The sequence below is a fragment of the Acidovorax sp. GW821-FHT10A04 genome, from assembly GCF_059415825.1.
The window spans coordinates 55,572-163,765 of the sequence record NZ_JBWKNZ010000017.1 but is presented as its reverse complement, the minus strand read 5'-3'; the positions used below and the strand labels follow the sequence as shown (position 1 = coordinate 163,765).

General features: G+C 68.9%; 97 protein-coding genes and 3 pseudogenes (1 of these 100 only partly in view). 53 read left to right on the top strand and 47 right to left on the bottom strand.

The genetic code is table 11. The annotated features are described in order from the left end of the window. From AC07PF_RS28270 to fdxA, 5 genes and pseudogenes are all read right to left on the bottom strand, one after another. Positions 1 to 95 (bottom strand): annotated as a pseudogene (locus AC07PF_RS28270) (electron transfer flavoprotein subunit beta/FixA family protein); the annotation flags it as partial. Positions 96 to 191: 96 nt separating this feature from the next. Beyond that, positions 192 to 1,379 (bottom strand): amidohydrolase family protein, encoded by a 1,188-nt coding sequence (locus AC07PF_RS28265; protein WP_007849417.1) that lies wholly within the window; start codon positions 1,377 to 1,379, stop codon positions 192 to 194. A gap of 242 nt (positions 1,380 to 1,621) precedes the next feature. Next, on the bottom strand, positions 1,622 to 2,308 hold the full coding sequence (locus AC07PF_RS28260; protein WP_007849410.1) for a TetR/AcrR family transcriptional regulator: 687 nt from the start codon (positions 2,306 to 2,308) through the stop codon (positions 1,622 to 1,624). Between the two features lie 60 nt (positions 2,309 to 2,368). Next, positions 2,369 to 3,142, bottom strand: a complete 774-nt coding sequence (locus tag AC07PF_RS28255; protein ID WP_007849408.1) for a ferredoxin--NADP reductase — start codon at positions 3,140 to 3,142, stop codon at positions 2,369 to 2,371. A 68-nt stretch (positions 3,143 to 3,210) separates the two neighbouring features. Continuing rightward, positions 3,211 to 3,540, bottom strand: coding sequence for a ferredoxin FdxA (gene fdxA / locus AC07PF_RS28250; protein ID WP_145694322.1), 330 nt, complete (start codon positions 3,538 to 3,540; stop codon positions 3,211 to 3,213). Between the two features lie 175 nt (positions 3,541 to 3,715). Between fdxA and AC07PF_RS28245 the strand changes: the two genes are divergently transcribed. The 12 genes from AC07PF_RS28245 to AC07PF_RS28190 all read left to right on the top strand — a co-directional run bounded on the left by AC07PF_RS28245 (position 3,716) and on the right by AC07PF_RS28190 (position 18,957). Further along, positions 3,716 to 5,338, top strand: a complete 1,623-nt coding sequence (locus tag AC07PF_RS28245; RefSeq protein WP_494608917.1) for a 6-hydroxynicotinate reductase — start codon at positions 3,716 to 3,718, stop codon at positions 5,336 to 5,338. A gap of 14 nt (positions 5,339 to 5,352) precedes the next feature. Beyond that, the gene (locus AC07PF_RS28240; RefSeq protein WP_494614103.1) at positions 5,353 to 6,276 is read left to right on the top strand and encodes a UPF0280 family protein; all 924 of its coding nucleotides are present in this window, start codon (positions 5,353 to 5,355) and stop codon (positions 6,274 to 6,276) included. 20 nt (positions 6,277 to 6,296) lie between these two features. Next, complete coding sequence (locus AC07PF_RS28235; protein ID WP_494614102.1) at positions 6,297 to 6,938, top strand: amino acid synthesis family protein; 642 nt, start codon at positions 6,297 to 6,299, stop codon at positions 6,936 to 6,938. A gap of 43 nt (positions 6,939 to 6,981) precedes the next feature. After that, complete coding sequence (locus tag AC07PF_RS28230; protein ID WP_007849399.1) at positions 6,982 to 7,566, top strand: amino acid synthesis family protein; 585 nt, start codon at positions 6,982 to 6,984, stop codon at positions 7,564 to 7,566. 94 nt (positions 7,567 to 7,660) lie between these two features. Continuing rightward, positions 7,661 to 8,860, top strand: coding sequence for an ABC transporter substrate-binding protein (locus tag AC07PF_RS28225; RefSeq protein ID WP_085947265.1), 1,200 nt, complete (start codon positions 7,661 to 7,663; stop codon positions 8,858 to 8,860). Positions 8,861 to 9,000: 140 nt separating this feature from the next. Further along, positions 9,001 to 10,896, top strand: coding sequence for an ABC transporter permease (locus AC07PF_RS28220; protein WP_007849397.1), 1,896 nt, complete (start codon positions 9,001 to 9,003; stop codon positions 10,894 to 10,896). Beyond that, positions 10,893 to 11,693, top strand: a complete 801-nt coding sequence (locus AC07PF_RS28215; protein ID WP_007849396.1) for an ABC transporter ATP-binding protein — start codon at positions 10,893 to 10,895, stop codon at positions 11,691 to 11,693. The genes AC07PF_RS28220 and AC07PF_RS28215 overlap by 4 nt, the downstream gene beginning before the upstream one ends. Continuing rightward, on the top strand, positions 11,693 to 12,445 hold the full coding sequence (locus AC07PF_RS28210; protein WP_494614106.1) for an ABC transporter ATP-binding protein: 753 nt from the start codon (positions 11,693 to 11,695) through the stop codon (positions 12,443 to 12,445). The genes AC07PF_RS28215 and AC07PF_RS28210 overlap by 1 nt, the downstream gene beginning before the upstream one ends. A gap of 71 nt (positions 12,446 to 12,516) precedes the next feature. Further along, positions 12,517 to 13,242 carry a bifunctional nicotinamidase/pyrazinamidase gene (gene pncA / locus AC07PF_RS28205; protein WP_494614101.1) on the top strand — a complete coding sequence of 242 codons (726 nt, stop codon included), beginning with the start codon at positions 12,517 to 12,519 and terminating at the stop codon, positions 13,240 to 13,242. A gap of 259 nt (positions 13,243 to 13,501) precedes the next feature. Then, on the top strand, positions 13,502 to 14,680 hold the full coding sequence (locus AC07PF_RS28200) for an ABC transporter substrate-binding protein (protein ID WP_494614100.1): 1,179 nt from the start codon (positions 13,502 to 13,504) through the stop codon (positions 14,678 to 14,680). Between the two features lie 18 nt (positions 14,681 to 14,698). Continuing rightward, positions 14,699 to 15,217, top strand: coding sequence for a (2Fe-2S)-binding protein (locus AC07PF_RS28195; RefSeq protein ID WP_494614099.1), 519 nt, complete (start codon positions 14,699 to 14,701; stop codon positions 15,215 to 15,217). Then, positions 15,214 to 18,957, top strand: coding sequence for a molybdopterin cofactor-binding domain-containing protein (locus tag AC07PF_RS28190; protein ID WP_494614098.1), 3,744 nt, complete (start codon positions 15,214 to 15,216; stop codon positions 18,955 to 18,957). The genes AC07PF_RS28195 and AC07PF_RS28190 overlap by 4 nt, the downstream gene beginning before the upstream one ends. Positions 18,958 to 18,959: 2 nt before the next feature. Here AC07PF_RS28190 and AC07PF_RS28185 read toward each other — a convergent pair whose 3' ends face one another. From AC07PF_RS28185 to AC07PF_RS28175, 3 genes are all read right to left on the bottom strand, one after another. Continuing rightward, a complete protein-coding gene (locus AC07PF_RS28185; protein ID WP_494614097.1) occupies positions 18,960 to 19,478 on the bottom strand; it encodes an EVE domain-containing protein in 519 nt (172 codons plus the stop codon). Positions 19,479 to 19,489: 11 nt separating this feature from the next. Further along, positions 19,490 to 19,870 carry a VOC family protein gene (locus AC07PF_RS28180; RefSeq protein ID WP_494614096.1) on the bottom strand — a complete coding sequence of 127 codons (381 nt, stop codon included), beginning with the start codon at positions 19,868 to 19,870 and terminating at the stop codon, positions 19,490 to 19,492. 88 nt (positions 19,871 to 19,958) lie between these two features. After that, the gene (locus tag AC07PF_RS28175) at positions 19,959 to 20,693 is read right to left on the bottom strand and encodes a GntR family transcriptional regulator (protein WP_494614095.1); all 735 of its coding nucleotides are present in this window, start codon (positions 20,691 to 20,693) and stop codon (positions 19,959 to 19,961) included. Between the two features lie 116 nt (positions 20,694 to 20,809). Between AC07PF_RS28175 and pcaB the strand changes: the two genes are divergently transcribed. From pcaB to AC07PF_RS28160, 3 genes are read left to right on the top strand one after another with little or no spacing between them, the layout of a single operon-like run. Beyond that, positions 20,810 to 22,186 carry a 3-carboxy-cis,cis-muconate cycloisomerase gene (pcaB, locus tag AC07PF_RS28170; RefSeq protein WP_494614094.1) on the top strand — a complete coding sequence of 459 codons (1,377 nt, stop codon included), beginning with the start codon at positions 20,810 to 20,812 and terminating at the stop codon, positions 22,184 to 22,186. Between the two features lie 59 nt (positions 22,187 to 22,245). After that, on the top strand, positions 22,246 to 23,229 hold the full coding sequence (locus tag AC07PF_RS28165) for a tripartite tricarboxylate transporter substrate-binding protein (RefSeq protein ID WP_007849375.1): 984 nt from the start codon (positions 22,246 to 22,248) through the stop codon (positions 23,227 to 23,229). Between the two features lie 16 nt (positions 23,230 to 23,245). Further along, positions 23,246 to 24,745, top strand: a complete 1,500-nt coding sequence (locus AC07PF_RS28160; RefSeq protein ID WP_494614093.1) for a fumarate hydratase — start codon at positions 23,246 to 23,248, stop codon at positions 24,743 to 24,745. Here AC07PF_RS28160 and AC07PF_RS28155 read toward each other — a convergent pair. The 7 genes from AC07PF_RS28155 to AC07PF_RS28125 form a co-directional block, all read right to left on the bottom strand. Beyond that, entirely contained in the window at positions 24,735 to 25,163 is a 429-nt protein-coding gene (locus AC07PF_RS28155) for a VOC family protein (RefSeq protein WP_494614092.1), read from the bottom strand. The two genes, AC07PF_RS28160 and AC07PF_RS28155, sit on opposite strands and share 11 nt — an antisense overlap. Before the next feature lie 137 nt (positions 25,164 to 25,300). Beyond that, positions 25,301 to 27,052: a tannase/feruloyl esterase family alpha/beta hydrolase gene (locus AC07PF_RS28150; RefSeq protein WP_494614091.1), complete on the bottom strand. Its 1,752-nt coding sequence runs from the start codon at positions 27,050 to 27,052 to the stop codon at positions 25,301 to 25,303. Positions 27,053 to 27,159: 107 nt separating this feature from the next. Beyond that, entirely contained in the window at positions 27,160 to 28,899 is a 1,740-nt protein-coding gene (locus tag AC07PF_RS28145) for an acyl-CoA dehydrogenase family protein (protein WP_494614090.1), read from the bottom strand. 104 nt (positions 28,900 to 29,003) lie between these two features. Beyond that, entirely contained in the window at positions 29,004 to 29,996 is a 993-nt protein-coding gene (locus AC07PF_RS28140; RefSeq protein ID WP_145694337.1) for a Bug family tripartite tricarboxylate transporter substrate binding protein, read from the bottom strand. A gap of 49 nt (positions 29,997 to 30,045) precedes the next feature. Beyond that, positions 30,046 to 30,831: an SDR family NAD(P)-dependent oxidoreductase gene (locus AC07PF_RS28135; protein WP_494614089.1), complete on the bottom strand. Its 786-nt coding sequence runs from the start codon at positions 30,829 to 30,831 to the stop codon at positions 30,046 to 30,048. A gap of 23 nt (positions 30,832 to 30,854) precedes the next feature. Then, positions 30,855 to 32,732 carry a feruloyl-CoA synthase gene (locus tag AC07PF_RS28130; protein WP_494614088.1) on the bottom strand — a complete coding sequence of 626 codons (1,878 nt, stop codon included), beginning with the start codon at positions 32,730 to 32,732 and terminating at the stop codon, positions 30,855 to 30,857. Positions 32,733 to 32,764: 32 nt separating this feature from the next. Then, on the bottom strand, positions 32,765 to 33,547 hold the full coding sequence (locus AC07PF_RS28125; RefSeq protein ID WP_007849359.1) for a crotonase/enoyl-CoA hydratase family protein: 783 nt from the start codon (positions 33,545 to 33,547) through the stop codon (positions 32,765 to 32,767). 158 nt (positions 33,548 to 33,705) lie between these two features. On the opposite strand from AC07PF_RS28125, the gene AC07PF_RS28120 reads away from it, so the two are divergent. Further along, positions 33,706 to 34,596 carry an amidohydrolase family protein gene (locus AC07PF_RS28120; RefSeq protein ID WP_494614087.1) on the top strand — a complete coding sequence of 297 codons (891 nt, stop codon included), beginning with the start codon at positions 33,706 to 33,708 and terminating at the stop codon, positions 34,594 to 34,596. A 9-nt stretch (positions 34,597 to 34,605) separates the two neighbouring features. Here AC07PF_RS28120 and AC07PF_RS28115 read toward each other — a convergent pair whose 3' ends face one another. Then, complete coding sequence (locus tag AC07PF_RS28115) at positions 34,606 to 35,073, bottom strand: MarR family winged helix-turn-helix transcriptional regulator (protein WP_007849356.1); 468 nt, start codon at positions 35,071 to 35,073, stop codon at positions 34,606 to 34,608. A gap of 37 nt (positions 35,074 to 35,110) precedes the next feature. Further along, a complete protein-coding gene (locus tag AC07PF_RS28110) occupies positions 35,111 to 36,646 on the bottom strand; it encodes a YifB family Mg chelatase-like AAA ATPase (protein ID WP_494614086.1) in 1,536 nt (511 codons plus the stop codon). Between the two features lie 214 nt (positions 36,647 to 36,860). Between AC07PF_RS28110 and AC07PF_RS28105 the strand changes: the two genes are divergently transcribed. The 10 genes from AC07PF_RS28105 (at position 36,861) to AC07PF_RS28060 (ending at position 45,707) form a co-directional block, all read left to right on the top strand. Further along, a complete protein-coding gene (locus tag AC07PF_RS28105) occupies positions 36,861 to 37,571 on the top strand; it encodes a TorF family putative porin (RefSeq protein ID WP_494614085.1) in 711 nt (236 codons plus the stop codon). A gap of 45 nt (positions 37,572 to 37,616) precedes the next feature. Then, positions 37,617 to 37,955 (top strand): P-II family nitrogen regulator, encoded by a 339-nt coding sequence (gene glnK / locus AC07PF_RS28100; RefSeq protein WP_007851823.1) that lies wholly within the window; start codon positions 37,617 to 37,619, stop codon positions 37,953 to 37,955. Between the two features lie 35 nt (positions 37,956 to 37,990). After that, positions 37,991 to 39,421 carry an ammonium transporter gene (locus AC07PF_RS28095; RefSeq protein WP_145694344.1) on the top strand — a complete coding sequence of 477 codons (1,431 nt, stop codon included), beginning with the start codon at positions 37,991 to 37,993 and terminating at the stop codon, positions 39,419 to 39,421. A 274-nt stretch (positions 39,422 to 39,695) separates the two neighbouring features. Further along, the gene (gene glcE, locus AC07PF_RS28090) at positions 39,696 to 40,808 is read left to right on the top strand and encodes a glycolate oxidase subunit GlcE (protein ID WP_494614084.1); all 1,113 of its coding nucleotides are present in this window, start codon (positions 39,696 to 39,698) and stop codon (positions 40,806 to 40,808) included. Between the two features lie 54 nt (positions 40,809 to 40,862). Continuing rightward, positions 40,863 to 42,122, top strand: a complete 1,260-nt coding sequence (glcF, locus tag AC07PF_RS28085; protein ID WP_494614083.1) for a glycolate oxidase subunit GlcF — start codon at positions 40,863 to 40,865, stop codon at positions 42,120 to 42,122. A 110-nt stretch (positions 42,123 to 42,232) separates the two neighbouring features. Continuing rightward, positions 42,233 to 43,156, top strand: a complete 924-nt coding sequence (locus AC07PF_RS28080; RefSeq protein ID WP_494614105.1) for a ProQ/FINO family protein — start codon at positions 42,233 to 42,235, stop codon at positions 43,154 to 43,156. Positions 43,157 to 43,367: 211 nt separating this feature from the next. Then, positions 43,368 to 43,832: a GyrI-like domain-containing protein gene (locus AC07PF_RS28075; RefSeq protein ID WP_007850572.1), complete on the top strand. Its 465-nt coding sequence runs from the start codon at positions 43,368 to 43,370 to the stop codon at positions 43,830 to 43,832. Between the two features lie 20 nt (positions 43,833 to 43,852). After that, positions 43,853 to 44,374 (top strand): MGMT family protein, encoded by a 522-nt coding sequence (locus AC07PF_RS28070; RefSeq protein WP_494614082.1) that lies wholly within the window; start codon positions 43,853 to 43,855, stop codon positions 44,372 to 44,374. 50 nt (positions 44,375 to 44,424) lie between these two features. Beyond that, the gene (locus AC07PF_RS28065) at positions 44,425 to 45,150 is read left to right on the top strand and encodes a helix-turn-helix transcriptional regulator (RefSeq protein WP_494614081.1); all 726 of its coding nucleotides are present in this window, start codon (positions 44,425 to 44,427) and stop codon (positions 45,148 to 45,150) included. After that, entirely contained in the window at positions 45,147 to 45,707 is a 561-nt protein-coding gene (locus tag AC07PF_RS28060; protein ID WP_494614080.1) for a dihydrofolate reductase family protein, read from the top strand. Before AC07PF_RS28065 ends, AC07PF_RS28060 begins: the two co-directional genes overlap by 4 nt. On the opposite strand, the gene AC07PF_RS28055 is transcribed toward AC07PF_RS28060, so the two are convergent. Then, positions 45,708 to 46,640 carry a LytTR family DNA-binding domain-containing protein gene (locus AC07PF_RS28055; protein WP_494614079.1) on the bottom strand — a complete coding sequence of 311 codons (933 nt, stop codon included), beginning with the start codon at positions 46,638 to 46,640 and terminating at the stop codon, positions 45,708 to 45,710. It abuts the gene before it with no gap. A gap of 131 nt (positions 46,641 to 46,771) precedes the next feature. On the opposite strand from AC07PF_RS28055, the gene AC07PF_RS28050 reads away from it, so the two are divergent. Beyond that, positions 46,772 to 47,986 carry an acyltransferase family protein gene (locus AC07PF_RS28050; protein ID WP_494614078.1) on the top strand — a complete coding sequence of 405 codons (1,215 nt, stop codon included), beginning with the start codon at positions 46,772 to 46,774 and terminating at the stop codon, positions 47,984 to 47,986. A gap of 35 nt (positions 47,987 to 48,021) precedes the next feature. Continuing rightward, positions 48,022 to 48,510, top strand: coding sequence for a GNAT family N-acetyltransferase (locus tag AC07PF_RS28045; protein ID WP_494614077.1), 489 nt, complete (start codon positions 48,022 to 48,024; stop codon positions 48,508 to 48,510). Between the two features lie 9 nt (positions 48,511 to 48,519). Here AC07PF_RS28045 and AC07PF_RS28040 read toward each other — a convergent pair whose 3' ends face one another. Both AC07PF_RS28040 and lplT read right to left on the bottom strand, forming a co-directional pair. Beyond that, the gene (locus tag AC07PF_RS28040; RefSeq protein WP_007850549.1) at positions 48,520 to 49,005 is read right to left on the bottom strand and encodes a glutathione peroxidase; all 486 of its coding nucleotides are present in this window, start codon (positions 49,003 to 49,005) and stop codon (positions 48,520 to 48,522) included. A gap of 295 nt (positions 49,006 to 49,300) precedes the next feature. After that, the gene (gene lplT, locus AC07PF_RS28035; RefSeq protein ID WP_007850546.1) at positions 49,301 to 50,605 is read right to left on the bottom strand and encodes a lysophospholipid transporter LplT; all 1,305 of its coding nucleotides are present in this window, start codon (positions 50,603 to 50,605) and stop codon (positions 49,301 to 49,303) included. 134 nt (positions 50,606 to 50,739) lie between these two features. Between lplT and alr the strand changes: the two genes are divergently transcribed. Both alr and AC07PF_RS28025 read left to right on the top strand, forming a co-directional pair. After that, positions 50,740 to 51,846: an alanine racemase gene (gene alr / locus AC07PF_RS28030; protein WP_494608957.1), complete on the top strand. Its 1,107-nt coding sequence runs from the start codon at positions 50,740 to 50,742 to the stop codon at positions 51,844 to 51,846. 123 nt (positions 51,847 to 51,969) lie between these two features. After that, positions 51,970 to 52,839: a hypothetical protein gene (locus tag AC07PF_RS28025; protein ID WP_494614076.1), complete on the top strand. Its 870-nt coding sequence runs from the start codon at positions 51,970 to 51,972 to the stop codon at positions 52,837 to 52,839. 1,624 nt (positions 52,840 to 54,463) lie between these two features. Here the strand turns inward: AC07PF_RS28025 and AC07PF_RS28020 are convergent. The 8 genes and pseudogenes from AC07PF_RS28020 to AC07PF_RS27985 form a co-directional block, all read right to left on the bottom strand. After that, positions 54,464 to 56,860 (bottom strand): annotated as a pseudogene (locus tag AC07PF_RS28020) (beta strand repeat-containing protein); the annotation flags it as partial. 509 nt (positions 56,861 to 57,369) lie between these two features. Further along, complete coding sequence (locus AC07PF_RS28015; protein ID WP_494608959.1) at positions 57,370 to 57,885, bottom strand: phage tail protein; 516 nt, start codon at positions 57,883 to 57,885, stop codon at positions 57,370 to 57,372. 33 nt (positions 57,886 to 57,918) lie between these two features. Further along, positions 57,919 to 58,443, bottom strand: a complete 525-nt coding sequence (locus tag AC07PF_RS28010) for a phage tail protein (RefSeq protein WP_494608960.1) — start codon at positions 58,441 to 58,443, stop codon at positions 57,919 to 57,921. A 14-nt stretch (positions 58,444 to 58,457) separates the two neighbouring features. Continuing rightward, complete coding sequence (locus AC07PF_RS28005) at positions 58,458 to 58,700, bottom strand: phage tail protein (protein ID WP_494609029.1); 243 nt, start codon at positions 58,698 to 58,700, stop codon at positions 58,458 to 58,460. A 147-nt stretch (positions 58,701 to 58,847) separates the two neighbouring features. Continuing rightward, positions 58,848 to 58,946, bottom strand: a pseudogene (locus tag AC07PF_RS28000) (phage tail protein); the annotation flags it as partial. 53 nt (positions 58,947 to 58,999) lie between these two features. Continuing rightward, complete coding sequence (locus AC07PF_RS27995) at positions 59,000 to 60,286, bottom strand: ABC transporter substrate-binding protein (protein WP_494614075.1); 1,287 nt, start codon at positions 60,284 to 60,286, stop codon at positions 59,000 to 59,002. Between the two features lie 21 nt (positions 60,287 to 60,307). Next, a complete protein-coding gene (locus AC07PF_RS27990) occupies positions 60,308 to 60,829 on the bottom strand; it encodes a GNAT family N-acetyltransferase (protein WP_494614074.1) in 522 nt (173 codons plus the stop codon). Between the two features lie 235 nt (positions 60,830 to 61,064). Next, the gene (locus tag AC07PF_RS27985) at positions 61,065 to 61,526 is read right to left on the bottom strand and encodes a MarR family winged helix-turn-helix transcriptional regulator (RefSeq protein WP_494614073.1); all 462 of its coding nucleotides are present in this window, start codon (positions 61,524 to 61,526) and stop codon (positions 61,065 to 61,067) included. Positions 61,527 to 61,601: 75 nt separating this feature from the next. On the opposite strand from AC07PF_RS27985, the gene AC07PF_RS27980 reads away from it, so the two are divergent. Then, the gene (locus tag AC07PF_RS27980) at positions 61,602 to 62,408 is read left to right on the top strand and encodes a siderophore-interacting protein (RefSeq protein WP_494614072.1); all 807 of its coding nucleotides are present in this window, start codon (positions 61,602 to 61,604) and stop codon (positions 62,406 to 62,408) included. A 5-nt stretch (positions 62,409 to 62,413) separates the two neighbouring features. On the opposite strand, the gene AC07PF_RS27975 is transcribed toward AC07PF_RS27980, so the two are convergent. Further along, on the bottom strand, positions 62,414 to 63,322 hold the full coding sequence (locus AC07PF_RS27975) for a LysR family transcriptional regulator ArgP (RefSeq protein ID WP_494614071.1): 909 nt from the start codon (positions 63,320 to 63,322) through the stop codon (positions 62,414 to 62,416). Between the two features lie 69 nt (positions 63,323 to 63,391). Between AC07PF_RS27975 and AC07PF_RS27970 the strand changes: the two genes are divergently transcribed. Continuing rightward, positions 63,392 to 64,006 carry a LysE/ArgO family amino acid transporter gene (locus AC07PF_RS27970; protein WP_494614070.1) on the top strand — a complete coding sequence of 205 codons (615 nt, stop codon included), beginning with the start codon at positions 63,392 to 63,394 and terminating at the stop codon, positions 64,004 to 64,006. Between the two features lie 121 nt (positions 64,007 to 64,127). After that, entirely contained in the window at positions 64,128 to 65,708 is a 1,581-nt protein-coding gene (locus tag AC07PF_RS27965; RefSeq protein ID WP_494614069.1) for an ABC transporter substrate-binding protein, read from the top strand. Positions 65,709 to 65,811: 103 nt separating this feature from the next. On the opposite strand, the gene AC07PF_RS27960 is transcribed toward AC07PF_RS27965, so the two are convergent. From AC07PF_RS27960 to AC07PF_RS27950, 3 genes are read right to left on the bottom strand one after another with little or no spacing between them, the layout of a single operon-like run. Beyond that, positions 65,812 to 66,420 (bottom strand): glutathione S-transferase family protein, encoded by a 609-nt coding sequence (locus AC07PF_RS27960; protein WP_494614068.1) that lies wholly within the window; start codon positions 66,418 to 66,420, stop codon positions 65,812 to 65,814. A 22-nt stretch (positions 66,421 to 66,442) separates the two neighbouring features. Then, on the bottom strand, positions 66,443 to 67,420 hold the full coding sequence (locus AC07PF_RS27955; RefSeq protein ID WP_494614067.1) for a 2-dehydropantoate 2-reductase: 978 nt from the start codon (positions 67,418 to 67,420) through the stop codon (positions 66,443 to 66,445). A 25-nt stretch (positions 67,421 to 67,445) separates the two neighbouring features. Further along, positions 67,446 to 68,276, bottom strand: a complete 831-nt coding sequence (locus AC07PF_RS27950; RefSeq protein ID WP_494614066.1) for an aldolase/citrate lyase family protein — start codon at positions 68,274 to 68,276, stop codon at positions 67,446 to 67,448. A 122-nt stretch (positions 68,277 to 68,398) separates the two neighbouring features. Between AC07PF_RS27950 and radA the strand changes: the two genes are divergently transcribed. The 3 genes from radA to AC07PF_RS27935 all read left to right on the top strand — a co-directional run bounded on the left by radA (position 68,399) and on the right by AC07PF_RS27935 (position 74,178). Continuing rightward, positions 68,399 to 69,778 carry a DNA repair protein RadA gene (gene radA / locus AC07PF_RS27945; protein ID WP_494614065.1) on the top strand — a complete coding sequence of 460 codons (1,380 nt, stop codon included), beginning with the start codon at positions 68,399 to 68,401 and terminating at the stop codon, positions 69,776 to 69,778. Positions 69,779 to 69,985: 207 nt separating this feature from the next. Continuing rightward, positions 69,986 to 72,964 (top strand): MASE4 domain-containing protein, encoded by a 2,979-nt coding sequence (locus AC07PF_RS27940; protein WP_494614064.1) that lies wholly within the window; start codon positions 69,986 to 69,988, stop codon positions 72,962 to 72,964. Continuing rightward, complete coding sequence (locus AC07PF_RS27935) at positions 72,961 to 74,178, top strand: EAL domain-containing response regulator (protein ID WP_494614063.1); 1,218 nt, start codon at positions 72,961 to 72,963, stop codon at positions 74,176 to 74,178. Before AC07PF_RS27940 ends, AC07PF_RS27935 begins: the two co-directional genes overlap by 4 nt. A 52-nt stretch (positions 74,179 to 74,230) precedes the next feature. Here AC07PF_RS27935 and AC07PF_RS27930 read toward each other — a convergent pair whose 3' ends face one another. After that, positions 74,231 to 76,003: a methyl-accepting chemotaxis protein gene (locus tag AC07PF_RS27930; RefSeq protein ID WP_494614062.1), complete on the bottom strand. Its 1,773-nt coding sequence runs from the start codon at positions 76,001 to 76,003 to the stop codon at positions 74,231 to 74,233. 249 nt (positions 76,004 to 76,252) lie between these two features. Between AC07PF_RS27930 and AC07PF_RS27925 the strand changes: the two genes are divergently transcribed. The 6 genes from AC07PF_RS27925 to AC07PF_RS27900 are packed head-to-tail and all read left to right on the top strand — an operon-like array spanning position 76,253 to position 80,953. Beyond that, positions 76,253 to 76,699 (top strand): hypothetical protein, encoded by a 447-nt coding sequence (locus AC07PF_RS27925; RefSeq protein ID WP_007859842.1) that lies wholly within the window; start codon positions 76,253 to 76,255, stop codon positions 76,697 to 76,699. Positions 76,700 to 76,739: 40 nt separating this feature from the next. Beyond that, entirely contained in the window at positions 76,740 to 77,678 is a 939-nt protein-coding gene (locus AC07PF_RS27920) for a branched-chain amino acid transaminase (RefSeq protein ID WP_145694373.1), read from the top strand. A gap of 5 nt (positions 77,679 to 77,683) precedes the next feature. Beyond that, positions 77,684 to 77,890, top strand: a complete 207-nt coding sequence (locus AC07PF_RS27915) for a zinc-finger domain-containing protein (RefSeq protein WP_007859839.1) — start codon at positions 77,684 to 77,686, stop codon at positions 77,888 to 77,890. A gap of 3 nt (positions 77,891 to 77,893) precedes the next feature. Next, positions 77,894 to 78,709: a glycosyltransferase family 2 protein gene (locus AC07PF_RS27910; RefSeq protein WP_494614061.1), complete on the top strand. Its 816-nt coding sequence runs from the start codon at positions 77,894 to 77,896 to the stop codon at positions 78,707 to 78,709. Then, on the top strand, positions 78,706 to 79,965 hold the full coding sequence (locus AC07PF_RS27905) for an O-antigen ligase family protein (protein WP_007859835.1): 1,260 nt from the start codon (positions 78,706 to 78,708) through the stop codon (positions 79,963 to 79,965). Before AC07PF_RS27910 ends, AC07PF_RS27905 begins: the two co-directional genes overlap by 4 nt. Positions 79,966 to 79,978: 13 nt before the next feature. Continuing rightward, entirely contained in the window at positions 79,979 to 80,953 is a 975-nt protein-coding gene (locus AC07PF_RS27900) for a glycosyltransferase (RefSeq protein ID WP_494614060.1), read from the top strand. 10 nt (positions 80,954 to 80,963) lie between these two features. On the opposite strand, the gene AC07PF_RS27895 is transcribed toward AC07PF_RS27900, so the two are convergent. Together AC07PF_RS27895 and AC07PF_RS27890 are read right to left on the bottom strand one after the other, a co-directional pair. After that, the gene (locus tag AC07PF_RS27895) at positions 80,964 to 82,043 is read right to left on the bottom strand and encodes an NAD(P)H-dependent flavin oxidoreductase (RefSeq protein WP_494608977.1); all 1,080 of its coding nucleotides are present in this window, start codon (positions 82,041 to 82,043) and stop codon (positions 80,964 to 80,966) included. 34 nt (positions 82,044 to 82,077) lie between these two features. Then, positions 82,078 to 82,953 (bottom strand): LysR substrate-binding domain-containing protein, encoded by an 876-nt coding sequence (locus AC07PF_RS27890; RefSeq protein ID WP_494614059.1) that lies wholly within the window; start codon positions 82,951 to 82,953, stop codon positions 82,078 to 82,080. A gap of 90 nt (positions 82,954 to 83,043) precedes the next feature. On the opposite strand from AC07PF_RS27890, the gene AC07PF_RS27885 reads away from it, so the two are divergent. Beyond that, positions 83,044 to 84,297 (top strand): YbfB/YjiJ family MFS transporter, encoded by a 1,254-nt coding sequence (locus tag AC07PF_RS27885; RefSeq protein WP_494614058.1) that lies wholly within the window; start codon positions 83,044 to 83,046, stop codon positions 84,295 to 84,297. Here the strand turns inward: AC07PF_RS27885 and AC07PF_RS27880 are convergent. The 3 genes from AC07PF_RS27880 to AC07PF_RS27870 all read right to left on the bottom strand — a co-directional run bounded on the left by AC07PF_RS27880 (position 84,272) and on the right by AC07PF_RS27870 (position 87,738). Further along, positions 84,272 to 85,516 (bottom strand): HAMP domain-containing sensor histidine kinase, encoded by a 1,245-nt coding sequence (locus AC07PF_RS27880; protein WP_007859827.1) that lies wholly within the window; start codon positions 85,514 to 85,516, stop codon positions 84,272 to 84,274. The genes AC07PF_RS27885 and AC07PF_RS27880 overlap by 26 nt on opposite strands. Before the next feature lie 6 nt (positions 85,517 to 85,522). Beyond that, positions 85,523 to 86,239, bottom strand: a complete 717-nt coding sequence (locus AC07PF_RS27875; protein WP_007859825.1) for a response regulator — start codon at positions 86,237 to 86,239, stop codon at positions 85,523 to 85,525. Between the two features lie 134 nt (positions 86,240 to 86,373). Then, positions 86,374 to 87,738: an AmpG family muropeptide MFS transporter gene (locus AC07PF_RS27870; RefSeq protein WP_494614057.1), complete on the bottom strand. Its 1,365-nt coding sequence runs from the start codon at positions 87,736 to 87,738 to the stop codon at positions 86,374 to 86,376. Between the two features lie 31 nt (positions 87,739 to 87,769). On the opposite strand from AC07PF_RS27870, the gene AC07PF_RS27865 reads away from it, so the two are divergent. Continuing rightward, positions 87,770 to 88,618, top strand: a complete 849-nt coding sequence (locus AC07PF_RS27865; RefSeq protein WP_108016678.1) for a M48 family metallopeptidase — start codon at positions 87,770 to 87,772, stop codon at positions 88,616 to 88,618. Between the two features lie 10 nt (positions 88,619 to 88,628). Here AC07PF_RS27865 and AC07PF_RS27860 read toward each other — a convergent pair whose 3' ends face one another. The 6 genes from AC07PF_RS27860 to AC07PF_RS27835 all read right to left on the bottom strand — a co-directional run bounded on the left by AC07PF_RS27860 (position 88,629) and on the right by AC07PF_RS27835 (position 94,201). Then, on the bottom strand, positions 88,629 to 89,714 hold the full coding sequence (locus AC07PF_RS27860; RefSeq protein WP_494614056.1) for a GGDEF domain-containing protein: 1,086 nt from the start codon (positions 89,712 to 89,714) through the stop codon (positions 88,629 to 88,631). A 167-nt stretch (positions 89,715 to 89,881) separates the two neighbouring features. Next, positions 89,882 to 90,175 (bottom strand): DUF2218 domain-containing protein, encoded by a 294-nt coding sequence (locus AC07PF_RS27855; protein WP_007859817.1) that lies wholly within the window; start codon positions 90,173 to 90,175, stop codon positions 89,882 to 89,884. Further along, positions 90,172 to 90,993: an ABC transporter ATP-binding protein gene (locus tag AC07PF_RS27850; protein WP_494614055.1), complete on the bottom strand. Its 822-nt coding sequence runs from the start codon at positions 90,991 to 90,993 to the stop codon at positions 90,172 to 90,174. Before AC07PF_RS27850 ends, AC07PF_RS27855 begins: the two co-directional genes overlap by 4 nt. Next, entirely contained in the window at positions 90,990 to 92,042 is a 1,053-nt protein-coding gene (locus AC07PF_RS27845; RefSeq protein ID WP_494614054.1) for a FecCD family ABC transporter permease, read from the bottom strand. Before AC07PF_RS27845 ends, AC07PF_RS27850 begins: the two co-directional genes overlap by 4 nt. Positions 92,043 to 92,084: 42 nt before the next feature. After that, the gene (locus AC07PF_RS27840) at positions 92,085 to 93,032 is read right to left on the bottom strand and encodes an alpha/beta hydrolase (RefSeq protein ID WP_494614053.1); all 948 of its coding nucleotides are present in this window, start codon (positions 93,030 to 93,032) and stop codon (positions 92,085 to 92,087) included. After that, positions 93,032 to 94,201, bottom strand: a complete 1,170-nt coding sequence (locus tag AC07PF_RS27835) for an ABC transporter substrate-binding protein (RefSeq protein ID WP_494614052.1) — start codon at positions 94,199 to 94,201, stop codon at positions 93,032 to 93,034. The genes AC07PF_RS27840 and AC07PF_RS27835 overlap by 1 nt, the downstream gene beginning before the upstream one ends. Positions 94,202 to 94,402: 201 nt before the next feature. Between AC07PF_RS27835 and AC07PF_RS27830 the strand changes: the two genes are divergently transcribed. The 3 genes from AC07PF_RS27830 (at position 94,403) to fes (ending at position 99,464) form a co-directional block, all read left to right on the top strand. Continuing rightward, positions 94,403 to 95,413, top strand: coding sequence for a helix-turn-helix transcriptional regulator (locus AC07PF_RS27830; RefSeq protein WP_494614051.1), 1,011 nt, complete (start codon positions 94,403 to 94,405; stop codon positions 95,411 to 95,413). A 224-nt stretch (positions 95,414 to 95,637) separates the two neighbouring features. Continuing rightward, complete coding sequence (locus tag AC07PF_RS27825) at positions 95,638 to 97,812, top strand: TonB-dependent receptor (RefSeq protein ID WP_494614050.1); 2,175 nt, start codon at positions 95,638 to 95,640, stop codon at positions 97,810 to 97,812. A gap of 17 nt (positions 97,813 to 97,829) precedes the next feature. Next, positions 97,830 to 99,464, top strand: a complete 1,635-nt coding sequence (gene fes, locus AC07PF_RS27820; protein ID WP_494614049.1) for an enterochelin esterase — start codon at positions 97,830 to 97,832, stop codon at positions 99,462 to 99,464. A gap of 5 nt (positions 99,465 to 99,469) precedes the next feature. Here fes and AC07PF_RS27815 read toward each other — a convergent pair whose 3' ends face one another. Both AC07PF_RS27815 and AC07PF_RS27810 read right to left on the bottom strand, forming a co-directional pair. Next, positions 99,470 to 100,108, bottom strand: coding sequence for an MBL fold metallo-hydrolase (locus AC07PF_RS27815; RefSeq protein WP_007859808.1), 639 nt, complete (start codon positions 100,106 to 100,108; stop codon positions 99,470 to 99,472). Between the two features lie 74 nt (positions 100,109 to 100,182). Next, the gene (locus tag AC07PF_RS27810; protein WP_494614048.1) at positions 100,183 to 100,725 is read right to left on the bottom strand and encodes a DUF3016 domain-containing protein; all 543 of its coding nucleotides are present in this window, start codon (positions 100,723 to 100,725) and stop codon (positions 100,183 to 100,185) included. A gap of 484 nt (positions 100,726 to 101,209) precedes the next feature. Between AC07PF_RS27810 and AC07PF_RS27805 the strand changes: the two genes are divergently transcribed. Genes AC07PF_RS27805 through AC07PF_RS27790 form a run of 4 tightly spaced genes read left to right on the top strand, consistent with a single transcriptional unit; the run spans position 101,210 to position 105,675 of the window. Continuing rightward, the gene (locus AC07PF_RS27805; protein WP_494614047.1) at positions 101,210 to 103,381 is read left to right on the top strand and encodes a TonB-dependent receptor; all 2,172 of its coding nucleotides are present in this window, start codon (positions 101,210 to 101,212) and stop codon (positions 103,379 to 103,381) included. Between the two features lie 58 nt (positions 103,382 to 103,439). Next, on the top strand, positions 103,440 to 103,742 hold the full coding sequence (locus AC07PF_RS27800) for a DUF3649 domain-containing protein (RefSeq protein ID WP_007858106.1): 303 nt from the start codon (positions 103,440 to 103,442) through the stop codon (positions 103,740 to 103,742). After that, entirely contained in the window at positions 103,739 to 105,391 is a 1,653-nt protein-coding gene (locus AC07PF_RS27795) for a PepSY-associated TM helix domain-containing protein (protein ID WP_494614046.1), read from the top strand. The genes AC07PF_RS27800 and AC07PF_RS27795 overlap by 4 nt, the downstream gene beginning before the upstream one ends. Then, the gene (locus AC07PF_RS27790; protein ID WP_007858108.1) at positions 105,391 to 105,675 is read left to right on the top strand and encodes a DUF3325 domain-containing protein; all 285 of its coding nucleotides are present in this window, start codon (positions 105,391 to 105,393) and stop codon (positions 105,673 to 105,675) included. The genes AC07PF_RS27795 and AC07PF_RS27790 overlap by 1 nt, the downstream gene beginning before the upstream one ends. 16 nt (positions 105,676 to 105,691) lie before the next feature. On the opposite strand, the gene AC07PF_RS27785 is transcribed toward AC07PF_RS27790, so the two are convergent. After that, entirely contained in the window at positions 105,692 to 106,198 is a 507-nt protein-coding gene (locus AC07PF_RS27785) for a hypothetical protein (protein WP_007858109.1), read from the bottom strand. A gap of 133 nt (positions 106,199 to 106,331) precedes the next feature. Here AC07PF_RS27785 and AC07PF_RS27780 point away from each other — a divergent pair, with 133 nt between their 5' ends. Further along, positions 106,332 to 107,027 (top strand): heavy metal response regulator transcription factor, encoded by a 696-nt coding sequence (locus AC07PF_RS27780; RefSeq protein ID WP_007858110.1) that lies wholly within the window; start codon positions 106,332 to 106,334, stop codon positions 107,025 to 107,027. Beyond that, positions 107,027 to 108,194 carry the 5' portion of a heavy metal sensor histidine kinase gene (locus tag AC07PF_RS27775; protein WP_494614045.1) on the top strand. 236 nt of this gene lie beyond the right edge of the window, so the window shows 1,168 of its 1,404 coding nt (coding positions 1–1,168); its start codon is at positions 107,027 to 107,029; the stop codon falls past the right edge of the window. The genes AC07PF_RS27780 and AC07PF_RS27775 overlap by 1 nt, the downstream gene beginning before the upstream one ends.

Here is a 108,194-nt window from a genome sequence, read left to right as displayed (position 1 = left end):
TTCACGTTGGCGATGTCCACACCCGTTTGGTCCGACTTGACTCGGACCTTGACGTTGTAGTCCACCACGCGCTTGACGGCGACGATTGCTTTCATGGGAGGAACTCCATCAGTACAAAGAAAGAAGTGGCGCAGGCACGTGGGCCTGCGCAGGCTATGAAGGGCGTGTGCCGAAGGCGTCCAGGCTGGGGCTCAGAGCACCACGGGGATTTCCGTTGCGGGTGGCGTGTTGCGGCTGCGACCGCAGCGCACCAGGCCGTCGATCATCACCATGCCGATGCCCGGGATGTCGCCCAGCTGCACGCTTTCGAGCAGCGTGGCGCCGGCCGTGTGCTGGGCGCGGTCCATGAACACGAAGTCCGCGGCGCGGCCCACTTCGATCAGCCCGCAGTTGAGGTTGCGGATGCGCGCCGTGTTGCCCGTGGCAAAGCAGAACACCAGCTCGGCCGGGATGTTGGCGAAGCTTGCGATCAGCGCGATCATGCGCAGCATGCCCAGGGGCTGCACGCCCGAGCCCGCGGGCCCGTCGGTGCCCAGGATCACGCGGTGCGGGCACTTGAGCTCCATGGCGGCGCGTGCGGCCTCGATGGCGATCTTCTCGTTGCCGTTGTGCACCAGCTCGATGGCGCGCGAGGACTTCTCGCACAGCTCGCACACGTGCTTCCAGGGCAGCGAGGTGTGGCCGCCGTTGATGTGGCCGATCACGTCGGCATCGGCTTCGAGCACCACGTCCTTGTCGATCAGTCCCGAGCCGGGAATCGACGGGCCGCCGGTGTGGATGGTGCTCTGGATGCCGTACTTGCGCGCCCAGGCCACCATCTGCTGGGCCTCGTAGCCCGCCTTGACGGTGCCCAGGCCCACTTCGCCGAGCAGGGTCACGCCGGCGTCGGCCATGTCCTTGAAGTCCTGCTCGACCATGCCTTTCTCGATGATGGGGGCGCCCGCAATCACCTTCACGCCGCCGGGGCGGAAGTTGTCGAACGCGCGCTGCGCGGTGATGGCCAGGGCCTTCAGGCCCACGATGTCCTTGGGCCGGCCGGGCAGGTGCACCTCGCCGGCCGAGACCATGGTGGTCACGCCGCCGTTCATGGTCGAGTCGATCCAGCCGATCTGGTTCTGGCGCGGCGTCCAGTCGCCGAAGACGGGGTGCACGTGGCTGTCGATGAGGCCGGGCGCCACGCAGGTCTGGCGCGCGTCGATGGTGGTGCGCGCGTGTTCGGTGTCGCAGTCCTTCTCGCGGCCCACGGCCACGATGAGGCCGTCGTTCACGACGATGGTGTCGGCGTCGAGGATGGGGCGTTCGAGGTCGCCCGAGAGCAGCAGGCCGATGTTCTTGATGACGACTTTGCCGGAGCTTGCGGTGGTGGAGAGGTCTGCCATGGAGGGTTCCAGTCGGGGGAGGGATGGACGGGCAAACTGCGGCGATCGTGGGGCTGCAATTCGTGTAGTGAATACTACATAAGAGGCCTGCGTCGTGCAAGATGGCAAGCACTGCAAAGTGCTGTCGCCAGAAAATCAGACGGGTTTGCGAGACAGCCAGGCTGCGCCCTGCCGAATCCGCGGATCGGCAGGAGGTTCCTGCAAGACATGGGCCTTGGGGCCGGGGGAGGGCGCCTGGCGCCTCAGGACGCCCGCACGGTCCTGAGCACGGTGTCGATCATGAACTCGTCCCAGTGGGCCACCGCCTCGGGCTGGTCGATGTCCTCGCCCAGGAAGGCCGAGAGCGTGTAGCGGTTGGACTGGTAGAAGTAGCCCATGGAGGCGATCAGCAGATACAGGTCGCGCGCGCGCAGGTCGGCGCGGAACTCCTTGCTGGCCACGCCCGCGGCCAGCACCTGCTCGATCACCGAGACGGCGGGCGAGGAATACTCGCGCGCGCGCATCGACTTGGAGATGTGCTTGCCCTTGTGCAGGTTCTCGGTGTTGAGCAGCGTGACGAACTCGGGGTGCTTGCGGTAGTACTGGCTCACGAAGCGCACCACCGCCTTGAGCGCCTCGACGGGGGTCTCGAGGCGGATCTCCAGGGTCGTCTCGGCGTCGTTCATGCGCCGGTAGATCTCTTCGAGCACCTCGATGAAGAGGCCTTCCTTGCTGCCGAAGTAGTAGTAGATCATCCGGTCGAAGGACTTGGCCGCCTTGGAGATCTTCTCCACGCTGCCGCCTTCGTAGCCGTAGCGTGCGAACACCTTGATCGCCGCCTTGAGGATGTTGTCGCGCGTGGTCTGCGCCGCCTGCTCGCGCACGCCGGTGCGGCGTGTCGAGGGGGCGCGGGTGGAAGCAGTCCGGGTCTTGGTGGGTGTGGCCGACATGGATGATCCGTTGGGTGGCAGGGCAGCCCCTGCCATGCAGGGACCGGGCCTGCCGGGATATTACTGCTCCGCGAAGGCGCGCTCGATCACGAAGTCGCCGGGCTTGGTGGTGTTGCCTTCCTTGAAGCCGCGCACTTCCATCATGTGCTTGAGGTCGCGCAGCATCTCCGGGCTGCCGCAGATCATCACCCGGTCTTCCACCGGGTTCAGGGCCGGCAGGCCCAGGTCGCGTGCGAGCTGGCCGTTTTCGATCACGGTGGTCACGCGGCCCTGGTGCTTGAACTCCTCGCGCGTCACCGTGGGGTAGTACTTGAGCTGCTTGCTCACCATCTCGCCCAGGAACTCGTGCTCGGGCAGTTCCTTGGTGATGTAGTCGTGGTAGGCCAGTTCCTGGACCTCGCGCACGCCGTGCACCAGCACCACTTCCTCGAACTTCTCGTAGGTCTCGGGGTCGCGGATCAGGCTCAGGAAGGGGGCCAGGCCCGTGCCCGTGGAGAGCATGTACAGGCGCTTGGCGGGCAGCAGGTAGTCGATCAGCAGGGTGCCGGTGGGCTTCTTGCCCACGACGATGGAATCACCCACCTGGATGTTCTGCAGGCGCGAGGTCAGCGGGCCGTCGGGCACCTTGATCGACAGGAACTCCAGGTGCTCCTCGTAGTTGGCGCTGGCGATGCTGTAGGCGCGCAGCAAGGGCTTGCCGTTCACGCGCAGGCCGATCATCGTGAAATGGCCATTGGAGAACCGCAGCGCAGTATCGCGCGTGGTGGTGAAGGAAAAAAGGCGGTCCGTCAGGTGGTTGACGGAGAGGACGCGTTCTTCAAGAAAGGCGCTCATGGTCGTAACGTCGGCTAAAAGTTGAGAAATGGGGTGTAAAAGCTGGCTGAAAGGCTGGGGCGCAGGTGTCAGAGGCTGACATCCAGGCCGGAAAGCTTGTGGCTCACAACCCTCCATTGTTCCGCATCTGGCAAAGGCGGTTTTCTTTTGGTGATAGTGGGCAGTCCCGGAGCCAGCTTTTTGTTGAACTGGAGGAAGATTTCCATGCCTTCGGGCAGGTCGTCCTCGGCATAGATGGCATTGGCCGGGCACTCCGGGATGCAGACCGCGCAGTCGATGCACTCGTCGGGGTCGATCACCAGGTATTCGGGCCCCTCCTTGAAGCAATCGACCGGGCATACATCCACGCAATCGGTGTACTTGCACCGAATGCATGCGTCTGTGACTACGTGCGTCATTTTGGGGCTCCTTGTGCACCATTTCCGGGGGCGCGCAAACACTATTGCGGACTGCGAATGATTGCGCTACATTCGCCTCAAATGTAGTGATCACAACATTTAAGTTAAGTGAATGCTACACAAAACGCCATGAACGTACAAGCACAGAAAACGGTGCGAGGAATGGGTTGCCACGATGACTGAACACACCAAGACCGACGGCCTTCCCGGCATGGATGCACCCGAGCTGCCGCAGGTGCTCGAGCGCGCCCGGCCGCGCAACGAGCGCATGAACGTGGCCAAGGTGGAGTGCAACGCCTGCCCCGTGCTGTGCCAGATCTCCGAAGGCCGCAGCGGCGCCTGCGACCGCTATGCCAACCAGGCCGGCGTGCTGGTGCGGGTCGATCCCGTGGTGCTGCTGCGCAAGACCATGGAGGACGGCGAGGCCGTGCTGGTGCCGTTTGCGGGCCGCGCCGCCGACGCCGGTGCCGAGGGCCAGGAGGCACCCGCAGCGCAGCCCGCCTGGAGTGGTGACCTGCTGCTGACCGAAGAGGTCTTCGTCACCGGCGTGGGCTCTTCCACCACCTACCCCGACTACAAGCCCGCGCCCTTCATCGTCGGCTCCCAGGTCGATGGCGTGGACATGGTCACCGTGGTCACCGAAGGCATCTTCAGCTACTGCAGCTTCAAGGTGAAGATCGACACCGACCGCTTTCTCGGCCCCGAGCAGGCCAACGTGCGCTGCAAGGGCGAAGTGGTGGGCCATGTCACCACCGCCGAATACGGCTCGCAGATGCTGTCGCTCGGTGGCGTGCACCACCTCACGGGCGGCAGCAAGAAGGAAGGGCGCATCGCCAACGAGATGATGCAGCTCCTGGGCAACAAGCAGGCGGTGGAGCTCACCATCGACGGCGGCTCGCAACTCGTGATCCAGGCCGGCCAGGCGCCCATCGTCAACGGCGTGGCCGAGCAGCGCATGCGCGTGGGCTGCGGCTCGGCCGCCATCGGCATCTTTGCGCGCCAGTTCTTCGGCCAGGCCGACGAGGTGGTGGTGGTGGACGACCACATCACCGGCGTGCTCACCGAGCACCAGGCCGGGCGTTGCCTGGACATGCAGTCCTCGGGCATCAAGATGCGCGGGCGCAAGTCCACGCCGGGCCGCTACTTCCAGGTGGCCAACCCGGGCACGGGCTGGGGCGGCACCGATATCGCCGACCCCTTGTCCATCATCGAAGGCTGGGACGAGGCGGTCGCCTGGCCCGGCTTGCGCCTGCTGATGACTTCGACCACCGGGGAGCACGCCAGCTGGTATGTGCTCGACGAATCGCTGGTGCCGGTGGAGGCCGAGATGCCCGACGCGGTGCGCCGCATCGTCGACCGCATCGGCGAGAACTGCGAGCCCTCGCTGACTTCGGTGCTGTTCCTGGGCGGGGCCGGCGGCAGCCTGCGTGCCGGGGTCACCGAAAACCCGGTGCTGCTCACGCGCTCCATCAAGAATGCGCTGGTCAACGTGACCTGCGGTGGCGCCCCGGCCTATGTCTGGCCCGGCGGCGGCATCACCGTGATGGCCGATGTGCTGCGCATGCCCGACAACAGCTTTGGCACCGTGCCCACGCCGGCCATCGTAGCGCCCATTGAATTCAGCATGCGCCGCAGCGACTACGAGCTGCTGGGCGGCCACATGGACCAGGTGCGCAGCCTGCGCGAGGTGCTCGAGCGCGGTGCCTGGCACAACGATGGTGCGCCGCAGTCGGTGTCCTGGCTGGCGCTGCCATCGGCCAACCCCTGGCCCCTGGGCCGTCCCCCGCTGTTGGGCTGAAGGCACACCCCACCATGCAAGCCACCCGACAACTGCTGTCCGCCGGCCGCTGGCATCTGCAGCACGGCCCCATGGACGTGATCGTGCAGGCCGAGGGCGATGCGCTCGCCGTGGCCGCGGCGCACGCGCGCGCCTGGGTGCGCTTCGAGGGGCTGCTGCAGGAACTGGTGCGCGAGCTGCCCACGCTGCGCGCGCCGGTGGGCGCGGGCGACTGCCCGCTGCAGGGCCCCGTGGCGCGCCGCATGTGGAGCGCCTGCCAGCCGTTCCGCCAGGACTTCATCACGCCCATGGCGGCCGTGGCGGGCGCGGTGGCGCAGGAGCTGCTGGCCTGCTATGCCGTGGACGGCGTGCAGCGCGCCTGGGTGAACAATGGCGGAGACATCGCGCTGCACCTGGCACCGGGCGCGTCGGCCCGCATCGGGGTGTATGCCGACATCGCCGGGCTCGACGCGGTGCAACTGCAGGGCGGGCTGTTGCTGGACGGCGCCTTTCGCATCGCGAGCACCATGCCGGTGCGTGGCGTGGCGACCAGTGGCTGGCGCGGGCGCAGCCACTCGCTGGGCATTGCCGACAGCGTCACCATCCTGGCGGCCACGGCCGCCCAGGCCGACGCCGCTGCGACCGTGGTGGCGAATGCCGTCAACGTGCGCGATGCCCGCATCGTGCGCAGGCCGGCTTGCGAGGTCCAGGACGACAGCGACCTGGGCACCATCCCCGTGACGATTGAGGTTCCGGACCTGCCCGAGGCCCTGGTGCGCGAGGCCTTGCAGGCCGGTCTCGAAAAAGCGCAAGAATTGCAGTCTCGCGGGCGCCTCTGGTGCGCGCTGCTCTCGTGCCAGGGGCAATGGATGGCGACGCCATCGGCCACCGGCCTGCTGGAGCAGGCCGCACCGGGGAAATCCAGCGCCGCTGTTGAAGTTGGTTCAGTATTTGCTTAATGAATTGCACAGGCCATCCCATGATCCAGATCCGACGCGTTTTCACCCATGTTGAAGAAATCCGGCACGAATTCGGGCCCGAGACCGGTGCACCGCTGCTGCGCGGTGCCATCGGCGCGGTGCTCACCAACCCCTATGCGGGCCGCTACGAGGCCGACATCCTGCCCATGATGGACGCGCTGCAGGGCGTAGGCCTGGACATGGCGCAGCGCCTGCTGGCGGCCATGGACGTGCCGGCCGAGCGCATCGCGACCTATGGCAAGGGCGCCATCGTCGGCGCCGCCGGCGAGCTCGAGCATGGCGCCCTGTGGCACGTGCCCGGCGGCTACGCCATGCGCGAACTGCTCGGCTGGAAGGGCGACCGCAACGCCTACGCCAAGGGCCAGGCCGAGGAAAAGACCGGCCAGCCCGGCAACGCGCTGTCCATCGTGCCTTCCACCAAGAAGGTGGGCGGGCCGGGCGCCGCACTCGATGTGCCGCTGACCCACATCAACGCCAGCTATGTGCGCAGCCATTTCGATGCCATCGAGGTGCGCGTGCCCGGCGCGCCGCGGGCCGACGAGATCGTCTTCATCCTGGCCATGACCACCGGCGCGCGCATCCATGCACGCGTGGGTGGGCTCAAGGCCGCCGACATCAGCCAGTGGAACGGCCTGCGCTGAACCCCGGCATCCATAACGATACGAGAGACCAAGGAGCAAGAACATGCCAGCCAAGATCCGGAAAATCATCGTCCAGACCGACGAAGTGCGCGTGGAAATGGGCCGCGAGGTGAACCCGCCGGTGCGCAAGGCCCTGGCCATGGCCGTCATCGAGAACCCCTATGCCGGCCGCTATGCGGAGAACCTCGACGAACTGATCGCCATCGGCGAGGAGCTCGGCGCCCTGCTGGGCGAGCGCTGCGTGCGCGCCCTGGGCATCGCGCCCGGCCAGGCCGAAAGCTATGGCAAGGCCGCCATCGTGGGCGAAGGCGGTGAGCTCGAGCATGCCGCCGCCATCCTGCACCCCAAGCTGGGCGCACCGCTGCGCGTGGCCGTGGAAAAAGGTGCCGCGCTGGTGCCGTCGAGCAAGAAGATCGGCGGCCTGGGCGCCGCCATCGATGTGCCCCTGGGCCACAAGGATGCCGCCTACGTGCGCAGCCATTTCGACGCCATGGAGGCCCGTGTGGCCGATGCGCCACGCGCCCATGAAATCGTGGTGGCCGTGGTGGTCACGGCCGGCGGGCGCCCGCTGCCGCGCATCGGCGGGCTCACCACCGCAGAAATCCAGGGCCAGGACGGCCTGCGCTGAGCGCATTGCCATACCCGTGACCCGCCGTCTCCCCCATACTGTTTGCCACCGCTGTTTCTCTCCCATCCAATCCATCAGGAGTGTTTCCATGACGATGCTAAAGACCCTCATGCGTGCTACGGCCGCTGCCGCGCTGGCCGCCACAATCGCTCCTGCGATGGCCCAGGATGTCATCAAGATCGGTGAGATCAACAGCTACAAGGCCCAGCCTGCCTTCCTCGAGCCCTACAAGAAGGGCATGGAACTCGCGGTGGACGAAATCAACGCCGCGGGCGGCCTGCTGGGCAAGAAGGTCCAGCTCGTGATCCGCGACGACAACGGCAACCCCGGCGATGCCGTGCGCGCCGCCGAGGAACTGGTCTCGCGCGAGAAGGTCGACGTGCTGACCGGCTCCTTCCTCTCGCACGTGGGCCTGGCGCTGACCGACTTCGCCAAGCAAAAGAAATTCTTCTTCCTGGCCGGCGAGCCGCTGACCGACAAGATCGTCTGGCAGAACGGCAACCGCTACACCTACCGCCTGCGCCCCTCCACCTACATGCAGGTGTCGATGATGGTGCCCGAGGCCGTGGCCTTGAAGAAGAAGCGCTGGGCGCTGGTCTACCCCAACTACGAATACGGCCAGTCGGCCGTGGCCACTTTCAAGCAGCTGCTCAAGGCGGCCCAGCCCGACGTGGAATTCGTCGTCGAGCAGGCGCCCCCGCTGGGCAAGGTCGACTCGGGCAGCGTGGTGCAGGCCCTGGCCGACGCCAAGCCCGACGCGATCTTCAATGTGCTGTTCGGTGCTGACCTCTCCAAGTTCGTGCGCGAAGGCAACACCCGCGGCCTGTTCAAGGACCGGGAAGTGGTCAGCCTGCTGACCGGCGAGCCCGAGTACATGGACCCGCTCAAGGATGAGGCCCCCACTGGCTGGATCGTCACCGGCTACCCCTGGTACGGCCTGCAGACGCCCGAGCACAAGGCCTTCCACACGGCCTACCAGGCCAAGTTCAACGACTACCCTCGCCTGGGTTCGGTCGTGGGCTACAGCGCCATCAAGTCGCTGGGCGAGGGCATCAAGAAGGCCGGCTCCACCGACACCGAGAAGCTCGTCGTGGCCTTCAAGGGCCTGCAGGTGCCCACGCCGTTCGGCCGCATCACCTACCGCCCCGAGGACAACCAGTCCACCATGGGCGGCTACGTGGGCCGCACCAAGAACGAGGGTGGCAAGGGCGTGATGGTCGACTACCGCTACGTGGACGGCGCCAAGGTGCAGCCCTCGAACGACGAAGTCAAGAAGATGCGCCCGGCCGACTGAGCGCCGGCCCCGGCTGGCTGCGGTTTCGGCAGGCCCTTGCGCCTGCCGGCCGCTGCAGCCATATTGCAACCCCACAAGCACACAACGGGCAGATGACATGCCCGAGGGACAACCTTTGCCGTGACCCCGAAGGATCTGGAATGAGTTTTTCGAGTTTTATCGTTCAGCTGCTCAATGGGCTGGCGGGGGCTTCCTCGCTGTTCCTCGTGGGCGCCGGGCTGTCGCTGATCTTCGGCGTCACGCGCATCGTGAATTTCGCGCATGGCTCGTTCTTCATGGTGGGCATCTACGTCGCCTACTCGCTGGTGGCCAAGCTGGGCACCGGCATGGGCTTCTGGCCCGCGCTGCTGCTGTCGGCCGTGGTCGTCGGCGCGCTCGGCGCTCTGGTGGAGGTGGTGCTGCTGCGCCGCATCTACAAGGCGCCCGAGTTGTTCCAGCTCCTGGCCACCTTCGCGCTGGTGCTGGTGATCAAGGACGCCGCGCTCTGGATCTGGGGCCCCGAGGAGCTGCTCGGCCCGCGTGCGCCGGGCCTGTCGGGCTCGGTGGACATCCTGGGGCGGCAATTCCCTTCGTACGACCTGTTCCTGATCGTCGTCGGACCGGTGGTGCTGGGCCTGCTGTGGCTGCTGCTGACCCGCACCCGCTGGGGCACGCTGGTGCGCGCCGCCACGCAGGACCGCGAGATGGTCAGCGCCCTGGGCGTGAACCAGGCCTGGCTGTTCACGGCTGTGTTCGCCTTAGGCGCCCTGCTGGCCGGGCTGGGCGGTGCGCTGCAGCTGCCGCGCGAACCGGCCACGCTGGAGATGGACCTGAACACCATCGGCGCTGCCTTCGTGGTGGTGGTGGTGGGCGGCATGGGCTCCATCCCGGGCGCCTACGTGGCCGCGCTGCTGATCGCCGAGATCAAGGCCATCTGCATCTGGCTCGGTGTGGTCGAGATCTTCGGCTACAGCGTCTCGTTCTCCAAGCTCACGCTGGTGGTCGAGTTCCTGGTGATGGCCGCCGTGCTGGTGGCCCGCCCCTGGGGCTTGATGGGCAGGCCCCAGGCCGCCAGCCGCAACACCGGCATGCCCGAGGCACCGCTGCGCGCTTCGCCGCCCTGGTACAAGATCGGTGCGGCCGTGCTGGTGGCCGCGCTGGTGCTGCTGCCCTTCGTGACCACCGGCTCGCCCTACCTCACGGTGCTGATGATCGACCTCCTGATCGCGGCGCTGTTCGCCGCCAGCCTGCACTTCATCATGGGGCCGGCGGGCATGCACTCCTTCGGCCACGCCGCGTACTTCGGCCTCGGGGCCTATGCAGCGGCGCTGCTGGTGCGCTCGGCCGGCATCCCGATGGAAGCGGCCCTGGTGCTGGCACCGCTGGCTGCCGCAGCGGGTGCGTTGCTCTACGGCTGGTTCTGCGTGCGCCTGTCGGGCGTGTACCTGGCCATGCTGACCCTGGCCTTCGCGCAGATCACCTGGGCCATCTGCTACCAGTGGGATGGCTTCACCGGCGGCAGCAACGGCCTCACGGGCGTGTGGCCGGCGCAATGGCTGTCGGACAAGCGCAACTACTACTTCCTCACGTTGGCCCTGGTGGTGGGCGGTGTGTTGGCGCTGCGCCGGGTGCTGTTCTCGCCGTTTGGCTATGCGCTGCGCGCCGGGCGCGACTCGGTGCTGCGCGCCGATGCCATCGGCATCGACGTCAAGCGCATGCAATGGACGGCCTTCGTCATCGCCGGCCTGTTCGCGGGCCTGGGCGGTGCGCTGTTCGCCTTCTCCAAGGGCAGCATCTCGCCCGAGGCGCTGCACGTGGGCAAGTCGGTCGACGGCCTGGTGATGGTGCTGCTGGGCGGCATCCAGACGCTGGCCGGTCCGGTGGTGGGGGCTGTCACCTTCACCTGGCTGCACGACACCGTGGCGCGCAACACCGACTACTGGCGCGCGATGCTGGGCGCCATCATCCTGATCCTGGTGCTGCTGTTCCCGCAGGGCATTGCCGGTGCGATCAAGCAACTCTTCGACAACAAGCGCGAAGCCAAGGAGGCAGCATGAGCCTGCTCAAAGTCACCGGCCTGGGCAAGTCCTTCGGTGGAGTCAAGGCCGTCGACGGCATCCACTTCGAGCTGGCAGCCGGCGAGCTGCTGGCCCTGATCGGCCCCAACGGCGCCGGCAAGTCCACCACCTTCAACATGGTCAACGGCCAGCTGGCGGCCGACGTGGGCTCGATCCAGCTCAACGGCCAGGAGCTCGTGGGCCGCAAGCCACGCGACATCTGGCGCATGGGCGTGGGCCGCACCTTCCAGATCGCCGAGACCTTCTCCTCGCTGACCGTGGTGGAGAACGTGCAGATGGCGCTGATCTCCAACGACAGCCGCCTGTTCTCGATGTTCCGCAAGGCCTCCGACCACAAGCGCGACGAGGCCCTGGCCCTGCTCGAACAGGTGGGCATGAAGGCCCAGGCCGACCGCCCCTGCAGCGTGCTGGCCTACGGCGACGTGAAGCGCGTGGAACTGGCCATCGCCATGGCCAATGCGCCCAAGCTGCTGCTCATGGACGAACCCACGGCCGGCATGGCGCCCAAGGAGCGCAATGAGCTCATGGCGCTGACCAAGCAGCTGGTGATCGACCGCGGCATGGCCGTGCTGTTCACCGAGCACAGCATGGACGTGGTGTTCGCCTATGCCGACCGCATGATCGTGCTGGCGCGCGGGCGCCTGATCGCCGAGGGCAAGCCCCTGGAGCTGCGCGACCACCCCAAGGTGCAGGAGGTGTACTTCGGCACCGGCAAGACCTTCGAGAAAAAGACAGCCGGTGCCGCCCCCGTGGCCACGCCTGCGGAGACCGCATGATGACGATGACAACGACGAGTGAACCCAAGGAAGTGCTGCTCGAGGCCAAGGGCCTGCAGGCCTGGTACGGCGCGGCGCAGATCCTGTACGACGTGGACCTCGACGTGCGCCGCGGCGAGGTCGTGGCCCTGATGGGGCGCAACGGCGCGGGCAAGTCCACCACGCTCAAGACGCTGATGGGCATGCTGGCCAAGCGCAAGGGCCAGATCGGCTTCATGGGCAAGGACCTGTCGAAAAGCGACCCGCACGATGCGGCGCGCCTGGGCCTGGGCTTCGTGCCCGAGGACCGGCGTGTGTTCACCGACCTCACGGTGATGGAAAACCTGGAGGTGGGCCGCCAGCCGGCGCGCCACTGGCCCGACGGCACGGCCGCGCCGCTGTGGACGCCCGAGGCCCTGTTCAAGCTGTTCCCCAACCTGGGCGAGATGCCCCAGCGCCCCGGCGGCCGCATGAGCGGCGGCGAGCAGCAGATGCTGACCGTGGCGCGCACGCTGATGGGCAACCCCTACCTGGTGCTGCTGGACGAGCCCTCCGAAGGCGTGGCCCCGGTGATCGTGGAGCAGATGGCGCAGATGATCCTGGAGCTCAAGGCCCAGGGCGTGAGCATTCTGCTGTCCGAACAGAACATGCATTTCGCCGAGCTTGTGTCCGACCGGGCCTACGTGCTCGAGAAGGGCCAGATCCGCTACCAGGCGTCCATGGCCGAGCTGGCCGCCAACGACGAGGTGCGCAGGTCCTACCTGAGCGTCTGAGGCTATTCCCTGGCATTGGCCCATCCGGCCCTTGCCATTTTGTGTGTGTGTTCCCTACCGGAGTTGTCACCATGCGCCTTGCCCCCCGCCGCCACTTCCTCCAATCGGCCGCCGCCTTCGCGCTGGCCGGTACAGGCATGCCCCTGTCGTGGGCACAGACGAAGATCAAGCCGGGCGAGCGAGCGGCGTTGATCGTGGTGGACGTGCAGAACTGCTTCGTGCCCGGTGGCACGCTGCCGGTGGCCAAGGGCGACGAGGTGGTGCCGGTCATCAACCGCATCGCTGCCGCGTTCGAGAACGTGGTCGTCACGCAGGACTGGCACACGCCGGGCCATGCCTCGTTCGCCAGCACGCATGCCGGCAAGAAGCCTTTCGAGACCACGAAACTGAGCTACGGCCAGCAGGTGCTGTGGCCCGACCACTGCGTGCGCGGCACCGACGATGCCGCACTGCACAAGGACCTGAAACTGCCCCAGGCCCAGGTGATCCTGCGCAAGGGTTTCCACGAGCATGTGGACAGCTACTCGGCCTTCGAGGAGGCCGACCGCAAGACTTCCACGGGCTTGGCGGGCTACCTCAAGCAGCGCGGCATCAAGACCGTGTTCGTGACCGGCCTGGCCACCGACTTCTGCGTGGCCTGGACGGCCCTGGACGCCAAGCGGCTGGGCTTCGAAACCTACGTGGTGGAAGACGCCTGCCGCGGCATCGACCTCAATGGCTCGCTGGAGGCGGCCTGGAAGCAGATGAAGGCCAAGGGGATTAAGCGCATCCAGTCGAGCGACCTGGACATCGCCTGATGCGGATTTGCCTTCAAACGTAAACGATAGTTGGGTCGCCTTGCCGTGCTACAGCACTGTCTGCGGCTCCCCGCCTAGTTATCCGATTGAATCCAAATCCGCCTGGGCCATGGGCACGGGACTTGCAAACCATCGGGGGCTGCCGCCTGACCGGCAGCGCCGGAAGCCGTTTTTGACGGTTTCGCAACACCCCCTGTAAATGGTTGCACAGTCCCTCGTGTTGCGGGGAAACTGCCACCTTTGATGTAAGGAGCGTTTCATGAAGTACTGTGGGATGAGGGATGGGCGCACCGACCGCAGGGCCGTGCTGATGGCCATGGCGGCGACGGCCCTGGGCAGTTCGGCGACGACGGCCATGGCGGCCGAGACCGGGGTGACGGACAAAAGCATCAAAGTGGGGCAGTCGGCCGTCTTCACCGGGCCTGCCAAGGATTTCGGCGTGGATTACAAGGCCGGCATCTCCCTGTACTTCGACCGCATCAACAAGGCCGGCGGCGTGTTCGAGCGCAAGCTCGAACTGGTCTCGCTCGACGACGCCTACGAACCCAAGAAGACCGCCGAGAACACGGCGCGCCTGATCGATGAGGAAAAGGTCTTCGCCCTGATCGGCTACGTGGCCACGGGCAACCTGATCGCCGCCATGCCGCTGGCCGAGAAGGCCGGCGTTCCCATGTTCGCACCGCTGGTGGGCACCACCTCGTTTCGCACCACGCACAACCGCTACCTGTTCCACGTGCGCGCCAGCTACGAGACCGAACTGCGCAAGATCGTCGGCCACCTGGCCACGCTGGGCATCAGCAACATCGCCGTCATCTACCAGAACAGCGCCTTCGGCAAGTCCAACCTCGAGACCTGCCTGCAGATCGCCCAGGGCCTGAAGGTCAAGGTGGTCGAGTCGGTTCCCATGGAGATCGCCGCCACCGATGCAAAAGCCCAGGTGGCCCAGCTCACCAAGGCCCAGCCCGGTGCGGTGGTGATGATCGTGGCCGGCAAGATGGTCGAGGTGTTCCTGCGCGACTACCGCGCGGGCGGAGGGGCGGCGCCGCTGTACACCATCTCGGTGGGCATCACCGATGCCCCGGGCTCGGCCCAGCGCCTGAACGGCGGCATCGAAGGCCTGGTCACCGCCAGCATCGTGCCCTCGCCACAGGCCAGCCGCCTGCCCATCGTCGTGGACTACCGCAAGGACCGCACCGACGCCGGCGCCAAGATCGACAGCTACACCATGCTCGAAGGCTATATCGCCGCGCGCGTGTTCGTCGAAGGGCTCAAGCGCGCGGGGCGCAACCTCACGCGCGAGGCCTTCATCAAGGCCATGGAAGACATGGGTACCACCAAGTTCGGCGATTTCCCGGTGCAGTACGGTCCGAACAACCACAATGGGTCCAACTTCGTGGACCTGGAGATGTACACCCGCACCGGCAGCCTGCGCCGCTGACGATTCATCCAAGGACCCATGCAGACCCCAGCCACCGTTCTCTCCCTTTCCGTCAACGGCCAGCCCTGTGAACTGCCAGCCGGCACCCCGGGCGCGGGTGCCACGCTGCTGCATGTGCTGCGCAACGACCTCGCGCTCAATGGCCCCAAGTACGGCTGCGGCCTGGGCCAGTGCGGCGCCTGCACGGTGCTGGTGGACGGGGTGGCGGCACGTGCCTGTGTGATCCCTGCGCGCGGGGTGGCGGGCCGCGCGGTGACGACGCTGGAGGGTCTGCCCGCACGCTGCCGTGGTGCGGCATGCGAAGGGCTGCTGCACCCGGTGCAACAGGCCTTCGTCGACGAGCAGGCCGCCCAGTGCGGCTACTGCCTCAACGGCATGGTGATGATGGCCGTGGCGCTGCTCGAACGCAATCCCGACCCCGACGAGGCCGCCATCCGCCGCGAGCTCTCGGGCAACCTGTGCCGCTGCGGCACGCATGTGGAGATCATCCGCGCGGTGCAGCGCGCGGCGGTGCTGGTGCGCGGGGTGGCGGCATGAGCGCATCCCCTGCAGCGCTGCGCGCCCACAGCCCGCTCACGCGCGCCGACTTCCATGCCGCACAGGGCGTGCTGCTGGTCGTGCGCAACCCGCCACCCGCGCCGCCGCCCGTCAAGGGACAGCCCGCGCTGGTGGCCGGCAACCCGGCCGAGGGCGTGGAGATCCTGCTGGCCGTCTGGGACGACGGCAGCGTGACCGCGCTCAACGGCCATGTGGACCTGGGCACCGGCATACGCACGGCATTGGGCCAGATCGTGGCCGAAGAGCTCGACGTGCCGCTGGCCTGCGTGAACATGGTGCTGGGCGATACCACGCGTGCGCCCAACCAGGGCGCGACCATCGCCAGCGCCTCGATCCAGATCCATGCGAAGCCGCTGCGCATCGCCGCGGCCCAGGCGCGCCACTGGCTGGTGGCCCGGGCCGCCGAGCGCCTGGGTGTGGCGGCCGATGCGCTGCAGGTGCAGGCCGGCGTGGTGCAGGTGGCGGCCGACCCGGCCCGCCAGGTGGCCTACGGCGAACTGCTGGCCGGTGCACACACTGCACTGGAGCTGGCCGAGGCCACACCCACCAAGCCTACGGCCGACTACACCGTGGTCGGCCAGTCGGTGCCGCGCGTGGACATACCGGCCAAGGTCAGCGGCGAGCTGGTCTTCGTGCACGACATGCGCGTGCCCGGCATGCTGCACGGCCGCGTGGTGCGCCCGCCGTATGCGGGGGCCGACCATGGCGAGTTCATCGGCAACACGCTCGAATCGGTGGACCAGTCGTCCATTGCCCACATCCCGGGCATCCGCGCGGTGGTGGTGGTGCGCGACTTCGTGGGCATCGTCGCCGAGCGCGAGGAGCAGGCAGAAGAAGCAATGCGCGCGCTGCGCGTGCAGTGGAAGTCCTGGCCGGGCTTTCCCCGGCAGGACAGCCCCGAAGCCCTGGCCCAGGCCATCCGTGCCAACCCCTCCACCCAGCGCCGCCTGGTGGACGAAGGCGATGTGGACGCCGCGCTGGCCGGTGCCGCGCAGTCCCTGCCGCGCACCTATGTCTGGCCCTACCAGCTGCACGGCTCCATCGGGCCCTCGTGCGCGGTGGCCGAGTGGCGCCAGGACGAGACTTCGGGCCGCGCGCGCATGGCCGTCTGGGCCGGCACGCAGAACCCCCATGTGCTGCGCGCCGACTTGGCGCGCCTCATGGGCCTGGCCGACGTGGACATCGATCTGGTGCGCATGGAGGCCGCGGGTTGCTACGGCCGCAACGGCGCCGACGACGTGGCGGCGGATGCCGCGCTGCTCTCGCGTGCCGTGGGCGCGCCGGTGCGCGTGCAGCTCACGCGCGAGCAGGAGCACCTGTGGGAGCCCAAGGGCACGGCCCAGCTCATGCAGGTGCGCGGCGGCCTCAATGCCGACGGCTCGGTGGCAGCCTACGATTTCGAGACCTCCTACCCCTCCAACGGCGCGCCCACATTGGCCCTGCTGCTCACACGCACCATCGAGCCGCTGGCCCAGGCCTACGAGATGGGCGACCGCACGGCGCGCCCGCCCTACGACTACGACAACCTGCGCGTGGCCGTGAACGACATGGCGCCCATCGTGCGCGCTTCGTGGTTGCGCGGTGTCTCGGCCCTGCCCAACTCGTTCGCGCACGAATCCTATGTGGACGAGCTGGCCACCGCGGCTGGCGTGGACCCGGTTGAGTTCCGCCTGCAACTGCTCAGCGACCCGCGCGCGGCGGAACTCGTCAAGGCCACGGCCGAGAAGGCCGGCTGGTTGCCCCACACCGGCCCGCGCGTGCCCGGGCCCGGCGCACTGCAGGGCGCCGAGGGCGACTGGGTGCAGGGCCAGGGCTTTGCCTACGCACGCTACATCCACAGCAAGTGGCCCGGCTTTGGCGCGGCCTGGGCCGCGTGGGTGGCCGACGTGGACGTGAACCGGAAGACCGGCGAGGTGCATGTGCGCCGCGTGGTCGTGGGCCACGATGCGGGCCTGATGGTCAACCCCGCGGGCGTGGAGCACCAGGTGCATGGCAACGTGGTGCAGACCACCAGCCGCGCGCTCAAGGAGCAGGTGCGCTTCGACCCCGTCACGCAGGCGGTGGACACGCGCGAATGGGGCAGCTACCCGATCCTGAGCTTCCGCGAGGTGCCGGTGATCGAGGTCATGCACATGCCCCGGCAGGACGAGGCGCCGCTGGGCTCGGGCGAGTCGTCCTCGGTGCCTGGCACGGCGGCCATCGCCAATGCCATCTTCGACGCCACGGGCGTGCGCTTCCGTGCGCCGCCGTTCACGCCCGAGGTGGTGCGCGCCGGGCTCAACCCGCTGGGCGCAGCCGCAGGGCAGGGCGGTGCCGCCCCTGCGGGGTCGCCGGCCGAACCGGCCGATGTGCTGCCCACGCTGGAACTGCCAGCCCCGGCGGTGCCCACCAGCGCCACCTGGCCGCGCCGGCGCAGCCCCTGGGCGCGCCCACTGGCCCTGGCCGCGGGTGGCCTGGCCATGGGCGCGGCGCTGCTGGGCTGGCGCCCGGCCATCGCCCCCGTGGCGCAGGCGGCGGGCGGCGCATCGGTCTACAACGCAGCCACCATCGAGCGCGGCCGGCTGGTGGCTGCCGCCGGCGACTGCGTGGTCTGCCACACGGCGCCCGGCGGCACGCCGAATGCCGGCGGGCGGGCCATGGACACGCCCTTCGGCACCGTCTACACCACCAACCTCACGCCCGATGCAGAGACCGGCCTGGGCCAGTGGTCCTTCAGCGCCTTCCAGCGTGCGATGCGCGAGGGCATCTCGCGCGACGGCAAGCACCTGTACCCGGCCTTCCCCTACACCTCGTTCGCGAAGATGGGCGACGACGACCTGACGGCGCTGTACGCCTGGCTCATGGCCCAGCCACCGGTGCGCTCTGAGGTGCCGGCCACGCAACTGGCCTTCCCGTTCAGCGTGCGCCCGCTCATGGCCGGCTGGAACGCGCTGTTCCACGACGCCACGCCCTGGAAGCCCGACCCCACGCGCCCGCCCGAATGGAACCGCGGCGCCTACCTGGTGCAGGGCGCCGGCCACTGCGGTGCCTGCCACACGCCGCGCAATGCGCTGGGGGCCGAGATGGGCGGCGCGGCCTTCCTTTCGGGTGCGCTGGTCGATGGCTGGGAGGCGCCCGCGCTCACCGGCCTGTCGAAGGCGCCCGTGCCCTGGAGCGCCGACGCCCTGTACAGCTACCTGCGCAAGGGCCACAGCCCGGAGCATGGCAGCGCCTCCGGCCCCATGGCGCCCGTGGTGCAGGAGCTGGCGAAGCTGCCCGACGAGGACATCCGCGCCATGGCGACCTACCTGGCCTCGTTCAGCGCGACCACTGAACCTGCTGCCGACGCGGTGCAGGCCACGGCCCGGGCCGCCGTCGCGCAGGCGGCCGCCCTGGCGCCCCAGCCCGGCCTGGCCCAGCGCCTGTTCAATGGCGCCTGCGCCGCCTGCCACCACGATGGCGACGGACCGAAACTGCTGGGCGCCAACGTGCCGCTGGCGCTCAACAGCAACCTGCACAGCGACCGGCCCGACAACCTGCTGCAGGTCATCGTCCACGGCATCCGCGAGCCCGCTTCGCGCGAACTGGGTTTCATGCCCGGCTTTGGCGATGCGCTCAGCGATGCGCAGATCGCCGAACTCGCGGGCTACATGCGCCAGCGCTATGCGCCGGGCCGCCCGGCCTGGACCGATGTGCCCGCCGCCCTGGCGCGCGTGCGCGCAGGGCCGGCGCATCCATAGCGTTAGAGATGCAGTGAATCCGCGCTGGCACCCATGGCATCGGCAATCAGCCGCATGTCGTGGTCGCTGACGGCGAAGAGCCCGAAGCGGAACGCATAGCCCCAGCGCGCGCGGTCCTGCACGAAGTCGAAGTGGTCGAGCAGCGGCGCGATCGGCGCTTCGCGGGCGGGCACGTAGTCCACGTCCTTTCGGAACGGGATGAAACCGCCGCCCATGTCGAAGGCATAGGGATCGCCGGGCTTCACCAGCCCCAGCGACACGAAGGCCCGCAGCTTGTCGCTGCCGCCCATGGTGACCGTGGGCGCGTAATAGGCGAGCCTGTCGCCGGGTTTCACGCGCCGCAGCGGCGCGATCTTGCCATGGCACACCTGCATGTAGCCGGCGTCGGGCTCGGCGCAGCCGCGGCGCGCATGGTCCGCGCAGGCCACGGCGATCCAGTTGCCGCGTGGCGCGGCCATGGCGGGATGGGCTGCTTCGGCCCACAGGGTGGGCTGATGGGCCAGTGCGGTTGCTGCTGCCATGCCCATACTCCTCAGGCCTCGGCGTGCAGGCCCACGCGGTTGCCATCCAGGTCTTGGATGTGCGCGAAGAAGCCCATGCCTGGTGGCAGGGCCTGACGCGGCAGGGCCACCTTGCCGCCCTGCGCCACCACCCGTTCCAGGGCCGCATCGAGTGAGGGCGACGCATCCAGGTAGACCAGGGTGCCAGCGCCTGCTGCCAGCTGGGGCGCGGTCGGCCCCATCATCAGCGCACCGCCCGTTCCGTCGGACTCCGGGTCGTACGAAAACACCGCACCTTCGCTCGGGCCCATGGACTCGCGGCGCATGGTCTGGCCCAGCACGGCCTCGTAAAACGCCTGGGCGCGGTCCAGTTGGGTGGTGGGGATTTCGAACCAGCTGATGGCGTTTTTCATGAAGGGCTCCTTGGGTGTGAATGAAGAAGCCCCGATGGTGATGACCTGCTGCTGACAGCGGTTTGTCAGCAGGCTTGCAGCAGCGCCCTCATTCTCGCGAACGGCTCAGTTCCAGCGAGAACTTGAACCGGTCCGCGGGGTGCAGCGAGACCGAGATCTCGAACACCTGGTCGGCCGAATCGAGGTAGTGGCGCGTGATCTTCAGGGCCGGTGCGCCGGCCTCGGCGCGCAGGGCCTCGGCGTGCTCGCGCGGCACCAGCACGGCCTCGATGTCCTGGCGGATGCGCGCGATGCGCCGGCCGTAGCGCTCCTCGATGATGGAGCTGGCCAGCGTCTCGGGCGCGTCGCGCACGATGGGGCCGATGTCGGCATACGCCGGGTCGATGTACAGGTCCAGCCAGCAGATCGGGCGCGCCTTGGCGCTGCCGCCTTCCATGCGCAGGCAGGCGATGTGCAGCCAGCGCGTGCCTCCGGGGCAGCCAAGGTCCTTGGCGAGCGCCAGGTCCGCGACCACCTCGTTGACCGACTGCACCGTGCGCACGTGCTCGGCGCCGAAGCGCGCCAGCTCCTGCACCGTGGCGATGGACTGCGTGAAGCCGGCGCGCGGCCGCGTGGCCTCCACGCGCGTGCCCACGTTCTTGCGCCGCGAGATCAGTCCCAGCTCCTGCAGTTCGTCCAGCGCCTTGCGCACGGCATAGCGGCTCAGGCCGTACTGGTCGCACAGCTCGAACTCGGTGGGCAGCAGGCTACCCACGGCAAAGCGCCCGGAGGCAATCCCCTCGGACAGTTCGCGGGCGAGATCGGGGTTCTTGGCGGCGGTCATGCGGGCAGGCTCCTGCTCAGGGAAAACCCCAAATTGAGTTTTGTTCGAACATATTTACAGTTCATTTGTTCGAACATTTATATATGTTCGTATTTTATCAACATATCCGGCCTGCCATGTCCTCTTCCCTGTTTACCCCTGCCAGCACGGTGCTCGACTCGGTGCTGTTCCGCGACGCCTTCGGCACGCCGCGCATGCGCGAGGTGTTCTCCGACCACACCCTGATCGCCCGCTACATCGAGGTGGAGGTGGCGCTGGCCCGGGCCGAGGCGCGCTGCGGCGTGATCCCGGCCGACGCGGCCGAAGCCATCGCGCACGAATCGCGCCTGGACCGCGTGGACTTCGACCACATGCGGCACGAGACCGACATCGTCGGCTACCCCATCCTGCCGCTGGTGCACCAGCTGGTGGAGATGTGCGGCGAGGCCGGGCGCTACGTGCACTGGGGTGCCACCACGCAGGACATCATGGACACGGCCAACGTGCTGCAGCTGCGCGACGGCCTGGCGCTGGTGGAGGCCGACATCCGCGAACTGCGCGGCATCCTGGCCGCGCTGGCCGCCAAGCACCGCGACACCCCCATGGCCGGCCGCACCCACCTGCAGCAGGCGTTGCCCGTCACCTTCGGCTACAAGGTGGCGATCTGGCTGGCCATGTTCGACCGCCACCAGGAGCGCCTGGCCGAGCTGCGCAAGCGCGTGCTGGTGGTGCAGTTTGCCGGGGCTGCCGGCACGCTGGCCTCGCTGGGCGACAAGGGCTTCGAAGTGCAGGCCGCGCTGGCCGACGAGCTCAACCTGGCCGTGCCCGTGACCACCTGGCACGTGGCGCGCGACGGCTTCGCCGAGGCGGTGAACCTGCTGGCCCTGGTCACCGGCTCGCTGGGCAAGATCGCGCTGGACATCATGATCATGGCCTCCACCGAGTTCGGCGAGGTCTACGAGCCCTTCGTGAAGGGCCGCGGCGCGAGCAGCACCATGCCGCAAAAGCGCAACCCGATCTCCAGCGAGCTGATGCTGGCGGCCTCCAAGGCCGTGCGCCAGCACGCGGGGCTGATGGTCGATGCCATGGTGCAGGACTTCGAGCGCGCCACCGGACCCTGGCATGCCGAATGGCTGGCGCTGCCCGAGAGCTTCATCCTCACCGCGGGCGCGCTGCACCAGGCCAAGTTCGCGCTCGGCGGCCTGATCGTGGACGCGGCGCGCATGCGCAGCAACCTGCGGTTAAGCCGCGGCCTGATCGTGGCCGAGGCCGTGATGATGGGCCTGGCGCCGGCCATGGGCCGCCAGCAGGCGCACGACGTGGTCTATGGCGCCTGCCGCACTGTCAACGAAGAGGGCGGCACCCTGGCCGAGGCGCTGGCCGCATTGCCCGAGGTGGTGCGCCACTTCGACCGTGCGGCGATCGACCGCCTCACCGACCCCGCCAATTACCTGGGCCTGGCGCCCGCCATGGTGGACCGCGCCCTGGCCGCATCGGCCGCGCTCGGCCACTGACGCACCGCATCCGCGTGCGCTTTCCGTTCCTTCCCACAACCGTTGCAGGAGACAAGTCCATGAACACCGCCAAAGTCCTCGGTGCCGCCGCCGCATTGCTGTGCGCCGCCACCTTCGCCCACGCCCAGCAGGCCTGGCCTGCCAAGCCGCTCACCTGGGTCGTGCCGTTCGCAGCGGGCGGGCCCACCGACGCCATGGCGCGCGACATCGCCGACAAGGTGGGGCGCCAGATCGGACAGTCCATCGTGATCGAGAACGCGGCTGGCGCGGGCGGCACCATCGGCGCGGCCAAGGCCGCCAAGTCGGCGCCCGACGGCTACACCTTCCTGGTCGGCCACATGGGCTACATGGGCGCGGCGCCTTCGCTGTACAAGAAGCTGGCCTACGATCCGGTGAAGGACTTCGAGGCGGTGTTCCGCTTCCCCGACACGCCGCTGGTGCTGCTGGTGCCCAAGAGCTCGCCCTACAAGACGGCGGCCGAGCTGATCGCGGCGGCCAAGGCCAACCCGCGCAAGATCAACTTCGGCAATGCGGGCGTGGGCTCCACCTCGCACCTGATCGCCGCGCTGTTCGAGTCGCGCGCCGGCATCGAGGTCACGTCCATCTCGTACAAGGGCGCGGCCCCGGCCATGAACGACCTGGTGGGCGGGCAGGTGGAGGCGATGTTCGACCAGAGCAACACCGCGCTGCCCCAGGTCACGGGCGGGCGGCTCAATGCGATTGCGCTGACCTCGCTCACGCCCATGCCGCAGCAGTACCCCAACGTGGCCCCGCTGGCCGACAAGACCTTGCCCGGCTTCGAGGCCGCCACCTGGTATGGCCTGTATGCGCCCAAGGGGGTGCCCAAGGACGTGGTGCAAAAGCTCCACCAGGCCTACCTCAAGGCCCTGGCCGACAAGCCCTGGACGGCGCGCATGGTGGCCCAGGGCATCCACCTGCTGCCCGAAGCCCAGTACGCGCCCGAGGCATTCGCCAAGCACACCGCGGCCGAGGTGGACAAGTGGCGCAAGGTGGCGACCGACGCCAAGATCCAGATCGACTGAGCAAGAAACACAGCCCATGACCCGCATCGCGCAGGAAGACCTGGCCACCAGCATCGCCCAGGCGCTGCAGTTCATCAGCCACCGGCACCCGCCCGACTTCGTGCGCGCGCTGCGCCGCGCGCATGCGGCCGAGACCCATGCCCCGGCGCGTGCCGCCATGGGCCAGCTGCTGGTGAACAGCCGCATGGCGGCGCTGGGCCGGCGCCCGCTGTGCCAGGACACGGGCGTGGCCCAGGTGTTCCTGCGCATCGGCCTGGGCGTGGCCTTTGTGCGCCACGACGGCGCCGCGCTGCGCAGCCTGCAGGCGGTGGCCGACGAAGCGGTGCGCACGGCCTATGGCGACCCGGCCAACCCGCTGCGCGCCACCATGGTGGCCGACCCACTGGGTGCGCGCACCAACACGCGCGACAACACGCCTTCCATCGTGCACTGCGACCTGGTGGAGGGCGATGCGCTGGAACTGCTGGTAGTGGCCAAGGGCGGCGGCGGTGACGTCAAGGCGCGCTTTGCCACGCTCAACCCCAGCGACAGCGTGGCCGACTGGGTGCTGGCCCAGTTGCCCGGCATGGGCGCGGGCTGGTGCCCGCCCGGCGTGCTGGGTATCGGCATCGGCGGCAGCCCCGAGCAGGCCATGCTGCAGGCCAAGCTGTCGCTGTTCGATGCCATCGACATCGACCGACTGCAGGCGCGCGGCGCGGCCACGCCCGAGGAGGCGCTGCGCCTGGACCTGCACGCGCGCAGCAATGCGCTGGGCATCGGCGCCCAGGGGCTGGGCGGCCTCTCGGCCGTGCTCGACGTCAAGGTGCGCAGCGCACCCTGCCATGCGGCCACGATTCCGGTGGCGCTGATCCCCAACTGTGCGGCCACACGCTACCTGCGCCTCACGCTGGACGGCACGGGGCCGGCGCCGCTGCCGGACCTGTCGCTCGACGCCTGGGACGACATTCCCGACCACTTCACGGTGGACGATGCGGTGCGCGTGGACCTGGACACGCTGGATCGTGCCGAGGTCGGCCGCTGGAAGGTCGGCCAGACCCTGCTGCTCACGGGCACCCTGCTCACCGCGCGCGATGCCGCGCACAAGCGCCTCGTGGACCTGCTGCAGCGCGGCGAGCCGCTGCCGGTGGACCTGCGCGGCCGCACCATCTACTATGTGGGCCCGGTGGACGCCGTGGCCGGCGAAGCCGTGGGCCCGGCCGGGCCGACCACCGCCACGCGCATGGACCGCTTCGTGGAGCCGCTGCTGGCGCAGACCGGGTTGCTGGCCATGGTGGGCAAGGCCGAGCGCGGGCCGGATGCGATCGCCTCCATTCGCCGCCATGGCGCGGCCTACCTCGCGGCGACCGGGGGCGCGGCCTACCTGCTGTCGCGCTCCATCCGCAAGGCACGGGTGCTGGCCTTTGCCGACCTGGGCATGGAGGCCATCCATGAGTTCGAGGTGGTGGACTTTCCGGTCACGGTGGCCGTGGACTCGCACGGGCACACGATCCACCGCTTCGTGGAAGCTAGAACGTGATCTTGACCGACGGCGCGCTGCGCTGGGCCTTGCCGTGGAACACGGCCTCGATGTTGTTGCCATCGGGGTCGAGCACGAAGGCCGCGTAGTAGCCGGGGTGGTAGGGGCGCTCGCCCGGGGCGCCATTGTCCTTGCCGCCATGGGCCAGGGCCGCCTTGTAGAAGGCCTGCACCATGGCCTCGTCCTGTGCCTGGAAGGCCAGGTGGTGCCGGCCCGTGAGGTGGCCCTGTGCCGCAGCACTTTTGGACGTGGAGACGAAGAGCTCGTCGGCCCAGAAATAGTCTTCGGCGGTGCCGCCCATCGGCACCTTGAGCACCTCGAAGATGGCGGTGTAGAAGGCCTGGCTGGCCGACAGATCGCGCACCACCAGTTGGATGTGGTCGATCAGGCGGCCGCGGTGCAGTTCCTGGGTTTCCATGGCGTGGTCCTTCGTGGGTTCACAACATGGGCGCAGTGTGCCAGCGGCCAGGGGGCGGGCGCCATCGCACTCACCCCCTGTTACCGCTGTGACCTGGCGGCTACTCCCGGGAGCCTGTCGCCCCCGCAATCAGCCGCTCACCGGCAGCTGAAGCTGCTGGCGTTCTCCACATCGCCCGTGCCGTTGTAGCGCGCCACCTTGGGGTAGACGCACAGCGGGCGCGTGCGGTTGGCCGACCAGCTGGCGGGCAGCTCGGTGTTGACCACGTTGGCACCGGCGCCGCGCGCCTGGGCCAGCACGGTGTCGGGCGCCTTGCCCTGTTCCACCCATTGCACCAGCGGGGCCAGCATGTCGAACTGGTCGGTGGCCGGGCCACCCGAGCAGTGGTTCATGCCGGGCACCATGTACAGGCGCGCAAAGCCCGCGGCATCGCCCTTGTGGTGGGCCTGCAACCGGTCCATCCAGTTGGCGGTGTCCACGGGGGAGAACACGCCATCGGCCACGCCGTGGTAGACCATCATCTTGGCACCGCGTTCCTTGAGGGTGCCGAGATCGGCTTCGTTGGGTGGCGTCATGAAGGACCAGGGCGACTCGGGGTAGAGCGCGCTGGTGGCGAACATCTTCGGGTAGTCGGTCTCCATGCTGAAGGCCAGGGCGTACTGCAGGCCCGTGGTGGCGCTGAAGGCCGCTACCGTGGACGGCGGCGAGGTGAAGATGAAGGCCACGGCGCCGGCGTCGCGCGTGGCGGGCGAGCCCAGGTGCCATTGTGCGAAGTTGGCGCCGCCCACGCCCGGGTCGAACCAGGTGCCGGTGTACAGCGCTTCGCCCTTGCTGTTCTTGGGGCCGGCGAAGATGTCGGCCAGTACGGTTTTTTGCGCCGGGGTCAGGCAGCTGCCATCGCGCGCGGCACCGGGCGCGCAGCTCGGCACATCGGTCTGCAGGTTGAAGGCGCCCTGGCAGGCCGCCACGTCGTTGACCTGGCCGTCGGTCACGCCGTCCAGCGCGTCGCACTTGGCCAGGATGCGGCTGCCCAGCAATTTGTACTCGGCGGCCGTCACCGAAGTGTTCAGGTCGGGCTGGCCGCTGGCGTCGGGAGTGGAGACCTTGGCGTACTGCTGGGCCTTCCACAGTTGGGCCGTGGCCGCCTTGGGCAGGTGAAAGCCCGGGTTGCCGGCGAGGATGCCGTCGTACTGGTCCGCATAGCGCGAGGCGGCCACCATGGCATGGCGCCCGCCGTTGGAGCAGCCGGCGAAGTAGGAGCGGTCGGGCGCCTTGCCATAGGCGCTCTTGATGAGGTCCTTGGCCATGGGTGTGAGGCTGCCCACGGCCGTGTAGCCATAGTCCAGCCGGGCCTGCGGGTCCACGCCGAAGAAGGGCGTGGGTGCGCTGTGCCCCGCGTCGGAGCTGAGCACCGCGAAGCCCTGGCTCAGCGCGGGCGCCACGGGCGAGGCACCGCTGGTTGCGCCCAGTGCGGTGACCACGCTGCCGTCCAGGCCGCCATTGGCCTGGTAGAGGAAGCGGCCGTTCCAGGCCACGGGCATGCGCATCTCGAAGCCGATGGCATAGCTCGCGCCATCGACGGCGCTGGTGCGCTGGTTCATCGCGCCCTTGACCAGGCAGTGCGCCGGGATGGGGGTGTTCACGCCGGTGGCCTTGAGCTCGCCCTCGGCCACGGGCACGGCGGAGGCGATGCGCGTGTTGGGCAGCGCCAGCGTGGTGGCCAGGTTGGCGCAGGACTGCAGCGTGCCCGGCGAGGCCGCAGACAGTTGCCGCAGCCCACCGTCCGATCCGCCGCAACCGGCGACCAGCAGTGCCGCCGCGGGCAATGCCGCCAGTGCCAGGGGGCGGCCCAGGCCGTGCAGGTTCCAGATACCCTCGTTCCTCTTCATGGTGTTGTCTCCTCGTAAGTTGTCGCAAGGCGCAGGCAGGCAGACCCGCAGCGCGGCCTCGAAGCGCTGTGGGATGGGGAAAGCGAAGAGAGAAAAGGCGTGGACCGTCAGGCGGCAGCCATGGCGGGCGCGTGACGTCGATGGACGTCGGCAGCGGCGGTGGACAGGCGCTGGCGGATGATGGCCAGGCACATGTCGAATTCGGGCAGCACCCAGGTGGCGAAGGCACGGGCCGGCTCGGCCCAGCGCGGGCCCTGGCTGGCGGGGGTGGCCACAATGCGGGCCCAGGCCCATTCCAGCAGCACCAGGGCCATGGCGCGCAGGTAGTCGTCGGCCACCCAGTACGGGAGCTGCGGATCGGTGGCTGCCGCGGCCACCAGGGCGCGCGTGGTGTCCGCCAGTGCGTTGCGCCGGGTGTTGGCCGCCTCGTCCTGCGGCAGGCCATGGCGCAGCGATGCGAGCAGGGCGCACAGGCCCTGGCCGCCATCGGCCAGCACCTTGCGCACCAGCAGGTCGATGGCCTGGATCTCGTTGGTGCCCTCGTAGATCATGGCCACGCGAGCGTCGCGCACGATCTGCTCCATGCCCCACTCGCGCACATAGCCGTGGCCGCCAAAGACCTGCAGGCAGGCGCTTGCGCCGTGGAAGGCCTGATCGGTCAGCGCGGCCTTGAGCACGGGCGTGACCAGCGCGCACCAGCGTTGGGCCACGGCGCGCTCGGTGGCATCGGGGTGGTGGCGCGCCCCGTCGAGCTGCAGGGCGGTGTGGTAGGCCAGCACGCGCCCGCCGTCGATCCATGCGCGCTGGGTGTGCAGGATGCGGCGCATGGCCGGGTGCTCGGCAATCGGGTCCGGGCCCGGCGATGCCGTGCCGCCCCCGGCCTTGGGGGCGCGCATCTGGCGGCGCTCCTGCGCATAGGCGCTGGCCTTCTGCCAGGCGGCTTCGAGCAGCCCCAGCCCCTGCAGGCCCACATGCAGGCGCGCGGCGTTCATCATCACGAACATGGCGGCCAGGCCCTTGTGCGGCTCGCCCACCAGCCAGCCCGTGGCGTCGTCGAAGCGCATCACGCAGGTGGGGCTGCCGTGCAGACCCATCTTCTCTTCGATGCGCTCGCACACCACGGCATTGCGCGCGCCATCTCCCAGCCGCTTGGGCACGAGGAACAGCGACAGGCCCTTGGGGCCGGCCGGTGCGTCGGGCAGGCGCGCCAGCACCAGGTGCACGATGTTGTCGGTGAGGTCGTGCTCGCCGCCGGAGATGAAGATCTTGCTGCCGTTCACGCGCACGCTGCCGTCGGCCTGCGGCACGCCGCGCGTGCGCACCAGGCCCAGGTCGCTGCCCGCATGGGCTTCGGTCAGGCACATGGTGGCCAGCCACTCCCCGCTGGCGATCCGGGGCAGGTACTGCGCCTTCAGGGCCTCGCTGCCATGGTGGCGCAGGCATTCGTAGGCGCCGTGCAGCAGGCCGGGCGCCATGGTCCAGCCGTGGTTGGCACCGGCCAGCCATTCGAAGAGCACGCAGTCGAGCACCGCCGGCAGGCCCTGGCCGCCATCCTCGGGCGCACAGGCCAGCGAGGGCCAGCCGGCCTGCCAGAAGTCCTGGTAGGCCGCGCGAAAGCCGGCGGGCGTGGTGACGGTGCCGGCTTCGAAGCGGCAGCCTTCTTCATCGCCGATGCGCTGCAGCGGAGCGATGGCGCTGTCGACGAACTTGGCGGCCTCGTCCAGCACCTGCGCCGCGAGGTCGCCATCGGTGTCGGCAAACGGTGCCAGCGCCTGCCACTGCGCAGGGGCCTGGAGCACCTCGGACAGCAGGTGCTGGATATCGGCCAGGGTCTGGTGTGCTTGCATGCGGGTCGTGCTTCCAATATCCGTCGTGTACCTGCGGCTTGGCAACTGGCGCGGCCAAAGACCCGCGCCACCGGGGCGTCCCTCCAGGGGACGCCAATCCAGACTCAGGATTCCGAAGTGAACCCGATCTGCTTGACCAGCGGGCCCCAGCGCTCGAACTCGGCCTTCTGGTCGGCCAGCATCTCCTGCTGCGTGCTGCCGTGGGCCACCAGGCCAACGATGCCCAGCGCGTCGATCACGGTCTTGTCCTTGAGCGCGCCGGTGATGGCGGCATTGGCACTGGCCAGCGTGGCGGCGGGCGTCTTGGCCGGGGCGTAGAAGCCGAACCATTCCTCGGAGGTCACGTCGGGGTAGCCCAGCTCGATGAAGGTGGGCACATCGGGCAGGTAGGGCGAGCGCTTCTTGCCCGAGGTGGCCAGCACGCGCACGCGGCCGGTCTTCATGTACTGCAGGTAGTCGCCGCTGGGGTTCATGGCGGCAGCGATCTGGCCGCCCACCAGGTCGGTGATGCTGGGCACGGTGCCACGGTAGGGCACGTGCTTGAGATCCACTGCCGCACGGATGCCCAGCAGCGCGCCCAGCAGGTGGGGCATGGAGCCAGCGCCGGGCGAGCCGTAGCTGGCCTTGTCCGGATTCGCCTTGGCCCAGGCCAGGAAGTCCTTGAGCGTCTTCACCTCGGCCGGCACGGCCGGGCCCACGGCCAGGCCGTGGTGCATGATCGCGCCGATGGAGACGGGCACCACGTCCTCGGGCTTGTAGCTCAGCTTGGGGTAGATGTGCGGGTACACCGACAGGGCCGACACCGGTGCCAGGGTGAGCACCGAACCATCGGCGGGGGAGTTCTTCAGCGTTTCCACCGCAATGCGGCCACCGGCGCCCGGCTTGTTCTCGACGAAGCCCGGGTTCTTGCTGTAGGCCGTGCCGCCCAGCTTCTCGGCCACGCGGCGGGCCACGCTGTCGCCCGCGCTGCCGGCCGGAAAACCGTACATGATCTTGACCTGGTCCAGCGCCTGCGCGAAGGAGGACAGGGGATAAAGCGCCGCGAGGGCGGCGGCGCTGCCCAGGGTGTGAACGAAGTGGCGTCGTGTCGTCGTCATGGTTGTCTCCGGTATAGGTATGGTGTGTTGACGGGGCGGGGAACGGGGGCTAACGGGGCGCCATGCGCAGGGCGCCATCGAGCCGGATCACCTCCCCGTTGAGGTGTCCGTTGGTCACGATGTGGGCCGCCAGCTCGGCAAACTCCTCGGGCTTGCCCAGGCGTGGCGGGAAGGGGATGCTCGCGGCCAGCGACTGCTGCACGGCTTCGGGCAGCTCCTTCATGAGCGGCGTGGCGAACAGGCCCGGGGCCACGGTGCACACGCGGATGCCGTGCTGCGCCAGGTCGCGCGCCATGGGCAGGGTCATGCCCACCAGCCCGCCCTTGGAGGCGCTGTAGGCCTGCTGGCCCACCTGGCCGTCGAAGGCCGCCACCGAGGCCGTGAACATCATCACGCCGCGCTCGCCGTTGTCCAAGGGGGCCAGCCTGGCGCACGCCGCTGCGAACAGCCGGCTGATGTTGTAGCTGCCGATCAGGTTGATGCCCACCACGCGGGCGAAGTCCTCGAGTGGTGCTGCACTGCCGTCGCGCTGCACCACACGCTTGGCGCTGCCGATGCCGGCCACGTTCATGAGGATGCGCGCCGGGCCCAGGGCCGCTTCGGCCTGGGCCAGGGCGGCGGCCACGCTCTCGGTCTGGGTGATGTCGCAGGTGCAGGCCGCGGCCGTGCCGGCGCCATGCTGGCGGTTGATGCTCTCGGCCACCTGGGTGGCGAGGGCGGTGTTCACGTCGAGCACCGCGACCTTGGCGCCCAGGCGGGCCAGCTCGCGGGCGGTGGCCTCGCCCAGGCCCGATGCGGCGCCGGTGACGAGGGCGGTCTGTCCTTGGATCTGCATGGATGGCTCCTTGGGGTTGCGCGTCAGGCGTTGGGCACGATGGCGCCGGGGGCGTTGCCGTCGTGCAGGGCCTGCACCAGGGCGTCGCGGTGCTTGAGCACGGCACGCTGGTTGATGGAGCCCTTGTCGGTGATCTCGCCCTTGTCGAGCGAGGGCGGCTCGGCCATCAGCAGTGCGCGCGCCACGCGGCTGGCGCTGCCCGTGGATTCGCGGGCCAGGTGGTCGATGACGGCCTGGATGCGCTGGCGCACGCCGGTGCTGGCGATCACCTCGGCCCAGGGGGCGTCGGCAGCCAGGCCGCTCACCTCGCGGCAGGCGGGCGAGAGGAACAGCAGCGCGCCCACTTCCTTCCTGTTCAGGCCGGTGAGCACCGCGTCCTGGATGTACGGGGCGCCGGCCACGACGATCTTCGCGCGCATCGGGCCCACGCTCACGAAGGTGCCGGTGGAGAGCTTGAAATCCTCGGCGATGCGGCCATCGAAGCGCAGGCCGCGGTGGATGTCGTTGTCGTCGATCCACAGCACCGCGTCGCCGGTGCACAGGTAGCCTTCGTCGTCGAAGGCCTCGCGCGTGGCGGCGTCCGAGCGCCAGTAGCCGGGCGTCACGTTGGGGCCGCGGTAGCGCACCTCGGTCTTGCCGTCCACGTCCACCAGCTTGAGCGTCATGCCCGGCACGGGCGCGCCGATGTGGCCGGAGCGCACGTCGGGGCTGTTGCAGAACATCGCCGAGGGGGCCGACTCGGTCATCCCCAGGCCCGTGGACATGACGATGCGCTCGCCGAGTTCGGCCTCCTGCGTGGCATGCAGGCTGTCCCAGATGGGCTGGGCCAGGCCGGCGCCCGAGTAGAAGAACATGCGCACCCGCGACAGCAGCGTGCGGCGCAGCACGGCGTCGGTCTTCATCGCCTCGGCGATCATCTCGAAGCCGGTGGGCACGTTGAAGTACACGGTGGGCGCAATCTCGCGCAGGTTGCGCAGCGTCTCGCCGATCAGCGCGGCCGTGGGCTTGCCGTCGTCGATATACAGCGTGCCGCCGTGCTGCAGGGTGAGGCCGAAGTTGTGGTTGCTGCCGAAGGTGTGGTTCCAGGGCAGCCAATCCACCAGAACCGGTGGCGCTTCGGCCAGCACCGGCAGCGACTGCGTGATCTGCTGCAGGTTGGCGCACCACATGCGCTGGGTGTTGATCACCGGCTTGGGCATCTTGGTGGAGCCGCTGGTGAACAGAAACTTCACGATGGTGCCCGGGCCCGTGGCGTGCATGGCCGCATCCACGGCCGGCGTGGCCAGGGTGTTGCGCAGGCTCTGGAAGGTGGTGGCCTTGCGGCCGTCGATGGCGCCCTGGGCGAGCACGATCTCCACGTCCGCCGCCACGGTGGCTTCGATGGCGCGGCCAAAGCGCGCACCATCGGCCGCGAACACCAGGCCCGGCGTCAGCGTGTCCAGCACGTGGCGCAGCTTGTCGTAGTCCTGGCTCACGGTGGCGTAGGCGGGCGACACGGGGCAGTAGGGCACGCCGGCATAGATGCAGCCCAGCGCCATCAGCGCATGCTCCAGGCTGTTCTCGCTGAGCACCACCACCGGGCGCTCGGCGGAGAGGCCCCTGTCCAGCAGCGCCTGGCCGATGCTGCGCGCGGCGTCCAGTGCCTGGGCGTAGCTGATGTGTTGCCAATCGCCGGTGGTGCCGTCGGCCTGCTGCGTGCGGCGTGCCAGGAAGCTGCGCTCGGGCTCCGCCTCGGCCCAGTGCACCAGGTAGTCCGTCACCCGGCGCGCATGGGCGCCCAGGGGCAGATCGGCCTGCAGGTAGCGCACGCCGGGTGCGCCTTCGCGCAGATTGACGCGGGTGACGCCGAAGGGGACAGGGCGGTAGCGCGGCGGCGCGAGGGGAGTGGAAAGATCGCTCATGGGATGGAGGTCCGGCGGTAGGGGATGGGGGCTCAGTCTTTGCGCACCTTGGCGGCTCGGCCTTCCAGGAAGTCCGCCAGGCGTGACTTGGCCTCGGGCGCGCTCTGGGCGATCGCGGCCATCATGGCTTCGGTGAAGAAACCCTGGTCGGCCGGCTGCTCGGCGATGCGCGGCAGGGCGTGCATCAGCGCGTAGTTGGTCAGCGGCGCGTTCTGCGCCACGCGCCTGGCCAGCTCCAGCGCCTTGGCGAAGGCCTGGCCCTCGGGCACCAGGTACTGGGCAAAGCCGACCTTCTCTCCGTCCTGCGCGTTGTAGACGCGGCCGGTGAGCATCATGTCCGTCATGCGTGCCGCGCCAATCAGCTTGGGGATGCGCACCGCGCCGCCGCCGCCCACGAAGATGCCGCGCGAGCCCTCGGGCAGCGCATAGAAGGTGGACTCGTCGGCCACGCGGATGTGGCAGGCGCTGGCCAGCTCCAGCCCGCCGCCCACCACCGCGCCGTGCAGTGCCGCGATCACGGGCACGGGGCCGTACTGCACGCGCTCGAGCGCCGCATGCCACATGCGCGAGTGGTACAGGCCCTGACCCGCGTCGCGCTCCTTGAGCTCGGACAGGTCGAGCCCGGCGCAGAAATGCGGTCCTTCACCGTCGATCACCGCGGCACGCACGCCAGCGGGCATGGTCTCGAACAGGTCGCGCAGGGCCAGGATCAGGCCGTCGTTCAAGGCGTTGCGCTTGGCGCTGCGGGTCAGGCGGATGACGGCAACTTCCTGCTCATCGCCGGAGAGCTCGAAATGGATGTCTGGATGGGTCATGGTGGCTTTCGTAATGGATGGATTGTGGTTATAGTTAATAACCAATTCAAGCAAGCCAGCCCGGTTTTTTATTGGTAGTTACCCTTGATCTGCGCCCCCTGTGGTGGTGCATGCTGAAGGGCGGCGCCATGCAAGCCCGGCTCCCATAGGAGACACATATGGACCACGAGAACCTGATCGCCATCGACATCCACACCCACGCCGAGGTGAGCTGCTGGAACCCGTTCGACAACTATGGCGAGGAGTACGACCGCGCCGCCGACAAGTACTTCAAGAACGGCCGGCGCCCGACCATTGCCGAGACGGTGGCCTACTACCGCGAGCAGAAGATCGGCCTGGTGATGTTCACCGTGGATGCCGAGTCCAAGATGGGCCGCCGGCGCATCCCCAACGAGGAGATCGCCGAGGCCGCCAAGGCCAACAGCGACATGATGATGGCCTTCGCCAGCATCGACCCGCACAAGGGCAAGATGGGGGCGCGCGAGGCGCGCCGCCTGATCGAGGAGCACGGCGTCAAGGGCTTCAAGTTCCACCCCACGGTGCAGGGCTACCACCCCTACGACCAGATGGCCTGGCCGATCTACGAGGTGATCGCCGAGTACGGCATGCCCGCCATCTTCCACACCGGCCACAGCGGCATCGGCAGCGGCATGCGCTGCGGCGGCGGCCTGCGCCTGGAATACAGCAACCCCATGCACCTGGATGACGTGGCCATCGACTTCCCTGACATGCAGATCGTCATGGCCCACCCGAGCTTTCCGTGGCAGGACGAGGCGCTCTCGGTCGCCACGCACAAGCCCAACGTCTGGATCGACCTGTCGGGCTGGAGCCCCAAGTACTTTCCCAAGCAGCTGGTGCAGTACGCCAACACCCTGCTCAAGGACCGCATACTGTTCGGCAGCGACTACCCGCTGATCACGCCCGAGCGCTGGATGAAGGACTTCCAGGAAGCCGGCTTCAAGCCCGAGGTGATGCCCGGCATCCTCAAGGGCAATGCGGTGCGTCTGCTGGGGCTGGACAAGGCCGCCGAGAAGCCCGCTGCGGTTTGACCGGGTGCCTCAGTCGTAGACTTTCTGCAGCAGACGGATCAGCGTCTTGCGCTCGGTGGCCGTGAGGCGCGCCGTGGCGTCGATTTCCAGCTGGGCCGCGGTCTGCTCGGCCTGATCGCACAGGTCCTCGCCCGCAGGCGTCAGGTGCAGGCCCATCGCGCGCCCGTCGCTCGGGTGCGGGCGGCGCTCGATCAGGCCGCGCCGGTCCAGCGCCGCGATCAGGCCCACCAGGTTGGGTGGCAGCACGCCCAGCGTGGAGCACAGCTGGCGCGAGGTGATGCCAGGGTTGTGCGCCACCAGCGAGAGCACCGAGAAATCCACCACCTTGAGCCCATAGACCGCCATGCGCTCCATGAACACCTCGATGATGGACAGCGACGCCCGGCGCGCGTTGTAGCCCACCAGGGTGCGCAGGTAGCTGTTGTCGACCACGTCGGTGGCGGTGGGTGCGAGGGTGGGGGAGGAAGCGCTGGCCATGGGGGTGATGCTGCTGGAGGTGGCGAAACTATAGCGTTCAAGCCGGACTGCGCAGTACGCGGCGGTATTGAACGGCTTCGGCGACATGGCCGACGGCGGTGGCCTCGGCACCGGCCAGGTCGGCAATGGTGCGCGCCACCTTGAGCGCGCGGTGCGTGCTGCGCGCCGACCAGCCCAGGCGCGCGGCCGCCGTGTTGAGGAACTTGGCGGCGGCATCGTCCAGGTGCAGGTGTTCGTCGATCTCCTGGCCCTGCAGCGCCTGGTTGGTCCTGCCCTGGCGCGCCAGGGCCCGGGCCCGCGCCTGCACCACGCGCTCGCGGATGGTGGCGCTGGATTCGCCGGGCGGCGCCTTGAGCAGCTGCTCCGAAGGCACGGCGGGCACCTCCACATGCAGGTCGATGCGGTCCAGCAGGGGTCCGCTGAGCTTGCCCTGGTAGCGCGCAATCTGGTCGGGTGTGCAGCGGCAGGCGCGTTGGGTGGAGCCAAGGAATCCGCAGGGGCATGGATTCATGGCCGCGATCATCTGGAAGCGGGCAGGGAAATCGGCCCGTTGTGCGGCACGCGAAATGGTGATGTGGCCGGTTTCCAGGGGTTCGCGCAGCGCCTCAAGCGCAGCCCGGGTGAACTCGGGAAATTCATCGAGAAAAAGCACGCCATGGTGCGCCAGCGAGATCTCGCCAGGCCGTGGCGGCGAACCTCCCCCCACCAGCGCCACGGCACTGGCCGTGTGATGGGGTTGCCCCGTGGGTCGCAGTCCCCAGCGTTCGGGGCTGAAGCGGCCGGCCAGGCTGGAGATGGCGGCGCTCTCCAGTGCCTCCTGCACCGTCATGGGCGGCAGCAGGCCGGCAAAGCGCTGTGCGAGCATGGACTTGCCCGAGCCGGGCGGCCCGGCCATGAGGGCGCTGTGGCCGCCAGCCGCTGCGATCTCCAGCGCGCGCTTGGCCATGGCCTGGCCTTTCACGTCGGCCATGTCGGGGCCCTGCAGCCCGGTGACCATGGGCGTGGGCTGCAGGCGCGTGAAACCATCGCCGTCCCCTTCGGGCGGCGGCGTGCCGGGTGGCAGGAAGGCGCGCACCACATCCAGCAGGTGGCGCGCACGCACCACCTGGGCATCGGGCACCAGGGCGGCCTCTTCGGCACTGCCCGGCGGCAGCACCAACTGGGCGCTGATCTGCTGGGTTTGCAGCGCCAGGCTGGTGGCCAGCGCGCCACGCACGGGACGCAGTTCGCCCGACAGCGAGAGTTCGCCCGCGAATTCATGGCCCGCCAGACGGCTGCCGTCGATCTGCCCGCTGGCGGCGAGGATGCCCAGGGCGATGGGCAGGTCAAAGCGGCCCGAATCCTTGGGCAGGTCGGCCGGCGCCAGGTTCACCGTGATGCGCTTGTTGTGGGGGAACTCCAGCCCGGCGTTCTGCAACGCCGAGCGCACGCGCTCGCGGGCCTCCTTGACCTCCACCTCGGCCAGTCCCACCAGGGTGAAACTGGGCAGGCCATTGGCCAGGTGCACTTCAACGGTGACGGCCGGTGCCTGCAGCCCCAGAAGGGCGCGGCTTTGCACCAAAGCAAGACTCATGGACGACTTTCTCCCCAGATGGGTGCGTTTTATGGTGCGCTGGCGTGAAATGTTTCACGATCGCACCATGGTGGTGCGTGTTAGCAATCCCCTCAACCCTCACTTTAATAGGGAATCCCCATCTGTCCCGGCCCCGGGCGAATTGCGTGTCGATGGCGCATGGCACGGTCCATGCTTAAAGCGCTTGTCCCTACTTTGTCCAACCGGAGGAAACATGACCCGCGCATCCATCAAGTTCCTGGGCGCTGCCCTTGTCGCAACCCTGCCTCTGCTGGCCAGCGCCCAGCTGACGGGCAACGTCAGCCTGACCACCAACTACAAGTTCCGTGGCCAGGACCAGGATGCCTCCAAGGTCAAGGCGGTCAAGCCCGCCATCCAGGGTGGCTTCGACTACGCTTTCGGCGAATCCGGTTTCTATGTCGGCAACTGGAACTCCAGCGTCGACTGGCTCTCGGGCAACTCCATCGAGTCCGACATCTACGGCGGCTACAAGTTCAAGGCCGGCTCCGTCGACCTGGACGTGGGCCTCCTGACCTACATCTACCCCGGCAACAGCAACGGCAACACCACCGAAGTCTATGGCGCCGCCACCTTCGGCCCCGTGACGGCCAAGTACTCGCACACCCTGTCCAAGGATTACTTCGCCTACGCCGGTCCGGGCTTCAAGGGCCGCAACACCGGCTACCTGAACCTGGCGTTCTCCCAGGAAGTGGCGCCCAAGATCACCGCCAAGGCCTCGGTGGGCTACACACGCTTCGGTGGCGACATCGCTGCCCCCAACTACCTGGACTACAGCGTCGGCGGGGCCTATGACTTCGGTTCGGGCCTGTCGCTGGGTGCTGCCGTGGTGGGCGCCACCAAGAAGGACTACTTCGGTCCCGTCAACAAGTCGCGCGTGATCGTCACGCTGACCAAAACCCTGTAAATCTTTGAGGGGCGCATGGTGCGCCCCTTCCCGGAGGAACCAAAAATGAAAATGGTGACAGCCATCATCAAACCCTTCAAGCTCGACGAGGTGCGTGAAGCCCTGTCGGACATCGGGGTCCAGGGGATTACGGTGACCGAAGTCAAGGGTTTCGGACGCCAGAAGGGCCACACGGAGTTGTACCGCGGCGCAGAGTACGTGGTCGACTTCCTGCCCAAGGTCAAGATCGAAGCCGCCGTGGCGGACGAGCTGGTGGATCGCGTGATCGAGGCCATCGAGGCCGCTGCCCGCACCGGCAAGATCGGCGACGGCAAGATTTTCGTGACGCACCTCGAGCAGGTGGTGCGCATCCGCACCGGCGAAACCGGCAAGGAAGCCCTCTAAAGGGTACGCCGCATCACACACAAGAGAAAAGAGCCATGAAAAAACTGCTTGCTTCCTGCATTCTGGGGCTGAGCCTGCTGTCCGTCGGTGGACTGTCGCTGGCCCAGGCGCCTGCCGCCGACGCTGCGGCGTCCGCGCCGGCTGCCGCCGCACCCGTTGCTGCCGCCCCCGCTGCGGCGGCACCTGCTCCTGCAGCCGCCGCCTCCGAGGCCGCTCCCGCTGCAGCTGCAGCCCCCGTACCCAAGGTCGACTCCGGCGATACCGCCTGGATGCTGACCTCCACGCTGCTGGTCATCCTGATGACCATTCCCGGCCTGGCCCTGTTCTACGGCGGCCTGGGCCGTTCCAAGAACATGCTGTCCGTGCTGATGCAGGTCTTCGTGGTCTTCTCGCTGATTTCGCTGCTGTGGGCCATCTATGGCTACAGCCTGGCGTTCTCGGGTGAGGGCAAGTTCTTCGGCGGCCTGGACAAGATCTTCCTCAAGGGCGTGACCCAGGAAACCTTCGGTGCCCTGATCACCATCCCCGAGTACGTGTTCATCGCCTTCCAGGGCACGTTCGCGGCCATCACCGTGGCCCTGATCGTCGGCTCCTTCGCCGAGCGCATCAAGTTCTCCGCCGTGCTGATCTTCTCGGTGCTGTGGTTCACCTTCAGCTACGTGCCCATGGCCCACATCGTGTGGGGCGGCGGCCTGCTGGGTGCCGACGGCGCGCTGGACTTCGCCGGTGGTACGGTGGTGCACATCAACGCCGGTATCGCTGGCCTGGTGGGTGCCTACATGGTGGGCAAGCGCATCGGCTTCGGCAAGGAAGCCCTGACGCCCCACAGCCTGACGCTGACCATGGTGGGTGCCTCGCTGCTGTGGGTGGGCTGGTTCGGCTTCAACGCCGGTTCCGCCGGTGCTGCCAACGCCGGTGCCGGCCTGGCCTTCGTGAACACCGTGCTGGCCACTGCCGCTGCCACGCTGAGCTGGATCGCCGGCGAAGCGCTGCACAAGGGCAAGGCCTCGTCGCTGGGTGCTGCCTCGGGTGCCGTGGCCGGTCTGGTGGCGGTGACGCCTGCTGCCGGCTTCGTGGGCCCCATGGGTTCCATCGTGCTGGGCCTGATCGCCGGTATCGTCTGCCTGTGGGGTGTGGGTGGTCTCAAGCGCCTGCTCAACGTGGACGACGCATTTGACGTGTTCGGCGTGCACGGCGTGGGCGGCATCCTGGGTGCCATCCTGACCGGTGTGTTCGCTTCCCAGAGCCTGGGTGGCACGGGCGGCCTGACGCCTGACACCTTCGCCATGGGCGCCCAAGTGTGGATCCAGGTCAAGAGCGTGCTGTTCACCATCGTGTGGTCCGGCGTCGTGGCCTTCATCTCCTACAAGATCGCTGACCTGCTGGTGGGCCTGCGTGTCTCGGAAGAATCCGAGCGCGAAGGTCTGGACATCACGTCCCACGGCGAAACGGCCTACAACCGTTGATGGTGATGGGATAGGCCCAGGGCTGCGGTGTCTGGTGGCGCCGCAGCCGGGTCTCTCCCGAATTTTGAGTCTGGTTTTTCTGCGAGAGTCTCCTCGGAATCCTCCTCGGATCCCTTGGCCCGCCACCCGGCGGGCTTCTTTTTGAGCAACCCGCCTTTCGGCGGGTTTTTCATTGGAGGGCTGCGCGCGGCCCAGCGCCCATCGCGGGCCTCACGCTGGCCGTTCAAAAAATTCACGGCCACGCCAGGCGCCCTGGCAGGGTGCAGCCGCTACGATGCACGGCATGGATTTCGCCCTTTCCCAGATCACCGAACGCGTGCGCGCCGCCGCTGCCGACCAGACCCCTTTGCGCATCCGCGGCGGCGGCAGCAAGGACTTCCACGGCCTGGCGCTGCATGGCGAGGTGCTGGACACCCGGGTGCTCAGGGGCATCGTCGACTACGAGCCGAGCGAACTGGTGGTCACCGTGCGCAGCGGCACGCCGCTGGCCGAGCTGGAAGCGGCCCTGGCCGCCCAGGGCCAATGCCTGCCGTTCGAGCCCCCGCATTTCGGTGCGCAGCCGCATGCCGCCACGGTCGGCGGCATGGTGGCGGCCGGCCTCTCGGGTCCGGCGCGCGCCAGCGTGGGCGCCGTGCGCGACTACCTGCTGGGCGTGGTGCTGCTCAACGGCCGGGCCGAATTGCTGACCTTTGGCGGGCAGGTCATGAAGAACGTGGCAGGCTACGACGTACCGCGCCTTGTGGCCGGCTCCTGGGGCACGCTGGGCCTGCTGACCGAGGTCAGCCTCAAGGTGCTGCCGGTGGCGCCTGCCGAGGCCACGCTGCGCTTCGCATGCGGGCAGGACGAGGCGCTGCGCCGCCTGCATGCCTGGGGCGGTCAGCCCCTGCCCCTCAATGCCAGTCGCTGGCAGGATGGTGCGCTGCACCTGCGCGTGCGCGGCGCCGTGGCCGCCGTGGAGGCCGCCTGCCGCAGCATGGGCGGCGAGCGCCTGGAGGGTGCCGCCGTGGCCGCCGACTGGAGCGCCTGCCGCGACCAGTCCCTGCCCTGGTTTGCCGCGCGTGCGCCCGGGCAGGCGCTGTGGCGCCTGTCGCTGCCGGCCACCGCGCCCGCGATGGCCTTGCCCGGTGGTGGGCAACCCCTGGTCGAATGGCATGGGGCGCTGCGCTGGGTGCAGGCGCCCGAATCCGCAGGCGATGCGCTGCGCGAAGCGGCGCGGTCCGTGGGTGGCAGCGCGGCGATGTTCCGCGCGCCCTCGGCGCGCGAGCCCGGCGGCGCAGGGCATGCTCCCCTGCCATCACGGGCCCTGGAGCAGATCCATGGGCGCCTCAAGCACAGCTTCGATCCGGCCGGCATCTTCAATCCCGGGCGCATGGCGGCGGGCTGGTAGGGCCGAGCCGATCCGTCGGCCGCGGCCGAACCCTTCAACTGTCAGGCATGCACCATGCAAACCCAACTGTCTCCTGAATACCGCGCCCGCGCCGATGGCCAGCAGGCCGAGGCCATCCTGCGCAAGTGCGTGCACTGCGGCTTCTGCACCGCCACCTGTCCCACCTACCAGCTGCTGGGCGACGAGCTCGACGGCCCGCGCGGCCGCATCTACCTGATCAAGCAGGTGCTCGAGGGGCAGGCGCCCACGCGTGCCACCCAGATGCACCTGGACCGCTGCCTGACCTGCCGCAACTGCGAAAGCACCTGCCCGAGCGGTGTGCAGTATGGCCACCTGGTGGACATCGGCCGCAAGATCGTGGACGAGAAGGTGCCACGCCCCCTGGGCGAGCAGGCCCTGCGCTGGGCACTCAAGGAAGGCCTGCCCTCGCCCCTGTTCGCCCCGGCGATGAAGGCCGGGCAGATGCTGCGCGGCCTGTTGCCCGCGGCGCTCAAGGCCAAGGTGCCGGCGCCGCAGAACCCGGGCGTCTGGCCCACGGGGCTGCATGCGCGCAAGGTGCTCATGCTGGCCGGCTGCGTGCAGCCCGCGATGATGCCCGGCATCAACACCGCCACGGCGCGCGTGCTCGATGCGGCGGGCATACAGACCCTGGTGGCGGCCAAGGCGGGCTGCTGCGGTGCCGTCAAGTTCCACCTCAACGACCAGGAGGGCGGCAAGGTGCAGATGCGCGCCAACATCGATGCCTGGTGGCCGCTGGTCGAGGCGGGCGGGGTGGAGTGCATCGTCATGAACGCCTCGGGCTGCGGCGTCACCGTCAAGGAGTACGGCCACATCCTCCAGGACGACGCGCAGTACGCGGCCAAGGCGGCGCGCATCAGCGCGCTCACACGCGACCTGTCCGAGTTGCTGCCGGACCTGCTGCCCGAGCTGGCCGAGCGCCTGGCGGGGCGCGTCAGGCTGCCGGACGGCGTGCAGTACGCCTACCACCCCCCCTGCACGCTGCAGCACGGGCAGAAACTGCGCGGCGGGGTGGAAACGCACTTGGCCAAGCTGGGCTTCACGCTGCGCGTGGCGCGCAACGAATCGCACCTGTGCTGCGGCTCGGCCGGCACCTACTCGGTGCTCAACCCCAGCCTGTCCTACCAGTTGCGCGACCGCAAGCTCGGGGCCCTGGACGAGGCCTTTGGCGAGCAGCCGCCCGCGGCCATCCTCTCGGCCAACATCGGCTGCATCACGCACCTGCAAAGCGGCACGGCGACCCCCGTGCGCCACTGGATCGAGGTGCTGGACGAAGCCATCGCCGCAGGGCGTTGAGCGGCGATGGCGCGCCGGCCGGATGGTCGGCCAGGGCCCGCATTAGGCGCCAGCCGCCAAGGCTGGCATGATTGAGGGTTTTCTTGCCCCCTTCCCTTTTCCGCTACGCCATGACCGACAACGTGCCAGAACAAGAACAGAAGATCGCCGCGCCCGCCGCCGCTGCCCCCACGGCAGACCAGGCCGCATCGGCCGCGCCCGCCGTGGCCGATGCCGGGGAGGGCGCCACCACTGCGCCTGCCGACAAGGCCCGACGCAACCGTGGCGGCCGGGGTGGTCGCAGCAGCAACAACAACGGCAATGGCCAGCGCGGCGCACGCCAGCGTGCCCCGGAGGCGGCTGCCCAGGCCGCAGAAGGCGCACCGGCAGGGCCGTCGGGCCAGCGCACGCCGCCGCGCACCCACCCGGTGCTGGAGCAGCTGGCCGGCCTGTACCCGCAGCTCTTTGGCGCGGTGTTTCGCCCGCTCAAGCGCGGCATCTTCCAGGACCTGCAAGCGGCCCACCCCGCGCTGTTCGAGCGCGAAGCGCTCAAGGTGGCACTGGGCATCCACACCCGTTCCACCCGCTACCTGCAGAGCGTGGCCGCAGGCGACAAGCGCCATGACCTGGCGGGCCAGCCGGTGGAGGCCATGGCCCCGGAGCACGTGCACCACGCGCTGCTGGAGGTCTACCGCCGCCGAAAGAACAACAAGGCCCGCGCCACCGAAGACCTGTTGCCCAAGCTGCGCAACCGCATGGTCCAGGCCTTCGAAGCCTCGGGCCTGACGCGCGAGGCCTATACCGAGCTGGTGTCCGGCCGCGACGACGAGGCCAATGCCCTGCTCGAAGAGGCCTTTGCCGAGTGGTCGGCACGCAATGCCCGCGACGAAGCCCTGCTGCGCGCCTTCGAGGCCAGCGGCCAGACCCTGGAAGCCTTTGCCGACATGTACGGCATGGCGGCCCGGGCCGTGGGCCAGACGCTGGAGCGCGCCCGCCGCTACCGCGCCGTGGTGGTCGCCGCAGCGGGTGCTGCCCCCGCCCCCGCGGCCGATTGAGCCGGGGCGCCGCGAAGGCGCCTGCGGCTTCCCTGGGGGCTGCTGCTGACACTGCAGTGGCAGCAGCCATTGCAGTGCCTCGAACGGCACTCTTTCCTCTCCCACTTGGTTGCAATTTGTCCCCGGTGGCGCCATCCTGCTGACACCAGGTTGTCAGCAGCAGGCCGGCACCATCGGGGCTCACTACAACCAATGAGAGAGAGAAATCCGCATGCCACCCGTTTCTGAAAAGATTCGTGCCTTCCGCGTTGCCGGCATTGCCGTGCGCACCCGCAACAGCGACGAGATGAACCCCGAGACCTCCCGCATCGGAGGCCTGTGGGACCGCTTCTTCAGCGAGAGCTGGGAGCACAAGCTGCCGCGCCCCGGGGCGGACGGCCGCATCTTCGGCGTCTACAGCGCCTACGAATCCAACGAGCATGGCGCCTTCGACGTCACGGCGGGCGTGGATGCCCCCGAGGGCGCGGACATCGCGGGCGGGGCCACGACGGTGGAGATCGAGGCGGGCGACTACCTGGTGTTCCACGGCCAGGGCACCATGCCGCAGATGGTGATCGATGCCTGGGGCGAGGTCTGGCGCTACTTCGGCGAGAACCCGCAGATCCGGCGCCGCTTCACCACCGACTTCGAGGCCTACGCCGGCCCCGACCGCGTGGCCATCCACATCGGCGTCTAGGCCGCTGCACCGCTGCTGCCATGGCCACCACCTCCTGGCGCGAGAAGCTTGCCGGCTATCGGCACCTGCCGCAGGTCAAGCCCATCCCCGAGCCCCTGCGCGCACGCCTGGGCGAGGGGCGCATGCTGGTGCCTTCGCCGCTCGACGTGGATGCCGCCATGCGCCGTGTTCCCGCAGGGCGCTGGACCACGGTGCGGGCCCTGGCGGCGGACATGGCCCAGGCACAGGGCGCCGACGTGGGCTGCGTGGTCACCACCGGCATCTTCGCCACGCTGGTGGCGCGCGCTGCCGACGAGGCCGAGCAACTGGCAGAGGCCCAGGGCGCTGGCGCCGAGCAGCCGGACGGCACGCCGTATTGGCGCACGCTCAAGGCCGACGGCAGCCTGAACCCCAAGTACCCGGGCGGCGTGGAGCGCCAGATGCAGCGGCTCGAGGCCGAAGGCCATGTGATCGAGCAGCAGGGCCGCTTGCTGCGCGTGCAGGACCCGGCGGTCCCAGCCCCCGTCCCGCGCCCACGCCGCCGTGGCGCGTCTGCAGGCTAAGGGCCTGTCCGTCTTCATTCCTTTTGCGTCTTTTATTCCGGACCTTTTTCATGCGCCGTGCCGACCGCCTGTTCCAGATCGTCCAGCTCATCCGCGGTCGGCGCCTGTCCACTGCGGCCTTTCTGGCCGAGCGGCTGGAGGTGTCGCAGCGCACCATCTACCGCGACGTGGCCGACCTGCAGCACCAGGGCGTGCCCATCCAGGGCGAGGCGGGCGTGGGTTACCGCCTGGGGGCGGGTTTCGACCTGCCGCCGCTGATGTTCAGCCAGGGCGAGGCGAACGCCCTGGTGGCCGCCGCGCGGCTGGCCCAGGCCTGGCTCGATGCCGGGCTGGCGCGCGAGGTGGAGGGGGCTTTGGGCAAGATCCTCTCGGTGCTGCCACCCGAGGCGCGGGTGGCCGCGGAGTCGCAGGCGCTCTATGCGCCTTCGGTGGGCCTAGGGCCGCGGGCCCAGGCCACCCTGCAGACGCTGCGCGAGGCGGTGCACAGCTGCCATGTGGTGCAGATCGACTATGCCGACGTGCAGGGGCGACCCAGCGTGCGCCGCCTGCGGCCCCTGGGCTGCTTCTACTGGGGCAAGGTCTGGACGCTGTCGGCCTGGTGCGAATTGCGCGAAGACTTCCGGGGTTTCCGCATCGACCGCATTGCCGAGCTCACCGTGCTGCCCGAGCGCTTCCGCCAGGAGCCTGGCAAGACCCTGGCCGACATGCTGCGCCAGGTGGAGGCGGAGATGGCCTCCCGCCCCCCTTCCTTGAACGATGAGGCACCCTGCGCATGACCGAAGTCAGCTACTACGTGGCCGCAACGCTGGACGGCTTCATTGCCGGTCCGGGCGGCGAGCTCGACTGGCTGCATCCCTTCGAACAGGCTGGCACCGACTACGGCCTGGCGGAGTTCATGGCCGGGGTGGATGGCCTCGCCATGGGGCGCAGCACCTATGCCGTGGCCCGCTCTTTCGGCGACTGGCCCTATGGCGATCGGCCGGCCTGGGTGCTCAGCCACCAGCAAGCGCCTTCGGAGGGGACGCTGCCGCCCAGCGCGCGCTGGGGTGCTGCGCAGCCGCAGCAGCTGGTGGCGCAGTGGGCGGAACAAGGATTGCAGCAGGTCTGGCTGGTGGGCGGCGGCCAACTGGCGGGGCAGTTCCTGCGTGCAGGGTTGGTGGACCACCTGATGCTGGCCACCATTCCCGTGACGCTGGGGGCGGGCCTGCCGCTGTGGGGTGCGCCGCAGGCGATGGCGCAACAGCATTGGGCGCTGCGGGCGCACCAGGCCTATCCGAACGGCGTTCTGACCCAGCACTTCAAACGGGTGCGCAGCGCTGCTGCGTCCGGCTGATCAGCCTGCTGCGCCTGGCTTGGCCAGCGCACTGCGGTAGCGCCGGCTGCACGGCACGGTGCTGCCATCTTTCATGCGCAGGCGGGCGTCGCCGCTGTCCAGTGGCTCGATCTCGGCCACTGCGTCCAGGTTGACGGCATAGCTGCGGTGCACGCGCACGAAGCGCGCCGGGTCCAGTTGCGTGAGGAAGTCCGCCAGGGTGGAACGCACCAGGTAGTCGTGCCCGTTGACGTGCAGGCCTACATAGTTGGCCTCGGCCTGCAGCCAGGCGATGTCGCTGGCGGCGATCAGGAATTCGCGGCGCAGCTTGCGCACCAGGAAGCGTTCCGGGCGTGAGGTCGGCAGGGGCGGTGGCGGTTCGTGCGCCGCCGGTCCGGTGGCGCACGGCGGCCCCACCGGGGTGGCAGGGGATTCTTCGGGCCGGTCCAGCACCCGCGCCTCGCCCTGCAGCCGCAGCAGCAGAAAGCGGTAGCCCACCAGGCTGCCGACGATAAGCGCATAGGTGCGCACGTCCTTGAGGTACTCGTAGCCCCACTGTGCCCACCACGGGCCACTCAGCCGGTATTCTGCGCCCATGCTGGCATAGGCCAGGTGCCGCAGGGCCATCATTCCGGCCAGGTGGATGCTGCAGTAGGCCACGCTGCCCACCAGGTGCCAGGGCAGGTGGCGGCGCAGCGTGTCCCAGTGCAGTGGAAAGCGCCGCTCGAAGGCCACGATGGCGGGGATCAGCAGCCCCACCACCAGCACGCTCGACAGCTCCCACAGCGCTGGCTCCCAGGCGGCAACCGGCCGCCCGGCCGAACGCAGGTCGATCAGCGTCACCACGCTGTTGAACGCCGCCTGCACCAGCAGCAGGACCGTCCAGAACGCCACCTCGGCGCTGCGGCGCAGGGGGCGGTAGCGTTCGGGCCAGGGCAGGGTGGGCGGGGACATGGCGCAAGTGTAGGCAGGACGCGCAAAGCCGGTGCCCGGGCCCATCCCTGCCGGCCACCGCTCGTCCCAAAAGGGGTGGTTCCGGTCCCGCGGCGGCGCACCGTGGCCCCGAGGCGGCCGAGCATGGGCCCATGACTGCTCCATCCCACCCCACCTCCCGGCGCCACGACATCGATGCCCTGCGCGCCCTGGCCTTTGCCCTGGTCATCGTCTACCACGTTGCCATGTACTACGTGGCCGACTGGCACTGGCACCTCAAGAGCCCGCACGCGGCCGAATGGCTGCAGGCGCCCATGCGGGCGCTGAACCTGTGGCGCATGGACCTGGTGTTCCTGGTCTCGGGCCTGGCGTTCGGCCTGGTGCGCCGAGGCCAGACCGTTGCCGGGATCGTCCGGGTGCGCAGCTGGCGCCTGCTGCTGCCGCTGGCGTTCGGCATGGCCGTGGTGGTTCCCTACCAGCCCTATGCACAGGGCGTGGCCAACGGGCTCATCGCCCCGGGCTTCGGTGCCTTCCTGCTGCGCTACTACGGCGGCAGCACCTGGCCGGCCGGGGCTTTCGATGGCTGGGAGGCCGGGGTCACCTGGAACCACCTGTGGTACCTGGCCTACCTGTGGGCGTACACCCTGGTGCTGGCCCTGTTGCTGCCCTGGCTGGAGTCGGCTGCGGGCCAGCGGTTGCGCCGGGCCTTCACGGGCCTGCGGGGCTCGGCGCTGTGGGCCGTGCCCGTGCTGCCGCTGGCGTTGTACTCGGTGCTGCTGTGGCGGCATTTCCCGCCCACGCACGACCTCATCCACGATGCCTGGCTGCATGCTGTGTACTTCACGCTGTTCCTGTACGGCTACTGGATCGGGCTCGATGCCGGCCTGTGGGCCGAGCTGGTGCGCCTGCGCTGGCGCACCCTGGCCGGGGCGCTGCTTGTGCTGGTGCTGTTCACCGCGCTGCGCGGCGTGGCCGTGCAGCAGGGCGGCTGGCTGGCGCGCACCGCCGTGCGCGTGCTGGCCGACCTGTACCTGTGGAGCATGCTGCTGGCCATCCTGGGCTGGGCCAACCAGCGGCTCAACCGGCCCTGGCCCTGGCTGCGCTGGGCCCAGGAGGCGATCTACCCCTGGTATGTTCTGCACCAGACCGCGATCATCGTGATGGTGGTGGCCCTGGCGCGGTGGCAGCTCGGCCCGGTGCTGGAGCCGCTGGTCCTGCTGGCCGGCACGGCGCTGGCGTGCTGGGCCGTCACCGCCGTGGTGCAGCGTGTGGGATGGTTGCGGCCACTGTTCGGGCTGCCGAAGAAAGGGGCGGGTGCCCGCACGCCGGCGGAGGGGCCCTCCCAGGGGTTGCCGCAGATGCCGTGAGGCGATGGATGCAGGGATGGCGCGATACTGGTGGCATGGATTCCCCCATCCCACCCGATCTTGCCGCGCTGTCACGGGTGCGCCCTGCCACCGCGGCGGACGCCCCGGCGCTGGCCGCCCTGTGGCGGCGGGCCTGGGCTTCGGCCAATCCGTCCGTGGCCGGGGTCGCGCCCCTGGCGCATTGGCTCACGCGGGTGCAGGCCGAGTTCGGTCCGCCGTGCCTCACGCTGGTGGGGGAGCAGGGCGGAACCACCGTGGCCTTCCTGGTGCTGGAGATGCAGGCGTCGCACCTGCACCAGCTGTTCGTCGACCCCGGCGTGCAAGGGGGTGGCATCGGCGCTGCCCTGGTGGCCCGGGTGTGTACGCTCTGCCCGCAGGGCTGGTCGCTGCATGTGGCCAGCAGCAACCTGCGGGCGCGCCGCTTCTACACGCGCTGCGGCTTGCAGGAGCACGGGCACGACCGCCACCCGACCACGGGCCGTGAACGCGTGCTCTGCCGCTGGCAGCCCAGGGCTGAACCTTAGAACCTGTTGTCAGGCCAGCGCCGCCTCGATGTCGCCCGCCAGCTTCTTGGGCGCGTCCTGCGGGGCATAGCGGCGGATGACCTTGCCATCCTTGCCCACCAGGAACTTGGTGAAATTCCACTTGATGGCCTTGCTGCCCAGAAGGCCCGGGGCCTCTGCACTGAGCCATTTGTACAGGGGCGATGCATTGGCCCCGTTGACGTCGATCTTGGCCATCATCGGAAAGCTCACGCCGTAGTTGAGCTGGCAGAAGCTGGCGATCTCGTCGTTGCTGCCCGGGTCCTGGCTGCCGAACTGGTTGCAGGGAAAGCCCAGCACCACCAGCCCCTTGTCGCCATACGCCTTGTGCAGCTCTTCGAGCCCGCCGAACTGCGGCGTGAACCCGCAGGCACTGGCCGTGTTGACGATGAGCATCACCTTGCCCTGGTACTGCGCGAGCGGCACGCTCTGGCCATTCATCTGCTGGGCTTCGAAATCGTAGATGCTGTCGGGCATGCAGGGCTCCTTGGTGACTTAAGAAGTCCATGGTAGCCGCTGCGCGGCTTGTTCGCCTGTCTGCATCGCTCTCACGCGGCATCACTGAGGGCGCAATCTATGCAGATGCGCAGCCCAAGCCAGTACCACCGTGCAAGGGCCGCCCCGCCGCACGGGTGGCGTCCCCTCCCGCGCAGCGATACGGGAGAGGGGGCTGAGTGCCGCGGCTCCAAGCCTGCCTGCGCAGGCTTGGACGGTAGCGAAGAGCGGCCGCCTCTGGCGGACGCACCGTGGCGCGCAGCGCCTCAGGGGGAGCCTAGTGGTGCGCGTCCTGGCGGGCGATGTGCAGCAGGTGCTCGACCTCTTCGCGGTGGTTCACGCAGTTGCGCTGGTGCCAGCGGCGGATGATCCACATGATGCCCGCGACCACCAGGCCGAAGATGGTGATCGCGCCGAACACCGACAGGCCGAACTTGAGCGACAGGCTGTAGAAGGCGCCCAGCGCCAGGATGCAGGCCTGCTCGTTGAAGTTCTGCACGGCGATGGAGCGGCCGGCGCCCATCAGGTTGTGGCCGCGGTGCTGCAGCAGCGCATTCATGGGCACGACCAGGTAGCCGCCCAGGCCGCCCAGCAGGATCAGGAAGGGAATGGCCAGCCAGATGTTCTTGATGAAGACCATCAGTATCAGCAACAGGCCCATGGCGATGCCCAGCGGGATGACGCGGGTGGCCATATCGAGCCGCATGCGCATGGAGGCCACCACGGCGCCCACGGCCGTGCCGATGGCGACCACGCCCGTGAGGGCCGAGGCCTGCGTGGTGTTGTAGCCCAGTGCCACACCGGCCCAGGCCAGCACGATGAACTTGAGGTTGCCGCCCGCGCCCCAGAACAGGGTGGTGGTGGCCAGCGAGATCTGGCCCAGCTTGTCGCGCCACAGGCGGTTGTTGCAGGCCCAGAAGTCGGGCAGCAGTGCCATGGTGTTGGCCAGGATGCTGCGCGAAGGGTCGGCGCGCATGGGGCGCATTTCGACGCCGGTGTGCGGGATGCGGGTGTTGAACCAGGCCGCCAGCGCATAGATCAGGATCAGCCCGGCGATGGCCGATTCGGCGGGCGTGTCCACGCCCGTGTCGATCATCGGGATGTCGATGTTGAGCATCATGCCCGAGAGGTTCTGCCCCACGAGCTGGCCGCCCAGCAGCACCCCGAGGATGATCGAGGCGATGGTGAGCCCCTCGATCCAGCCGTTGGCCTTGACCAGCTGGGAGGCGGGCAGCAGTTCGGTCAGGATGCCGTACTTGGCCGGGGAGTAGGCTGCAGCGCCGAGCCCGACCACCGCGTAGGCGATCAGCGGGTGCGAGCCGAACAGCATCATCAGGCAGCCCACGACCTTGATGGCATTGCTCACGAACATCACCTTGCCCTTGGGCAGGGCGTCGGCAAAAGCGCCCACGAAGGGCGCCAGTACCACGTAGAACAGTGCGAACATGGGCACCAATGCGGCGCGCTGCCACTCGGGAGCACCTTCCGAACGGAGGAGTTCGACAGCGGCCACGAACAGCGCATTGTCGGCCAGCGAGCTGAAAAACTGCGCCGACATGATGGTGTAGAAACCGCGCTTCATCGAATGGCTGGTGCTGCATCAGTTGGACTGATGCCCTGTTAAATATGGGGAGCCTGTTGGCCGACAGATGGTTATATCACGTGGGTAAACGGCCCCGGTGCCAGAATCCAGGACATCCCACCCGGTCAAACCCCATGCCCCGCCCGATACAAGCCACCATCCACACAGCCGCCCTGCACCACAACCTGGAGCGCGTGCGCAAGAGCGTGCCCGACGCCAAGGTCTGGGCCGTGGTCAAGTCCAATGCCTATGGCCATGGCATCGAGCGGGCGTACGAGGGCTTGCGCGGGGCCGATGGCTTTGCCCTGCTGGACCTGGCCGAGGCCGAGCGCGTGCGCCAGCTGGGCTGGCGGGGGCCCATCCTGCTGCTTGAAGGCGTGTTCGAGCTGCGCGACCTGGAGCTGTGCTCGCGCCTGGGGCTCTGGCATGCCGTGCATTGCGACGAGCAGATCGACATGCTCGCCACCCACAAGACCCAGGTACCGCACCGCGTGTTCCTGAAGATGAACTCGGGCATGAACCGCCTGGGCTTCACGCCACAGCGCTACCGCGCTGCCTGGGCACGGCTCAACGCGCTGCCCCAGGTGGACGAGATCTCGTTCATGACCCACTTCAGCGACGCAGACGGCCCGCGCGGCATCGCCCACCAGATGGCCGCGTTCAATACGGCCACCGCAGACCTGCCGGGTGAGCGCACACTCTCCAACAGCGCCGCCACGCTGCGCCACAGCAGCGACGCGGGGGTGCGCGCCGACTGGGTGCGCGCGGGCATCGTGCTGTACGGCAATGCGCCCGATCACCCGGAAAATACGGCCGGGCACTGGGGGCTGGCGCCCACCATGACCTTGTCCACGAAACTGCTGGCCGTGCAGCAGCTGCAGGCGGGCGACACCGTGGGCTACGGCTCCAGTTTCACCGCCGAGGGGCCGCTGACCATCGGCGTGGCCGCCTGCGGCTATGGCGATGGCTACCCACGCCACTGCCCCACTGGCACGCCGGTGCTGGTCAATGGCGTGCGCACGCGCATTGTGGGCCGGGTGAGCATGGACATGGTCACCGTGGACCTGACGCCGTTGCTGCAGTCGGGCATGGAGGCGGGTTTTGGCAGCGAGGTCACGCTCTGGGGCCGCGCCAGCAACGGCGCCGTGCTGACCATTGATGAAGTGGCCCAGCCGGCGGGGACCGTGTCCTGGGAGCTGATGTGCGCGCTGGCCCAGCGCGTACCGGTCAGTGTCGATTAGGGCTGTTCACACCAATTGAGCATCTGTTCACGGTCGGGCCTGCGGACCGGGGGATGAACCGGTGCAGATAGGGTACGCTGCGCGGCGGATTCCCCTCTCCATCCAGCCGACAGGAGCCACGCCATGGCCGACAAGCGCAGCAGCAGTAGTAGCAGCAGCAGCAACCCGTCCCGCAAGAAGAAGGCGTCGAACTGGCGCTCCGTGCGCATGCAGCCCCGGCACCACCTGGCGGACAGCCTGCAACAGCGCTACAGCCTGCGCCTGCATGGTTTCCTGATCGGCGGCTTCACGCTGCTCATCATGTGGTGCACCTCGCATGTGCAGATGCTGCTGGGCATGGAGACCCTGGCGCTGCGCTACTTCATCACCCTGTCGGTGGGCTACATCGGCTACCTGCTGGTGCTGCGCATGTGGGCGGCGCGCCTGGTGCAGCGGGAGGACGACGGTTCCGACGGCGGTGCCGGGGACGCGGTCGAGGCCGCCGGGGATGTGGCGGACATCGCGCTCGATGCCGTCTCCTGGCGTGGCGGCAGTGGGCAAGGCATGCCCATGCCGCGTTCGGGCGGCTCCGGCGACTTCGGCACCGGCCTGTCGGACGCCGGCTCCGGCCTGGGCGACCTGGCCAGCGGCGCGGCCGACGCGGTGTCGGGCGCCGACGAGGGTGCGGTGGTGGTCATTCCCATCGTGGCCATCTTCCTCATCGGCTCGGCCATCGTCTTCGGCGCGGGTGCGCTGGCCATGCTGTTCTTCGGTTGGGATGTGCTGCTCACCGTGGCGGTGGAGCTGGCCTTCTCGGTGGTGACGGCGCGCGCCGCCATGGGCGTGGAGCGCGAGGGCTGGCTCAGCGCTGCGGTGCGCCTGACCTGGAAGCCCATGCTCGGTGCCGTGGTGTGTGCTGTGGCCCTGGGGTTCGCCATCGACCACTTCCTGCCGCATGTGAATTCGCTGCCTGAAGCGGTGCGCGCCATGCAGTCCAGCATGAAGGCGCGCTGAGCGCCGCGCCTGTCGGGCGCATGTTCATTCACCACACCCGTATCGGCTCGGGCGGCCCACCTGCCGGTGTTTCGTCCATCCCAAAAAAAAGCGGGAGGCGCCTTGGGCGCCCCCCGCTTTGCGCGGCTGGACCGGGTTCTTGCCGGCGTGCTCAGCGCGCCGTCACGGCAAATCCCTGCACCAGCCCGCCGGGGTAGCGCACGAAGAGCTTGGCGCCCTCGAACCACCAGTTGCTGTTGGCGGGGCCGGTGCCCGCAGGCAGCAGCGCCAGATCGGGAACCAGCAGGAAGCGCTGGCTGCCAAGCGCCAGCTCGGTCTGCAGGTCCAGGCCGGTGCGCAGGACGGTGCCGGCACCCAGGAGCGACTGCAGCAGGCTGGTCAGGCCTTCGTAGTCGGCCACGTCGCCCTGCAGCGCCTGGCTCACGCCATTCGCATCCGTGAAGACCAGGCCGGTCGTGCTGTGGAAGACGAAGCCCGGGGCATTGCCCGTGCGGCCCATCGGCAGCCATTGCGCGCGCAGGTGGAAGACGGTGCTGCCCAGAGAGACGCGCAGGGCTCCATTGGGCTGCATCACCGTCGTCGCGCCCAGGGCCGTGAGGGCCTGGCCCATGGCGGGCAGGGACTGCAGTGCCGGGCCGAAGCGGGTCACCAGGCCTGCCGTGGCCACCTCGATGCTGCCATCGTCCGCCACGGTCACGCCATCGGCGCGGGTGGGCACCACGCGCACTTCCAGCGCCACCACGGGGAAGCTTGTGCCGCCCAGGGTCCAGGTGACGCTGCCGTCCGCAGCCTGTGCGCCGCTGGTGATGCCGACGGTGCGCAGGCCCGCGTTGACCAGGGTTTCCAGCGGCGTGCTGCCGCCAGTGCGCGTCGGCACGCCTGCCAGTCGCACGAAGCCCACGCTGGTGTTGATGCCGGCCGGCAGGTCCGCACGCTGCACCGGGTCGCCCAGGCCGTTGCCGGCCACGGTGCCCAGGCGCACGCTCTGCACCTTGCCAGTGCCGTCGAGGCGCGCCACTTCACCGCTGTACACCGTCACGGCGGCGGCCCCATTGGCGGCTGGTGGCAGTGCCACCCGGCCCGTGCGCACGAACACGCTCCACGATTGCGGCGTGCCTGCGGCAGCGCGCGGGGTGGTGATGAGCGTGACCGACACCACGCCATCGCCCTGCGCCGTCAGCGGCAGGTTGCCCGTGCTGGTGGACAGCAGGGCCACCACCGTGCCCTGGCTCACCGTGCCGCTGAGCGTCACCTGCGAGTCGCCCGAGGTCGATGGGTTGAGCACCAGGGCCACTTGCGGCTGCCCGTTGGCCCCCGTCAAGGTGACCACGCTGAGTACCGTGGAGGTGTTGGGCTGCGGCTGGATGCTGAAGGTCTGGCCGCCGATCACCAGGGTCACGGGCGTTGGGGTACCGCCGCTGCCTGTTGGGGGCAGGGTGATGGTGGAGCCGCCCGATTGCGGGTTGAGCGTGATCGTGCTGCCCGGGGATGCCGTGACCTGCACGCTGCCGCCGATGGTGACGGGCGCGCCCGGCGCTACGGTTGCCGTGCCCTGGGTGATCACCGCGGGCGGGGGCGATCCGCCACCGCTGCTGGGCACCTGGGCCGTATAGGCCAGTGCCGTGGTGCCGCTCTCGTTGCCCGCGGCATCGATCGCCTTGAGCGTGAAGTTGTGCACTGTGAAGCTCAGGCCCGCCATGGTGACCGAGAAGTTGCCCCCCGTGGCCGTGGCGCTGCCCAGCAGGGTGGCGCCTTCGTACACCTCCACCCGGCTACCGGTTTCTGCCGTGCCGGTGATGACCACCGAGTTGCCTTCGGCCGATGCGTTGTTGGCAGGGCTGGTCACCACCGGGGCCGATGGAGCGCTGGTGTCGTAGGTCACGCCGGTGATGGAAGCCGTCACGGCGGCGTTGGTCGCCGCATCGGTGGCGTCGAACGCGAAGGTGTAGATCGCACCATCGACCAAGCCCAGCGGGGTTGTGCAGCCATTGGCATCGGCGGCCAGGGCCACCACATGGGCGCCAGCGCTGAGGGCCGTACCCTGCAGCGTGCAAGTGTGGAGCGCGCCATCGACGGTGCCGCCGGTACGGGTTGCCGTGATGCTGGCGCTGGCCACGGCTTTGCTGAGCGTGAAGCCCAGCGTGGCATTGGCCTTGATGGCAGTATTGTTGGCCGGGGTCGTTGCGCTGAATACCGGCGCGGTGGTGTCGCGCGTCAGCGGCAGAACCAGCTCGGCGCTCACATTGCCCGCCGCATCGCGCAAGGTGATCCGGAAGGTGGTCTGCTGGCCGTTGGTGATGCCGCTGGTGTCGATAGTGATGGTGGCCGTGCCGTTCGCGATGACCTGGTTCGTGTTGGTGTTGCCAACCCAGACCTGGAGACCATTCTCGACGCTCTGAACGGTCAGCGCGGTGGAATTGCCGATGGCATAGGTGGGCGTCGTGTTCAGGGTCGGGGCCGCTGGCACACCAGAGTCCACCAGCATGTTGGCGGAGGCGGCTGCAGAGACGTTGCCCGCATTGTCCTTGACAAAGCCGTACAGGGTCTTGCTGCCATCCGAGGCGAACGGGTAGCTCGTCGGCACCGCACCCCAGACGCAGTTGGTCGACACGTTGGTCTCCTGCAGGCAGTAGCCTGCTGCGGCGATGCCCGATCCGGCATCACTGCCGGTGAAGGCGCCGGCTGCCACGGTGATCGTGCGGCTGGTGGAGGTGGGGGCCAGGGTCAAGGTGGCCGTGGGGGCCGTCGTGTCATAGGTGACGCTAGTGACCTGGGTGGCGACCGATGCGTTGCCCGCCTTGTCCGTGCCGCTGAAAGCGATGGTGTAGATGGCGTCGCTGACCAGGGTCAGTGTCGTGGTGCAGCCATTGGCGTTGGCGGCATAGGCGATCTGGTGGGCGCCCAAATTCAGGGCCGTGCCCTGCAACGTGCAGGTGCGCGGTGTCGGGTCTGCAGCGCCGCCGGTGCGTGTGAACACGATGGTGGCGCCGGCCACCACCTCTTCGCTCAGCACGTAGTCGATGGTGCTGGTGCTGCCCAGGAAGCCATTGTCGGCTGGCACGATGCTGGAGAAAGCCGGTGGCGTGCTATCACGCGTGATCGTGAGCGTGCCGCTGACCAGCGTGCTGCCCCCGCCTGCGATCTTGGTCTCGACCAGGAAAGGCTTGGCGCCATCCGGCGCTGGCGTGTCCAGCACAACGGTCAGCTTGCCGGTGGCCGTGATGGTGCCCTTGTTGGCGCTGTCCACCCAGACCTCGGCATTCTGCGGGCCGCTCACCGTGACCTGCTTGGTGTCGGCATTCGTGGAGCCGTTGATCACCTGGGCCACGCCCGCAGAGGTGCCTGCCTGGTAGGTGCTGTCGCCGGGGTACTGGGCCGTGATGGTGTGCACACCCACGACCAGATTGGTCGGGCTGCAACTGGCCGTGCCATTGTTCAGGGCCAGGTTGGCGCAAGCGGCAATGGCATCCACGCCGGACAGCAGGTTCACCGTGCCCGTGGGCGTGCCACTGCTGCCAGTCAATGCGACGGTCAGTGTGGCAGCACTGCCCACGGTGACAGGGGTAGTGGGCTGGACCGTGATGGTTGGAGGACCCTCTGGATAAGCTTGTCCTTGCGACACGCTGCCCGTGGTGGTCAAGCTGGCACTGCTGCCCGTGGCATTCATCACGGCCGTGCCCAGAACCACCGTGCCGCCGATGCTGCCACCGGTGTTGGCACCGAACTTGGAATTGAGCAGGTCGATATTGGTCACCGCCGTGCGGTTGACCCAGACCGCGCCGCCGCGGTCGGCCGTGTTGCTGTTGAAGATGGACCCGTCCACCGTCATCGTGCCGATGTTGCGGATGGCGCCGCCTTCACCGGCAGCGGTGTTGCCGGTGAAGGTGCAGGAATTGATGGTCAGCGCGCCGCGGTTTTCGATGGCGCCGCCGCTGGACTGGGCGTCGTTGTTGCGGAAGGCACAATTGCTCAGGTTGGCGGTGGAACCCACGGGGATGAACAGCCCGCCCGCATTGCTCATGGTGCTGCTGGCCAGTGCCTTGCCGTTTTGCACGGTGAGCCCGCTCAGGGCCAGGGTCACGCTGTTGCCCACGGGGATGTCCAGCACGCGGACCAGGCCGCCTCCCGAGATGCTCGTGGCGGCCGCACCGTTGCCTGTGATGGTGAGCGTGCGCGTGATGGTCAAGGGACCATTGCCCGCGGTCAGCACGATCGCCTGGGCCGAAGGATCGAAACGGATTTCGTTGCCGGCAGCGTCTCCTCGGGTGCATTCTGCTGCCCCCTGGTTGGCGGCGTTGGCATTGGAAAGGGCCCTGCGCAGGGTGCATCCCGTGTTGCCATCCCCCAGCGTATTGACCGTGATGGTGGCCGCCATGGCATGGCCGCTGGCCCCCAGGGCCAGAACCAGCATGCCCAGGCCGGACCACCAGGTCGGCTTGAGGGTTTGGATCCATCGTTGCATGAAATCAGCTCCTTGGTCGGCCAAATGGGCCTTGCAGCGCCTGCGCGCCTTGTTGGTTCTTGTGCAGCTCAGTTGCGCGATGGAAAGATGCCGGTCAGCGCGATGGCAAAATTCATAGCCAAATACGGTGGACGGTTTTCGTGGGGCTGTGCGCTCCCGGCGATGGCGACCGGCGTGCTCTGCGTACCGTTGGCGGTGGTGGCATAGGGTTCATCCACGGCAGAGGCGGCCAGGGTGCCCCCCGAGGGCGATGCCTGGTTGCCGACGCTGGTGGATGCAGCAAAACCGTGGCTGTGCATCGGCAGTTGCTGCAGGGTCAACGTGGTGAACTCTTCTCCGCCCGCTTGACCTAGGGTATAGGTAGGGCCACCACCGCTTTGTGGCCCAGTGCCGATGGGTCTTCTGCCTTGCAGATTGGGCAAGCCAAATGTCGTGACTCCATCGCCCCCGAACGATGTACCCAGCAGGGCAAACAGTGCCTGGTTCTGTGCAATCGAGAGCAACTGGCCATTGCACAGCGCCCAGCCGCGCGGGGGGAAGTTGTAGCCGACCAAGCGGATTTCGCCGATATAGGGTTCAGACATGGGATTTTCCGGTGAGATGGCTGAGCGATAGGGTCAGTTGCGGGAGGGATAGATGCCCTCGGTCGCGATACAGAATGCCAGTGCGAAGTACGGCGGCATGTTGTTGTGGGCCTGGGAGCCGCCAGCAGCGCTCACGGTGGTAGGTGACATCGTGGTCATGTTGCTGGGGATGTCGGCATACAGATCGCTGCGGATGCTGGACTGCGCCAGCGTCCTCGAATTGGGGACTTCGCTGGTGCCTACACTGGCCACGGCTGAGACCGCGTGGGTATGCGATGGCATCTCGGTCGCGGCGAGGCTGACTGTGGTTTCCCCAGCTACCTCGCCCAGAACATAGGTCTGAAAGCCTGGCCGCTGACCCCAATGGACAGGGCTGCGTCCTCGGAGGTCGGGCAGCCCGAATGTGGTTTGACCGTTGCCACCGTAGGTGGTGCCGAGTATCGAAAACAGGGCGGTGTTCTGCGAAATGGCCAGGAGTTGGCCTTCGCAACGCAGCCAGCCTCGGGGGGCAAAACTATAAGGAAGGATCCGGATTTCGCCGAGAAGGGGTTCAGACATGGAGGCCTCGAAGATCAATTGCGCGACGGGAAGACACCTTCCAGCGCGATGATGAAACTAATGCCCAGATAGGGCGAGAGGTTGTTGTGGGGCTGCGAGCCTCCGGCAGCTTGCAGGGTGGCCGGGTGCAGCGTGGCGTCGGCGCTCGCGCTGGAATAGCGAAAATCACGCGCTGGCGTGGTGCCAGGCAGGCCGCCGGCTGGCGAAGCCTGGGTACCCACCGCGCCTGCCGCCAGGCTGTGGGTGTGGGGTGGCATGTGGGCAGAGAGCAAAGTCACGGATTCCGCACCTCCGGCCTGCCCCCAGGCATACGTGTCTCCCCCCGGGAGCGTGCCCACATGCACTGGCGCACGCCCGCGCAGGTCGGGCAACGCGAAGGTGGTCTGTCCATTGCCGCCGTAGGTCGTGCCCAGCAGAGAGAACAAAGCCGTGTTTTGGGCGATGGAAATCAATTGGCCATTGCAGAACGCCCAGCCCCGCGGGGCAAAGTTGCCTGCAAACATGGAAATATCGCCAATGAATGGTTCTGACATTGTTGGTCGCTTTCTTGAACTTTTCAGGCCGCCAGGTAGGTGCCCGTGACGCGGCTGGACAGGACTGTGCACAGCCCTTTGCAGGATGCCGCGGATACCGGAGGCAGCGTCGCCACGGAAAGGGCTGGTGGCAGGTGCAGGCCCTGCAAATAGACTGGGGCCACGGTCTCTCCGGAGTCTGCATTGAGGCGCACTTCGCCGCGCGGCGTCTGCAGCACGGCTGTCGCCATGGCTTGGGCCAGGGGCAGGCCGCGAGCGGTCGACAGCGTGGCCGCTGCGGACATGCGCTGGGCCATTTCGTAGCCCAGCAGGTGGAACGGCGTGGGCAGGTGCGTGCCCTGCATGGCCGCCACGCTGCTGGCGTCCCCGGCCTGTGGTTGCCAGGCGCGTGTGGTCCAGATCAGCTGACCCGAGGCGGGCTGGTGGGCGGCCGCCATGGTTTCCGCGAGCATGCCACCTGTCACCAGGGCCACCTGGCTGGCAATACCCGACAGGGCCCAGAACTGCCCAAAGGCTGCGGCCCGGTGCCCCGAGTCCAGCGCAAAGACGAAGTCGGGCCTTGTCTGGCGCACCAGCAGCGCCAGCTCATCCAATTGGCTGGTCCCATCGGCTGCGCGCGTGAACACCGTGTTCTGCACCCGGCCGCCGGCCGATGCAAAGCCGCGCTCGAAGGCGGGCAGGTGGTCAAACCCGCTGTCTGCTGGGCCCACGGCCACGATGGCGCGCGGGCCGAGCGCCTTGGCTGCCCAGCGGCCGGCGGCCCAGGCGGCCTGCCAGTAGCCCAGGTTGTTGTGCACCACCCAGGGCGAACGCGCCTGGGGATCGAGCGCATTGGCGCCGGTGTCACCCACCAGCAGAGGCACCTGGTAGCGTTCCAGCAGGGGCTCCCACGGGGCGCCCTGCGTGCCGGTGTCGACGAAACCGGCCAGCACGTCCACCTGCCCATTCGCCAGCAACTCCTTTGCGGCATGTTGCGCCTGGCTTGCGCGGTTTCCATAGGTGACGGGACTGAAGCGCAGTTGCGGGCCAGCGGTCTGCTGCTGCGCAAAGGCCTGGGCCCCGGCCATCAACTGTGCTCCGAGCAGGGGGTAGGCGCGCCCTTCGGGCAGCAGCATGCCGACCCGCAGCGTGCCGCGGCCCGTACCCGTGGCGGTAATCGTGGCCAGGGGTGAGGAGGGGGACGCACCGACAAGGCCTGGAGCGCCCAGGGCGGCGGCAACCGCCATCGCCCCGGCGCCAGCCACAAACCGGCGGCGGCTTTCGGATTCCGGGGCCTGTGGGGCCAAAGGCGCGGTGTCTTCGAATTCCATGGGTCGTTGTTCCTGGTTCAATCAGTCCACTGTCTGTCGTTCATTCGTGCCACGGTTGCCAGGCTTCCTCGGGGAAGCCCGCCGTGGCTTGCCATGCGGCCATTCCATCTGCCGCACCATGCCGTCATCGGTCACGCTCTCAAAACCGCAGCGCTCATATAGGCGCACCACGGGGCTGGTGCTGGCGGCCTGCAGCCGCAGACCCACGCCAGCGTCCTTGGCATCCTGCTGGAGCCGTGCAATCAGTTCGGATCCAATGCCCTTGCCGCGAGCAACGGGAAGCAGCTCGATGTTCACCAGCACCCAGCGCTCCGCGCTGCGGCACACCGCAAGCATTCCCGCAGGGTTGCCTTCCCACAGCACCAGGGTCGTTTCCACGGGAGGCAGGTACTGTCCATACCCCGCCGTGCGAAAGCGGTGCTGCATTTCGCAGAAGGCCTGGATCTGCGCGTCCGGCCAGCCGATGGTGAGCAACTCCGGCTCGCGCACCGAGCGGTACACGGCGCACAGGAACGCGGCGTCCTGCTCCGTTGCAGGACGCAACGCGAGGGCCTGCTGCTGCTTCGCCGTTGACGCTCCCACTTGCCACACCTTTCTTGCCGCCGCCCACCCGGGCAAGCGCTACCTGGCGGCGCGGGGCCGCAAAAACTCGAAGTTACACGCAAATTTTAACGATTGCACGTAAAGTTTTACCGGCTGGTGCGATTGTGGCCCCGAAGCCGCAGCGTCACCAGGCAAATCGTCTGCGCCAACAAAGATCGCTGGCGCGGGGCCGGCGTCAGCCCCGCTGGCCGCACGCCGGCAAGGCGTCCAGCTCGCCGCGCAGCCTCTCCAGCAGCGATAGCAGTTGGGCTTGGGTGTCGGCGTCGCATCCGGCGAGTAGCCGCGCCGACAGCGTCTGGCGCAGACCGCGCACCGTCTCCTGCAGGGCCTGGCCCTCCGGGCTCAGCGCCAGGATGCGGCTGCGGCCATCCTCGGGGTTGGGGTGGCTGGTGATCCAGCCGCGTTCGGCCAGCTGCGCCACCATGCGGGCCACCTGGGCCTTGTCGGCACCGCTGTGGCGCACCAAATCCTTTTGTGTCGCGCCCGGGTGGCGGCCGATAAAGCCCAGTGCACGCACCTCGTTCATCGTCAGGTCCGGGTGGATGGCCACCATGGCCCGCACCATGTGCGCGCGGTACACGTGCATCAGGTCGTGCATCGCTTCAAAGACATCGGCGGGGGGGCGGTTGCGGTGCATGGCAAAACCAACCGGTTGACAAAGTCAACTTGTTGGCGGATGATTTGGTTGATTGAATCAACAACATTGTAATTAATGAGCACCGAACACCAATCCCCTGCCGCGCCGGCCGATGCCCTGGCCATCACCCGAGTCCGCCACACCCTGAAGGCACGCCATGCGCAGGTGCTGCGCCGTACCGAGGTCAGCCCCGGCTTCGTGCGCCTGACCCTCGGCGGGCCGGACATGGCCGACTTCGTGAGTGCGGGCTTCGACGACCACTTCAAGCTCATCCTGCCGCACCCTGGCCAGGAGCGCGCGAGCCTTCCCTCCATGCAGGATGGCCGCCCGGTGATGCCCGAGCCGCGGCCCGTGCTGCGCGACTACACGCCGGCGCATTACGACGCGGCCAAGGGCGAGCTGGACGTCGAGGTGGCGCTGCACGATGCAGGCCCCGCCTCCGACTGGGCGGCGGCCGCCCAGCCGGGCCACTGGGTGGGCGTGGCCGGCCCGCGCGGCAGCATGGTGGTGCCCACCGCCTTTGCTTGGCACTGGCTGCTGGGCGACGAGACGGCGGTGCCCGCCATCGTGCGGCGCCTGGCCGAGCTGCCGGCCGAAGCAAGTGCCACCGTGCGGATCCAGGTGCGCAACCCGGCCGACCAGCGTGCCCTGGCCACGGCGGCCCGGCTGGATCTGCAATGGGTGGCTTCGCTGCCTGATGCCGCCGAGGCGCTGGCGATTCCCGAGGGCGATGGCTATATCTGGGCGGCTGGCGAGCACGCCGACATGGCGGCCCTGCGCAAGGTGGTGCTGGCCAAGCCGGGTGTGAACCCCAAGCGCATGCGCATCGCCGCGTACTGGAAGAAGGGCGTGGCCGACCACCATGAGGATCTGCCGGCCTGATCCTCCTACGGCAGCAAGGCCGTCGACGCCGCTTGCTGCACCGCCTGCGTCATGCGCTGCAGCGCCTGCACGTTCAGGCGCCAGAACTGCCAGTACAAGGCCACGTCCACCGGCTTGCCGGGCACCAGTTCGACCAGGCGGCCGGCATCGATGGCCTCACGTGCCAGTTGGTCGGGGCTCATGCCCCAGCCCAGGCCGGCCAGGGTGGCGGCGACAAAGCCCTGGGACGAGGGCAGCCAGTGCACGGGCGGCGCCAGTGCGCGCCGCGCGATGCGGCGCATGAAGCGCTCCTGCAGCGCATCCTTGCGGTTGAATACCAGCACAGGCGCCTGGGCCAGTGCCGCCGCCGTCACGCCGTGCGCGAAGTGGCGGTCCATGAACGCGGGGCTGGCCAGCGCGTGGTAGCGCATGGTGCCCAGGCGCAGCACCTGGCAGCCCTGCACGGGCTGAGGGTCGGCGGTCACGGCGGCCATCACGCGGCCCTGGCGCATTAGTTCGGACGAATGGTCCTGGTCCTCGACATGGATGTCGAAGGTGATGGGCAGGGCCAACCCTTCGCCTGGCTCAGCGGCCTGGGCCATGGCGTCCACGAACCACGAGGCCAGCGAATCGGCGTTCACCCCCAGCGCCAGCCGCACCGGTGCCAGGCCAGCGCTGGTGCCCGCAATGCTGCGCAGGGCATCGGCCTCGCTCAGTGCCATTTGCTGGGCGTGGCGCAGCAGGGCCTGGCCGGCCTCGGTGGGTGTGCAGGGCGCGGCGCGGCGGACCAGGACCTGGCCCACACGCTCTTCGAGCAACTTGACACGCTGGGACACGGCCGAGCGTGTGACGTGCAAGACCAGGGCGGCACGCTCGAAGCTGCCTTCTTCCAGCACGGCGGCCAGGGCCGTCAATTGCGCAGTGTCGAGGTGCATTCAGTTTTGCTTACGGGTAGAAAAAAAGTATAGCTTTTCTTTCTCTTAGCAGCGCGGCACCATCCGGCCATGAATCTCTCCACGGCCTTTGCCAACGGCTTCTCCTCGACCGCCATCCTCATCATCGCCATCGGTGCGCAGAACGCCTTCGTGCTGCGCCAGGGCCTGCGGCGCGAGCATGTGCTGCCCGTGGTGGCCGTGTGCGCGCTGTCCGACGCCATCCTGGTGCAGGCGGGCGTGTGGGGGCTGGGCTCGGCCGTGCAGGCCCACCCGGCGCTGCTGGTGGCCGCGCGCTGGCTGGGGGCAGCCTTTCTGCTGGCCTATGCGGGGCGCGCCTTGCTGCGGGCCTGGCGGCCTGCCGCGATGCAGGTCGGCGCAGAGGGCGCGGGGGCGGTGGGATGGCAGCCGGTGGTGCTCACCGCCATGGCCTTCACCTGGCTCAATCCCCATGTGTACCTGGACACGGTGCTGCTGCTCGGCGCCATCGCCAGCCCCTACCCGCCCTCGCTGCGCATGGGCTTCGCGGCCGGGGCCAGCCTGGCCAGCCTGGTGTGGTTTGCCTCGCTGGGCTGGGGCGCGCGCTGGCTGGCACCGCTGTTCGCATCGCCGCACGCCTGGCGCGTGCTCGATGCCGTGGTCGCGGCCATGATGGTCGCACTGGCCGTGGGGTTGCTGCTGCATTGAAACCCGGCAGGCGCCCTGGGGGCGCGGCGCATAAGGTTACAACGAGAAATTCGTTCGCCCCGGGGGCGGTGCAGTCCATAGTGCAGCGCACAAAGACTTTCTGCACAAGCACTTCTCCCTCATGCGATTCCAATCCCTCCTGCTGGCCGCCGCCCTTGCCGGTGCGCTGCCCCTGGCCAGCCACGCCAACACCTTCCGCTGGTCGCGCTCCACCGATCTGTCCTCGTGGGACATCCATGCCCAGAACGTGGGCGTGAACAACACCCTGCACGCCGCCGTGTACGACACGCTGGTCGAATACAACAGCAAGACCTTCAAGCCAGAACCTTCGCTGGCGACCGAGTGGAAGCGCGTGAGCCCCACGCAGCTGCGCCTGACCCTGCGCAAGGGCGTCAAGTTCAGCGACGGCAGCGAGTTCACGGCCGACGACGCCAAGTTCTCGCTCGAACGCGCCAAGGCCAAGACCTCCAACTTCGCGGTCTACACCCAGGGCATCGACCGCGTGGAAAAGGTCGACGCGTACACCATCGACATCTTCTCCGAGGTGCCCAACCCCGTGCTCGTGAACCAGCTCACCGAGCTGCGCATCCTGAGCAAGGCCTGGGCCGAGAAGAACAATGCCGTGTCACCCAAGGACATCAAGACCAAGGACGAGCCGTTCTCGCACCGCAATGCGCTGGGCACCGGCCCCTTCGTGCTCGAGTCGTGGACGCCCGACCAGCGCCTGGTGCTCAAGGCCAACCCCACCTGGTGGGGCAAGGGCAAGTACGGCGGCAACGTGACGCAGATCGTCTACACCCCGATCAAATCCGACGCCACGCGCACCGCCGCGCTGCTCTCGGGCGAGCTCGACTTCGTGCTCGACCCCGGCCTGCAGGATCTGTCGCGCGTGCGCCAGACGCCGAACCTCAAGGTCCTCGACGGCGCCGAGAACCGCACCATCTTCCTGGGCCTGGACCAGTTCCGCGAAGAGCTGCCGGGCTCCGACGTCAAGGGCAAGAACCCGCTCAAGGACGTGCGCGTGCGCAAGGCGCTCTACCAGGCCATCGACATCAGCGCCATCCAGCGCGTGGTGTTGCGCGGCCTGGCCCAGCCCACGGGCGCCATCATCGCGCGCCAGGTCAACGGCTGGACGCCCAAGGCCGACGCGCGCTGGCCCTTCGACCCCGCCTCCGCGCAGAAGCTGCTGGCCGAGGCCGGTTACCCGCAGGGCTTCGAGGTGGATTTTGCCTGCAGCGCAGGCCGCTACATCAACGACGAGCAACTGTGCCAGGCCATCACCGCCCAGTGGGCCAAGATCGGCATCAAGGCCAAGCTGCGCTCGCTGCCGTTTGCCACCTACTTCCCGATGATCCAGCGCAATGAGGCCAGCATCTACCTCCTGGGCTGGGGCGTGCCGACGTTTGACGCCTTCTACTCGCTGCAGTCGCTGATCCGCTCCAGCGGCGCTGGCGGCGACGGCAACTTCAACCTGGGCCGTTTCTCCAACCCGCAGCAGGATGCGCTGATCGAGCGCATCAAGAAGGAAACCGACACCGCCACGCGCAACGGCCTGATCGAGAAGGCCCTGATCGCCGACCACGAACTGATCTCGCACATCCCGCTGTACAACCAGATCATCCCCTGGGCGACCACGCAGAAGGTGGACATCGTGCACCGCGCAGACAACCGGGTCGACTGGCGCATCCTGAAGGTCAACTGACGGCTTTGCCTTCAACCGGCTAGCCTCGTTGGGGCGCACTCGCAAAAAGAAAGCCCTCGCAGCCGTTCAGGCTGCGAGGGCTTTTTCTTGAGGGCCGGAGAAATCAGGCCAGCGCGCGCTGCACTGCCGGGCGCTCAAGCATGCGCGCCGTGTGCTCCGCCACCTTGGGGAACAGCGCGATGTCCACGTCGTCGGTCTTGAGCCACGACGCGATGGTGAACAGGTAGCCATCGGCCACCGAATACGACTCGCCCAGCACCCAGGGGCCTTGCAGGTAGTGGTTCTCGATGACATTGAAGGCCTCGGTCATGGTCTGCGGCACCTTGCGCTGCATGTCGGCGATGGAGCTGGCCTCGTCGGCCCAGCGCGCACCGCGCCGCTTGTGCGCGTGCGCCACGTGCACGGTGGAGGCCAGGTAGCTGTTGACTTCCTGCATGCGCGCCAGCGCGAAGGGGTCGTCCAGCGGAGCGAGCTTCGCGGCGGGAAAGCGCTGCGCGACGTAGAGCAGGAGGGCCACGGTTTCGGAGAGCACGCCATGCTCCGTCACCAGCGTGGGCACGCGGCCCTTGGGGTTGATGGCCAGGTACTCGGGGCTGCGCTGCTGCTGGTTGGCAAAGTCCAGGGTCACGAGTTCGTGGTCAGCGCCGGCCTCGTGCAGTGCGATGTTTGCGGCCAGGGAGCAGGTGCCGGGGGCGGAATAGAGCTTGAGCATGGTTGCGTGGTGAGGTGAAAAATCAGTACAAACCGCGGGTGCGGGCCATCAGGCGGGACAGACCGAGCAAGGCAGCCGTGTGGGGCGTGGGTATGTCGGTGATCTGCCCGAGTTCGTGCACGGCGCCCACCAGGGCGTCGATCTCCACGGGCTTGCCGGCCTCCACGTCCTGCAGCATCGAGGTCTTGAAGGCGCCGAGCTTGCGCGTCACGGCGTGGCGGTCCTCGGGCTGCTGGTCGATCGGCAGGCCCAGTTTTTCGCCGATGGCCTTGGCTTCGAGCATCACGGCCGATACAAAGCCGCGCACCAGGTCGTCGTCGAGGATGCGGTCGGTGGTGGCGCCCGTGAGGGCGCTGATCGGGTTCACCGTGAGGTTGCCCCAGAGCTTGAACCAGATGTCCTTCTGGATGTTCGTGGAGACCTCCACTTCGATGCCGCCGCGCTGCAGCGCATCGGCCAGCGCCTGCAGCCGCGGGCTGGCGCTGCCATCGGGCTCGCCCACGATCAGCCGGTTGCCGAAGTGCTGCTTGACGAAGCCCGGCGCCTCCAGCGAGCAACTGGTGTGCACCACGCTGCCCAGCACTTGGCCGGCGGGGATGGCGCGGGCGATTGCGCCGCCAGGGTCCACCGACTCCAGCGTACGGCCCCGGGCGGCTCCGCCGCAACCATCGAGGAACCACCAGGGCACGCCGTTCATGGCGGTCAGCACCACCGTGTGGGGGCCGATCAGCGGCGCCAGGGCGCTTGCCACCTCGGGCAGGCCGGGCGCCTTCACCGCAATGACCACCAGATCCTGCACGCCCAGGGCCGCCGGGCTGTCGCTGGCGCGTACCGGGGTTGCCGCCACGCTGCCATCGGGGCGGCGCAGGCGCAGCCCGTGTTCCTGCAGGGCCGCCAGCGTGGCGCCGCGCGCCACCAGGCTGAGCTCGTTGCCCGCCTGCGCCAGGGCCAGGCCGATCCAGCCGCCAATGGCGCCGGCACCGTAGATACATGCTTTCATCGTCGCGTTGCTTTCTCTGTCGTTGTCAGTAGCCATTCGGGCTGGTCGCGGCGGCTTCGCCCGTGCGAAAGCGCGCTACCAGTTGCCTGGCCGCCGCGGCCAGCAGCATGGTATCGACCCCCACGGCCACGAACAGCGCGCCCGCCGCCAGCCAGTGGCGGGCCTGGGCTTCGTTGGTGGCCAGGATGCCGGGCGCCTTGCCCGCACGCAGGATGCGCGCGATGCCTTCGGTGATGGCGGCCTGCACGTCGGGGTGGCCGGGGTTGCCCGGGTGGCCCATCGATGCGGACAGGTCCGCCGGGCCGATGAAGACACCGTCCACGCCGGGCACGGCGGCGATCGCGTCCAGGTTCTCCATGGCCTGCACGGTCTCGGCCTGTACCAGCAGGCACACTTGGGCATTGGCCTCGTGCACGTAGTTCGGGTAGGCCTGCCAGCGCGAGGAGCGCGCCAGGGCGCTGCCCATGCCGCGCACGCCCTCGGGGGCGTAGCGCGTGGCGCGCACCAGGTCGCGTGCCTGCGCGGCCGTGTCCACCATGGGTACCAGCAGCGTGGTGGCGCCGATGTCCAGGTACTGCTTGATCAGCGCGGTGTCGCCCACGGGCACGCGTGCGATGGGGTGCGGTGGCTGCGCGCCAGCGGGCAGGGCGCTCGTGGCGCTGGCCACGGCCTGCAGCAGGTGCAGCTGCGAGCGCAGGTCATTGGGCGCGTGCTCACCGTCGAGTAGCAGCCAGTCGTAGCCCGTGCCGGCCAGGATCTCCGTGCTGTAGGCATCGGCCAGGGCGAGCCACAGACCGATCTGGGCGCGGCCCTGGGCCATGGCCTGCTTGAAGGGGTTGATGGGGGTCTGCTGCATGGGGGTGCATATTCGTCGAGGTGCAAGGCCGCCATCGTACGGCTTGTGCGCCGGGGCTGCAGGCCCCTGTTGCGACCGCTATAGTCACCAGCCCGCCCCTTCCTGCTCCATCACCCCACGCCATGGCCAAAGACAAGACCCTTTTCAGCTGCACCGAATGCGGTGGTACCAGCCCGCGCTGGCTGGGCAAGTGCCCGGCCTGCGGTGCCTGGAACACGCTGATCGAGCAGGTGGCCGACGCCGGGCCGGGCAAGAACCGCTACAGCACGCCGCAGTTCGCGGGCCTGGCGCAGGCCCAGGCGGTGATGCCGCTGTCGGCCATCGAGGCCAGCGACGTGGAGCGCACGCCCAGTGGCATCGACGAGCTCGACCGCGTGCTCGGTGGCGGCATCGTGGAAGGCGGGGTGGTGCTGATCGGGGGTGATCCGGGCATCGGCAAGTCCACCCTGCTGCTGCAGGCGCTCGACGCGCTGCAGCGCGTGGGCCTGCCCACGCTGTATGTGACCGGCGAGGAAAGCGGCGCCCAGGTGGCGCTGCGCTCGCGCCGCCTGGGGCTGGACCACAGCCAGGTCAACGTGCTGGCCGAGATCCAGCTCGAGAAGATCCTTGCCACCATCGACTCCATGCAGCCCGCCGTGGCCGTGATCGACTCCATCCAGACCGTGTATTCCGACCAGCTCACCTCGGCCCCCGGCTCCGTGGCCCAGGTGCGCGAATGCGCGGCCCACCTCACGCGCGCGGCCAAGGCCTCGGGCGTGGCCATCGTGCTCGTGGGCCACGTCACGAAAGAAGGAGCGCTTGCCGGCCCGCGCGTGCTGGAGCACATGGTGGACACGGTGCTCTACTTCGAGGGCGACACGCACAGCCAGTTCCGCCTGGTGCGGGCCATCAAGAACCGCTTCGGCGCCGTCAACGAGATCGGCGTGTTCGCCATGACGGAGAAGGGCCTCAAGGGCGTGAGCAACCCCAGCGCCATCTTCCTGAGCCAGCACAGCGAGCCCGTGCCGGGCAGCTGCGTGATGGTCACCCTGGAAGGCACGCGCCCGCTGCTGGTGGAGATCCAGGCCCTGGTGGACAGCGGCGGCCCCAGTCCGCGGCGCCTCTCGGTGGGCCTGGACAAGGACCGCCTGGCCATGCTGCTGGCCGTGCTGCACCGCCACGCGGGCGTGGCCTGCCTGGACCAGGACGTGTTCGTGAACGCCGTGGGCGGCGTGCGCATCAGCGAGCCGGCGGCCGACCTGGCCGTGATGCTGGCCATCACCTCCAGCCTGCGCGGCAAGGCCCTGCCGCGCGGCTTCCTGGCCTTCGGCGAAGTCGGCCTGGCCGGTGAGGTGCGGCCCGCGCCGCGCGGGCAGGAGCGGCTCAAGGAGGCCGCCAAGCTCGGCTTCAGCGTGGCCGTGGTGCCCAAGGCGAATGCACCCAAGAAACCCATCGAGGGCCTGACCATCCACGCGGTGGAGCGCGTGGAAGAGGCGATGAACGTCGTGCGCGAGATGGGCTAGCACAGCCCCTGGTGCGCTTCGCGCCCCTTCTCCCGAAAGGGGGCGCTCTGGCGCACGGCTCTGGTCTGAGCCGCTGCGCCATTTTTTCTTGCTCCCATCGGGCACTTGCACTAAGCTGGCCCGGTCAACCGGAACCTACACGGCGCCCGCCAAGGCCCGCTTCAGAGGCACCTGCGGCGTCGATAACGATTGCAGAGGGAGGCTGTGTTGGCCATCGAGCATTCCTGGGATACGCCGTCGGACAACAGGTCGGCATTTCTGTCCACGCTGGCTGCGGACACGCGCCACCGGCGCATGGCCGTTGCAGCCGTGGGTGCGTCCCTTCTCATCTTTCTGGCGATCGCGCCCTTTGCGCGCGTGGCCTTGCCGCCGGTGGGCGCCTTCATTCCCGTCTACCAGACGGCCCTGGTCACCAATGACCTGATCACCGCCGTGCTGCTGCTCGGCCAGTACAGTTTTCTGCGTTCGCGTGCGTTGCTGGTGCTGGGGTCGGGCTACCTGTTCTGTGCCTTCATGGCCATGGCGCATGGCCTGAGCTTCCCCGGCCTTTTCGCCCCCACCGGACTGCTTGGATCGGGCTCGCAAACCACGGCCTGGCTGTACTTCCTGTGGCATGGCGGCTTTCCGCTGTTCGTGCTGGCCTATGTCCACCTGAAGGACCCCGTGGCCGCCGGGCCGGGCGTGCAGGCATCGGTGGGCGGTTCGGCGCGCCGTGGCATTGCCTGGGCCATCCTGTGCGCCATGGCGCTTGCACTGGCGCTGCTGCTGCTGAGCACCCTGGGCCACGATGCACTGCCGGTGCTGATGCGCGGCAACCAGGACGACTCGGGCAAGCTCCTGGTGGCGGTGTGCACCTGGACCCTGTCGCTGGTGGCGCTGCTGGCGCTGTGGCGCAAGGCGCGCAGCGTGCTGGACCTGTGGCTGATGGTGACGCTGGTGGCCTGGCTGCTGGACATTGCGCTGGCGTCGGTGCTGAACGGGGCGCGCTTTGACCTGGGCTTCTATGGCGGGCGCGTTTATGGGTTGCTGGCATCGTCGTTCGTGCTGGTCGTCCTGCTGCTGGAAAACAGCCGCCTGTACGGCGACCTGGCAACCGCCCATGCGCGCGAACGCCAGCGCAGCGCAGAACTCGAGGTGGCGCGCAATGCCGCCAACGCAGCGGCCCAGGCCAAGTCCAACTTTCTGGCGGCGATGAGCCATGAAATCCGCACCCCCATGAACGGCGTCATCGGCATGATCGACGTGCTGGCGCGCTCCAGCCTGAAAAACCCCCAGGTGGCGATGGTGGACCTGATCCGGGAGTCCGCGTTCTCGCTCCTGAGCATCATCGAGGACATCCTGGACTTCTCCAAGATCGAGGCCGGCCACCTTGACGTGGAAACCGAGCCCATGGCCGTGGGGGAGGTGGTCGAGAAGGTCTGCGTGATGCTCAACCGCCTGGCAGAGAAGCAAGGCGTTGAACTGACATTGTTCACCGACCCCGAGATTCCCCCCGTCGTGCTGGGCGACGCCCTGCGCCTGCGCCAGGTGCTGATCAACCTGGTCAACAACGCCATCAAGTTTTCGGCGGGGGGGCAGGTCGCCGGGCGCGTCGCCGTGCGTGCCGTGCTGGTGGACAAGGGTACGCACAGCGTCACCCTGGAATTCCAGGTCATCGACAATGGGATCGGCATGGGCGAGGCCACACTGGCCACCCTGTTCACGGCCTTCACCCAGGCCGATGTGTCCACCACCCGGCGCTTTGGCGGCACCGGCCTGGGTCTGGCCATTTCCGGCAGCCTGGCGCAGCGCATGGGGGGCCGCATTTCCGTGGTCAGTGCGCCGGGCGCCGGTTCCACCTTCACACTGCGGCTGCCGCTGGCCTGTGCCGCACCCGCCCAAGGTGATGCACCGCCGTCACCCTCCCTGGTCGCGGGCCTGTCCTGTCTCATCATCGGCAATGGCAAGACGCTGTCTGGAGACCTGGTGACCTATCTGGCCAATGCGGGGGCGCACACCCGGCACGTGGTGAGCCTGGAGGCGGCCCGCCAACTGGCGCCGAGTCTGGCGCCCGGCCCCTGGGTCTGGGTGGTCAACACCGATGCCGACAGCCCGGTCTCGCTGGACCGCCTGCGCGCCGTTGCACGCACCAATCCGGGACTGGCCCACCACTTCGTGGTCATCGGCCACGGCCCGCACCGTTATCCACCGCAGTTCGATGCAGACCGGGTGTCCGTGGACGGCAATGTGCTGACCCGCAGCGCCCTGCTGCGCGCGGTGGCCGTTGCCGCCGGGCGGGTTCCCTACGAGGATGAGCAAGGTGCGCTGCTGCCTGCGCGCCATGCACCGGGGCCGGCGGCGCTGTCGCGCGAAGAGGCGCGCCGGCAACGTCGGCTGATCCTGGTGGTGGAAGACAACGAGATCAACCAGAAGGTCATCATGCAGCAGCTGGCGCTGCTGGGCCTGACCGCCGACCTGACCAGCGACGGCCTGCAGGCACTGATACGCTGGCGCAGCGGTGACTATGCCCTGATCGTGACCGACCTGCACATGCCCGGCATGGACGGCTACCAGCTGGCCTCGGTGGTGCGTGCCGAGGAGCAGGAGCGCGCCAACGCACGCATCCATGCCGGCGAGGCGGCCGAGCCGCCGGTGCGCATCCTGGCGCTGACCGCCAATGCCCTCAAGACGGAGGCCCAGCGGTGCAAGGACGCCGGCATGGACGACTACATGAGCAAGCCTGCTCCGCTGGCGGACCTGCAGGACCTGCTGGAGCGCTGGTTGCCCAGGGCCGCCGCCGCAGCGCTGGCCCCGGGGGCGCAGGGCATCGACGGGTCCCCCTTGCCCGAAGGGCCGGTGGATGTCCAGGTCCTGCGCAGCCTGGTGGGAGACGACCCCCAACTCATCCGCGAGTTTCTGCAGGCTTTTCGCAGCAGCGCGGCGCGCATTGCGCAGGAAGTGGAGCAGGCCTACTGCGCCGGCAGCGCCGCCAAGACCGTGGCCGCCGTGCACAAGCTCAAGTCGGCCGCACGCTCGGTGGGCGCCATGGCGCTGGGTGACCTGTGTGCCGACATGGAGCAGGTGGGTGCGGCAGGGCAGATCGACGCCCTGTCCCTGGCATTCGAGCACTTCAAGCTGGAGATGGCCACCGTCGACCGGCATCTGGCCGAGATCCTGGCCAGCGAACCGCAGGACGGCACGCCATGAGTGCCCGATCCGACATCCGCATCCTGGTGCTCGATGACGAGCCCTTCATGCTCATGCTGCTGGCCCGGCAGCTGGCCAACCTGGGATTCACCCAGGTCGATACCTGCGACAACGGCCAGACGGCACTCGAACGGGTGGACGATCCCGTGCTGGCACCGCAGCTCATCCTGTGCGACCTCAACATGCCTGGCATGGACGGCATGGAGTTCGTGCGCAAGCTGGTGGAGCACGGGTATGCGGGCAGCCTGATACTGGTCAGCGGCGAGGACGAACGCACTCTGCACTCTGCGCGCAGGCTGGTGCAGGCCCACCACATCGACGTGCTGGGCAGCCTGCAAAAGCCCGTGCCGCCGCAGGCGCTGTTCCAGCTGGTGGAGCGGTGGGTGCCCTCGGCACAGCTGGCCCAGCACCTGCAGGGCAAGGGCTATGTCGTCGAACGCCTGGCGCAGGCCATCCAGACCGGAGAACTGGTCAACCACTACCAGCCCAAGGTCTCGGTCTCGAGCGGAGAGGTCGTCGGCATGGAGACCTTGGTGCGGTGGCGCCATCCGGAGGACGGCCTGGTGTATCCGGACCAGTTCATCGGCATGGCCGAGGCCCATGGCCTGATCGACGCGCTCACCGAGGTGGTACTGGCACAGGCGCTTCAAGACAGCGCCATATGGGCGCGGGAGGGCCTGGCGCTCAAGGTGGCCGTCAACGTGTCCATGGACAACCTCCATGCGCTGGAATTCCCCGAAAGGATCACGGCCGCTGCCGCCGCTGCCGGGGTCAAGCCGCAGTCCATCGTCCTGGAGGTGACGGAGAGCCAGCTGATGAAGGACCTGCGCGCGCCGCTGGAAATTCTCACGCGCCTGCGCTTGCGCCGGTTCAAGCTGTCCATCGACGATTTCGGTACCGGCCATTCCTCCCTGGTGCAACTGCGCGATGTCCCGTTCGACGAGCTCAAGATCGACCAGAGCTTCGTGCACGGTGCCCACCACAACGAAACCTTGCGCGCCATTTTCTTTGCCAGCCTGGGACTGGCCAAGGAACTGGGCATGGAGGTGGTGGCCGAAGGCGTGGAAGACGCCGACGACTGGGATTTTCTGCAGAAGTCGGGCTGCGACCTGGCCCAGGGCTACTTCATTGCACGGCCCATGCCCGCCGACAAGGTTCTGGAGTGGGCCGCGGGTTGGCGGGTGCGCTGGGCTGCGGAGCATTCCTCCGGATGAAGTGCATGCCAGGCCAGGTTGCGCATGCCTCGCCTGCCTGCAGCCTCTCCGGTCAGAAGGATTCCCAGTCGTCGTCCGAGCCCTTGGCCCTGGTCGAAGCCGCTGCGGGGGCCTTGGCAGGCGGCGCCGGTGCCCGGGTGGTGGCTGGCGCCGGCTTGGGGGCCTGCAGCTTGCGGGGTGCACTGGTGGACGCCGTGACCTTGCCGGCAGGCGACGCCGCCGGGCGCGGGGCCGGGGCACGGACCGCTGCCGGCCGCGGCGCTGGCGCGGCTGCCGGCTGGTAGCCCACATTGAACACCGACACCACCTCGGCCAGGCGCTGGGCCTGGTCGCGCAGCGACGAGGCGGCCGCGGCGGATTCCTCCACCAGCGCGGCGTTCTGCTGCGTCATCTGGTCAAGCTGGGTCACGGCCACGTTCACCTGGGCAATGCCGTCGCGCTGTTCGGACGAGGAGGCGGTGATCTCGCCGATCAGGTCCGACACGCGGCGCACGCTGCTGACGATCTCGTCCATGGCCTGGCCGGCCTGGGTGACCTGCTCGGAGCCGGTCTCCACCGATTCCACCGAGGCCGTGATCAGGCCCTTGATCTCCTTGGCGGCCTCGGCGCTGCGCTGCGCCAGGCCGCGCACCTCGCTGGCCACCACGGCAAAGCCGCGGCCCTGTTCACCGGCACGCGCGGCTTCCACGGCGGCATTCAGTGCCAGGATATTCGTCTGGAAGGCAATGCCGTCGATGGTGCCGATGATGTCGGCGATCTTGCGCGAGCTGTGGGTGATGGTCTGCATGCTGGTCACCACCTGGGCCACCACCTCGCCGCCTCGACCGGCGGCCTGGGCCGCGGTGGATGCCAGCTGGTTGGCCTGGCGGGCGGTGTCGGCCGACTGGGTCACAGTGGCGGTCAACTCCTCCATGCTGGCGGCGGTTTCCTCCAGGTTGGCTGCGGTCTGCTCCGTGCGCGACGACAGGTCGTGGTTGCCGGTGGCGATCTCCACCGAGGCGTTGGACATCGAGTCCACGCCGGTGCGCACTTCGGACACGAGCGCGCGCAGGCGCTCGGCCATCTGCGACACCGTGCGCAGCAGGTGGCCGAATTCGTCCTGGCGGTCGTCCTTGGCCTGCACCGTGAGGTCGCCGCCGGCAATCGCGTCGGCCAGCTCCACCGCGCGGTCCAGCGGCCGGCTGATGGAGCGCACCAGCAGGAAGGACAGTACCAGGCCGAGGATGAACACCAGGCCCTGGATGCCCCAGGCCAGCACCCGCGCGCGGCCCAGGGCCGCGCCGGCCTCCTGCTTGGCGGCGTCGCGCTGCGACTGCTGCAGCTGCACGAAGGCCTCGAGCGAGTCCACATAGCTGCCGATGGCCGCGAGGTACTGGCTCTCCACGAAGGTCTTGAAGGCCGCGGCATCGCCACCCTGCTTGATCTCGCGGGCCTGCTTGTTCAGGGCCAGGATCTTGGTGCGTTCCGACGCCACGCGCTCCAGCGCCGCCTTGTCGGCCGGGCTGGTGGCCAGCTCCACCACCTTGGCCTGGATGGCAGAGATGCCGGTCACGCCGGCCTTCACGCGGCCATCGAACAGGGTGGTCAGGTCCGCGTCGAGGGTGGCGTTGCTGGCCAGCACGCGCTCGCCCGTGGTTTCGGTGGCGCCCTTCCACTGCAGGGCCAGGGTGATGCGCTGGTCGTAGGACTGCAGCGAGGCCATGGCGTCGCCCACGACGCTGTCGGTCCTGGCCTGGGCCCAGAGGGACACCAGCAGCATGGCGCCCAGCAGACCCACGATGGAACCCCACAGCTTGGGGGAAAGGCGTATGTTGTCCAGTTTCATGGCTTGTGTTCCCGCAGGCATCACCCGGCGTATCAGGTTGTATCAACTGGCGAGCGTAAACCGCGGCGCAGCGTTGCGCCATACGCGGGACGCCCGCCTGCATTTGATGTAGCGTTTGCACAACGAAATGGCGGTCCATGCCATCCTGGTGCGGCCTGCGCGGGTTTGGGGGGCGGTGACGAGGAGGGTCTGGAAGGTCTGTGGTCTCCACGGATGGCCGCGCGCGCCGGCCATATGACAATACGGCCCATGAATTTTCGCAATATCGTTGTGCCGCTCGCGGCGGTGGGTGGCCTGGTGTTTGGCTATGTGTCCTATGGTTGGCCGGGCGTGGCGGCCGTGGGTGGGGGGCTCATGATGTGGGCGCTGCTGCATTTCACGCGCCTCATGACAGTGCTGAAAAAAGCAGCAGACCGGCCCATTGGGCACGTGGGCAGTGCCGTCATGCTCAATGCCAAGCTGCGTCCCGGGGTGAACCTCATGCATGTGGTGGCCATGACGCGGTCGCTGGGGCAGCTGCTGTCCGACGATGGCGCCCAGCCCGAGCTGTACCGCTGGACGGACGGATCGCAGTCGTTCGTGACCTGCGAGTTCAAGAACGGCAAGCTCGTGAAGTGGGAGCTGGTGCGCCCTGCCCAGGAGGACGAGGCGCCACAGGCACCGGCTCCGGTGGCCGAGCTGCCGCCAGCCCCGTAAAATCGCTCTTTTGCGACCTACAGCAACCCAAAGGACACCCATGAGCCCCGTAGTTCCCTCAATGGCCGACCGTGACGGCAAGATCTGGATGGACGGCCAGATGGTTGATTGGCGCGACGCCAAGATCCACGTGCTGACCCACACCCTGCACTACGGCTGCGGCGCGTTCGAAGGCGTGCGCGCGTACAAGACCGCCGATGGCACGGCCATTTTCCGCCTGGAAGAGCACACCGACCGCCTGTTCAACAGCGCCAAGATCCTGCGCATGAAGATCCCCTTCAGCAAGGAAGAAGTGAACGAGGCCCAGAAGGCCGTGGTGCGCGAAAACAAGCTCGAATCGTGCTATCTGCGCCCATTGACCTGGATCGGCTCGCAAAAGCTCGGCGTTTCGCCCAAGGGTAACCAGATCCACCTGATGGTGGCGGCCTGGGCCTGGGGTGCCTACCTGGGCGAGGAGGGCATGCAGCGCGGCATCCGCGTCAAGACCAGCAGCTACACGCGCCACCACGTGAACATCACGATGACGCAGGCCAAGGCGGTGAGCAACTACACCAACTCCATCCTGGCCAACATGGAAGCGCTGGATGACGGCTACGACGAAGCCCTGCTGCTCGACAGCAGCGGTTTTGTGAGCGAAGGCGCGGGCGAGAACATCTTCGTGATCAAGAACGGCGTGATCTACACGCCCGACCTGTCGGCCGGTGCCCTGAACGGCATCACCCGCAACACTGTGTTCCACATCGCCAAGGACCTGGGCCTGGAGATCGTGCAAAAGCGCATCACGCGCGACGAGGTCTACATCGCCGACGAAGCCTTCTTCACCGGCACGGCGGCCGAAGTGACGCCGATCCGCGAGCTCGACCGCATCGAGCTCGGCAGCGGCAGTCGCGGTCCGATCACCGAAAAGATCCAGAGCGCGTTCTTTGACATCGTCAACGGCCGCAACCCGAAATACGCCCACTGGCTCGCAAAGGTCTGAACACCATGTCCCAAGCTGTGATCGAACTGCTGGCCAAGGACCTGAACGCCCAGGGCGGGGTCTTCTGCCCCAGCCCCAAGGCGGACATGAAGCTGTGGAACAGCCATCCCAAGGTCTATCTGGACGTGGCCCGCAGCGGTGAGGCCAAGTGCCCCTACTGCGGCACGGTGTACCGCCTCAAGGCGGGCGAGCACGTACACGCCGGCCACTGACGGATGTCGGCGGCCGCTGGCGACGCAAAGCCGTCGCCCACGCTCACGGTGGCGGTGCTCACGCACAACGAAGCCCACCGTATCGAAGCCTGCCTGCGCAGTGCCGCCTTCGCCGACCAGGTCTTGGTCGTCGACAGCGGCAGCACGGACAGCACCATCTCCCTGGCCCAGGGGCTGGGTGCGGAGGTCCATTCCTACCCCGACTGGCAGGGCTTTGCCGTGCAGCGCAACCGGCTCTTGGCCCATGCGCGCGGCGACTACGTGTTCTTCCTCGACGCCGACGAGGTCATGACGCCCGCCTTCCAGCAAGAAGTGCAGGCCATCGTGCGCTCCGGCGCGCGCGGCGTGTGGACCATCCGCTGGCGCATGGTGGCCTTTGGCCAGGAGCTGCGCTACTTTCTGTCGCAGTCGCGCATCGAGCGGCTGTTCGTGCGCTCCATGGTCCGTGAGTTCACGGGCGTGGTGCACGAGCAGGCGCAGCTGCACCCCGAGCCCGGTGGCGCTGCCGTGCCGCGGCACCTGGTGCGCGCCCGCCTGCTGCACTACACGCGCAACTCCGTGCGCACCAGCCTCGAGAAACTCACCCAGTACGTGATGCTGGGCGCTGCCAAGCGCGCCGAACTGGGCAAGCGCGGCGGCGTGCTGCGCGGCCTGGCCTCGGGCGGCTCGATGTTCCTGCGCCTGTACCTGTTTCGCCTGGGCTTCCTGTGCGGGGGGGCCGGTTTTCTGTACTGCCTGTTCGTGGCGCTGGAGGGCTTCTTCCGCTATGCCGCGCTGCATTACGACCGCGACAGCCTGACCGGCCGGGTGATCCGGTGACGGTCCGGACCTACCGCTGGTTCGGGCGCTGTGCCAGTGTGGGCGCCTTCATGGTGCCCGGCCTGGCGCTGTGGCTGCCCTCGGGCTACTCCTATGGTGCGGCGCTGCTATTGCTGGCTGCGTTGGCCAGTGCTCCGGTGTGGTGGCGGCGCCCGGCGCCGCGTGCCGCCTGGTGGCTCACGGCGGCCTTCTCGTGCATGGCCGCGCTGTGGCTGCTCGACGTGGGCGCCACCTGGGGCTGGGGCAGCATGGATCGCCCGGTCAAGTACCTGCTGGCACTGCCCTGCATCTTCTACCTCATGACCTTCGAGCCTCGGGCCTCCTGGCTATGGATGGGCGTGGCGGTGGGGGCGGTGGGCAGCGGCCTGGTGGGCATCTACCAGATTGGCGTGCAGCAACTGCCGCGTGCCAGCGGTTTTACCAATGCCATCCAGTACGGCAACCTGAGCATGCTGCTGGCCGTGCTCAGCGGCCTGTTGCTGGTTGTGCAGTGGCGGCGCTGGGTGGCCTGGCAACGGTTGCTGTTGGTGGCCGCCATCCTGCTGGGCGCCGTGGGCTCGGTGCTGTCGCAGTCGCGCGGCGGTTGGCTGGCCCTGGTGCTGCTGCTGCCGGTGTGCGCCTGGCTGCTGGTGCGCACCACCGGGCAACGGCGCGTGTACTGGGGCCTGTGCGTGCTGGCCATCGCGGCGGCGGCGCTGTCCCAGGTGCCAGCCGTGGAGCAGCGCGTGGACGAGGCGCGCCAGGAAATGCAGATCTACCAGCAGCGCGGTGATGGCCGCAGCTCGGTGGGCCAGCGCCTGGCCCACTGGCAGCTGGCCTGGCAAATGGGCTGGGACCGGCCGCTCACCGGCTGGGGCCGGGCCGGCTACGAGCAGGAAAAGGCGCGCCGCGTGGCCGCCGGCCTGGCGCACCCCGTGGTGCTCGAATTCGGCCATGCCCACAACGAGGTACTGGACCTGTTTGCCAAGCGTGGCCTGCCCGGTGTGTTCCTGCTGCTGGCCTTCTACGGCATTCCGCTGGTGATGTTCTGGCCCACGGCCCGGCGCATCCGCGACGGTGCGGGCAAGATGGACCGCGAATCGCTCTCGCTGTGCCTGGTCGGCGTGATGCTGCCGCTGTCCTACATCGGCTTCGGCCTGACCCAGGTCTTCCTGGCGCACAACAGCGGCAACATGTTCTACCTCTTCATGTGCCCGCTGGTGCTGGCGGCCCTGCATGAGCGGCGTGCGCGCATCGGCTGCGGCCGTCCTTTCTGAACAGGCTTCCCAGATGCATATCCTGCTGGTCAACAACTCCCCCATCCCGGTGTACGGCTACGGCGGTACCGAGCGCGTGATCTGGGACCTGGGCAAGACCCTGGTGCAATTGGGCCACCGCGTGAGCTACCTCGTGCCCGAAGGCAGCAGCTGCGACTTTGCCCAGGTGTTGCCGATCAAGCCCGACGAGCCCTGGGACGGCCAGATTCCGGCCGACGTGGACATCACCCACTTCCAGTTCAACCCGCGCAGCGAGCCTTCGCGCCCCTACCTGGTCACCGAGCACGGCAACGCGCGCAAGCCCAAGCCGCTGCCGCTGAACACCGTGTTCCTCTCGCGCAACCATGCGGCGCGCTATGGCTCGACCGAGTTCGTCTACAACGGCCTCGATTGGTCGGCCTATGGCCCGGTGGACTTCGAGCGCCCGCGCGACCACTACCACTTCCTGGGCAAGGCGGCCTGGGGCGTGAAGAACGTGGCCGGCGCCATCAAGGTGGCCAAGCTGGCGGGCGTGGAACTCGACGTGCTGGGCGGTGACCGCATCAACTTCAAGCGCGGCTTTCGCTGGACGCTGTCGCGCAAGATCCACTTCTTCGGCATGGTCGGCGGCACGCGCAAGAACGAGCTGCTCAACGCCTCGCGCGGCCTGATCTTTCCCGTGCGCTGGCACGAGCCCTTCGGCCTGGCCGTGATCGAGAGCCTGTACTTCGGCTGCCCGGTGTTCAGCACGCCCTACGGTGCGTTGCCCGAACTGGTGCCCGCCGAGTGCGGCAGCCTGTCGGCCAGCGCCAGCGCCCTGGCCGAGGCCGTGCGCACCCGCAAGGCCGACCCGCGCGCCTGCCATGCCCATGTGCAGCAACATTTCAGCGCCGAGGCCATGGCACGCGGCTACCTGCGCTACTACGAGCGCGTGCTGGCCGGCGAGGTGCTGCACCGCGAACACCCGGTCATCCAGGGGACAGCGCGCGACCTGCCCTGGACGCGCTGAGCCGCGTGCTTCAGCGCGCAGCGCCCACGCGCGCGCTGGCCTGCTTCCACTCCTCTTCCAGCAGCGCCACCAGGGCACTGGCGGACATGGGCCGCACGGCCTCCACGCCCTGGCCAGCCCAGAGCGACAGGTAGTCGGCCCGGCCGGCCTCGTTCGAGGCCTTGCGCAGCGCGCCCGTGAAGGCGTTCTGCACGGGGTAGGGCGGCACGGCGGCCTCATCGGCCTGCAGCCGGTCCATCAGCGCGTTGACGATGCCGCGCGCGTGGCGCCCGGTGAGGGCCCGCGTGGTGCGCGTGTCGGTGCCCTTGGCACTCGCCAGCGCCTGGCGGTAGGGGGCGCCGATGCCCGATTCGTCGCAGGACAAAAAGGCCGTGCCCATCTGCACCGCCTCGGCCCCCAGGGCCTGGGCCGCGGCGATGCCGCGCCCGTCCATGATGCCGCCGGCCGCGACCACGGCCACGCCGCGCGGCTGCAGCACGTCCACGCAGCGCGGCACCAGGGCCATGGTGCCGATCATCGAGGAGGCGAAATCGCCGAGGAAGGTGCCCCGGTGCCCGCCCGACTCCATGCCCGAGGCACAGACCCCGTCGGCCCCCACGTCGGCCCAGGCCACGGCCTCGGCCACCGTGGTGGCCGTGCCGATCACATAGCAGCCCGCGGCATGCAGGCGCTCCACCTGTGCGGCAGACAGGATGCCGAAGGTGAAGCTGGCCACCGCCGGGCGCGCGGCGATCAGCGCGTCGAACTGCGCCGCGAAGTCCTCGCACCAGCGTGCGGGCACGGCCGGCTGCTGGCCGAACTCGGCATACAGCGGGGCGAGCCGCGCCACGGCGGCGTCCACGGTGGTGGCGTCGGGCGCGGGCGTGTCCTGCACGAAGAGGTTCATGCAGAACGGCTGGTCGGTGCGCCGGCGTACCTCGGCGGCCGCCTCGATCATGGCGGCGGGCGAGCGCATGCCGCAGCCCAGGGAGCCCAGTCCGCCTGCAGCGGAGACGGCAGCGGCCAGGGCCGGCGTGTCGGAACCGGTCATCGGGCCCTGGACGATGGGCAGGCGAAGCGAAAGGGCGGTGCGAAGGCTGCGGTCGGTCATGGCGGACTCCTGGAACGGGGGAAAGAGAAAACGGTCAGGCGGCGGACAGTGCCTGCTGCAGGGCATCGAGCGCGCTGGAGCGGTAGCCCTTGCGCCAGGTGAGCAGGGTGTCGATGCGGGTGATGGGCTGGTGGCTCAACATCCCGGCGTGGGGCGTCATGGCCAGCACCGAGCGCGGCACGATGCCCGCGCAACTGCCGGCGGCCACGCAGGCCAGGATGGCATGGTAGGAGCCCAGTTCCAGCACCTGCATGGGCTGCGACCGGGGAGCGAACCAGTCCTGACCGATGCGGCGGTAGGTGCAGCCCAGCTCGAAGACCGCGAGCGTGCCGGGCTGTACGTCCTCGGGCCCGGCCACGGCAGGGTGGCCGGCGGGCAGCACCAGCAGCAGGTCTTCGGTGAACACGGGCCGGGTCTCGAGTGCCGCATCCGGGGCCTGGCCCGGGGGCCAGGCCACCAGCACCGCGTCGAGCGCATGGGCGCGCAGCCGTTCCACCAGTTCGCGGGTGGGGGCGGTCGACAGCTCCAGCGCCACGCCCGGCCATTGGCCGTGCAGGCGCGCCAGTGGTACCGGCAGGCGGCTCGCGGCCGTGCTTTCCATCGAGCCCAGGCGCAACCGGCCGCCTGGCTGGCCCGGGCGCACCGCCTGGCGCGCCTCTTCGGCCAGCGCCAGCAGCCGGTCGGTATAGCCCAGCAGCACCTGCCCCTCGGGCGTGAGCGCCATGCGCTTGCCTTCGCGCAGGAACAGCGGGGTGCCCAGGTCCGCCTCCAGCTGGCGCACCCGGGTGGTCACATTCGACTGCACGCGCCCCAGCCGCTCGGCCGCGCGCGTGACGCTGCCTTCGGCCGCCACGGTGCGAAAGATGTCCAGGGCCGCAAGGTCCAGCAAGGATGCAGAAGATTCAACCATCTTGAAATAGTATGAATTACAAAAATTCAATCTCTTGATAAGATGATACGCAGCGGCATCCGCCGTGGCAACCCTCTTTGGTATCCCCGCATGGACCAGGTGTCTTCGTCCCCTTCCCCCGCCCGCGTGCAAGCTGCCGGGGTGGCGCCCTTGCAGGTCGCCCTGGCCGGCATGGTCGCCCTGGCGGTGGCCATGGGCATCGGCCGCTTCGCCTTCACCCCGCTGCTGCCCATGATGCTGCACGACGGCGTGGTCGACATCGCCAACGGCAGCTGGCTGGCCACGGCCAACTATGCCGGCTACCTTGCCGGAGCGCTGCTGTACATGGCCTTGCCCTGGATCGGCCGCCGCCTGGGCACCACCGTCCCGAGCAACGCGGCATTGGCGCGCGGCGGGCTGGTGGCCACGGTGCTGCTGACCGGGGTGCTGGCGTTTCCCTGGCCCGCGTCGTGGCCGTTGCTGCGCTTTCTCGCGGGCGTTGCGAGTGCCCTGGTGTTCCTGGGCACGGCCAACTGGTGCATGGGCCAGCTCACCCGACTGGGGCAGCCCCAGCTCGCTGGCCTGATCTTCTGCGGACCGGGCCTGGGCATCGTGGCCACGGGCCTGCCGACCGGGGCCATGGTCGCGGCGGGCTGGAGCGCTGCGGCCGGTTGGGCCACGTTTGCCGCGCTGGCGGCTGTGCTGTGCGCGGTGGTCTGGCAGGTCTTGCGCGCTGGCGAGGCGCCCGGCGCAGCGGCCGGCGGGCCCGCCGCCGTCCAGGCCCTGCCTGCCGCGCATCCCGCGGCGCAGCGGGCCCTGCATGCGCTGGCCTATGGCCTGGCGGGCCTGGGCTACATCGTCACGGCGACCTTCCTGCCCGTGATCGCGCGCGCCGCTTTGCCGGCCGGCTCGGCATGGCCCGACCTGTTCTGGCCCGTGTTCGGCGCCGGGGTGGCACTGGGTGCCTGGCTGTCGACACGCATCGCACCGCACCGCGACCGCCGCTGGTTGCTGGCCGGCGCCTACCTGCTGCAGGCGGGCGGCATTGCACTGGGCGTGTTGTGGCCTGGGCCGGCAGGTTTTGCGCTCGGCAGCCTGCTGCTGGGCCTGCCGTTCACGGCCATCACCTTCTTTGCCCTGCAGGAGGCGCGGCACCAGTGGCCGCAGGCCGGCGCGGGCTTCACCGGGCTGCTTACCGCGCTCTATGGCATCGGCCAGATCGCCGGGCCGCCCATGGCGGCTGCGCTGCTCGCGCAGGCCGGTTCACGGGCGCAGGGTTTCGACTGGGCGCTCGCCGTGGCGGGCTCGGTGCTGGTGTTGGGCGCCGGGCTCTACGCCTTCATGGCGCGGCGCTGGCCGAAGTGACCGGCAGCCGCAGCACGAAACAGGCACCGTTGCTGCCGTCGGGCCGGTCCTCGCAGAACACCACGCCGTTGTGGCGCCCGGCGATCGATCGCACGAGCGACAGGCCCAGGCCCACGCCGCCCGCGCGCTCGCTGGCACCCGGCAGGCGGTAGAAGGGCTCGAAGATGCGCTCGCGCTGGCTGCTGGGCACGCCCGGACCCTGGTCGCACACGCGCACCTCGGCATGGCCCTGGCTGCGGTGCACGACCACGCTGATCTCGCCCGTGCTGTAGCGCCGGGCGTTCTCGAGCAGGTTGCGGATGGCCCGGCGCAGCAGCTTGGAGACGCCGCGCACGTCCACCGCATCGGGGCTGGCGCCGACGTCCAGGTCGGCATCCACGCGCGCGCATTCCTCGGCGGCCAGGCCCACCAGGTCCACCGTCTCCACCGTGCCCACATCGGCCTCGCGTGCGTCCAGGCGGCTGGCCAGCAGGATCTCGTCCACCAGCTGGTCGAGCTCGGCGATGTTGCGCAGGATTTCGGCGCGAAAGGCGGGCGAGGGCTGTTGCCCACCCATGAGCTCCATGCCCATGCGGATGCGCGTGAGCGGCGAGCGCAACTCGTGCGAGGCGTTGGCCAGCAGCGACTTGTGCGACTTGACCAGGGTCTCTACCCGTGCGGCGGCGGCGTTGAACTGGCGCGCCAGGTCGGCCACTTCGTCCTGGCCCTGCTCGGGCACGCGCACCGACAGGTCGCCTTCGCCGAAGTGCTTGACGCTGCGCTGCAGCGCCTCGAGCCGGAGGGTCAGGCGCCGGATGATGGGGTATACGCCCACCGCCACGGCCAGGCCCACGATGCCCAGCAGCCACAGGAAGCCGAAGGGGGGGCGGGTCCAGAACGCGGCATCACCGCCGCCCGGGCGGCCGCCGCGGTTCTGCGGGCGCGGCGCCATCTGCAGCACGAAGGTCTGCCCGGTGTCGGACTCGATGTGGAACTCCACGTTCTCGCCGGGCTCCGACGGCTGCCGCGCCGCAGGCCCGCGAAAGACCACGTCGCCCCGGGCATCGCGCAGCACCATCTCGCGCGAGGGTGGCACGAAGGGCTGGTTGTTGCTCGCCTTCTGCTCCTCGGCGATGCGCCAGGCCCAGCCCACGACCAACGTAAGCACGGCGATGCCGCCGACCACCGCGAGCCAGATGCGCAGGTACAGACGCCGGGCGAAGGGGTTGGAAAGGCTCACCGGGCGTCAGTCCTGCTGCTTGGCGAACACGTAGCCCACGCCGCGCACGGTCAGGATGCGGCGCGGGTTCTTGGCATCGACCTCGATGGCCGCGCGGATGCGGCCCATGTGCACGTCGATGGAGCGGTCGAAGGCCTCCAGCTCGCGGCCGCGCACGGCCTCCATGATCTGGTCGCGCGTGAGCACGCGGCCCGCGCGCTCGGCCAGCGCCACCAGCAGGTCGAACTGGTAGGAGGTCAGGTCGGCCGGCTGGCCGCCCACGGTGACGGTGCGCGCATCGCGGTCGATCTCCAGCGTGCCGAAGCGCAGGGCCTGGGCGGCGGGCGTTCCGCCATCGGTGCGCCGGCGCAGGATGGCGCGGATGCGCGCCAGCAGCTCGCGCGGCTCGAAGGGCTTGGGCAGGTAGTCGTCGGCACCGAGTTCCAGGCCGATGATGCGGTCCATGGGGTCGCCCTTGGCCGTGAGCATCAGCACCGGTACCTGTGCGGCCGGGCCCTGCAGCGAGCGGATGCGGCGGCAGACTTCCAGGCCGTCCATGTCGGGCAGCATCAGGTCCAGTATCACCAGGTCGGGCAGGGCGGCCGCATCGGGTCCCTGCAGCTCGGCCAGGCCGCTCTTGCCGTCGGCGCGGTGCGTCACCACCAGGCCGGACTGGCCCAGGTACTCGCCCACCATCTCGGCGAGGCGGGCGTCGTCTTCGATCATCAGCAGTTGGGAGCTCATGGGATCAGTGTATTGGGTACGTCCCTATGCTCGCGCAAAGGCGTCACGCCGTGTTGAAGCCCCTGTAAAGCTCCCGTAAACCTGGCTCCCTGCCGGTCTGCTGCTTAGCTATACAATGCATAGCGCCGAATCATTCATTCGCGCGCGGTCGCTGCGATTTTGACCCGTGAGGCCAGCCACACGAGTGCCAGCACAGGCACGCCCAGCAGCGCGGTGGCCGTGAAGAAGTGGGCATAGCCGAACAGGTCCACGTAGCGGCCCGAAAACCCGGCGAGGAACTTGGGCAGCAGGAGCATCAGCGAGCTGAACAGCGCGTACTGGGTGGCCGAGTAGCTCACGTTGGTCAGGCTCGACAGGTAGGCGATGAAGGCCGCCGAGGCAATGCCGCTGGCCAGGTTGTCGGCCGAGACCACGGCGATCAGCGCCGTCACATCGTGCCCGTGGCCGGCCAGCCAGGCGAACAGCAGGTTGCTGCCGGCGCTGAGCAGGGCGCCCAGCATCAGGATGCGCATGACGCCGAATCGGATGGACAGGACCCCGCCCACGAAGGCGCCGACCAGCGTCATCACCACGCCGTAGATCTTGGTCACGGCTGCCACCTCGTCCTTGGTGTAGCCCATGTCCACGTAGAAGGGGTTGGCCATGATGCCCATCACCACGTCGCTGATGCGGTACACGGCGATCAGCGCCAGGATCAGCGCCGCATGCCAGCCATAGCGCGAGAGGAAGTCGGCGAACGGGTCGATCACCGCGCCCTTGATCCACTCGGCGGCATTCCTGGCGGGGGGCAGTGCGAGCTGTGCGGGCTCGCGCGAGAACAGCACGGTGACGATGCCTACCGCCATGGACGCCGCCATGGCCAGGTAGGCCGTCTGCCAGGCGCCGTTCTGGTAAGCGGCCACGGCCTGTCCCACGGCGGGTGCCACCTCGGCGCGCGCCGCGATCCACAGCACGCCCGCGCCGGCCCAGATCATGGCCAGGCGGTAGCCCGTCTGGTAGGAGGCCGCCAGCGCTGCCTGGTAGCGCGCGGCGGCCGACTCGATGCGAAAGGCGTCGAGCGCGATGTCCTGCGTGGCCGAGCCGAAGGCCACGGCCAGCGCGCACCAGACGATGGGACCCAGCATCTCCCGCGGGTCCGCCAGTGCCATGCCCACCAGCCCCGCCACCACCAGCAGCTGCGACAGCAGCAGCCAGCTGCGCCGCCGGCCCAGCCAGCGCGTGAGCAGGGGCAGGGGCATGCGGTCCACCAGTGGCGCCCAGACCCACTTGAAGCCATAGGCCAGGCCCACCCAGCTCAGGTAGCCGATGGTGCTGCGGTCGATGCCCGCCTCGCGCAGCCGGAAACTCAGCGTGCCCAGCACCAGCAGCAGCGGCAGCCCGGCCGAGAAGCCCAGCGTGAGCATGCGCAGGCTGGCGGGCTCCAGGTAGATGCGCAGCGTCTGCAGCCAGGAAGGGCGGGGGGCCGAAGGAATGCCGGTGGTGGGGGAGGTGTCTGACATGGGTGCCTGGGTTTTTGTCTATTATTCCTGCATGTGCATGCTTTGCCCCCCTCCCATTGCCGCGCCGTCCTCCCTGTGGTCGGCGCGCCGCGCGTTTCTTCTGGCTGCGGGGGCGGGCGCCATGGCCCCGGCCATCGCCCAGGTGGATGTGGGCACCTCCTCCACCCTGCGCAAGCTGATACCGGCCGAGACGCTGGAGCGGTCGGCCGCGCAGCAGTACCAGCAGATGATGGAACAGGCCCGCAGCAAGCGCGCGCTGGCGCCCGACGATTTTCCGCAGCTGCAGCGCCTGCGCGCCATCGCGCAGCGGCTGATCCCGCACACCAAGCCCTGGAACGAGCGGGCAGGCCAGTGGCGCTGGGAGGTGAACCTGATCGGCAGCAAGCAGATCAACGCTTTCTGCATGCCTGGCGGCAAGATCGCCTTCTACACCGGCATCCTCGACCAGCTCAAGCTCACCGACGACGAGGCGGCGATGATCATGGGCCACGAAATGGCCCATGCGCTGCGCGAGCATGCGCGCGAGCGCCTGGCCAAGACCCAGGCCACCAACATCGGCCTGCGCCTGGGCTCGCAGCTGCTGGGCCTTGGAGACCTGGGCAATGCCGCGGCCAGCCTCGGCGGCCAGTTGCTCACGCTGCAGTTCAGCCGTTCGGACGAGAGCGATGCCGACCTGGTGGGCCTGGAGCTGGCCGCGCGCGCCGGCTACCAGCCCGAGGCTTCGGTGAGCCTGTGGAAGAAGATGGGCAATGCCACGGGCAACAAGCAGGGCGGCCTGGCCTTCCTGTCCACCCACCCCTCGGGCCCGGCGCGCATCGAGCAGTTGCAGGCCAACGTTCCCAAGGTGCAGAAGCTGTACGAGGCCGCGCGCAAGGGCTGACGGTCCGGATCTAGCCGGCCGTCACGCGGTTGCGGCCGTTGTTCTTGCTCTGGTAGAGCGCCTGGTCGGCCCGCGCGATGGCCGCCTGCAGGTCGTCGCCATGGGCCACCTGCGCCACCCCGAAGGACATGCTCAAAGGCACCGCCTGGCCCTGGCAGTCCATCTCGATCTGCTCCATCGCCACGCGGATGCGCTCGGCCACCTCCAGGGCCGACGACAGGGGGCTGGCGGGCATCAGCGCCAGGAACTCCTCGCCGCCCCAGCGCGCGATCACGTCGCTCTCGCGCAGGTTGCGCGCGAGCACGCTGGCCACCATGACCAGTACGCGGTCCCCCATGGCGTGGCCGTGGCGGTCGTTGACCTGCTTGAAATGGTCGATGTCGCACAGCAGCAGCGCCACCGGTTCACCGGTGCGCTGGATACGCGTCAGCGTGTGCCCCGCGAGGGTGTGGAAATGGGCGCGGTTGTTCAACCCGGTCAGCGCATCGAGCGTGGCCTGCTTGAGCAGCCGGTTCTCGGCGATGAGGATGGTGCGGCGGTAGAACGCCGCCAGGGCCGCGAACATGCCGAACACGATGCACACATGGATGGTGTTGACCACCTGCTGGCCCTTGCCGGCCAGGGGCGCCAGGGCGCCCCAGTGGTCGCACGCGAAGCGCAGGCCCAGGTAATAGGCCAGCAGTGCCAGCACCATCGGTATGGCGTAGCGGCCCGAGTTGGCGATCACGATGGCCGGGATGAACAGCCACAGATAGTAGTGAAAGCCGCTGTCCCAGCCCACCAGCAGCGAGCCCAGCGCCGAGTGGACGATCACCTCCAGCCAGATCAGCAGGATGCCGGCCGTGTTGCGGCGCCGCTGGATGAGCTGGTAGGCGCCCAGGTACATGCCGATGCTGACCAGGTTGACCAGCGCCAGCGGCACCGAGCCCAGCCAGAGAAAGAGCAGGATGTAGCCGCAGTCGATGGCTGCGGCCGTCAAGGCCACCCGCTGCGCCATGGCCCAGTAGGCCTTGCCGGCGACACTGGAGCCGCGCTGTGGAATGGCGAACGGGCGGGGGGGATGGGCGGTGGAAACGGTGCTTGCGGGGGATGCCATGGCAGGACGATGCCCGGCACGCGCCTCCGACCGCCGGGATTGTTAACAGAATGTCACATCCTAGGAAGCTGGCGGTTCGTGGATCGGCGGATCAGGCCGGGGAAAGTATGCCAGTTGTCACAACACGGTGCAGGGCCCCACGGCGCATCACCGGCGGCGCGTCCCGGCTACCCGGCCTGAACGGGCTGCCAGTCCACCGCCACGGGGCTCTTGCGCGAGAACAGCTCCACATGCGAGTCGATGGCGAACTGCACGCGCGCCAGGCTGGCATCGTCCTCGGCGCTGCAGTCGAAATGCAGGGCTGCGTCGTCAGCCCGCAGCACGCACAGCCCCCAGGGGAAGTGGGCCTGGCCCTGGTGCTCGTCGTAGGTGACGCTGATCTTGCGCGTGAAGTGGTAGCACAGGCGCTGCAGGTAGCGGCTGGCTTCGGGCGTGGGCACATGGCCCTGGCGTCGCATCATGGGGTCGTGGTCGTCGTTGGGATGGAAAGCGGGTGATCAAGGGGCCGCGCGGTATCGGCCAGCACCAGCAGGTTGCCCAGGGAGCAGCGCTCCACCCGGGCCTGCACGCCGTAGGCGCGCTGCAGCAGCGCGGGCGTGAGCACCTGGGCGGGGTCGCCCGCAGCCAGCACGCCGCCGCCGCCCAGCACCAGCACCTGCTGGCAAAAGCGCAGCGCGAGGTTCAGGTCGTGCACCGCCACCAGGCCGATGGCGCCCTGCTGCTGCACCAGGGCGCGCACCGCCTGCAGCACCTGCAGCTGCCAGCGCAGGTCGAGCGCGCTGGTGGGCTCGTCCAGCAGCAACAGCCGGGGCTCGCGCACGATGACCTGGGCCAGGCCCACCATCTGCCGCTGCCCGCCCGAGAGTTCGTCGAGCCGGCGCAGCGCCAGCGCCTGCAGGCCCAGCGATGCCACGACCGACTCGATGGCCGCCTCGCGCCGTGCGGCGCTCCACTCGCTGCGGCCGGCGCGCAAGGCGCTTTGCCAGGTTTCGTAGGCCACGAGCGAGGTGCTCTGTGGCAGGGCCTGCGGCAGGTAGCCCACGCGGCGCAGGCGCTCGCGCGGGACCAGGCCCGCAAGGTCGGCGCCCTCCAGCAGCACCCGCCCCTGCGCCGGGCGCAGGCCCGCAATCGCCTTGAGCAGGGTGGACTTGCCCACGGCATTGGGGCCCACCACGGCCACCAGCGTGCCGGGGGGGATGCCGTTCACAGCCACGCCTTGCAGAACGGGCCGCCCCGGATAGCCGGCGGACAGGCCTTCGAGCGCAAAGCCCGCCGTCATGCCAGCCTCCGTTGGCGCAGCACCAAGGCCATGAACAGCGGCACGCCGACCAGCGCCGTGATGATGCCGATGGGCAGCACCACGCCGGGAATCAGCGCCTTGCTCAGGATGGAGGCGAGCGAGAGCACCAGTGCCCCTGCGAGCGCGCTGCCCGGCAGGTAGTAGCGGTGGTCTTCGCCGAGCAGCATGCGCGCGATGTGCGGCCCCACCAGGCCGACGAAGCCGATGGTGCCCGTGAACGACAGGGCCGTGGCGGCCATCAGGCTCACGCGCAGCAGCGTCACCAGCCGCAGCCGCTCCACGGGGATGCCGACGCTGCGCGCCTGGTCCTCGCCCGCGCGCAGGGCCGTGAGCGCCCAGGCCTGGCTGGCCGACCAGAGCATGCAGGTGCCCAGCACGGTGCCGACGATGGCGATCTTGGTCCAGGTGGAGCGGCCCAGGCTGCCCATGGTCCAGAACACGATCTGCTGCAGCGCATTGCTGTCGGCGATGAACTGCAGCAGCCACAGCAGGGCCTCGAAGCTGAACAGCAGCGCGATGCCGAACAGCACCACCGTGTCCACCGTCGCGCCCTGGCGCCAGGCCAGCAGCTGGATCAAGGCGGTGGCGCAGGCCGCGCCCGCAAAGGCGCACAGCGGCACGGCCAGGTTTTCGCCAAAGGCCAGCAGCGTGAAGCCGCTGACCACAGCGGCCGATGCGCCCACCGCCGCCGCGGCCGACACGCCCAGCGTGAACGGGCTGGCCAGCGGGTTGTTGAGCGCCGTCTGCATCTCGGCGCCGGCCAGGCCCAGGCTGGCGCCGACCAGCACCGCCATCACGGCATAGGGCAGGCGCACTTCCCAAAGGATGACCTGCTGGGCCTGCGGCAGGCTGGCCGGCGCAAACAGGCCGCGCAGCACGTCGGCAAAGGCGAAGGTCGAGGGACCGATGGCGATGTCGGCTACCACGCTCGCGCACAGCGCCGCGAGCAGCGCGCCCAGCAGCACCAGCCGCAGGCGCACGAACTGCCGGTAGCGCTGGGCCAGCGTGTCGGAGGGAGAGGAAGGCACGGGGGGATTCACTGTTGGGAGGAAGTCGGACGCCAAGGGGGCTCAGCGCGGTTGCTGGGCCAGGGCCAGCGCGTCGATCAACGCGGGCGCCATCACGCTGCCATGGTCCTCGCCGGCCAGCACTTCCATCTGCACCGCGAGCTCGGGCCACTGCAGCGCCCTGAGCTGCGCAGCCAGCGCCTGCGTGCGTTCCAGCATGCGGCGCTCGCGCTGCACCGCGGCGCGGGCCGGGGTGGCAGCAGCCTCGGCCGTCTCCAGGCTGCCGATGCGCAACTGCAACTGCGCACGGAAGGGACGCGGCGCGCCGGCATGGGCCTGCACGAAGCGCTCGGCCGTGCCCATCACCTGGCCGTTGTTCCACCACACCGAGGGGCTCGTCGCCGCATAGCGGGTGAACTGGGTGGGCCGCGTGAACAGCGCATGCAGCACCAGCAGGCCGCCGAACGAGTGTCCGCTGAGCGTCTGGCGCAGCGGGTCCACCGGCAGGGCGGCCGCCACGCGCGGCTGCAGCTCGCGCGCGATGAAATCGAGCAGTACCTCGGCCCCGCCCGCCTGGGCCGTGGCACTGCCGCCGGGCGCGGGCGGCGTGTAGTCGCGCTGGCGCTCGGCGGGGTGGATGGTCGCATCGCCCGGGTGGCCAATGCCGACCACGATGGCCGCGTCGGTGCGCAGCTCGCCGGGCCGGCCCGCGCCATTGCGCGCCAGCTGCGCGGCCAGCGCGAACGAGGCATTGCCGTCCAGCAGGTACAGCACCGGGTGGCCCGTGGCCGGGGCCGGCCCGGCAGGGCGCTGCACCCAGATGCGCCAGGCGTGGCCGCTCACGGGGTCGCGCAGGTCCATCTGGTGCGTGCCGGGCAATTGCACGGCGGGCGCCTGCAGCAGCGGGCCGGGCTGCGGTGGCGCGGTGGTGCAGCCCGCCAGCCACAGGCTGGCGCCCGTGGCCAGCAGCGCGCGGCGGGCGCTGCAGTGCAGGGGATCGGCGCCCACCATCAGAGGCTGGTCCAGTACACGCCGGTCAGCGGGATGGGCTGGAAGCGCTGGAACATCGTCTGCAGCGTCTCGCGCGGGTCCAGGTCGGCGAACAGCTCGGGGTGCTGCCACTTGGCGAACACCTGCACCGCGACCACGTTGAAGGGCGAGTTGTAGTAGTGGTGCCAGATGGCGTGGGCGCGGCCCGGCTGCTGCACGGCCTGCAACTGGGCGATGCCGCGGCGCTGCGTGGCGCGCACCAGCGAGGCGCGCGCGGCCTCGGGCGTGGCGTCGGCGCCGAGCACGATGCGCAGCGGCGACTTCTGCACCGTGGCCATGCTGCCGATGCCCGTGCCGATGTACAGCTGCGGCTGCGTGGCGATCAGGAACTCGGGGTTCAGCGTGCCGTGCTCGCCGGGGATTAGGCCGCGCGCCACATTGTTCGCGCCGCCCGCATCCATGAGCAGGCCGACCAGGCCCACCATGGTGGCGCAGCACTCGTCGGACAGGCCCACGCGGTTCTCCAGGAACACCGTGGGGTGGCGGGTGCTGGCCGGCGCATTGCGCAGGCGCGACTCCACGCGCTCGAGCTGGGCGCGCCAGAAGGCCACGAACTCGTCGGCCTCCTTGCGCTTGCCCAGCACCGCGCCCAAGAGCTCCATGCTGCGCACCGTGTTCTTGAGCGGGTCGTGGCGGAAGTCGATGAACACCACGGCCACGCCGGCTGCCTCCAGCCGCGCCAGGGTTTCGCGGTCGTTCTTGCTCGGGCCGTGGCCACCGGCCAGGCCCAGGATGGCGACCTGCGGGCGCAGCGCGATGGCCTGTTCATCGCTGAAGCTGCCGGCGCTGTTGCGGCCCACTCGCGGCACCTTGTCGATCTGCGGGAAGCGGCTGCGCCACTGTGCGTAGCCGGCCTCGTCCAGGCTCTCGTAGTCGCCCATCATGCCCACCAGGCGGCGGGCCGGGTCGTCGCGCTCGAACACGGCCAGCGCGGGCAGCAGCCGGCCTTCGCCCAGCAGGATGCGCTCCACCCGGGCCGGCAGCTTGACGCTGCGGCCCGCCAGGTCCGTCACCGTCTGGGTGGCGCCGGGCGCCTGCTGCGCATGCAGGGGCGGGCACCACAGCACCAGCAGCGAGAAAAGGCCGGCAAAGGCGAACAGCGCCGCGGCGCGCAGGAAGAGGAGGGGCATGGTCGGCGGTCAGTCAGTGCAAACGTGGCAGAAATGTCTCAGGATGAGAATTTCACTATTGAGAATCATTTGCATTTATTGTGACAGCTTGCTAGCATCCCATGCCCGCGGGCCCGCCGTGTTTGCCCCGCAAAGAAAAACCTTTGCGCCAGCGGCTCGCGTCCGCGCCCCTGTCCCCCCTTCTTTTCCACCCGACCGCCCATGTCCGTTGTCAGCCCGTTGAACGTCACGTCTGCGGCGCCTGCGTCCGCAGGCATGCAGGCGTCGCTGCAGCGCCATCTGAAGCGCCTGCATGTGCTGCGCCCGGGCCTGCACCTGCACGCCGACGACGTGGCCGACACGCAGGACTTCCGCGCCAGCGGCGACATGGAAGCCGGCCTGCGCATCGTCGTGCTGCTCGAAGGCTCGGTCGACGTGAGCTACGGCCCGCGCCGGGTGGCCTTGTCCAGCATGGCCGACAACGCCGTGCCGCAGCGCGCACGCGCGCCGGGTCCCGGCCTGCCGCGCGCCCTGATGGTGTCGGTGGCGCAGCCCGAGCGCTTCGAGCGCCGTGCGCGCGGCGGTTCCTACGCCCGGCGGGTGAGCGTGGGCCTGGGGGCCGAGTGGCTGGAGCAGGTGGCCGGGCCCTCGGCGTCCGACGCCATCGACGAGTTTCGCCGCCAGCACCTGGCCATGCACCACTGGCAGCCCTCGGCGCGCATCACCGCGCTGGCCGAGCAGATCACCCGCGCGCCCGACCTGAGCCCGCTGCTGTTGCACCTGTACCTGGAAAGCCGCGCGCTGGAGCTGGTGGGCGAAGCCTTGGGCAGCCTGGACCAGCATGCCAGCGGCCCGGCACCGGCCCCCGTGCCGGCCCCGGCGCCCATGCCCCCGGCCCTGCGCCTGCTGCCGCACGAGCACCGGCGCATGCGCGACCTGCACGCCTTTCTGCAGACCGAAGGCGCCATGGACCTGTCGCTCGATGCGCTGGCGCGCCAGGCCGGCACCAATGCCAACACCCTGCAGCGGCACTTCAAGGCGGTGTACGGCACCACGGTGTTCGACTTCGTGCGCGAGTCGCGCCTGCAGCGCGCGCGCCAGGCGCTCGAGCGCGATGGCTTTTCGGTCGCGCAGGCGGCGCTGGTGGCGGGCTACAACAGCGCGGCCAACTTTGCCACGGCCTACCGCAAGCGTTTCGGCATGCCGCCCAAGCTCGCGCGTGGCCGGGTTTGAGGGCGCTGCGGCAAACATCTTTGTTGCCCGCGCAAACACGGGCGTGCAGGCCGCGTGGAATCATCGTCGGCACAACTTGCAACCAGGTTGCCTGCCGGATTCCACGGCCGCCGCGTCCCCAGTGCGCCGGTGCGGCCCTGGGGGTGAATCGCAATCATTCCGCTTTCTCTCGGCCTCCGGTGGGGCCTGGTTCTTCGTCTTCCATGCTTCTTTCCAGGACCACCATGCACACCACACGCCGCCCGACCCGGGGCACTTTCCAAGCCCAGCCCTTTGCCCTGCGCCAGATCGCCCAGGCCTGCGCGTGGACCCTGCTCGCAGGCAGCGGTGCTGCCATGGCCCAGCAGGCCACCACGGCGCCCTCGCTCAAGGAGGTGACCGTGAACGCCGCGCCCGAATCCCCGGAGAGCCTGCCTGCCGCAGCGCCCGGCGGCCAGGTCGCCAAGGGTGCGCGCCTGGGGATCCTGGGCAATGTGGGCGTGATGGACACGCCGTTCAACACCACCGCCTACACGGCCGAAGGCATTGCCGACCAGCAGGCCCAGACCATTGGCGCGGTGCTCAAGAACGACCCTTCCGTGCGCATGACGACCAATGAAGGCCACGTGGTGGAGAACTTCATCATCCGCGGCTTCGGCGTGTCGGCCAACTCCCTGGCCATCAACGGCGTGTACGGCCTGGCACCCGAGCAGAACACCCCCACCGAGATGTTCGAGCGCGTGGAGGTGCTCAAGGGCCCCGGCGCCATGATGATGGGCCTGCCACCCGCAGGCGACGTGGGCGGCGCCATCAACCTGGTGCCCAAGCGCGCCGGCAAGGACCCGCTGACCCGCGTGACCACCACGTACTCCACCCAATCCAACGTGGGCGTGCATGCCGACGTGGCGCGCCGCTTCGGCCCCGAGCAGCGCCTGGGCGTGCGCGTCAACGGCGTGCTCTCGGGCGGCGAGACCTGGCTCGACCACCAGACCAAGAAACGCGAGATCGGCCACCTGGCGCTGGACTACCAGGGCCCTGGCTGGAGCGTGGAGGCCGACGCCTACTCGCTGGCCAACAAGGTGCGCAAGGGCGTGACCATGCAGCCCATCATCGCCGGCTGGACCACGGTGCCGCGCGCACCCGATGGCTCCACCAACTTCTTCTACGGCGAAGGCGTGTTCAGCAACACCGAGACCCAGGGCCTGATCGTGCGCGGGCAGGCGCAGCTCAATGCCGGCTGGACGGCCTTTGCCTCGGCCGGCCACGCCAGGCATTCGTACGACGGCTTCATCTTCGGCACCCGCCCCGTGTGGACCATGGCCAACGCCGCTACCGGCAATGCCACGGGCACGGCCTACAACTCCTGGGGCGAGTACGAGACCACCACGGCCGAGCTGGGCCTGCGCGGCCAGTTCAACACCGGCGCCGTGGCGCACAAGCTCACGCTGGCGGCCAATGTGCTCGACTATGAAGGCGGCAGCCGCGGCAACGGCACGGCCAACATCACCAGCAACATCTTCAACCCCACGCCCATCACCATGCCTGCGGGGGCCGCCGCGTCCACCTTCACCAAGTACAACGACGACGTGCTCACCGGCCTGAGCCTGGTGGACACCCTGTCGTTCGCCGAGGACAAACTGCAGCTCACCCTGGGCCTGCGCGCCCAGCAGGTGAACCAGAAGCTCGCCCGGTACAAGGAAACCGCCGTGACCCCGCTGGTCGGCGTGGTCGCCAAACCCTGGGGCGAGAACGTCTCGCTGTACGGCAACTACGTGGAAGGCCTGAGCGCCGGCACCACGGTGAAGGCGCCCTACGCCAACGAGGGCGAGACCTTCAAGCCCTACAAGACCCAACAGATGGAGGTGGGCGTGAAGTGGATCACGGGCGGCATCACGCAGACCGTGAGCCTGTTCCAGATCAGCAAGCCCGCACTGCTCGAAGCCAACAACCGCCAGTTGCTTGATGGCGAACAGCGCAACCGCGGCGTGGAGTGGAACCTCTTCGGCCAGGTGGCCCAGGGCCTGGGCCTGCTGGGTGGTGTGGCCTACACCGAAGCCGAGCAGACCAAGACCACCCGCGGCGTGAACCAGGGCCTGGCCCAGTTCGGCGTGCCCAAGCTCACGCTGAACCTGGGTGCCGACTGGGCCATCCCCGGCGTGCAGGGCCTGGCCGTCTCGGGCCGGGTGAACCACACGGGCGCCCAGTGGCTCACGGGCGACAACAGCGTCAAGCTGCCCGGCTGGACCACGCTGGACGTGGGCGCGCGCTATGCCCTGCGCATCGGCGCGCAGCCCGTGGTGCTGCGCGCCACGGTCACCAACCTGGCCAACAAGGCCTACTACGACAGCATCTGGGGTGCGGGCCGCGTGAACGTGGGCGCACCGCGCGCCGTGCGCCTGTCGGCAGCATTCGATTTTTAAGAAAGAGGAGTCTTTGCATGGGGCGTTTTTCCTGGGGTGGTGAGAGTGGTGCGGCGGCAGCAACGTGTGTCCTGGTGGGCGCGCTGCTGCTGGTGCCTGCGGCGGGTGCGCAGACATCCACGGACGCGCTGCTCGGCGCGGGCGGGCAGGTGCAGGGTTCGCTCGCCGCCATGACCACGCGCGCCCATGGCATCACGGCCCAGCCCGGCGACATGGTGCGCGGCAGCCTCACCGGCGCCAGCATGCGCCTGGTGCTCACCAACGCCGAGGGCAAGCGCGAGCGCGTGCTGGCCACGGGCGTGGGGGAGCTGCAGGAATTCGTCTTCGTCGCCGGAACCAACCCGCCCTATGCCCTGGAGGTGCGCGCGCCCGTGGCCGGCAGCTACGGCCTGCGCGTGACCGAGGTCGTCACCCGCGCCCAGCAGGTGCCCCCGCCCGAGGGCATCGACAGCCCGCGCATCCGCGCGCTGCAGCAGTCCCTGGCGGCAGGCGGCAGCACCGATGCTTTCTGGGCCGAGGTGCAGGGGCGCGGCGCGCCCCTGGTGGAGGCCGACGCCGAGCCCGCCAAGGACGGCTCGGTGCGCGTCACCTTCGTATGGCGCGGCGCGCAGCGCAATGCCTGGCTGTTCGGCGCGCCCTCGGGCAACCACGAGCAGCTCACGCGCCTGGGCACATCGGACGTCTGGTACCGCAGCTACCGCGTGCCGGCCGGCACACGCCTGGGCTACAAGCTCGCGCCCGATGTACCCGAGCTCAATGCCTCGCCCCTGGTGCGCCGCCGCGCCATCCTGGCCACGGCCCAGCGCGACCCGTTCAACGCGCGCAGTTTTCCCGACCGGCCCATCGACATCTATGCGGGCGAGTCCGTGTTCGAACTGCCCGACGCGCCACCCCAGCCCTGGGTGGCCGAGCGGCCCGGCGTGCCCAAGGGCACGGTCCAGGCGCACCGCATCACCAGCCAGGCCTTGGGCAATACCCGCGATGTCGCGCTGTACCGCCCTGCGGGCTGGCAACCGGGTGCGAGCGGCAACGCGCTGCTGGTGCTGTTCGACGGCGACACCTACCAGAAGGAGGTGCCCACCCCCACCATCCTCGACAACCTGATCGCAGCCGGCGAGCTGCCGCCCATGGCCGCTATCCTCATCAGCAACCCCAGTCGCCAGGCGCGCGGTGACGAACTGCCGCCCAACCCGGCGTTCGCCCGCTTCCTGGCCACCGAACTCATGCCCTGGGCGCGCAGCCAGGGCGTGGCTGCCGGGCCCGCGCGTACCGTGGTCGCGGGTGCCAGCTACGGCGGGCTGGCGGCTGCCTACCTGGGGTTGCAGCACCCCGAGTGGTTCGGCAACGTGTACAGCCAGTCCGGCTCGTTCTGGTGGGGCGCGCCGGGGCAGGAGCCCTCATCGCTCACGCGCGACTACGTGCAGGCGCCTGTGCGGCCCGTGCGCTTCTACCTGGAGGCCGGCCTGTTCGAAGGCAACCGCACCGGCCAGGTCGGCATCCTCGAATCCACGCGCCACCTGCGCGACGTGCTGCGCGCCAAGGGCTATGCCGTGCAGCACCGCGAGTACGCGGCCGGGCACGACTACCTGCATTGGCGCGGCACCCTGGCCACGGGGCTCACCGCGCTGATGGGAAAGACAGCCGACGAATAGCGGTATCAGGTGCCGCCAACGTAGGGATTGCTCTTGCGTTCGCGGCCGAAGGTGCTCTCCGGGCCGTGGCCGGGAATGAACACCGTCTGGTCGCCCATGGGCCACAGGCGCCCGGTGATGCTGTCGATCAGGTCCTGGTGGTTGCCCTGCGGGAAATCCGTGCGCCCGATGCTGCCCGCGAACAGCACGTCGCCCACGAAGGCGCGGTCGATCTGCGGCGCATGGAACACCACGTGGCCGGGCGTGTGCCCCGGGCAGTGGCGCACGTGCAGGGTCTCGTTGCCGATCTGCACGGTGTCGCCATCGGCCAGCCAGCGCGTGGGCGTGAAATGCTGCGCCGGCGGAAAGCCGAACATCGCGCTTTGCTGCGGCAGCGCATCGATCCAGAACTGGTCGCCGGGGTGCGGCCCCACGATGGGCAGCGACAGCCGCTCGGCCAGCTCGCCCGTGCCGCCCGCATGGTCGATGTGGGCGTGGGTCAGCCAGATCTGGTCGAGCGTGAGGCCCAGGCGCTCCACCTCGGCCAGCAGCAGGTCGAGGTCACCGCCGGGGTCGACGATGGTGGCTTTGTGCGTGGCGTCGCACCAGAGGATGGAGCTGTTCTGCTGGAAGGCGGTGACGGGAACGGTGAGGTAGTGGAGCATGGGTGGGGATTTCTTTGGTCGGTATTAGACATCGACCACGCTCCGGCCAGTGCCTGCCGCGCACGCCTTGGCGGCTACAGCTTGCCAAACCGCTTCTCGAACCACCGGTCCAGCAGCGCCTTCTCGTACCGCAACCGGTCCCCGCTCGAATAGCGGTTGCTGGGCACCATGAAGTTCAGGTCGCTGAGCACCTCTTCGCCGCCGGAAACAGGCGCGCTGCCATCGCGCACCAGGCTGTAGCGCAGCCTGATGCGCGGCCCCGTGATGTCGGTGACCACGCGCAGGTCGGAGCCGCCCACGCCCAAGGGCGGGAAGTGGCCGGCCAGGTCGATGTCCAGCACCTCGACCTTGAGGGTGTCGGTGGGCGCCAGGCCCCGAGTGGCCAGTCGCTGCAGGTGCTGCTCCAGGTCACGCAGCACCTGGGCGCGGTCGGATTCATTGGCCACGGGGTGGGCGTAGCTGGCATCGGTGTACTTTTCCGGCGCGATGAAGGCGACGCTGGCGGTGCCCGCGAACGCGGGGGCGGTGGCCGTGCCGGCGGCGATGCAGCAGGCGGCCAGCATCAGCAGGCGGGAAGGGCGTTGTCGGTGCCGCAGCAGCATGGTGGGTTCCTCCATCGTGGTGAGTATGACGACGGATGGAGACCTGGGTTCCCCGCGGGGGAATAGGGGAGGGGGTGGGGGCGCCGGTCCTCCGACATCCGGCTGGAAAGCGGCGGATGGGGGACCCGGCTGAGGATGGGAAGGTGCGCAATTGCGGGGCGGCGTGTGCCCTGGAAGGCCCGTTTTCGTTGCAGTGATGCAACAGATTGATAACTACTTTGCTGCGAATTTTGTAGCAACCGTTCGCGCCTTGCGGCCGATTCGGGTTTTCCCGGCCCGGTGAAGAGGGGCCGCTGATGGGCTTTACAGAGTCGAACCTAGCCGTCCGAAGGGTGCTAAATTAAAATGCGAATAGTTGTCGTTCTGATTTGTTTCAGCGAATGCGACCGGCTGGCCCTCGCGGTGCCCCCGGTTGTACGACTTCCCCCCATGAAACCGACCCGGCCACGGCCGGGCTTTCGCTCGTCTTTTCCTGTATTTCCCTATCTCGGCCCACACCATGCAATCCACGACCCCCCGTGCGTCCCAGCGCTTCACCCCCCATCCCCTGGCCCTGCTGGTGCGCCAATGCCTGGGCGCCGGCCTGACCGTGGCCGCTGTGGGCGTGGCGGCGCAGACCAGCACCTCCGGCACCACGCTGGACGAAGTCAAGGTGCGCGAGCAGGCCGAGGCCATCGGCGGCCTGCAGAAGACCTACCACGGCGGCCAGTTCGCGCGCGGTGGCGACCTGGGCATCCTGGGCAAGACCGACCAGATGAACGTGCCGTTCAGCACCACCAACTACACCAACGAGCTGATCCAGAACCAGCAGGCGCTGACGGTGGCCGACGTGGTGATGAACGACGCATCGGTGCGCTCGCTGCAGGCGCGTGGCGGCTATGGCGATGACTTCCAGGTGCGCGGCCTCACGGTGTCCAACACCGATGTGAGCCTGAACGGCCTGTTCGGCCTGAGCCCATCCACCCGCATTCCGCTGGAAATGATCGAGCGCGTGGAAGTGCTCAAGGGCCCTGGCGCCCTGACCAACGGCGTGGGCCCCGGCGGCAGCGTGGGCGGCAGCATCAACCTGGTGACCAAGCGCGCGGCCGATACGCCGCTGACCCGCCTGACCACCACCTACATGGGCAAGGCCCAGTTCGGCGCGCACGTGGACGTGGGCCGCCGCTTCGGCGAGGACAACCAGTGGGGCGTGCGTGCCAACGCGCTGGTGCGCAATGGCGAAGGCAATGTGGATGGAGGCCGCCAGCGCGCCGACGTGGCAGCGCTGGGCGTGGACTATGCCGGCGGCCGCCTGCGCTGGTCGCTGGACGCCTTCGCCACCGAGGGCAGGACCCGGCAGTTCCGCCCCCAGACGGCCTTCCGCGCCGGTGTCACGCAAATGCCTGCGGCACCGGACAACCGCACCAGCATCTACCCCAGCGCCGACCTCACGGACGACATGCGCACCGTGATGTCGCGCCTGGAGTACGACCTCAACGACAGCACCACCGTGTACGGTGGCGTGGGCTACACCCACAACACCAACGAGCAGCATTTCCCGACCGCCGGGCTGCGCGTCGACGGCCTGGGCAACTTCACGGTGGCCAACGGCTACTACGACGCCTACAACAAGACGTCTTCGGCCGACGTGGGCCTGCGCACCAAGTTCCAGACCGGCGGCATCGGCCACACCGTGGCCCTGGCCACGAACTACCTGGACCAGGAGATCGGCTACTTCTACCAGCTGACCAGCACCTACGCCCCGTCCAACATCTACAACCCCGCGCCGCTGCCGACCATCAACTTCCCGCGTGGCAACCCCAGCAAGAGCAGCGAGCTCAAGCAGCACAGCCTGGCGCTGGCCGACACCATGTCCTTCGACAGCGGCCGCTACCTGCTGACGCTGGGCGTGCGTGACCAGACCATCGAGCAGGGCAGCTTCAACGTCAACACCGGCGCGGGCACCAGCTACTACAAGGCCAGCGCCGTGACGCCGCTGGCGGGCCTGGTGATCAAGCCGACGAAGAACATCTCGGTCTACACCAACTACACCGCTGGCCTGACCCGTGGCGGCACGGCCGGCCCGGGCACGGCCAACGTGGGCGAGACCTTCGCACCGCAGAAGTCCAAGCAGAACGAAATCGGCGTGAAGGTCGACTGGGGCCAGCTGACCACCCAGGCCGCCGTCTACCAGATCAAGCGCCCGAGCGCCCTGACCGACCCGGCCACCAACCGCTACAGCTTCGGCGGCGAGCAGCGCAACCGCGGCCTGGAACTGACAGCCTACGGCGAAGTGCAGCGCGGCCTGCGTGCCATGGCCAGCGCCTCGTTCAACAATGCCAAGCTCACGCGCACTGCCGGTGGCGTGAACCGGGGCAACGATGCGGCCGGCGTGCCCGACCGCACCTTCAACCTGGGCCTGGACTGGGACACGCCGCTGCAGGGCCTGAGCGTGAACGGCCGGGTGATCAACACCTCCGGCATGTACGCCGACGCCACCAACCGCCTGCGCGTGCCCGCCTGGACGCGCCTGGACATCGGTGCCCGCTACGCCACCAACGTGGCTGGCAAGCCCCTGGTGCTGCGCGCCAACCTGGAGAACGTGTCCGACAAGAACTACTGGGTCATCAGCAACTACGTGACCGTGGGCGCGCCCCGCACGCTGATGCTGTCGGCCGCTGTGGACTTCTGAGGCAGTGAACCCTGACATGACGCAAGTCCACACTGTCCGGGGCGCTGCAGTGCGCCCCATGATGGCCGTGCTGCGCGGTATCTGGCGCGCCGGGCCGCTGGTGTCGCGCATCGTGGCGGCCATCGGCGGCGGCTATGTGCTGGCGGCGCTGTTCAGCGTGGCCGTGCTGGCCCTGCCCATGGCCCGGCCCCAGGCCGTGATCACGGGCATGCTGGCCAGCTTCGCGATCTACACATGCGCGGTGATCTGGGTGTTTGCCGTGCGCAGCGCCTGGCGCGCCTGGGCCGGGCTGGTGGTGGTGGCATTGCCGCTGGCGCTGGCCGCATGGACCGTGTGGTCCTCTGCAGGAGCTTCCCAATGACGACCCACAACGACGTACCGGATGACGAGCCCAAGGCACCGGGCATCCGCCAGACCATGTCGGACCTGCATACCTGGGCCGGCCTGCTGTGCGGCTGGTTCCTGTATGCGATGTTCCTCACGGGTACTGTGAGCTACTTCAAGGACGAGATCTCGCAGTGGATGCGGCCCGAACTGCCGCACCGTGCGGTGGTGCCCGATGCGGCCGAGTCGGCCCAGCGCATCGCCAACCAGCTCATCGCGCTGGTGCCCAATGCGCCGCAGTGGAGCATGCGCCTGCCCGACGAGCGCTACACCACGGTGGACAGCTTCTGGCGCCTGCCGCGCGGCCAGGGCCCGGCGGCGAATGGGCGCAACTTCGGCAGCGCCAATTTCGACCCGCTGACCGGTGAGAAGGTGGCTTCGCGCGAAACCGTGGGTGGCGAGTTCTTCTACCGCTTCCACTTCCAGTTCCACTACATGCCCGTGCTCTGGGGCCGCTGGCTCGCGGGCTTCTGCGCCATGTTCATGCTGGTGGCCATCGTCAGCGGGGTCATCACGCACAAGAAGATCTTCACCGACTTCTTCACCTTCCGCTGGGGCAAGGGCCAGCGCTCGTGGCTGGATGCGCACAACGCGCTGTCGGTGTTCGGGCTGCCGTTCCACTTCATGATCACCTACACCGGCCTGGTCACGCTGATGGCGTTGTACATGCCGTTCGGCGAGCAGGCGGTGTACAAGACACCGGCGCAGAAGCAGGAAATGACCTCCCAGCTCAGCGCCTTCATCCAGCCCGGCAAGGCCACGGGCCAACCGGCAGCGCTGGCGCCGGTGGACGAGATGGTGCGCCAGGCCCAGGCCCGCTGGGGCGAGGGCAACGTGGGCCGCGTCACCGCCACCAATGCGGGCGACTCGGCCGCGCGCGTGAGCGTCACGCGTGGCGAGGAAGGCCGGGTCTCCATGAGCCCGCAGTACATGCTGTTCGACGGCGTGAGCGGCAAGCTGCTGGAGGTCAAGGAGGGCGTGGGCCCCGCGGCCGAAACGCGCGGCGTGCTGTACTCGCTGCACCTGGGGCGCTTTTCCGACCTGCACATGCGCTGGCTGTACTTCATCGTGAGCCTGGCCGGCACGGCCATGGTGGGCACGGGCCTGGTGATGTGGACCGTCAAGCGCCGCCAGAAGCTGGGCAACCCGGAGCGGCCGCATTTCGGCTTCCGCCTGGTGGAGAAGCTCAACATCGCCAGCATCGCGGGCCTGTCCATCGCCATGGCCGGCTTCCTCTGGGGCAACCGCCTGTTGCCGCAGGGCATGGCCGAGCGCACCGCCTGGGAGGTGCACGTGTTCTTCATCGTCTGGGCGCTGACGCTGGCGCACGCCATGCTGCGCCCTTCGCGCCGCGCCTGGATCGAGCAGTTCTGGGTCGGCGCAGCGGCGCTGGCGCTGCTGCCCGTGGTCAGCGCACTGACCACCGAGCGGCCGCTGTGGCGCAGCCTGGCCCAGGGGGACTGGGTGTTCGCCGGCTTCGAGCTCATGCTCTGGGTGCTGGCCGGCCTGCATGTGTGGCTGGCGGTGCGCACGGCGCGCCACCAGGGGCCCAAGCGCCGTGCGGCGGTCGCGCCCGTGGCGTCCAACGTGCCCGCCGGCGCAGCCATGGCCAAGGAAGGTGCCTGATGGTCCACGCAGCCACCTTCCTGGTCTGCCTCGTCGCGTTCGCGGCGCTGGCGCTGGGCACCGAGCGCCAGCAGGACGACCTGTTCGGCCAGCCACTGCCCGTGCGCGCTACCCGGCTGTGGCGCCTGCTGGGCTGGGGCGCGCTGGTTCTGGCGCTGGCCATCATCGTGCAGGCCCAGGGCTGGGGCATGGGGCTGGTGAGCTACAGCGGCCACACCAGCCTGGCGGCCGGCATCGTGCTGGGCGCGTTGATCGTGCACAGCCGCAGGCGCGGCCGGCGCTGAGCCGCCAGCCCTTTCTTCAGCGGCGCGGTGCCTGCGCCCGCCGGCGTGAGCGCAGCACGACCACCTGGGCGGCATAGCCAAGAACAAAGATGGCCAGCCAGGCCAGCAGTGCACCGCGCACGAGCGCCGAGTCCGGCCCCGAAGCCAGGGGTTGGGCGGGCGGCAGGCGCGTCAGCGTCTCGTTGATGCCGGGCACCAGCAGCAGAAAGACGCTGAACGACCATCCCAAGGTTGCCAGATAGGCGCTGGCCCGCCCGAGGAACGACAGTTTCGGTGCCAGCCAGGCGCCGAAGACTGCGAGCAGCGCCAGGATGCCCAGCGCATGCCCGGCGTTGAACCCCCCGGTGCTCGACAGGCCGAAGGCCGTGAGCACCGAGAGCACCAGGCCCACCAGGTACACGCGGCCGGGGCGGGTCGCTGGATCGATGCCGCCGAAGCGGGCAAAGCTGTAGAGCGCCGCGCCCAGCGGCACGAGGCTGATGGCGGTGTGGGCGATGCCAAGGAGGGAGAGGGGATTGGGCATGGAAAAGGGTCTCGTGGTGGGGTTCTCTGGTGATGGGGCAGTCTAGGATTGCGCGCCCCGGGCAGGGGTGACAAATGCATGACAAAGCTGTCATGCGCCGCCCACCGCGTGGCTTTGCCCGAGAATCGGCGGCATGAAGATCCTGGTCATCGAGGACGACCCCAAGACGGGGGACTACCTGAAGAAGGGCCTGCGCGAGAGCGGCTACAGCGTGGACCTGGCGCGCACGGGCACCGAGGGCCTGCGCATGGCGCTGGCCCATGCCTACGACCTGGTGGTGCTGGATGTCAGCCTGCCGGGCATCGATGGCTGGCAGATCATGCCGGCGCTGCGCGAGAAGGGTGATCTGCGTGTGCTGTTCCTCACGGCGCGCGACCAGCTGAGCGACCGCATTCGCGGGCTGGAACTCGGCGCCGACGACTACCTCGTGAAACCGTTCTCGTTCACCGAGCTGGTGCTGCGCATCCGCACCCTGCTGCGGCGGGGGCCGGCCCGCGAAGCCGATGTGTACGAGGTGGCGGGCCTGCGCCTGGACGTGCTGCGGCGCAAGGTGACCCGCGAAGGGGCGGAGATCGCCCTCTCGAACAAGGAGTTTCTGCTGCTGCACCTGCTGGTGAAGCGGCAGGGCGAGGCGCTGCCGCGCACGCTGATCGCCTCCGAGGTGTGGAACATGAATTTCGACAGCGACACCAATGTCGTCGACGTCGCAGTCAAGCGCCTGCGTGCCAAGGTCGACAAGCCGTTTGCCGCGCCGCTGATCCACACCGTGCGCCATGTCGGCTATGCCTTTGGCGACCTGCCCTCGGACCCGACCGGGAGTGGTGATTGATGGTGGTGCGCTGGTTGCCCCGCTCGCTGGCCGTGCGCGTGACCCTGCTGTGCGGCTTGATCGCGGTGTTGGTCACCGGCATGCTGGGCGGCAACTACTTCTTTGCCGCGCGCAGCGCCATCCTCGCCCATGCCGACGAGCAGCTGATCATGCGGGTGGAGCGGTTGCGCCGCCTGCTCGGCGATGCGCGCAGCGTGCAGGAGCTGCGCGACCAGGCGATGCTGCTCGAGGCCCTGTCGGGCAGTTCGGGCGATGTCTTCGTCCTGCGCCGCACGGGCGAGGGGCCGCTGGTCGAAGTCAACCCGGGCCAGGTGGCGCCGCCGGCCTGTGCCGTACCCGCCGCCGCCGACAGGCCGCTGGCGCGGGCCGATGTGTGCCACAGCGAGACCCCGGGCGTGCCCCGCATGCACTGGGCCGCGGGCGCGGCGCGCTCGGGCCACGACGGGCGGATGGTGGAGGTGCTGGCGGGGCATGCGCTGGCCAGCGAGATGCAGATGATCCGGCGCAGCCGCGACCAGGTGCTGTTCAGCACCTTCCTGGCCGTGCTCGCCTGTTCGCTGCTGGTCTACTGGGTGCTGCGCCATGGCCTGAGGCCGCTGCACCGGGTGGCGGCGCAGGCCTCGCTGATCGAGCCGATCAACCTGGCGATCCGCTTGCCCGAATACGATGCGCCGCTGGAGCTGCAGCAGATGGTGGCGGTGTTCAATGCCATGCTGGACCGCATCGCCACCGGCTATGGCCGGCTGTCGCAGTTCTCGGCCGATCTGGCGCACGAGATCCGCACGCCGGTCGGTGCCGTGATCGGGCAGACGCAGGTGGCGCTCAGCCGCACCCGCAGCCCCGAGGAGTACCGGCAGGTGCTCGAATCCAACCTGGAGGAGCTGAACCGCCTGCGCCGCACCGTCGACGACATTCTGTTCCTGGCCCAGGCCGACCATGCCACGCTGCAGATCGAGCGCACGCCCATGGACATGGCGGTCGAGTTGCAGCGCATCGCCGACTACTTCGAGGGCCCAGCCGATGAGGCGGGCTTGCGCTTCGTGGTGCAGGCCGGTGGCATGGCCCGCGTGAACCCGCCGCTGGCCCTGCGCGCGCTGCACAACCTGGTGGTCAATGCGGTGCGCTACAGCACGCCCGGAACCGTGGTCCGCCTGGCGGCCTCCGAGG

Coding starts and splice junctions, on each gene's coding strand:
- AC07PF_RS27895 (WP_494608977.1), bottom strand. CDS start 82,043: ATGACCGACCGCAGCCTTCGCACCGCCCTTTCGCTTCGCCTGCCCATC.
- AC07PF_RS27920 (WP_145694373.1), top strand. CDS start 76,740: ATGAGCCCCGTAGTTCCCTCAATGGCCGACCGTGACGGCAAGATCTGG.
- AC07PF_RS28050 (WP_494614078.1), top strand. CDS start 46,772: ATGACTGCTCCATCCCACCCCACCTCCCGGCGCCACGACATCGATGCC.
- AC07PF_RS27810 (WP_494614048.1), bottom strand. CDS start 100,725: ATGGAGGAACCCACCATGCTGCTGCGGCACCGACAACGCCCTTCCCGC.
- AC07PF_RS28255 (WP_007849408.1), bottom strand. CDS start 3,142: ATGAGCGCCTTTCTTGAAGAACGCGTCCTCTCCGTCAACCACCTGACG.
- AC07PF_RS28190 (WP_494614098.1), top strand. CDS start 15,214: ATGAGCGCATCCCCTGCAGCGCTGCGCGCCCACAGCCCGCTCACGCGC.
- AC07PF_RS28105 (WP_494614085.1), top strand. CDS start 36,861: ATGACCCGCGCATCCATCAAGTTCCTGGGCGCTGCCCTTGTCGCAACC.
- AC07PF_RS27915 (WP_007859839.1), top strand. CDS start 77,684: ATGTCCCAAGCTGTGATCGAACTGCTGGCCAAGGACCTGAACGCCCAG.
- AC07PF_RS27850 (WP_494614055.1), bottom strand. CDS start 90,993: ATGACGGCGGGCTTTGCGCTCGAAGGCCTGTCCGCCGGCTATCCGGGG.
- lplT (WP_007850546.1), bottom strand. CDS start 50,605: ATGAAGCGCGGTTTCTACACCATCATGTCGGCGCAGTTTTTCAGCTCG.
- AC07PF_RS27840 (WP_494614053.1), bottom strand. CDS start 93,032: ATGGTGGGCGCCGATCCCCTGCACTGCAGCGCCCGCCGCGCGCTGCTG.
- AC07PF_RS28180 (WP_494614096.1), bottom strand. CDS start 19,870: ATGAAAAACGCCATCAGCTGGTTCGAAATCCCCACCACCCAACTGGAC.
- AC07PF_RS27950 (WP_494614066.1), bottom strand. CDS start 68,276: ATGCAGCAGACCCCCATCAACCCCTTCAAGCAGGCCATGGCCCAGGGC.
- AC07PF_RS28165 (WP_007849375.1), top strand. CDS start 22,246: ATGAACACCGCCAAAGTCCTCGGTGCCGCCGCCGCATTGCTGTGCGCC.
- AC07PF_RS28045 (WP_494614077.1), top strand. CDS start 48,022: ATGGATTCCCCCATCCCACCCGATCTTGCCGCGCTGTCACGGGTGCGC.
- AC07PF_RS28025 (WP_494614076.1), top strand. CDS start 51,970: ATGGCCGACAAGCGCAGCAGCAGTAGTAGCAGCAGCAGCAACCCGTCC.
- AC07PF_RS28095 (WP_145694344.1), top strand. CDS start 37,991: ATGAAAAAACTGCTTGCTTCCTGCATTCTGGGGCTGAGCCTGCTGTCC.
- AC07PF_RS28160 (WP_494614093.1), top strand. CDS start 23,246: ATGACCCGCATCGCGCAGGAAGACCTGGCCACCAGCATCGCCCAGGCG.
- AC07PF_RS27935 (WP_494614063.1), top strand. CDS start 72,961: ATGAGTGCCCGATCCGACATCCGCATCCTGGTGCTCGATGACGAGCCC.
- AC07PF_RS28075 (WP_007850572.1), top strand. CDS start 43,368: ATGCCACCCGTTTCTGAAAAGATTCGTGCCTTCCGCGTTGCCGGCATT.
- AC07PF_RS28145 (WP_494614090.1), bottom strand. CDS start 28,899: ATGCAAGCACACCAGACCCTGGCCGATATCCAGCACCTGCTGTCCGAG.
- glcE (WP_494614084.1), top strand. CDS start 39,696: ATGCACGGCATGGATTTCGCCCTTTCCCAGATCACCGAACGCGTGCGC.
- AC07PF_RS28265 (WP_007849417.1), bottom strand. CDS start 1,379: ATGGCAGACCTCTCCACCACCGCAAGCTCCGGCAAAGTCGTCATCAAG.
- AC07PF_RS28175 (WP_494614095.1), bottom strand. CDS start 20,693: ATGACCGCCGCCAAGAACCCCGATCTCGCCCGCGAACTGTCCGAGGGG.
- AC07PF_RS28260 (WP_007849410.1), bottom strand. CDS start 2,308: ATGTCGGCCACACCCACCAAGACCCGGACTGCTTCCACCCGCGCCCCC.
- AC07PF_RS28040 (WP_007850549.1), bottom strand. CDS start 49,005: ATGCCCGACAGCATCTACGATTTCGAAGCCCAGCAGATGAATGGCCAG.
- AC07PF_RS28215 (WP_007849396.1), top strand. CDS start 10,893: ATGAGCCTGCTCAAAGTCACCGGCCTGGGCAAGTCCTTCGGTGGAGTC.
- AC07PF_RS27985 (WP_494614073.1), bottom strand. CDS start 61,526: ATGCACCGCAACCGCCCCCCCGCCGATGTCTTTGAAGCGATGCACGAC.
- AC07PF_RS27930 (WP_494614062.1), bottom strand. CDS start 76,003: ATGAAACTGGACAACATACGCCTTTCCCCCAAGCTGTGGGGTTCCATC.
- AC07PF_RS28005 (WP_494609029.1), bottom strand. CDS start 58,700: ATGCCACCCCACACCCACAGCCTGGCGGCAGGCGCGGTGGGTACCCAG.
- AC07PF_RS27785 (WP_007858109.1), bottom strand. CDS start 106,198: ATGCCCAATCCCCTCTCCCTCCTTGGCATCGCCCACACCGCCATCAGC.
- fdxA (WP_145694322.1), bottom strand. CDS start 3,540: ATGACGCACGTAGTCACAGACGCATGCATTCGGTGCAAGTACACCGAT.
- AC07PF_RS28200 (WP_494614100.1), top strand. CDS start 13,502: ATGAAGTACTGTGGGATGAGGGATGGGCGCACCGACCGCAGGGCCGTG.
- AC07PF_RS27815 (WP_007859808.1), bottom strand. CDS start 100,108: ATGCTCCACTACCTCACCGTTCCCGTCACCGCCTTCCAGCAGAACAGC.
- AC07PF_RS27960 (WP_494614068.1), bottom strand. CDS start 66,420: ATGCTCAAGCTCTATTCCGCCCCCGGCACCTGCTCCCTGGCCGCAAAC.
- AC07PF_RS27975 (WP_494614071.1), bottom strand. CDS start 63,322: ATGCACCTCGACACTGCGCAATTGACGGCCCTGGCCGCCGTGCTGGAA.
- AC07PF_RS28055 (WP_494614079.1), bottom strand. CDS start 46,640: ATGTCCCCGCCCACCCTGCCCTGGCCCGAACGCTACCGCCCCCTGCGC.
- AC07PF_RS28155 (WP_494614092.1), bottom strand. CDS start 25,163: ATGGAAACCCAGGAACTGCACCGCGGCCGCCTGATCGACCACATCCAA.
- AC07PF_RS28060 (WP_494614080.1), top strand. CDS start 45,147: ATGACCGAAGTCAGCTACTACGTGGCCGCAACGCTGGACGGCTTCATT.
- AC07PF_RS28235 (WP_494614102.1), top strand. CDS start 6,297: ATGATCCAGATCCGACGCGTTTTCACCCATGTTGAAGAAATCCGGCAC.
- AC07PF_RS28210 (WP_494614106.1), top strand. CDS start 11,693: ATGACGATGACAACGACGAGTGAACCCAAGGAAGTGCTGCTCGAGGCC.
- AC07PF_RS28015 (WP_494608959.1), bottom strand. CDS start 57,885: ATGTCTGAACCCTATATCGGCGAAATCCGCTTGGTCGGCTACAACTTC.
- AC07PF_RS27885 (WP_494614058.1), top strand. CDS start 83,044: ATGGACCAGGTGTCTTCGTCCCCTTCCCCCGCCCGCGTGCAAGCTGCC.
- AC07PF_RS28135 (WP_494614089.1), bottom strand. CDS start 30,831: ATGCAGATCCAAGGACAGACCGCCCTCGTCACCGGCGCCGCATCGGGC.
- AC07PF_RS28220 (WP_007849397.1), top strand. CDS start 9,001: ATGAGTTTTTCGAGTTTTATCGTTCAGCTGCTCAATGGGCTGGCGGGG.
- AC07PF_RS27955 (WP_494614067.1), bottom strand. CDS start 67,420: ATGAAAGCATGTATCTACGGTGCCGGCGCCATTGGCGGCTGGATCGGC.
- AC07PF_RS27855 (WP_007859817.1), bottom strand. CDS start 90,175: ATGATGCGACGCCAGGGCCATGTGCCCACGCCCGAAGCCAGCCGCTAC.
- AC07PF_RS28150 (WP_494614091.1), bottom strand. CDS start 27,052: ATGAAGAGGAACGAGGGTATCTGGAACCTGCACGGCCTGGGCCGCCCC.
- AC07PF_RS27970 (WP_494614070.1), top strand. CDS start 63,392: ATGAATCTCTCCACGGCCTTTGCCAACGGCTTCTCCTCGACCGCCATC.
- AC07PF_RS28130 (WP_494614088.1), bottom strand. CDS start 32,732: ATGAGCGATCTTTCCACTCCCCTCGCGCCGCCGCGCTACCGCCCTGTC.
- AC07PF_RS27870 (WP_494614057.1), bottom strand. CDS start 87,738: ATGTCAGACACCTCCCCCACCACCGGCATTCCTTCGGCCCCCCGCCCT.
- AC07PF_RS28240 (WP_494614103.1), top strand. CDS start 5,353: ATGCAAGCCACCCGACAACTGCTGTCCGCCGGCCGCTGGCATCTGCAG.
- AC07PF_RS27865 (WP_108016678.1), top strand. CDS start 87,770: ATGTGCATGCTTTGCCCCCCTCCCATTGCCGCGCCGTCCTCCCTGTGG.
- AC07PF_RS28140 (WP_145694337.1), bottom strand. CDS start 29,996: ATGACGACGACACGACGCCACTTCGTTCACACCCTGGGCAGCGCCGCC.
- AC07PF_RS28010 (WP_494608960.1), bottom strand. CDS start 58,443: ATGTCTGAACCCCTTCTCGGCGAAATCCGGATCCTTCCTTATAGTTTT.
- pncA (WP_494614101.1), top strand. CDS start 12,517: ATGCGCCTTGCCCCCCGCCGCCACTTCCTCCAATCGGCCGCCGCCTTC.
- radA (WP_494614065.1), top strand. CDS start 68,399: ATGGCCAAAGACAAGACCCTTTTCAGCTGCACCGAATGCGGTGGTACC.
- AC07PF_RS27805 (WP_494614047.1), top strand. CDS start 101,210: ATGCAATCCACGACCCCCCGTGCGTCCCAGCGCTTCACCCCCCATCCC.
- AC07PF_RS27780 (WP_007858110.1), top strand. CDS start 106,332: ATGAAGATCCTGGTCATCGAGGACGACCCCAAGACGGGGGACTACCTG.
- alr (WP_494608957.1), top strand. CDS start 50,740: ATGCCCCGCCCGATACAAGCCACCATCCACACAGCCGCCCTGCACCAC.
- AC07PF_RS27980 (WP_494614072.1), top strand. CDS start 61,602: ATGAGCACCGAACACCAATCCCCTGCCGCGCCGGCCGATGCCCTGGCC.
- AC07PF_RS27965 (WP_494614069.1), top strand. CDS start 64,128: ATGCGATTCCAATCCCTCCTGCTGGCCGCCGCCCTTGCCGGTGCGCTG.
- AC07PF_RS27890 (WP_494614059.1), bottom strand. CDS start 82,953: ATGGTTGAATCTTCTGCATCCTTGCTGGACCTTGCGGCCCTGGACATC.
- AC07PF_RS27995 (WP_494614075.1), bottom strand. CDS start 60,286: ATGGAATTCGAAGACACCGCGCCTTTGGCCCCACAGGCCCCGGAATCC.
- glcF (WP_494614083.1), top strand. CDS start 40,863: ATGCAAACCCAACTGTCTCCTGAATACCGCGCCCGCGCCGATGGCCAG.
- AC07PF_RS28120 (WP_494614087.1), top strand. CDS start 33,706: ATGGACCACGAGAACCTGATCGCCATCGACATCCACACCCACGCCGAG.
- AC07PF_RS28230 (WP_007849399.1), top strand. CDS start 6,982: ATGCCAGCCAAGATCCGGAAAATCATCGTCCAGACCGACGAAGTGCGC.
- AC07PF_RS28115 (WP_007849356.1), bottom strand. CDS start 35,073: ATGGCCAGCGCTTCCTCCCCCACCCTCGCACCCACCGCCACCGACGTG.
- fes (WP_494614049.1), top strand. CDS start 97,830: ATGGGGCGTTTTTCCTGGGGTGGTGAGAGTGGTGCGGCGGCAGCAACG.
- pcaB (WP_494614094.1), top strand. CDS start 20,810: ATGTCCTCTTCCCTGTTTACCCCTGCCAGCACGGTGCTCGACTCGGTG.
- AC07PF_RS27825 (WP_494614050.1), top strand. CDS start 95,638: ATGCACACCACACGCCGCCCGACCCGGGGCACTTTCCAAGCCCAGCCC.
- AC07PF_RS27835 (WP_494614052.1), bottom strand. CDS start 94,201: ATGCCCCTCCTCTTCCTGCGCGCCGCGGCGCTGTTCGCCTTTGCCGGC.
- AC07PF_RS27800 (WP_007858106.1), top strand. CDS start 103,440: ATGATGGCCGTGCTGCGCGGTATCTGGCGCGCCGGGCCGCTGGTGTCG.
- AC07PF_RS27875 (WP_007859825.1), bottom strand. CDS start 86,239: ATGAGCTCCCAACTGCTGATGATCGAAGACGACGCCCGCCTCGCCGAG.
- AC07PF_RS28245 (WP_494608917.1), top strand. CDS start 3,716: ATGACTGAACACACCAAGACCGACGGCCTTCCCGGCATGGATGCACCC.
- AC07PF_RS28185 (WP_494614097.1), bottom strand. CDS start 19,478: ATGGCAGCAGCAACCGCACTGGCCCATCAGCCCACCCTGTGGGCCGAA.
- AC07PF_RS27795 (WP_494614046.1), top strand. CDS start 103,739: ATGACGACCCACAACGACGTACCGGATGACGAGCCCAAGGCACCGGGC.
- AC07PF_RS27900 (WP_494614060.1), top strand. CDS start 79,979: ATGCATATCCTGCTGGTCAACAACTCCCCCATCCCGGTGTACGGCTAC.
- AC07PF_RS28070 (WP_494614082.1), top strand. CDS start 43,853: ATGGCCACCACCTCCTGGCGCGAGAAGCTTGCCGGCTATCGGCACCTG.
- glnK (WP_007851823.1), top strand. CDS start 37,617: ATGAAAATGGTGACAGCCATCATCAAACCCTTCAAGCTCGACGAGGTG.
- AC07PF_RS28225 (WP_085947265.1), top strand. CDS start 7,661: ATGCTAAAGACCCTCATGCGTGCTACGGCCGCTGCCGCGCTGGCCGCC.
- AC07PF_RS28195 (WP_494614099.1), top strand. CDS start 14,699: ATGCAGACCCCAGCCACCGTTCTCTCCCTTTCCGTCAACGGCCAGCCC.
- AC07PF_RS27860 (WP_494614056.1), bottom strand. CDS start 89,714: ATGGCATCCCCCGCAAGCACCGTTTCCACCGCCCATCCCCCCCGCCCG.
- AC07PF_RS28080 (WP_494614105.1), top strand. CDS start 42,233: ATGACCGACAACGTGCCAGAACAAGAACAGAAGATCGCCGCGCCCGCC.
- AC07PF_RS28125 (WP_007849359.1), bottom strand. CDS start 33,547: ATGACCCATCCAGACATCCATTTCGAGCTCTCCGGCGATGAGCAGGAA.
- AC07PF_RS28065 (WP_494614081.1), top strand. CDS start 44,425: ATGCGCCGTGCCGACCGCCTGTTCCAGATCGTCCAGCTCATCCGCGGT.
- AC07PF_RS27925 (WP_007859842.1), top strand. CDS start 76,253: ATGAATTTTCGCAATATCGTTGTGCCGCTCGCGGCGGTGGGTGGCCTG.
- AC07PF_RS28110 (WP_494614086.1), bottom strand. CDS start 36,646: ATGAGTCTTGCTTTGGTGCAAAGCCGCGCCCTTCTGGGGCTGCAGGCA.
- AC07PF_RS27790 (WP_007858108.1), top strand. CDS start 105,391: ATGGTCCACGCAGCCACCTTCCTGGTCTGCCTCGTCGCGTTCGCGGCG.
- AC07PF_RS27830 (WP_494614051.1), top strand. CDS start 94,403: ATGTCCGTTGTCAGCCCGTTGAACGTCACGTCTGCGGCGCCTGCGTCC.
- AC07PF_RS27910 (WP_494614061.1), top strand. CDS start 77,894: ATGTCGGCGGCCGCTGGCGACGCAAAGCCGTCGCCCACGCTCACGGTG.